This is a genomic window from Vogesella lacus, from assembly GCF_979366295.1.
Genome location: NZ_CEETQT010000006.1, coordinates 56,637 through 169,424, shown reverse-complemented (window position 1 = coordinate 169,424; position 112,788 = coordinate 56,637). Strand labels below are relative to the sequence as shown.

General features: G+C 58.5%; 101 protein-coding genes (2 of these 101 running past the window's edge). 52 read left to right on the top strand and 49 right to left on the bottom strand.

Annotation, left to right across the window (positions count from 1 at the left end):
* A protein-coding gene (locus ACZ9W6_RS09615; protein ID WP_465190898.1) for an HD domain-containing phosphohydrolase crosses the window boundary here: on the top strand, positions 1-1,070 show its 3' portion. The gene continues 43 nt to the left of window position 1, outside the view; only the last 1,070 of its 1,113 coding nucleotides appear in the window; the start codon falls outside the window, past its left edge; the stop codon is at positions 1,068-1,070.
* Between the two features lie 74 nt (positions 1,071-1,144).
* Here ACZ9W6_RS09615 and lysA read toward each other — a convergent pair whose 3' ends face one another.
* On the bottom strand, positions 1,145-2,383 hold the full coding sequence (gene lysA / locus ACZ9W6_RS09610) for a diaminopimelate decarboxylase (RefSeq protein ID WP_465190897.1): 1,239 nt from the start codon (positions 2,381-2,383) through the stop codon (positions 1,145-1,147).
* 89 nt (positions 2,384-2,472) lie between these two features.
* On the opposite strand from lysA, the gene ACZ9W6_RS09605 reads away from it, so the two are divergent.
* Together ACZ9W6_RS09605 and ACZ9W6_RS09600 are read left to right on the top strand one after the other, a co-directional pair.
* Positions 2,473-3,384: a LysR family transcriptional regulator gene (locus ACZ9W6_RS09605; protein ID WP_465190896.1), complete on the top strand. Its 912-nt coding sequence runs from the start codon at positions 2,473-2,475 to the stop codon at positions 3,382-3,384.
* Positions 3,385-3,429: 45 nt separating this feature from the next.
* Complete coding sequence (locus tag ACZ9W6_RS09600; protein ID WP_465190895.1) at positions 3,430-4,299, top strand: YiiX/YebB-like N1pC/P60 family cysteine hydrolase; 870 nt, start codon at positions 3,430-3,432, stop codon at positions 4,297-4,299.
* Here ACZ9W6_RS09600 and ACZ9W6_RS09595 read toward each other — a convergent pair.
* Complete coding sequence (locus ACZ9W6_RS09595) at positions 4,265-6,235, bottom strand: putative bifunctional diguanylate cyclase/phosphodiesterase (protein ID WP_465190894.1); 1,971 nt, start codon at positions 6,233-6,235, stop codon at positions 4,265-4,267. The two genes, ACZ9W6_RS09600 and ACZ9W6_RS09595, sit on opposite strands and share 35 nt — an antisense overlap.
* A 177-nt stretch (positions 6,236-6,412) precedes the next feature.
* Between ACZ9W6_RS09595 and ACZ9W6_RS09590 the strand changes: the two genes are divergently transcribed.
* Positions 6,413-8,416 carry a site-specific recombinase gene (locus tag ACZ9W6_RS09590; RefSeq protein ID WP_465190893.1) on the top strand — a complete coding sequence of 668 codons (2,004 nt, stop codon included), beginning with the start codon at positions 6,413-6,415 and terminating at the stop codon, positions 8,414-8,416.
* Between the two features lie 86 nt (positions 8,417-8,502).
* Complete coding sequence (locus ACZ9W6_RS09585) at positions 8,503-10,230, top strand: sensor domain-containing diguanylate cyclase (protein ID WP_465190892.1); 1,728 nt, start codon at positions 8,503-8,505, stop codon at positions 10,228-10,230.
* 1 nt (position 10,231) lies between these two features.
* Here ACZ9W6_RS09585 and msrB read toward each other — a convergent pair whose 3' ends face one another.
* From msrB to ACZ9W6_RS09565, 4 genes are all read right to left on the bottom strand, one after another.
* The gene (gene msrB / locus ACZ9W6_RS09580; RefSeq protein WP_465190891.1) at positions 10,232-10,630 is read right to left on the bottom strand and encodes a peptide-methionine (R)-S-oxide reductase MsrB; all 399 of its coding nucleotides are present in this window, start codon (positions 10,628-10,630) and stop codon (positions 10,232-10,234) included.
* A 53-nt stretch (positions 10,631-10,683) separates the two neighbouring features.
* Entirely contained in the window at positions 10,684-11,334 is a 651-nt protein-coding gene (locus ACZ9W6_RS09575) for a histidine phosphatase family protein (protein ID WP_465190890.1), read from the bottom strand.
* 70 nt (positions 11,335-11,404) lie between these two features.
* Positions 11,405-12,280 carry an AEC family transporter gene (locus tag ACZ9W6_RS09570; RefSeq protein ID WP_465190889.1) on the bottom strand — a complete coding sequence of 292 codons (876 nt, stop codon included), beginning with the start codon at positions 12,278-12,280 and terminating at the stop codon, positions 11,405-11,407.
* Positions 12,281-12,393: 113 nt separating this feature from the next.
* Positions 12,394-13,758: a deoxyguanosinetriphosphate triphosphohydrolase gene (locus ACZ9W6_RS09565; protein ID WP_465190888.1), complete on the bottom strand. Its 1,365-nt coding sequence runs from the start codon at positions 13,756-13,758 to the stop codon at positions 12,394-12,396.
* Between the two features lie 166 nt (positions 13,759-13,924).
* Between ACZ9W6_RS09565 and ACZ9W6_RS09560 the strand changes: the two genes are divergently transcribed.
* Together ACZ9W6_RS09560 and ACZ9W6_RS09555 are read left to right on the top strand one after the other, a co-directional pair.
* Complete coding sequence (locus ACZ9W6_RS09560) at positions 13,925-15,160, top strand: MFS transporter (protein ID WP_465190887.1); 1,236 nt, start codon at positions 13,925-13,927, stop codon at positions 15,158-15,160.
* Positions 15,160-15,774, top strand: coding sequence for a helix-turn-helix transcriptional regulator (locus tag ACZ9W6_RS09555; RefSeq protein ID WP_465190886.1), 615 nt, complete (start codon positions 15,160-15,162; stop codon positions 15,772-15,774). Before ACZ9W6_RS09560 ends, ACZ9W6_RS09555 begins: the two co-directional genes overlap by 1 nt.
* Positions 15,775-15,821: 47 nt before the next feature.
* Here the strand turns inward: ACZ9W6_RS09555 and ACZ9W6_RS09550 are convergent, their stop codons facing one another.
* Complete coding sequence (locus ACZ9W6_RS09550) at positions 15,822-16,721, bottom strand: hypothetical protein (RefSeq protein WP_465190885.1); 900 nt, start codon at positions 16,719-16,721, stop codon at positions 15,822-15,824.
* 338 nt (positions 16,722-17,059) lie between these two features.
* Between ACZ9W6_RS09550 and ACZ9W6_RS09545 the strand changes: the two genes are divergently transcribed.
* Together ACZ9W6_RS09545 and ACZ9W6_RS09540 are read left to right on the top strand one after the other, a co-directional pair.
* Complete coding sequence (locus ACZ9W6_RS09545) at positions 17,060-17,545, top strand: AtaL-like protein (RefSeq protein ID WP_465190884.1); 486 nt, start codon at positions 17,060-17,062, stop codon at positions 17,543-17,545.
* Between the two features lie 95 nt (positions 17,546-17,640).
* The gene (locus ACZ9W6_RS09540; RefSeq protein ID WP_465190883.1) at positions 17,641-18,216 is read left to right on the top strand and encodes a lysophospholipid acyltransferase family protein; all 576 of its coding nucleotides are present in this window, start codon (positions 17,641-17,643) and stop codon (positions 18,214-18,216) included.
* Between the two features lie 66 nt (positions 18,217-18,282).
* On the opposite strand, the gene ppnP is transcribed toward ACZ9W6_RS09540, so the two are convergent.
* From ppnP to ACZ9W6_RS09490, 10 genes are all read right to left on the bottom strand, one after another.
* A complete protein-coding gene (ppnP, locus tag ACZ9W6_RS09535) occupies positions 18,283-18,594 on the bottom strand; it encodes a pyrimidine/purine nucleoside phosphorylase (protein WP_465190882.1) in 312 nt (103 codons plus the stop codon).
* Between the two features lie 93 nt (positions 18,595-18,687).
* On the bottom strand, positions 18,688-19,539 hold the full coding sequence (locus ACZ9W6_RS09530) for an SPFH domain-containing protein (RefSeq protein WP_465190881.1): 852 nt from the start codon (positions 19,537-19,539) through the stop codon (positions 18,688-18,690).
* Positions 19,540-19,674: 135 nt separating this feature from the next.
* Entirely contained in the window at positions 19,675-20,910 is a 1,236-nt protein-coding gene (locus tag ACZ9W6_RS09525) for a multifunctional CCA addition/repair protein (RefSeq protein WP_465190880.1), read from the bottom strand.
* Positions 20,907-21,845, bottom strand: coding sequence for a complex I NDUFA9 subunit family protein (locus ACZ9W6_RS09520; RefSeq protein WP_465190879.1), 939 nt, complete (start codon positions 21,843-21,845; stop codon positions 20,907-20,909). The genes ACZ9W6_RS09525 and ACZ9W6_RS09520 overlap by 4 nt, the downstream gene beginning before the upstream one ends.
* Positions 21,846-21,860: 15 nt before the next feature.
* Positions 21,861-23,699 carry a lytic transglycosylase domain-containing protein gene (locus tag ACZ9W6_RS09515; protein ID WP_465190878.1) on the bottom strand — a complete coding sequence of 613 codons (1,839 nt, stop codon included), beginning with the start codon at positions 23,697-23,699 and terminating at the stop codon, positions 21,861-21,863.
* 3 nt (positions 23,700-23,702) lie between these two features.
* On the bottom strand, positions 23,703-25,157 hold the full coding sequence (locus ACZ9W6_RS09510; RefSeq protein WP_465190877.1) for a TrkH family potassium uptake protein: 1,455 nt from the start codon (positions 25,155-25,157) through the stop codon (positions 23,703-23,705).
* Positions 25,151-25,552, bottom strand: coding sequence for an SMU1112c/YaeR family gloxylase I-like metalloprotein (gene gloA2, locus ACZ9W6_RS09505; RefSeq protein ID WP_465190876.1), 402 nt, complete (start codon positions 25,550-25,552; stop codon positions 25,151-25,153). Before gloA2 ends, ACZ9W6_RS09510 begins: the two co-directional genes overlap by 7 nt.
* Positions 25,552-26,922, bottom strand: a complete 1,371-nt coding sequence (gene trkA, locus ACZ9W6_RS09500) for a Trk system potassium transporter TrkA (RefSeq protein ID WP_465190875.1) — start codon at positions 26,920-26,922, stop codon at positions 25,552-25,554. Before trkA ends, gloA2 begins: the two co-directional genes overlap by 1 nt.
* A gap of 124 nt (positions 26,923-27,046) precedes the next feature.
* Positions 27,047-27,232, bottom strand: a complete 186-nt coding sequence (ccoS, locus tag ACZ9W6_RS09495; protein ID WP_465190874.1) for a cbb3-type cytochrome oxidase assembly protein CcoS — start codon at positions 27,230-27,232, stop codon at positions 27,047-27,049.
* A complete protein-coding gene (locus tag ACZ9W6_RS09490) occupies positions 27,232-29,655 on the bottom strand; it encodes a heavy metal translocating P-type ATPase (protein WP_465190873.1) in 2,424 nt (807 codons plus the stop codon). The genes ccoS and ACZ9W6_RS09490 overlap by 1 nt, the downstream gene beginning before the upstream one ends.
* A 48-nt stretch (positions 29,656-29,703) precedes the next feature.
* Between ACZ9W6_RS09490 and ACZ9W6_RS09485 the strand changes: the two genes are divergently transcribed.
* A complete protein-coding gene (locus tag ACZ9W6_RS09485) occupies positions 29,704-30,699 on the top strand; it encodes an NAD(P)H-quinone oxidoreductase (protein WP_465190872.1) in 996 nt (331 codons plus the stop codon).
* An 83-nt stretch (positions 30,700-30,782) separates the two neighbouring features.
* On the opposite strand, the gene ACZ9W6_RS09480 is transcribed toward ACZ9W6_RS09485, so the two are convergent.
* A complete protein-coding gene (locus ACZ9W6_RS09480) occupies positions 30,783-31,649 on the bottom strand; it encodes a hypothetical protein (protein ID WP_465190871.1) in 867 nt (288 codons plus the stop codon).
* Between the two features lie 114 nt (positions 31,650-31,763).
* Here ACZ9W6_RS09480 and typA point away from each other — a divergent pair, with 114 nt between their 5' ends.
* A complete protein-coding gene (typA, locus tag ACZ9W6_RS09475) occupies positions 31,764-33,578 on the top strand; it encodes a translational GTPase TypA (RefSeq protein WP_465190869.1) in 1,815 nt (604 codons plus the stop codon).
* Positions 33,579-33,703: 125 nt separating this feature from the next.
* On the opposite strand, the gene ACZ9W6_RS09470 is transcribed toward typA, so the two are convergent.
* The 5 genes from ACZ9W6_RS09470 to ACZ9W6_RS09450 form a co-directional block, all read right to left on the bottom strand.
* On the bottom strand, positions 33,704-34,897 hold the full coding sequence (locus ACZ9W6_RS09470) for a branched-chain amino acid ABC transporter substrate-binding protein (RefSeq protein ID WP_465190868.1): 1,194 nt from the start codon (positions 34,895-34,897) through the stop codon (positions 33,704-33,706).
* A 263-nt stretch (positions 34,898-35,160) separates the two neighbouring features.
* Positions 35,161-36,237, bottom strand: a complete 1,077-nt coding sequence (gene hemH / locus ACZ9W6_RS09465; protein ID WP_465190867.1) for a ferrochelatase — start codon at positions 36,235-36,237, stop codon at positions 35,161-35,163.
* 26 nt (positions 36,238-36,263) lie between these two features.
* Positions 36,264-38,555 (bottom strand): DNA translocase FtsK, encoded by a 2,292-nt coding sequence (locus ACZ9W6_RS09460; RefSeq protein WP_465190866.1) that lies wholly within the window; start codon positions 38,553-38,555, stop codon positions 36,264-36,266.
* 71 nt (positions 38,556-38,626) lie between these two features.
* Positions 38,627-39,739, bottom strand: coding sequence for an anhydro-N-acetylmuramic acid kinase (locus tag ACZ9W6_RS09455; protein WP_465190865.1), 1,113 nt, complete (start codon positions 39,737-39,739; stop codon positions 38,627-38,629).
* A 40-nt stretch (positions 39,740-39,779) separates the two neighbouring features.
* Complete coding sequence (locus ACZ9W6_RS09450; protein ID WP_465190864.1) at positions 39,780-41,105, bottom strand: peptidoglycan DD-metalloendopeptidase family protein; 1,326 nt, start codon at positions 41,103-41,105, stop codon at positions 39,780-39,782.
* Positions 41,106-41,416: 311 nt separating this feature from the next.
* Here ACZ9W6_RS09450 and ACZ9W6_RS09445 point away from each other — a divergent pair, with 311 nt between their 5' ends.
* From ACZ9W6_RS09445 to ACZ9W6_RS09435, 3 genes are read left to right on the top strand one after another with little or no spacing between them, the layout of a single operon-like run.
* Positions 41,417-42,412, top strand: a complete 996-nt coding sequence (locus ACZ9W6_RS09445; protein ID WP_465190976.1) for a hypothetical protein — start codon at positions 41,417-41,419, stop codon at positions 42,410-42,412.
* A complete protein-coding gene (gene recJ / locus ACZ9W6_RS09440) occupies positions 42,409-44,109 on the top strand; it encodes a single-stranded-DNA-specific exonuclease RecJ (protein WP_465190863.1) in 1,701 nt (566 codons plus the stop codon). Before ACZ9W6_RS09445 ends, recJ begins: the two co-directional genes overlap by 4 nt.
* Before the next feature lie 3 nt (positions 44,110-44,112).
* Positions 44,113-45,687 (top strand): DNA recombination protein RmuC, encoded by a 1,575-nt coding sequence (locus ACZ9W6_RS09435; protein WP_465190862.1) that lies wholly within the window; start codon positions 44,113-44,115, stop codon positions 45,685-45,687.
* A gap of 402 nt (positions 45,688-46,089) precedes the next feature.
* Here ACZ9W6_RS09435 and ACZ9W6_RS09430 read toward each other — a convergent pair whose 3' ends face one another.
* From ACZ9W6_RS09430 to ACZ9W6_RS09420, 3 genes are all read right to left on the bottom strand, one after another.
* Entirely contained in the window at positions 46,090-47,277 is a 1,188-nt protein-coding gene (locus ACZ9W6_RS09430) for an EAL domain-containing response regulator (protein ID WP_465190861.1), read from the bottom strand.
* Positions 47,278-47,398: 121 nt separating this feature from the next.
* Positions 47,399-48,886 (bottom strand): aldehyde dehydrogenase, encoded by a 1,488-nt coding sequence (locus tag ACZ9W6_RS09425; protein WP_465190860.1) that lies wholly within the window; start codon positions 48,884-48,886, stop codon positions 47,399-47,401.
* 20 nt (positions 48,887-48,906) lie between these two features.
* On the bottom strand, positions 48,907-49,434 hold the full coding sequence (locus ACZ9W6_RS09420; RefSeq protein ID WP_465190859.1) for a cupin domain-containing protein: 528 nt from the start codon (positions 49,432-49,434) through the stop codon (positions 48,907-48,909).
* 228 nt (positions 49,435-49,662) lie between these two features.
* Here ACZ9W6_RS09420 and ald point away from each other — a divergent pair, with 228 nt between their 5' ends.
* The 4 genes from ald to ACZ9W6_RS09400 are packed head-to-tail and all read left to right on the top strand — an operon-like array spanning position 49,663 to position 54,334.
* Positions 49,663-50,787 (top strand): alanine dehydrogenase, encoded by a 1,125-nt coding sequence (ald, locus tag ACZ9W6_RS09415; protein ID WP_465190858.1) that lies wholly within the window; start codon positions 49,663-49,665, stop codon positions 50,785-50,787.
* A gap of 14 nt (positions 50,788-50,801) precedes the next feature.
* Positions 50,802-51,548: a gamma-glutamyl-gamma-aminobutyrate hydrolase family protein gene (locus ACZ9W6_RS09410; protein ID WP_465190857.1), complete on the top strand. Its 747-nt coding sequence runs from the start codon at positions 50,802-50,804 to the stop codon at positions 51,546-51,548.
* Positions 51,549-51,597: 49 nt separating this feature from the next.
* The gene (locus tag ACZ9W6_RS09405; RefSeq protein WP_465190856.1) at positions 51,598-52,932 is read left to right on the top strand and encodes a glutamine synthetase family protein; all 1,335 of its coding nucleotides are present in this window, start codon (positions 51,598-51,600) and stop codon (positions 52,930-52,932) included.
* A 22-nt stretch (positions 52,933-52,954) separates the two neighbouring features.
* Positions 52,955-54,334 (top strand): aspartate aminotransferase family protein, encoded by a 1,380-nt coding sequence (locus tag ACZ9W6_RS09400; protein WP_465190975.1) that lies wholly within the window; start codon positions 52,955-52,957, stop codon positions 54,332-54,334.
* A gap of 71 nt (positions 54,335-54,405) precedes the next feature.
* On the opposite strand, the gene ACZ9W6_RS09395 is transcribed toward ACZ9W6_RS09400, so the two are convergent.
* The 6 genes from ACZ9W6_RS09395 to ACZ9W6_RS09370 all read right to left on the bottom strand — a co-directional run bounded on the left by ACZ9W6_RS09395 (position 54,406) and on the right by ACZ9W6_RS09370 (position 58,888).
* The gene (locus tag ACZ9W6_RS09395) at positions 54,406-54,984 is read right to left on the bottom strand and encodes an HD domain-containing protein (protein WP_465190854.1); all 579 of its coding nucleotides are present in this window, start codon (positions 54,982-54,984) and stop codon (positions 54,406-54,408) included.
* 21 nt (positions 54,985-55,005) lie between these two features.
* Positions 55,006-55,491, bottom strand: coding sequence for a GAF domain-containing protein (locus ACZ9W6_RS09390; protein WP_465190853.1), 486 nt, complete (start codon positions 55,489-55,491; stop codon positions 55,006-55,008).
* Between the two features lie 104 nt (positions 55,492-55,595).
* Positions 55,596-56,333 (bottom strand): acetoacetyl-CoA reductase, encoded by a 738-nt coding sequence (gene phbB, locus ACZ9W6_RS09385; protein WP_465190852.1) that lies wholly within the window; start codon positions 56,331-56,333, stop codon positions 55,596-55,598.
* A 134-nt stretch (positions 56,334-56,467) separates the two neighbouring features.
* Positions 56,468-57,334: a ribosome small subunit-dependent GTPase A gene (rsgA, locus tag ACZ9W6_RS09380; protein WP_465190851.1), complete on the bottom strand. Its 867-nt coding sequence runs from the start codon at positions 57,332-57,334 to the stop codon at positions 56,468-56,470.
* The gene (locus ACZ9W6_RS09375; RefSeq protein ID WP_465190849.1) at positions 57,331-57,642 is read right to left on the bottom strand and encodes a 4a-hydroxytetrahydrobiopterin dehydratase; all 312 of its coding nucleotides are present in this window, start codon (positions 57,640-57,642) and stop codon (positions 57,331-57,333) included. Before ACZ9W6_RS09375 ends, rsgA begins: the two co-directional genes overlap by 4 nt.
* The gene (locus ACZ9W6_RS09370; RefSeq protein ID WP_465190848.1) at positions 57,605-58,888 is read right to left on the bottom strand and encodes a M48 family metallopeptidase; all 1,284 of its coding nucleotides are present in this window, start codon (positions 58,886-58,888) and stop codon (positions 57,605-57,607) included. The genes ACZ9W6_RS09375 and ACZ9W6_RS09370 overlap by 38 nt, the downstream gene beginning before the upstream one ends.
* Positions 58,889-58,965: 77 nt before the next feature.
* On the opposite strand from ACZ9W6_RS09370, the gene orn reads away from it, so the two are divergent.
* The 7 genes from orn (at position 58,966) to ACZ9W6_RS09335 (ending at position 66,618) form a co-directional block, all read left to right on the top strand.
* Entirely contained in the window at positions 58,966-59,511 is a 546-nt protein-coding gene (gene orn, locus ACZ9W6_RS09365) for an oligoribonuclease (protein ID WP_465190847.1), read from the top strand.
* Between the two features lie 19 nt (positions 59,512-59,530).
* Positions 59,531-61,198 carry a glucose-6-phosphate isomerase gene (pgi, locus tag ACZ9W6_RS09360; RefSeq protein WP_465190846.1) on the top strand — a complete coding sequence of 556 codons (1,668 nt, stop codon included), beginning with the start codon at positions 59,531-59,533 and terminating at the stop codon, positions 61,196-61,198.
* A complete protein-coding gene (locus tag ACZ9W6_RS09355; RefSeq protein ID WP_465190845.1) occupies positions 61,185-61,670 on the top strand; it encodes a CinA family protein in 486 nt (161 codons plus the stop codon). The genes pgi and ACZ9W6_RS09355 overlap by 14 nt, the downstream gene beginning before the upstream one ends.
* A 271-nt stretch (positions 61,671-61,941) precedes the next feature.
* Positions 61,942-62,901, top strand: coding sequence for a BMP family lipoprotein (locus ACZ9W6_RS09350; protein WP_465190844.1), 960 nt, complete (start codon positions 61,942-61,944; stop codon positions 62,899-62,901).
* Positions 62,902-63,042: 141 nt separating this feature from the next.
* Entirely contained in the window at positions 63,043-64,566 is a 1,524-nt protein-coding gene (locus ACZ9W6_RS09345) for an ABC transporter ATP-binding protein (RefSeq protein ID WP_465190842.1), read from the top strand.
* Positions 64,563-65,660 (top strand): ABC transporter permease, encoded by a 1,098-nt coding sequence (locus ACZ9W6_RS09340; protein WP_465190841.1) that lies wholly within the window; start codon positions 64,563-64,565, stop codon positions 65,658-65,660. Before ACZ9W6_RS09345 ends, ACZ9W6_RS09340 begins: the two co-directional genes overlap by 4 nt.
* Positions 65,661-65,670: 10 nt before the next feature.
* Positions 65,671-66,618, top strand: coding sequence for an ABC transporter permease (locus ACZ9W6_RS09335; protein WP_465190840.1), 948 nt, complete (start codon positions 65,671-65,673; stop codon positions 66,616-66,618).
* Between the two features lie 98 nt (positions 66,619-66,716).
* On the opposite strand, the gene trpC is transcribed toward ACZ9W6_RS09335, so the two are convergent.
* The 4 genes from trpC to yjgA are packed head-to-tail and all read right to left on the bottom strand — an operon-like array spanning position 66,717 to position 69,604.
* Positions 66,717-67,505, bottom strand: coding sequence for an indole-3-glycerol phosphate synthase TrpC (gene trpC / locus ACZ9W6_RS09330; protein WP_465190839.1), 789 nt, complete (start codon positions 67,503-67,505; stop codon positions 66,717-66,719).
* Positions 67,506-67,524: 19 nt separating this feature from the next.
* Positions 67,525-68,478, bottom strand: coding sequence for a YheT family hydrolase (locus ACZ9W6_RS09325; RefSeq protein WP_465190838.1), 954 nt, complete (start codon positions 68,476-68,478; stop codon positions 67,525-67,527).
* Positions 68,475-69,050, bottom strand: a complete 576-nt coding sequence (gene mog, locus ACZ9W6_RS09320; protein WP_465190837.1) for a molybdopterin adenylyltransferase — start codon at positions 69,048-69,050, stop codon at positions 68,475-68,477. The genes ACZ9W6_RS09325 and mog overlap by 4 nt, the downstream gene beginning before the upstream one ends.
* The gene (gene yjgA, locus ACZ9W6_RS09315; protein WP_465190836.1) at positions 69,047-69,604 is read right to left on the bottom strand and encodes a ribosome biogenesis factor YjgA; all 558 of its coding nucleotides are present in this window, start codon (positions 69,602-69,604) and stop codon (positions 69,047-69,049) included. Before yjgA ends, mog begins: the two co-directional genes overlap by 4 nt.
* 112 nt (positions 69,605-69,716) lie before the next feature.
* Here yjgA and pmbA point away from each other — a divergent pair, with 112 nt between their 5' ends.
* The 3 genes from pmbA to ACZ9W6_RS09300 all read left to right on the top strand — a co-directional run bounded on the left by pmbA (position 69,717) and on the right by ACZ9W6_RS09300 (position 72,854).
* On the top strand, positions 69,717-71,069 hold the full coding sequence (pmbA, locus tag ACZ9W6_RS09310; protein ID WP_465190835.1) for a metalloprotease PmbA: 1,353 nt from the start codon (positions 69,717-69,719) through the stop codon (positions 71,067-71,069).
* A 135-nt stretch (positions 71,070-71,204) separates the two neighbouring features.
* The gene (locus ACZ9W6_RS09305; RefSeq protein WP_465190834.1) at positions 71,205-72,338 is read left to right on the top strand and encodes a patatin-like phospholipase family protein; all 1,134 of its coding nucleotides are present in this window, start codon (positions 71,205-71,207) and stop codon (positions 72,336-72,338) included.
* A gap of 27 nt (positions 72,339-72,365) precedes the next feature.
* Complete coding sequence (locus ACZ9W6_RS09300; protein ID WP_465190833.1) at positions 72,366-72,854, top strand: disulfide bond formation protein B; 489 nt, start codon at positions 72,366-72,368, stop codon at positions 72,852-72,854.
* 68 nt (positions 72,855-72,922) lie between these two features.
* On the opposite strand, the gene fliW is transcribed toward ACZ9W6_RS09300, so the two are convergent.
* Positions 72,923-73,366 (bottom strand): flagellar assembly protein FliW, encoded by a 444-nt coding sequence (gene fliW, locus ACZ9W6_RS09295; protein WP_465190832.1) that lies wholly within the window; start codon positions 73,364-73,366, stop codon positions 72,923-72,925.
* 96 nt (positions 73,367-73,462) lie between these two features.
* Here fliW and ACZ9W6_RS09290 point away from each other — a divergent pair, with 96 nt between their 5' ends.
* The 6 genes from ACZ9W6_RS09290 to argS all read left to right on the top strand — a co-directional run bounded on the left by ACZ9W6_RS09290 (position 73,463) and on the right by argS (position 79,419).
* Positions 73,463-74,299 carry a ferritin-like domain-containing protein gene (locus tag ACZ9W6_RS09290; RefSeq protein WP_465190831.1) on the top strand — a complete coding sequence of 279 codons (837 nt, stop codon included), beginning with the start codon at positions 73,463-73,465 and terminating at the stop codon, positions 74,297-74,299.
* Between the two features lie 8 nt (positions 74,300-74,307).
* Positions 74,308-74,520 (top strand): hypothetical protein, encoded by a 213-nt coding sequence (locus ACZ9W6_RS09285; RefSeq protein ID WP_465190830.1) that lies wholly within the window; start codon positions 74,308-74,310, stop codon positions 74,518-74,520.
* Between the two features lie 155 nt (positions 74,521-74,675).
* Positions 74,676-75,095: a hypothetical protein gene (locus tag ACZ9W6_RS09280; protein ID WP_465190829.1), complete on the top strand. Its 420-nt coding sequence runs from the start codon at positions 74,676-74,678 to the stop codon at positions 75,093-75,095.
* A 22-nt stretch (positions 75,096-75,117) separates the two neighbouring features.
* Positions 75,118-76,467: a prephenate-dependent tRNA uridine(34) hydroxylase TrhP gene (gene trhP / locus ACZ9W6_RS09275; RefSeq protein ID WP_465190828.1), complete on the top strand. Its 1,350-nt coding sequence runs from the start codon at positions 75,118-75,120 to the stop codon at positions 76,465-76,467.
* A gap of 99 nt (positions 76,468-76,566) precedes the next feature.
* Positions 76,567-77,613 (top strand): MBL fold metallo-hydrolase, encoded by a 1,047-nt coding sequence (locus ACZ9W6_RS09270; RefSeq protein WP_465190827.1) that lies wholly within the window; start codon positions 76,567-76,569, stop codon positions 77,611-77,613.
* A gap of 87 nt (positions 77,614-77,700) precedes the next feature.
* Entirely contained in the window at positions 77,701-79,419 is a 1,719-nt protein-coding gene (argS, locus tag ACZ9W6_RS09265) for an arginine--tRNA ligase (RefSeq protein ID WP_465190826.1), read from the top strand.
* A gap of 81 nt (positions 79,420-79,500) precedes the next feature.
* Here argS and ACZ9W6_RS09260 read toward each other — a convergent pair whose 3' ends face one another.
* From ACZ9W6_RS09260 to ACZ9W6_RS09240, 5 genes are all read right to left on the bottom strand, one after another.
* Positions 79,501-79,671: a hypothetical protein gene (locus ACZ9W6_RS09260; RefSeq protein ID WP_465190825.1), complete on the bottom strand. Its 171-nt coding sequence runs from the start codon at positions 79,669-79,671 to the stop codon at positions 79,501-79,503.
* Between the two features lie 192 nt (positions 79,672-79,863).
* Positions 79,864-80,577, bottom strand: coding sequence for a GTP cyclohydrolase I (gene folE / locus ACZ9W6_RS09255; protein WP_465190824.1), 714 nt, complete (start codon positions 80,575-80,577; stop codon positions 79,864-79,866).
* 130 nt (positions 80,578-80,707) lie between these two features.
* Positions 80,708-81,358, bottom strand: a complete 651-nt coding sequence (locus ACZ9W6_RS09250; protein ID WP_465190823.1) for a TetR/AcrR family transcriptional regulator — start codon at positions 81,356-81,358, stop codon at positions 80,708-80,710.
* 2 nt (positions 81,359-81,360) lie between these two features.
* Entirely contained in the window at positions 81,361-82,224 is an 864-nt protein-coding gene (locus ACZ9W6_RS09245) for a mechanosensitive ion channel domain-containing protein (protein ID WP_465190822.1), read from the bottom strand.
* Entirely contained in the window at positions 82,224-83,834 is a 1,611-nt protein-coding gene (locus ACZ9W6_RS09240; RefSeq protein WP_465190821.1) for a peptide chain release factor 3, read from the bottom strand. The genes ACZ9W6_RS09245 and ACZ9W6_RS09240 overlap by 1 nt, the downstream gene beginning before the upstream one ends.
* Positions 83,835-84,005: 171 nt before the next feature.
* On the opposite strand from ACZ9W6_RS09240, the gene ACZ9W6_RS09235 reads away from it, so the two are divergent.
* The 6 genes from ACZ9W6_RS09235 to ACZ9W6_RS09210 all read left to right on the top strand — a co-directional run bounded on the left by ACZ9W6_RS09235 (position 84,006) and on the right by ACZ9W6_RS09210 (position 88,333).
* The gene (locus ACZ9W6_RS09235; protein WP_465190820.1) at positions 84,006-84,617 is read left to right on the top strand and encodes a riboflavin synthase subunit alpha; all 612 of its coding nucleotides are present in this window, start codon (positions 84,006-84,008) and stop codon (positions 84,615-84,617) included.
* Positions 84,618-84,704: 87 nt separating this feature from the next.
* Positions 84,705-85,820, top strand: a complete 1,116-nt coding sequence (gene ribBA / locus ACZ9W6_RS09230) for a bifunctional 3,4-dihydroxy-2-butanone-4-phosphate synthase/GTP cyclohydrolase II (RefSeq protein WP_465190819.1) — start codon at positions 84,705-84,707, stop codon at positions 85,818-85,820.
* A 46-nt stretch (positions 85,821-85,866) separates the two neighbouring features.
* Entirely contained in the window at positions 85,867-86,334 is a 468-nt protein-coding gene (ribH, locus tag ACZ9W6_RS09225; RefSeq protein ID WP_465190817.1) for a 6,7-dimethyl-8-ribityllumazine synthase, read from the top strand.
* Positions 86,335-86,406: 72 nt separating this feature from the next.
* Positions 86,407-86,859, top strand: a complete 453-nt coding sequence (nusB, locus tag ACZ9W6_RS09220; protein WP_465190816.1) for a transcription antitermination factor NusB — start codon at positions 86,407-86,409, stop codon at positions 86,857-86,859.
* 54 nt (positions 86,860-86,913) lie between these two features.
* A complete protein-coding gene (gene thiL / locus ACZ9W6_RS09215) occupies positions 86,914-87,861 on the top strand; it encodes a thiamine-phosphate kinase (protein WP_465190815.1) in 948 nt (315 codons plus the stop codon).
* The gene (locus ACZ9W6_RS09210; RefSeq protein ID WP_465190814.1) at positions 87,839-88,333 is read left to right on the top strand and encodes a phosphatidylglycerophosphatase A family protein; all 495 of its coding nucleotides are present in this window, start codon (positions 87,839-87,841) and stop codon (positions 88,331-88,333) included. The genes thiL and ACZ9W6_RS09210 overlap by 23 nt, the downstream gene beginning before the upstream one ends.
* 84 nt (positions 88,334-88,417) lie before the next feature.
* Here the strand turns inward: ACZ9W6_RS09210 and ACZ9W6_RS09205 are convergent, their stop codons facing one another.
* From ACZ9W6_RS09205 to ACZ9W6_RS09195, 3 genes are all read right to left on the bottom strand, one after another.
* A complete protein-coding gene (locus tag ACZ9W6_RS09205) occupies positions 88,418-89,740 on the bottom strand; it encodes a DEAD/DEAH box helicase (protein ID WP_465190813.1) in 1,323 nt (440 codons plus the stop codon).
* 306 nt (positions 89,741-90,046) lie between these two features.
* Positions 90,047-90,820 carry a hydroxypyruvate isomerase family protein gene (locus tag ACZ9W6_RS09200; RefSeq protein WP_465190812.1) on the bottom strand — a complete coding sequence of 258 codons (774 nt, stop codon included), beginning with the start codon at positions 90,818-90,820 and terminating at the stop codon, positions 90,047-90,049.
* Positions 90,821-91,651 carry an NAD(P)-dependent oxidoreductase gene (locus tag ACZ9W6_RS09195; protein WP_465190811.1) on the bottom strand — a complete coding sequence of 277 codons (831 nt, stop codon included), beginning with the start codon at positions 91,649-91,651 and terminating at the stop codon, positions 90,821-90,823. It abuts the gene before it with no gap.
* 10 nt (positions 91,652-91,661) lie between these two features.
* On the opposite strand from ACZ9W6_RS09195, the gene ACZ9W6_RS09190 reads away from it, so the two are divergent.
* A complete protein-coding gene (locus ACZ9W6_RS09190) occupies positions 91,662-92,591 on the top strand; it encodes a hypothetical protein (RefSeq protein ID WP_465190810.1) in 930 nt (309 codons plus the stop codon).
* 4 nt (positions 92,592-92,595) lie between these two features.
* Here the strand turns inward: ACZ9W6_RS09190 and ACZ9W6_RS09185 are convergent, their stop codons facing one another.
* Positions 92,596-93,393: a response regulator gene (locus ACZ9W6_RS09185; protein WP_465190809.1), complete on the bottom strand. Its 798-nt coding sequence runs from the start codon at positions 93,391-93,393 to the stop codon at positions 92,596-92,598.
* 81 nt (positions 93,394-93,474) lie between these two features.
* A complete protein-coding gene (gene gcvA, locus ACZ9W6_RS09180; RefSeq protein ID WP_465190808.1) occupies positions 93,475-94,362 on the bottom strand; it encodes a transcriptional regulator GcvA in 888 nt (295 codons plus the stop codon).
* Between the two features lie 175 nt (positions 94,363-94,537).
* Between gcvA and acnB the strand changes: the two genes are divergently transcribed.
* Positions 94,538-97,129 carry a bifunctional aconitate hydratase 2/2-methylisocitrate dehydratase gene (gene acnB, locus ACZ9W6_RS09175; RefSeq protein ID WP_465190807.1) on the top strand — a complete coding sequence of 864 codons (2,592 nt, stop codon included), beginning with the start codon at positions 94,538-94,540 and terminating at the stop codon, positions 97,127-97,129.
* Between the two features lie 252 nt (positions 97,130-97,381).
* Here acnB and ACZ9W6_RS09170 read toward each other — a convergent pair whose 3' ends face one another.
* Positions 97,382-98,413 (bottom strand): HD domain-containing phosphohydrolase, encoded by a 1,032-nt coding sequence (locus ACZ9W6_RS09170; protein WP_465190806.1) that lies wholly within the window; start codon positions 98,411-98,413, stop codon positions 97,382-97,384.
* Positions 98,414-98,650: 237 nt separating this feature from the next.
* Between ACZ9W6_RS09170 and ACZ9W6_RS09165 the strand changes: the two genes are divergently transcribed.
* Positions 98,651-99,151 carry a putative pterin-binding protein gene (locus ACZ9W6_RS09165; RefSeq protein ID WP_465190805.1) on the top strand — a complete coding sequence of 167 codons (501 nt, stop codon included), beginning with the start codon at positions 98,651-98,653 and terminating at the stop codon, positions 99,149-99,151.
* An 11-nt stretch (positions 99,152-99,162) separates the two neighbouring features.
* A complete protein-coding gene (locus ACZ9W6_RS09160) occupies positions 99,163-101,802 on the top strand; it encodes a response regulator (protein WP_465190804.1) in 2,640 nt (879 codons plus the stop codon).
* Between the two features lie 20 nt (positions 101,803-101,822).
* Here the strand turns inward: ACZ9W6_RS09160 and infA are convergent, their stop codons facing one another.
* Complete coding sequence (gene infA, locus ACZ9W6_RS09155; protein WP_465190803.1) at positions 101,823-102,083, bottom strand: translation initiation factor IF-1; 261 nt, start codon at positions 102,081-102,083, stop codon at positions 101,823-101,825.
* A gap of 285 nt (positions 102,084-102,368) precedes the next feature.
* On the opposite strand from infA, the gene ACZ9W6_RS09150 reads away from it, so the two are divergent.
* The 8 genes from ACZ9W6_RS09150 to cobA all read left to right on the top strand — a co-directional run.
* On the top strand, positions 102,369-102,947 hold the full coding sequence (locus ACZ9W6_RS09150) for an ANTAR domain-containing response regulator (protein WP_465190801.1): 579 nt from the start codon (positions 102,369-102,371) through the stop codon (positions 102,945-102,947).
* Between the two features lie 241 nt (positions 102,948-103,188).
* Positions 103,189-104,454, top strand: a complete 1,266-nt coding sequence (locus tag ACZ9W6_RS09145) for a CmpA/NrtA family ABC transporter substrate-binding protein (RefSeq protein ID WP_465190799.1) — start codon at positions 103,189-103,191, stop codon at positions 104,452-104,454.
* 11 nt (positions 104,455-104,465) lie between these two features.
* Positions 104,466-105,344, top strand: coding sequence for a nitrate ABC transporter permease (gene ntrB, locus ACZ9W6_RS09140; protein WP_465190798.1), 879 nt, complete (start codon positions 104,466-104,468; stop codon positions 105,342-105,344).
* Between the two features lies 1 nt (position 105,345).
* Complete coding sequence (locus ACZ9W6_RS09135; protein ID WP_465190797.1) at positions 105,346-106,137, top strand: ABC transporter ATP-binding protein; 792 nt, start codon at positions 105,346-105,348, stop codon at positions 106,135-106,137.
* Between the two features lie 362 nt (positions 106,138-106,499).
* Positions 106,500-108,932 carry a nitrite reductase large subunit NirB gene (gene nirB, locus ACZ9W6_RS09130; protein ID WP_465190796.1) on the top strand — a complete coding sequence of 811 codons (2,433 nt, stop codon included), beginning with the start codon at positions 106,500-106,502 and terminating at the stop codon, positions 108,930-108,932.
* 53 nt (positions 108,933-108,985) lie between these two features.
* Positions 108,986-109,300 (top strand): nitrite reductase small subunit NirD, encoded by a 315-nt coding sequence (gene nirD / locus ACZ9W6_RS09125; RefSeq protein ID WP_465190795.1) that lies wholly within the window; start codon positions 108,986-108,988, stop codon positions 109,298-109,300.
* 43 nt (positions 109,301-109,343) lie between these two features.
* Positions 109,344-112,031 (top strand): nitrate reductase, encoded by a 2,688-nt coding sequence (locus ACZ9W6_RS09120; protein ID WP_465190794.1) that lies wholly within the window; start codon positions 109,344-109,346, stop codon positions 112,029-112,031.
* A 102-nt stretch (positions 112,032-112,133) separates the two neighbouring features.
* Positions 112,134-112,788 carry the 5' portion of a uroporphyrinogen-III C-methyltransferase gene (cobA, locus tag ACZ9W6_RS09115; RefSeq protein WP_465190793.1) on the top strand. Its footprint extends 104 nt past the window's final position, so 655 of the gene's 759 nt are visible here — the first part of the coding sequence; the start codon lies at positions 112,134-112,136; its stop codon lies off the right edge, out of view.

Here is a 112,788-nt window from a genome sequence, read left to right as displayed (position 1 = left end):
TGTTTGTCGATTTTCAGAACGCACTGGATGATTATGTGCCGAGAATTTCGCAATTGCTGGGGGCTTTGCGTCATAGCCCGCAGGATGAGGTGCTGCTTGCCGACCTGATGCGACTGATGCACACCATCAAGGGTGATGCCGGTTTATGCCGTATGGGGTTTCTGGCGCAGCTGATGCATGGAGTCGAAGACTTGCTGGCAAGGGTAAGGGCAAAAGAGCTGGCATTCAGTTATGCGATCGAGCAAGCTGTTTTCTTGGCGGTTGACCATCTTGAGCTGCTGATTCAGTCACTGGATCAGCAAAGCGAAGTGCCACTTGATGACTTCAATCGGCTATGTGATGAGTTGAAGCGGGTGGCACGGGTGAATCCTGATGAGCTGGATGAGGCAATTGCCCAGCTGATTGAAGTCGTTACGGGCTACCGCCCGGCCAATATGCACGATGACGATCCGCCGGTATTGCCTGTGGTTGCCGATGCCTTGCGACAGGACCTGCGCCTGTTTCACGAACTGGCAATGCAGCTCGAGCAGCGTTCGCATTTGCTGCAGGGTCGCACCGAACGCAATCTGCTGCTGGCGCGCGAATGTAACGAACTGGCTGGTTTGCCGGTTGATCCGCTGCAGCTGGAGGCGGCGATCTATATGCACGATGTCGGTATGATGTTTTTGCCGGAGGATGTGTGGTTTCGCGCCAGCCGACTGAGCGAAGAGCAGCGCTCCCAGCTGGTGCACCATCCGGGCTGGGCGGCAGATATCCTGGTAAGAATGCAGGGTTGGACGGAAGCGGCCACGATGGTCAGGCAGCATCATGAGCGGCTGGATGGCCGTGGCTATCCGGCAGGGCTGAAGTCGGAAATGATCTGTAGCGGAGCCAAACTGATTGCGATTGTAGATACCTTTGAGGCGGTAATCTTGCGGCACGGACAAAGAATGCAGTCTCGATCGTTGTTGCGGGCCGTGGCCGAGGTCAATGCATGTGAATCGCAATTTGATGCGGGCTGGATTCGCTGTTTCAACAGTGTGGTGCACCGGCGCATTGCCGATGGCTCAGGCTTGCCACATATCCGCTAAGCTCACCACAAAACAAAAGCGGCCCACAATTACGGGCCGCTTTTGTTGGCAGTGCTTGTCTGAATCAAGGCTGTTTAGCAGTCTTCCAGCTGCAGCAGTTCTTCGACGGTCTGCTTTCTGCGGATCAGTCTGTGATCGTCACCATCAATCAATACTTCAGCGATCAGTGGGCGACTATTGTAGTTGCTCGACATTGAAGCTCCATACGCACCCGTATCGTGGAAGACCAGCAGATCACCCACCTCGGCTTGCGGCAGTTCGCGCGGGGTAACCACGCCACCGTCGGTCTGGGTGAATACGTCGCCGGATTCGCACAGTGGACCAGCGACTACGGTCGGTTTGTGAGGTCGTGCGGCATGGTCGGCAGGCAGCAGGCTGATCTGGTGATAGCTGCCGTACATGCTCGGGCGCATCAGCTCATTGAAGCCGGCATCGACCAGCACAAAGTGATTGCGGCCAACGTCCTTGGTGGCGCGCACCTCAGCCAGCAGATGGCCGGATTCGGCCACCAGGAAGCGGCCTGGCTCGATTTCGAGATGCAGGCTGTGGCCGATGATGGCTTCTGCCTGCTTTCGGGCTTCATTCCACAAGCCAAAGTAATGTTCGGTATCCACGGTGGCATCGCCAGCACGATAAGGAATAGACAGGCCGCCGCCGGCCGAGATAGCCAGCATGTCACAGTTCTTGTTTTTCACCTGGCTGACAAGACGGGTCATGGCGCCGCAAACCGACTGCAGATGGTCGTAATCCACGCCAGAGCCGATATGCATGTGCAGGCCAACCAGCTGCAGGCCATGCTGCTTGATGGCATCCAGCGCTTCATCAAGCTGTTCGTGCCAGATGCCATGCTTGCTGTGCTCGCCGCCGGTATTGGTCTTGTTGCTGTGGCCATGGCCAAAGCCCGGGTTGATGCGCAGCCAGACGCGATGGCCAGGGTTGGCCGCACCCAACTGATGCAACATGTCGATAGAGCCAGCATTGACCGGAACGCCATGTTCTACCACCAGCGCCAAGGTTTCACGGTCGATCAGGTCAGCCGTGAAGACAATGCCCGAATCCGAACCTTGCGCATCAAAGCCGGCGGCCAGAGCACGCAGGATTTCGCCACGAGAAACTGCATCAACCTTGACGCCTTCTTCGCGCATCAATCGCAGAATGTGCGTGTTGGAGCAGGCTTTCTGGGCAAAACGGATGGTGTCAAAAGCGCGCAGACGGGCGATCTGGCTGCGAATCACGGCTGCATCGTAAGTCCATAGCGGCGTGCCATAGTGTTGGGTAAGGGCTTTCAGATTATCCGGAACGGGTTTTTGCATGATCTCTTTCCTGAAGTTGTCACCACATCATGCAATGACTGACTTATTCAGTAAAATATCAATTATTTGGCAAACCATTTGATTTTGATATGGCTGAGATTACTCATAGGCAGCTGGAGATATTCCGGACCATCATGATCAGCGGCAGCGTGAGCGAGGCGGCACGTTTGCTGTTCAGCTCGCAGCCAACGTTGAGTCGCGAGCTGGCCAGGCTCGAGCAATTACTGGGCTATGACTTGTTCGAGCGTCAGCGCGGCCGTCTGATCGCCACCGCACGTGCCCGATTGTTGTTTGATGAAGTGCAGCGTTCATTCATCAGCTTGGGCCGGATTGCCGATATGGCGGGCAATCTGCGCCAGGAAGCAGCCGGTGAGCTCAGCATTGTCTGCTTGCCTGCCATTGCCCATGCGCTGCTGCCGGCTGTGTGTCGTCGCTTGGTGGCGGATTTTCCATCACTGCGTGTTTCCATCACGCCGCAAGAGCCGCCCTTGCTGGATGAATGGCTAAGCTTTCAGCGTTTTGATCTGGGGCTGACCGAGCACGCCGAAGCACCGCCGGGTACCCGACTGACCTTGTTGCCGACCTTGCAGGAAGTATGTGTTCTGCCAGCCGGGCATGTCTTGCTGGAAAAGAAGGCGATTTCATTACAGGACTTTGCCGGTCAGAGCTTTGTCAGTCTATCGCCCGATGACCCTTATCGGCTGGTGATAGACCGTCTGTGTGCCGAGGCGGGCATCAAGCGGAAGACGCAATGGGAAACGCATAGTGCAGTGTCGGTTTGTGAAATGGTGAAGGAAGGTCTCGGGGCAGCGATCGTCAATCCCTTGACGGCCTGGGCCATGGCGGATGAAAGATTGCATATTCGTCCGCTGGTGGTGGCCATTCCCTACCAGCTTGCCGTGGTATTGCCCGAGTTTCGTCCAGCAGTAAATATTGTCCCTGATTTCATCCGGGAGGCCGGACTGTATATTGACGATATAAGTCGCAGGGCTTGCGCATGACATAATTTGTCAGCACGATGGGATTTTGACATCGGAGCAAGTGCAATGTGGTGGCGACCAGTCCAGAAGCAGCTGATGACCATACTTGGGCGACTCAAGTATTTTTCAAGACCGCCAGTCATTGTCTTCGACCCCTCGAGCTACAAGGTGAAGGGGCCTGATGTCCGGGAGTTGATCAACATACTGCAAGCTGGTGACATCCTGTTGCGTGCTTATGACGGCTATCTGGATAGCTGGTTTATCCGGCATAGTTGGCCGCAAGGTAGCCAGCGCAAGCCACGTGCCGGCAGATTCACCCATGTTGCCCTGTATGTCGGCTATCTGGCCGAAAGCGACCGTGCCAGAGCCTCAAGCCAGATCAACGGTTATGACTGGGATAGTGATCGCAAGGCGCCCGCGGCGGATTTGCCGCAGATTCGCGAGTCTGCGCGCAAGCAATTTTTTGATCCGGTGTTGAGCAAGGGAGGGCAGGGCGAGTGGCCGGATAACCGCATGGTGGTGCATGCCATGGCAGAAGGGGTTCAGCTGGAGGATATCCTGACCTTCTGCCGTTGCGACTATCTGGCCGTGATGCGGTTACCGGAGTCTGCTGCAGAGGGCGTAGCCAGTCGTGATGATCTGATCAGGCAGGCAGTCGAGACTTCGCTGGCCAAGCTCGGCGCCGAGTACGACTTCAATTGCGCCGATGTCAATCAGTTCCAGAGCTTCAGTTGTGCCCAGCTGGTGTACTACTGTTACCGGCAGGCTGCCGGCTTGTGGCAAATGACGCCGCGCTGGCATGGCTTGTTCGGCCGCTTCATGCTGCGACTCACGGTAACGCCGGACGACTTTGCCGAGGCGGGTCTGGATTGCATCTGGCAGAGTCGCTCGCTGAGAGCGATCAGGACGATGGCGGCAAGCGGCAAGGGTCAATAATGTCGGGTGGGGTGAAGCGATAGCGCTGGCTCCAGCCGCGCAGACTTTCTAGCGGCAATGGCTTGCTGAAGAAGTAACCCTGACCCAGATCGCAACCAAGCAGCCAGAGTTGCTGCATGGTTTCCTCGTTCTCTATGCCTTCGGCAACGACGCGCAAGCCAAGATTGTGTGCAAGATTGATGGTGGAGCTGACAATCGCCAGATTGCCGTCTTCCAAGGTCAACTCGCGCACAAAACTCTGGTCGATCTTGAGTTCGCAGGCAGGCAGTTTTTTCAGATAGGCCAGCGAGGAAAAGCCGGTGCCATAGTCGTCAATCGACAAGTGCATGCCCATACGGATGATTTCCTGCATGATGCTGGTCACTTTTTCCGGCTGCTCTAGCAGCGTGCTCTCGGTCAGTTCCAGTGTAACCAGTTCGGCAGCTACGCCGCTTTCCAGCAGGCAGTCCATCAGTGTAGCCGGCAGGCTTGGATCTAGCAGAGTGCGTGAGGACAGATTGATGGAGACACCGGTGCCTGGCATGTAATCCTGCCAAGCTTGGCAGGCGGCCATGGCATCGCGCAATGTTCGGCGGGTCAGGTGGTTGATCAGACCCGAGCTTTCGGCAATCGGGATGAAGTCAACTGGCGGAATAAAGCCTTCGATCGGGTCAAACCAGCGGGCGAGTGCCTCAAGGCACTGCAGTTGACCCGTATGCAAGTTGATAAGCGGCTGAAAATGCAGCGTCAGTTCGTTTTCCTCTATCGCCGAGCGCAGGCGGCCAAAGCGATAGTGGTATTGCACGAAATAGCGTTCTTGTTGCAGGTCATAGATCTGTGCCGCGCTCTTGCAATGAAGCGCATACAACATGGACTGCTCGGCCTTGTGCAGCAGATTGTTGGCGTCCTGCGCGTGTTCCGGGTAGTAGGCGACGCCGCAGGTGAACTCGATGTGAATGGGAAAGCCATTGATATTGAAGCTAAAGTCGGCGCGACGAATGGCATCCAGCACCCGGCGGCTATCAATGCGATGGCTGCCGATCCGGTAGCACAACAATATTTCCTCTCTTGCCGGTCTGCCAATAAAACCGTAGTTGCCCAGCATGGCACTCAGTCGCTTGCTTAGCTGGCGCATGACCTCATCCATGCCAAGGCTGCCAATGATATTGGCTATTTCAGGCAGGCGATGTAGTCGCACGTACAGGCAGACGATCTGGTTGTGCTGCATCTTTGCACGCTGCACTTCATTTTCGAGCAGATCATCGAGGCGAATCTTGTTGGGCAGGCCGGTGACAAGGTCGTGTTGAGCCTGGTATTGCAAATCGTGCAGGTATTTCTCGGCTTGAGCCGTGTGCTTGATCACCGCCTTTTGCAGTTTTTCCTGGAAGCGACTGCGCAAGAGATTGAAACATGAGGCGATGATAATGATGAATAACAGCGAAGACAGAAAGTGGGGTATCTGCTGGCTGTCGTAGTGATAGGTCAGCGGGTGATCCTGCAGGGCGATCAGCACGAAGGCAACCAGTAGCAAAAAGCACAGTGACCAGTGCCAGCCACCCCGCTGTCCCTTGAGAAAGAATGACAGGAAAGGGAAGGTAAACGCCCAGTAAAGGCCTGAGCCACCGACACCGCCGAAGGCCACCAGCGCAGTAAAGATCAGCAAGCCGCACGCAATGAGCATGTTCTCGGCAAGTGGAATGTACTTCTGATTGGCATTGACCAGCAGGATCGCTGGCAACAGCAGGAACAAGGTTGAAAACAGCTCGATATAACCCAATACCTGATAGTCGGTCAGCACGATATTAAAGACCGAAAACAATAGCCCCACCACAAAGCCCAAGGGGGCGATGGTCAGGATATTGTCTTTGCGTTCATCGAGGCCGAATAGCTCCTGTGACTGATTGCCAGCCAGAGGCGACAGATACTCGGTGAACTTCAGGATGTTTTGTTTGCTCATGCCTGCAGGCGGTAATTCGCTATGGGTATGTCGGTGTGCTGAGCACAATTATAGCCAGCCTTTGATGCCACTGTATAAGCCTGCAGGGTCAAAGTCTGTTAATACCGATTTGTACTGTTGGCATTGTGCTTTGCAATATAATCCCGGCAGATCAGATTGTTAGTACTTTGGAGAACCATGGATCAGCTACTGATAATGATGTCCAAGCGTCAGTCAGGGCAATCGCCCGTACCGATGCTGGCCGACTTGATTGCCAGGATCAGGCCTGACTCGGTTGACGAGATCAATCAGGCGGTCAGCAATGTCAGGGCCTTGACGTATCTGCTGGGCCGGCATGAAGAGTTTCGCCAGGGCTTGCGCCGGGCCTTGCTTGATCTGTTGAAGTCAACCCGCCAGGTTCAGCTCTATACCGATAGCGGCACACTGTCGAACGAGACCCTGCCGCAGGCATTGCGCCGCCGTATTGGCGAGCGCTTATTGCCTCCGGCGCGTTCGGAGAGTCATCTGATTGACCAGTTCGGGCTGATCTTTTCGGATCGCAAGGATTACCAGTGGGTTGGCCGCATGCCTGTCGAGGTGTGTCAGGAGTTATGGCAATCGCTGGCGTGGCAGGAAGAGCCACATAGCGTGATCAATCCGATTCGTTTGCAAATGCTGGAGGCCGTGCAGGTGCTGGCTGCGCGGATTGCAGCCATCGGTCTGGAGCCAGAGCTGGTACAGACCTATCCGGATATCGAACGCTTCGAGTCACCATTTCTGCACTTGTCGGCCGAGTCCATGCGTTTTGTCGAGTCGGTGCGCAAGTCCATGCACGATGACACGGTGGTGCCCGAGGACGACAGGCAGATCCAGGTGTTGCTGGACCAGTGCGAAGAACTGATCGGCAAGCTGCGCAAGGCGGCTGCCTCGCGCGGGGTATCGGTCAGCCTGACTTATCACGTAACCCGCCTGCACCAGCACATCAATCGCATGCGCGTACTGCTGGCCTTGCTGGATGCTGGCAAGAGCCCCGCCAGCGATGGCACCCTGTTTCGTTTTGTCTCCGAGCTGGTCAGGGCCGAGAACCGCCGCTATAGCCTCAGGGATGTGTTTTCGGTGAATACTGAATTGCTGGCCAAGCAAGTGACCGAGCATGCGGGGCGGCATGGCGAGCACTACATTGCCGAAAACCGCAGCGAGTGGTGGCAGATGGGTAAGGCCGCGATGGGGGCCGGCGTGATCGTCGGTTTCATGGCGTTGTTCAAGATTCTGATTGCCAAGCTGCATCTCCCCTTGATCTGGGAGGCGATCGCTTTCGGTCTCAATTACTCGCTGGGTTTCATGCTGGTGCATTTGCTGCATTTCACCATCGCTACCAAGCAGCCGGCGATGACGGCAGCCAGGTTGGCCGCAGCCATCCACGAGGCCGGTGGCAAGGCGAATATGGCCGAGCTGGCCGAGCTGGTGGTCAAGGTGATGCGTACGCAGTTCATTGCGATTGTCGGTAATGTGATGCTGGCGATTCCGGTGGCATGGGCAATTGCCGAGGCGGCGCAGTATCTGTTTGGCGCGCCGGTAGTTGGCCGCGAAAAGGCCGCGCTGCTGCTGCATGATCTGGATCCGCTGGCCAGTTTGGCGATCTTCCATGCCGCCATTGCCGGGGTTTTCCTGTTCCTGTCCGGGTTGATTGCCGGTTATTACGACAACAAGGCGATCTACCGGCAGATTCCGCAGCGCCTCGAGGCGGTTTCGTGGTTGCGCAGTCTGCTGGGGGAGGCGCGCTTGCACCGCCTTGCGCGTTATGTCGGTGAAAACCTGGGCGGCCTGGCTGGTAATTTCTACTTCGGCATGTTCCTTGGCGTCACCGGTACCATCGGTTTCCTGCTGGGCTTGCCGCTGGATATCCGCCACATCACCTTCTCTTCGGCTTATCTGTCTTACGCGGCCGTCGCTTACGACTATGTGCTGCCGCCAGCGATTGTGTTGTGGTCGGTGCTGGGCGTGGCGCTGATCGGCATGACCAACCTAGTTGTCAGCTTTGGTCTGGCCTTGTGGGTGGCTTTGCGTTCGCGCAAGCTCAAGGGTAGCGATGCCTTGCCGCTGATTCCGGCGGTAGCGCGGCGCTTCCTCAAGGGGCCCAAGGACTTTTTCATTCCGCCAGCGGCGAAGAAACTGGCGGATGCCCCGCTGGAAAAGGCCTGATGGTCTGGTGAAAAAGGATGGCGCAAGCCATCCTTTTTCATGTTGGCCTGTTAACTTGGCCGGCAGACAGTCATTACAGAAAAACGATGCGACGACTCTCACTAAAAAGCGTACTGGCCTTGTCTTTTGCCATGTTGGCGCTGCTGCTTTCTCTCATCCTGGTGCTGGTGCTCGAGAAAGCGGCCAGTCGCCAGGTCAGCAATGATATCGGGCGTGATCTGCACGAGCTGGCCTTCCAGATCAGTCACAAGCTGGATACCGGCATGCAGGAGCGCTACGCCGATATTCATATTCTGGCGGCACTGGGACAGGTCAAAAACCCGGCCAGCCAGCCGGTCAACCGTGCGCTGCTGGAATCGTTGCAGGCAAACTTCGCTGACTACGCCTGGATAGGCTTCGCCGATGTGCAAGGCAAGGTGGTGTATGCCACGGGCGGTTTGCTGCAGGGTATGTCGGTGAGCGCGCGTCCGTGGTTTCAGCAAGGTTTGAAGGGCAGCTTTGTCGGCGATGTGCACGATGCCAAGCTGCTGGCCAGCAAGTTGCCACGCGAGGCCAATGGTGACCCCTTGCGTTTTGTCGATGTAGCCGTGCCGGTGTTCGATCAGCAGAAGAAGCTGATCGGTGTGCTGGGCGCACATATGGCGTGGCGCTGGTCGCGCTCGGTGGCGGACAGCACCTTGTTGCAGGCGAGGCGTCACGGCAATGTCGAAGCTTTCGTGATCAATCAGCAAGGCCATGTCTTGCTCGCGCCGGATGGCAAGCACGGGGTTGACCTGCCTGACCTGCCTGATCTGGCAGCGCTGGGTGGCCAGGGCTGGGGGCGTCTGGCCTGGGCGGATGGTGAGTACCTGACCGGCGTATCCAGCACCAAGGGCTATCTTGACTATCCGGGGCTGGGGTGGCGAGTAGTCTTGCGACAGCCGGCTGCCGAGGCTTTTGCACCGGTAACGGCGCTTCAAGGCGAACTGCTGCTGGCGGGCTTGGTATGCGCCTTGCTGTTTGCGGCCGTGGGTGTAGTGTTGGCCATTCATTTTTCACGGCCCTTGCGTGACTTGGCCGCAGCGGCGGATGCCTTGCATGCCGACGAGCAGCAGCTGAGCTTGCCGCTGGCGCGTGGCTATCACGAAGCGCGGCAACTGCGTGAGTCGATGCAAATGCTGTTGCAAAGGGTGGATGTCGAGCGTGGCAAGCTGGCCAGTCTCAATCACTCTCTAGAGGATAAGGTTGCCGAGCGTACGGCTCAGCTGCAGCATGCCAACCGCGAGCTGGCAGATAGTCTGGAAGAGCGTCAGGGCATGGTGCGAATGCTGGATCGACTGGCGTATCGGGATAGCCTTACCGATGTGCTGAATCGTCGTGCCTTCTATTTGCAGGCGCCGCCCTTGCTGCAAGGGTTGGCCGCAGACGGGCAGCGTGCTGCCGTGCTCTTGCTGGATGTGGATCATTTCAAATCGATCAACGACCAGTACGGGCATGATGCCGGGGATGCGGCTTTACAGAGTCTGGCGAAGAGTTGTCAGACCGTGGTGCCGGCTGATGCCTTGCTGGCGCGTTTCGGTGGCGAGGAGTTTGTAATCCTGCTGCCGGCGGCCAATCTGCCACTTGCCCTGTCTTATGCCGAACAGCTGCGTGCGGCAATCGAAAATACGCCGGTTAACTTGCCGGAGCGGCAAATCCGCATGACAGCAAGCATTGGCGTTTGTTTGTGCGGGGATGTCGAGGGCTTGGCACAAGCCTTGAGTCTTGCGGATGAGGCGCTGTACAAGGCCAAGCAGGATGGCCGCAACCGGGTAAGGGCTGCGGCCAACGTTTGAATCAGCTGGCGTCGGCCTCGAAGCGCATGGCGACCGAGTTGATGCAGTAGCGTTCGCCGGTCGGTGGCGGGCCATCCGGGAAAACATGGCCCAGATGGGCGTCGCAGGCTTCGCAGCGCACCTCGGTGCGTATCATGCCGTGGCTGCTATCACGAATCCGGCGGATGCTGCCCGGCACCGCTTCTTCCCAGAAGCTGGGCCAACCACAACCAGCATCAAACTTGCTGGCCGATTCGAACAGCAAGGCATCACAGCAGATGCAGTAATAGCGGCCACGATGGTTGTGGAAGTAATGCTCGCCGCTGAACGGGCGTTCGGTGCCGGCTTCGCGGGTAACGCGATACTGCTCGGGGCTGAGTTGCGCTTGCCACTGCGCCGGAGTCTTGAATACGGTAGGCATGCTGTTCTCCTTTTCTGCCATTGCCACGATTGGTCGTGCAGCCTGCCGGATTCTTACCCGGTGGCGACTTCATCCAGTGATTCGCGCGTCAGATGGCTGGTGTCAGCCCATTGTTCGACTTCCCAACCCTGGCTGGAAACCTTGATACGGTTCAGGGCAGCATTGGGGAAGGCCACGCTGCGTGCACCATCGAGCGGCATGTCTTTGGCAATGCGATAAACCATGTCCAGCACACCACCGTGGGTGACCAGCAGGATGTGCTGGCCCGGGTGCTGGCTGGCGAGTTCGCTGATGGCGTCCTGCACGCGCTGGCGGAAGGTTTGCGGGCATTCGCCGCCGGCCAGATCCTTGCCGGGTGTCGCGTTCTTGAAGTCATGCCAGTGATCGGCTTGCTGTACGGCAGCCTCGTCGCCGGTCAGGCCTTGCAAGACACCCATATGGCGTTCGCGTAGCGCGGCATCAGTGGTCAGTGGCAATGCCAGAACAGTGGCAAGCGGAATCGCGGTCTGGTGGGCACGCAGCAGGTCACTGCTGTACATGGCATCAAAACGGAACTGGCGCTGGCTGAATGCCACCGCCAGCTGGGCGGCTTGTTCGAGGCCGTTATTGTTGAGCGGGATATCAATATGGCCTTGCAGGCGGCGGCTGGCATTCCAGTCGGTTTCGCCATGACGGACAAGGCTGATATGGGTAGTGGCTGGCATTGATGATCCCCGATGATTGGATTGAGCAGTCTACGCAAGACAAAAATCAGGCGCAAACGTTCAGGCCTGCTCAGCGCAAGGCAAACATCAAGCCCAGCGGGACGAACAGCAGGCTGGCCAGATTGCCGATCAGCACGATGGACGCCATCTTGTCCGGCTCCTGCTTGTAAAGCTCGGCCATCAGGAAATTCAGCACGGCGGGTGGCAGGCTGCCAAACAGGATCAACAAGGCGGTTTGCTGCTGGCTAAGCGCAAGCAGTGGCAGGCAGGCCAGTGCGGCCAGCAGGCCGGTTAGCGGACACAATACGGCACCCAACAGACCGACGCGCCAGCCAGCCAGACTGACATCGGTCATGCGTACACCTAGGGCAAACAGCATCAGCGGAATGGTCATGTCGCCCAGCATTTTCAGGCCGGTCATCAGCCAGTCGGGCAGATGCCATTGCATCAGGCCGAACAGCAGACCCAGCGCCGTGGCAATCACGATAGGGTTGCGCTTCAGGCTGGCAAGGCTGGTCTGGTGGCTAAAGATGTAGGCGCCCAGCGTGAAGTGCAGCAGATTGGAAATCACGAAAAGTACGACAAAAGCCTGAAACCCTTCGCGGCCGAAGGCCAGCAAGGCCAGCGGCAGGCCCATATTGCCGCAGTTGTTGAACATCACCGGTGGCAGGAGCGTGCGCGGGCTGACGCCGGCAAAGCGTGCTACCGGCCAGGCTATCAGGCCGGAAACCAGTACTACGATGATGGCGGCGGGGATCAGCTGCCATTGTGCCGCCAGCTGAAAATCACGCGCTGCCAGCGCCGAGAACACCAGCAGCGGCACGCAGACGTCCATATTCAACTTGTTGGCCGCACGCATATCCGGCTTGCTGTGGCGGGCATACAGCCAGCCACAGAGGACGATGACCAGTACCGGCAGGATGATGGTGACGATGCGCTCGAACATATGGCTAACCCCGGATTGTCAGACTGCCATTGTTACCCGATCCGGCCGTGATGAGGCCGAGGGTAAACCCGCAAGAATGTACGGCTGACAGAACAGTCTGATCTGGCGATGCATCACAGGATGCCCACACCTGACACTTCGCGGGCCAGGTTGGCCGCAGCGTTGTCCGTCATCGCGCCGACAAAATCCAGCACCTGCATATAGGCAGCGTACAGCCCGGCCGCCGGTACGACGGGTGCCGGCAGCAGGTTCAGTGCCAGCTGGTGGCGGTAACTGAGCTTGCGTTCGGGGTGACGTACATGCTCGGCCACGGCCGGTACCAGTACATCGAGTATGGTGGCGATGCAGGGGTAGGCGGCCAACTCGGTGACGAGCTTGGTGCGGTGGCGGTAAACCTTGTGGCTGGCCAGCTCCTTGGCGGCGATCAGCGTTTCCTTGATTTCGCCGTTGCAGACGTCAATCAGGTCTTTGGCCGGGAAGGCACCGGCGAGTAGGGTATCCTGATGCAGCATGAACTTGTCGGCGACTTCGGCCACACATTGGCCAATGGCGATGCCGCGCAGCTTGGCACAGTGCTGGCCGTGGTTTTCAACCGGCCAAACGCTGCTGGTTTCGTCAAAGCGGCTGAACAGCGCCTCGAACTCGCGCACATCCAGGATGCCGATTTCGACTGCGTCTTCCAGATCCAGAATCGCGTAACAGATGTCGTCGGCGGCCTCCATCAGGTAAGACAGCGGATGGCGCGCCCATTGTTGCGGTGCCAGCTGCAGCAGGCCCAGTTCGTCGGCGATCTGGCTGAAGTAGGGCAGCTCGGTCTGGTAGATATTGAACTTGCCGCGCGCCTGTGCGCGGGGCGAATCAGCGCACCACGGGTATTTGATCAGCGCGCCGATGGCGGCGGCAGTCAGGCGCATGCCGCCGGCGTGGCGGTACATCTCGAGGCTGGAAACCATGCGCAGGCCGTGGGCATTGCCTTCATAAGTCTGCACATCGGCCTGCTGTGCCTCGGACAGGCCGGTCAGGAAACCGGCGTGTTTCGGGTCACGAAACCATTCGCGCAGCGCCTCTTCGCCGGTATGGCCGAAAGGCGGGTTGCCGATGTCGTGGGCAAGGCAGGCTACCTGTACGATGCTGCCGATATCAAAAGGCGTGATGCCTTCGGGCAGCAGCTGGCCGGCCTGCATCATCGCGCCGACACGGTTGCCGAGGCTGCGGCCAACGCTGGCGACTTCAACGCTGTGAGTCAGCCGGTTGTGGGTGTGATCGTGCGCGGCCAGCGGATGCACCTGGGTCTTGCGCCCGAGGCGGCGAAAGGCGCTGGAAAACACCACGCGGTCGTGGTCGATATGAAAATCGCTGCGCAGCCCGGCGGCACCTTCAATCGTGGCGGGTGTGCGGGTGGTGACAACCTGGCCATCGGCCAGCTTGAAGCGGCGGGTGGAGAGCAGGCGCGACCATGGCATGCTTGGCTGAGTCATAAATTACCCCGTCAGTGTGAAGCTTCATGATGCCACGAATGGCAAGGGGCGGAGCATGCCATTGCATTTGTAATCTTTTTGGTTTATAAATTATCAATCCGATCATGAGCTCAGTCCCACGTGGCTGTCTTGTGATCAATCAGAACAATAATCCGGATTTACCCCCATGACTGTCGCCCACCCCAAACTGATCCTGCTTGCCGTCTGTCTCGTCGCACTGATGAGTACCGCCGGCGTGGCCATGCCTTACCCGATTCTGGCGCCGATTTTTGTCGATGCGCCGGCCGATGCTTTTAATCACTTTGCCGGCTTGCCGCCCAAACTGCTGCTGGGTATCGCGCTTGCGGCCAACCCTTTGGGCATTCTGATCGGCAGCGTGTTTATCGGCGCACTGTCCGACCGTGTCGGCCGCCGCAAGGTATTGCTGGTGACACTGGGACTGACCTTGCTCGGTTATCTCCTGACCGCCTGGGCGCTCGATGCGCGCTGGTATCTGCTGTTTGTGCTCGCACGTTTCCTGACCGGCCTGACCGAGGGCAATGTCGCGGTGGCGCGTGCCATCGTGTCTGATCTGCATCCGCAGCTTGACCGTACCCGCTCGTTTGCCTTGCTCAATGCGGTGCTGTATCTGGGCTGGCTGGTCGGCCCAATGATAGGCGGCTTCACCCTGCCGCTGGGTGAGCCGGTGCCTTTCCTGATTGGCGCTGGCGCCTTGCTGCCGTGCCTGGCGATTCTGCTGTGGGTCTTGCCCGAGACTGGCGAGGCCAAGGGCCTGCAGGGCAGCAGCCTGTTGCGCGCCATTCACCAGCAGCACGCATTTCGCCTCCTGGCCAAGGATTCGGCGCTGGCGGCGGTGTTCTGGATGCAGCTGTTGTTTGCGCTGGGGGTGAATGCCTTTTACGAGTTTTATCCGCTGTGGCTGGTCGAGTTTGCGCGGCTGGACAGCACCGGCATCGCCTGGACGACGGCAGGCCTGTGCGCCTTGATGACGCTGTCCAGCACCATGGTTGGCCGCAAGGGTGACAAGGCCGCTGATCCGCTACGCCGTGCGCGCTTGTTTGCCGTGTGCTCGGGCGTGTTGATGCTGGGGCTGTCGTTAACACCGGCGCCGACCGGTATGCTGTTCATCGTGCTGCTGGGTATTCCGCTGTCGCTGTACAACGCGGTACTGCCGAGCTGGTGTGCCGAGCGTTTTGCCGAGCACGGCCAAGGCAGCGTGATGGGTTTGCTGTCGACCATCTTCTGCATCAGCAATGTGCTGATTGCGATTATCGGCAGCTTGCTGACCCTGTTTGATACCCGTCTGGTGCTGGGGTTGGGCGGCGTGGTGTGCCTGCTGGCGGTGATCAGGCTCAATCGCATCATGCGTCTGCCGCAGATCAAACTGGCGGAGGTGGCGTGATGAGTAGTGCCGACAGCATTCTTTTGCAGTTGAAAAAGCAGGGCGAGCAGACCGCCGCGCAGTTGGCTGCCACCCTGGGTCTGACCAGCATGGGCGTGCGCAAGCACTTGCTGCAGCTGGAAGAGCAGGGCCTGCTGGAAACGCTGGACAAGATCGAAGGCCGTGGCCGGCCAGCGCGTTACTGGCGGCTGGCTGCTGCCGGCCATGCGCGCTATCCGGATCGCCACGCCGAGATGACGGTGCAGCTGCTGACTCTGCTGCGTGCGCAGCTGGGCGAGGCGGCGCTGGAGTCGCTGGTGACTGCGCGCGAGGGCGAGATGCTGGCGCAGTATCAGGCAAGGCTGGAAGGATTAAACACAACGGCGGAAAGGTTGGCCGCATTGGCAGCAGCGCGCAGCGAAGAGGGCTATATGGCCGAGCTGCAAGCGCATGGGCAAGGCTGGTTGCTGATCGAGCATCATTGTCCGATCTGCAGTGCGGCCAAGGTTTGTCAGGGTTTTTGTCGTTCGGAGCTTGCCCAGTTCCAGACGCTGCTGCCCGAGGCGCAAGTCAGCCGCGAACAACATCTGCTGGGTGGTGATCAGCGCTGTGTTTACCTGATCCGGCAGCAATAAAAAACAGGCCCTGCATTGGCGAGGCCTGTTTTTTAGTGGCAGACAGCTCAGTTCTGGCTGATCTGCTGATTGGGCAGCGGGCGATTGCTGCGATGATTACCATGTCTGGCCAGCGGAATGTCGTAGCCGATCATGAACAGCGCGGCTTCAACGCGGCGCAGGCCGTCGTCGCCTTTGCACCAGCTGCTCTTGGCCATTTCGCGGGCGGCATTCACAACCCAGGTGGCGCGGATTTTCCACTCGGCGTGGAAGCGACTGCGGTTGGCCAGCTGCTTGAAGTGCAGCAGGTCGGTGCTCGGATTACGATTCATCGTGGAGGCACCTGGCGCCCACGGGAAGCACAGACAGGGATCCAGCAGGATGCGGTGCTTTTCGCAGTACTGGCGAACCAGGAAACCCATGGCAGCGCCGGTGCGGCCGTCGTAAGACATCAGATCAGGCGCGGCCAGGGAGTAGACCTTGGTAAAGCCTGCGTTCATGCGCAGATAGCCTTCAAAATCACTGCAGTCCGGCTCGATATCACGCAGGATGGCAAGGCTCTGGCTGATCTTGTCGGCCAGCTGGGCGGCATTGTTCTTGGCCCAGTCGCGGTTGTAGGTGTACAGCTTGATAACCTTGCCGCCGGATGCCCACAGCAGAATTTCATCAACGACCTGAACCAGGTCTTCCTTGCTGCCAACCATGGCGGCGGCCAACTGCTTGCGCAGGCGCTGGTTGATCGCCTGGTGTTCATCATAATGACGGCCATTCCAGTAGAAACGGGACTGGGCTTCTTCTAGCGTACTCGCATGGAACTGACGGTTGTAGTTGTCCGGCAGGATCTTGTCGCGTACATAAAACTGGTGCTCGCCAAAAGACTCGCCATCGAGCCAGCTGGCCAATTGCTCTACGAATTGCTGAACCGCCTGATTGCTCAGGTACAGGTGTTTTTGCAGGGGGATGGTCATGAGGAGAATCTAACCCGTGGTTATGTATTGAAATGGGGCTGATCTTCTGTATTTATGTGTCTGTTTTATTGTTTTGTTGTCAGCTTGCACAGAAGTTGCAAATGACTTTTGAATATCTTGATTTTCTCACAATTGTATCTGCCAAAACAATGTTGGATTCCAAAGATATCTTTAGAAAGTGTTAAGAAAGTGCTGTTGTCATTCAAGCTAACCATGCACTATCAAGTTATATGATTCTTTTGATTATAAAAAATGATGATGAGCATGCTGCGCTGTGGTGCTTTAGCAACCACGGTACAATGTGGTGTGAATGAAACTACTGAAGCAAGAGTGTCCATATGAAGTTTGAACACCTGATCCGCATGACCCCGCCGCCAGAAGTCAGCGCCCCCAGCATCGCCCGCGAGGTACTATGGCAAGGCCTGCTTTGTCGCGCCCAACTGCCGATGACTTTCGACGAGAACATCACCTTCTGCGATATCTGCGACAAGCACGCTGATGGCTTTACCCGCGAGATTCATTTTGGCGCGCTGGTGGTGATCGAGCGTGTGCAGCTGGATCATGGCAATGCCGTGCATTACGAAACGCAGGCATCGGCAGAGCATCCGGCCGCCAGGCGCAGCATGATTATCGAAGAGCCGGAAGCTGGCGTGCTGTTTGTACGCTTCCGTTACGAGACCGAAGTGCAGGCAGATGCCGAGACTTCGGCCGAGGAGCTCGAGCGTCTGCTGCCGTATCTGCAATCCGCTTATCGCGAGACTGATCTGGAGCTGGCCAAGCGTATCCTGCAGCTGGCCTACGAAGGTGGCCTGCCGCCGCAGTAATCGCCCGGCATGGCTGATTGCAGGTAGAATTGCCGGCTTGGCCGAAAGGTTATTCTTGCGTTAGCCCCTGCTGGTTATCGCTTTACGGGGCTTATATGCAGTACACCATTTTCGATACGCCAGTCTTGCGTACCATTTGCCGCATTTTTTCCGTCATCATGCTGCGCCTGCTGGGCTGGCGGCTGGATGGCGAGTTCCCGAAGCTGGATAAATACGTGCTGATCGGCGCGCCGCATACCAGTAACTGGGATTTTCCGTTCACGCTGATGTTCTGCTTTGCCGGCCGTGCCAAGCTGTACTGGATGGGTAAGCACACACTGTTTGCCGGCCCACTGGGGCCGGTCATGCGCTGGCTGGGTGGCGTGCCGGTTGATCGTCGGCAGAAAAACTCGCTGGTCGAGCAGATGGTTGGCCGCATGCAGTCATCCCGCCAGCTGGTGTTGGCGATTCCGCCTGAAGGCACCCGTTCGCAGGTGAAGGAGTGGAAAACCGGCTTCTACCATATTGCTTATGGCGCGGGTGTGCCGATTGCACTGGCTTATCTCGACTTCAAGACCCGCCGTGGCGGTGTCGGCAAGCTGTTCTACCCGAGCGGCAATATCGAGAAAGACCTGCCGGAGATTCGCGAGTTCTACCGCGGCATTACCGGTAAAAACCCGCAAAACCAGTAAATGCCGCAAGACGGCGATGAAAAAAGGGAGCATATCGCTCCCTTTTTTCATGTGGCCGAATCCGGCTTAGCCGAAGTGGCAGACGTAGTGCACGGTGTCGCTGACTTCGATCTGGAAGCTGCTCTCGGCAGGTACGCTGAAACGTTGGCCGGCAGCATAGGCGGTGGCGCTGGTTTCGCCGGCCTGGGTGACCAGGCACTGGCCGGCCAGGATTTCCATCACCTCGGCAGCGCCGGTGCTGAACAGCAATTTACTTGGCAGGATGACGCCGACCGATTTCTTGCTGCCGTCGGGCATGATGATGCTGTGACTGACGCACTTGCCGTCAAAATAGACGTTGGCCTCTTTTACAACGCTGACGTTGTCGAACTGACTCATGGTTTCTCCAATCTAGGTCCACGCGGCTTATGCCGCTGTTGTCAGTCCATCATGCCTTGTGCGCTGCAAAAACGTCAATACGGCTGACGCGGATCAGTCCAGTGGCAACTGGACCGCGGTTTCGCCACGGCCGGCGCGCAAGTCCATCAGCACCAGCTTGCCTTTCTCGCTGGCATATTTGACGGTATCCAGGCGATTGGTCTCCAGCAGCAGATACATGATGTCTTGTTCGCTGATGCCGCTGCCCTTGGCCTGGGCAATCGCCTCGGTCAGGCTGGAGGCGAGAATGGAACGGGCTTGCGCCAGGCCCTCGGCCCGCAGCTTTTGCGATTCGGCTTCGGCGCGCGCTTCGCCGAGGATCAGGATGCGTTTGGCTTCGGCTTCTTGTACTGCGGCCTCGCGCTTGCGCTCGGATGCAATCACGCCGTTGAAGGCCTGCTGCACCTCTTCGGACACCGATGGCTGGTCAATCAGCACGCTGACAATCTCGTAGCCATAGCTGCCCATGCGCTCGGCCAGCGTGCCTTGCATCTCTTGCGCCAGCTTGTCGCGGTCTTCGTACAGATCCATCAGCGTCATGGTGGCGGTGGAGGAGCGCAGATTATTGAGCACCCAGGTGGTGACTTGCGCCTGCGGATTGGCGAGCTGGTAGTAGGCATCGGCGGCGCGTTCCGGAATCACCCGCACCATGATGGCAACCGGCATCGCCACAAACATATTGTCGCGAGTCTTTACCTCGACCTGAGCCGACAGCTCGCTGACACGCAAATCCATCGAGCTGGCAATGCGCTGGATGCCGGGGAAAATCCAGTTAAGGCCGGGAGACAATACGCGCGAGAATTTGCCGAAGGTTTCGACAATGGCGAGGGTCTGCTGGTCGATGATGCGCAGGCCGCCAAGGCCGATCAGCAACAGCAGGCCGATGATGATGAGAGTGAAATCCATGATTTGCTCCTCGGTGGGTGAGGCGCAAATTATGACATTGATTTCACGATTGGCGGCTGGTTTATGCCTCAAGACGCCAGAGTCGTGAGTAAATCGTGCAGCCAGCCGTGGCTGCACGATTCTGTGCCGGTCGGATCAGGCTTTTTGCCGGCTTTGCGGGTGTTGATCGCGCCAGGCGGTGATGGCGGCCAACCTTGCGGCATCGACCGCGGCCGGAATCTGCGTCTTGTCGGCGCAGTCGCGTGCCACCGCACCGGCATCGATAGCCGCCGCAGCGGCCTGCATGGCGGCCAGCCAGTCGGCTTGCGGGTAGTCGCACTGTTCGAAATGCAGGCGACCACGCGCATCGGCCACGCAGCTGGCCAGCAGCTGCAGGAAACGCTCGGGGCGGCGCAGTGCATCGCAGTCGCGCAAGAGGCGCAGCACGGTGTCGTCGCGCAGCTGGGCTACGGTGTGAATCTTGGTGTGATACAGCACCGCCAGCCGTGCGAGGTCGCGACAGTCGGCCGGCACGCGCAACCGTTCGCACAGGGCCAGCAGCGGTTTTTCACCGCGACCTTCGTGGCCGATATGGCGTGGCAACACATCGGCCGGCGTCAGCGCCTTGCCCAGATCATGCATCAGCGCGGCAAAGCGCACGGTCAAAGGTTGGCCGCAAGCCGCGCTGTAATCGAGCACGCGCATCACATGATCGCCGGTGTCGATCTCGGGGTGGTAGTCGGCACGTTGCGGCACGCCGAACAGCGCATCGACTTCGGGCAGCAATCTGGCCAGAGCACCGCATTCGCGCAGCACGGCAAACATGCGGGATGGCTTGTCACACATCAGGCCCTTGGCCAGCTCGGCCCACACGCGCTCGGCCACCAGCGCATCGACTTCGCCTTCGGCCACCATCTGCCGCATCAGCGCCATGGTTTCCGGCGCGACAGCAAAGTCAAAACGGGCAGCAAAACGCGCCAGTCGCAAGATGCGTACCGGATCTTCGGCAAAGGCCGGGCTGACATGGCGCAACAGTCGCGCTGCCAGATCCGCCTGACCACCGTGCGGGTCGATCAGCTGGCCGTCGTCATCCTCGGCAATCGCGTTGATGGTGAGGTCGCGGCGGATCAGGTCTTCTTCCAGCGTCACATCCGGCGCGGCATGAAAGGTAAAGCCGTGATAGCCGCGGCCAACCTTGCGCTCGGTGCGCGCCAGTGCGTATTCCTCCTGGGTGCGCGGGTGCAGAAAGACCGGAAAATCCTTGCCGACCGGGCGGAAGCCCTTGGCCAGCATCGCCTCGGGTGTACTGCCTACTACTACCCAGTCGCGGTCTTTCACCGCCAGGCCCAGCAGGCGGTCGCGAACCGCGCCGCCGACAATAAAGTATTTCATCGGCCAGCCGACTCCCGGTAATGACACATGGTGTGATTGAATTCGTGCGTGCCCAGATAGCCCGGGGCGATGGATTCTAGCGCAGCCGGCGTACCAAACCGTGACGGGAAGGGCTGCTCGCTGACATTGTCGACCCGCAGCGAACGCACATTGTCGCGGCTTAGCGGTGGCTGGCCGGGCAGGCATTCCATCAGGCCGGCTTGCAGCATGGCCAGGCCTTCCGGCAGCGCAATGATGCAGCGCGGATGGCCGCCAAGGTTGGCCGCATAGGCAACCAGCTCGCGCAGGGTGTAGACATGCGGGCCGGCCAGATCAAACTGCTGGCCGATGGTGCTGTCGTCCTGCAGGCTGATGGCGACAGCGCGGGCCACATCACCCACCCATACCGGTGCGAAACGGGTAGTAGCACCCGCGAGCGGGATGAAGGGCACTTTGGCCGACAGGCTGGCAAACAGGGTCAAAAAGCTGTCGCCAGCGCCGAAAATCACCGAAGGGCGCAAGATGGTGACATCCAGCGCACTTTGCTTGAGCAGGCTCTCGGCCTTGCCCTTGGTCTGCTGGTAGTCGCTGGGCGCGTTTTCGGCTGCCCCGAGTGCGCTGATGTGCACGATGCGGCGGATGCCCTGTTGCTGGCAGGCGGCGATAATCTTGCTGGCAAGCTGGACATGGGCGCGTTCGAAATCGGCGCGCTTGCCATGCAGGATGCCGACCATGCTGATTACCGCATCATGGCCAGCCAGCAGGCGTGCCAGCGCTTTCTCGTCGTGGACATTGCATTCGATCAGCTCGCAGCCGGGCAGCGGCAGCAGGTCAGCCTTGTGCCGCTCGCGATTGCGGGTGGCGATGCTCAGGCGAAAGCCGGCACGGCTCAGGGCTTCAGCGACATAACGGCCCAGAAAGCCGGATGCGCCTATCAGTGCGATCTTGCGGGTCATCATTTGCTCCTTGTGTCAGCCTTTGCCGGGGATGGTGCCCATGCGCACCTTCAGGCTGCTGCTGCCCTGGCGGAAGGCAGCGTTGTAGTAGACGGCATTGGCCATGACTTTTTGCACGTAGTCACGGGTCTCGGTAAACGGAATGGTTTCGGCGTAGATCGCGCCTTCCAGCGGCAGCACGTTCTGCCAGCTGCGCGCACGGCCGGGGCCGGCGTTGTAGGCTGCGGTGGCCAGTACCGGGTTGCCGGACAGGCTGTCCTTGACGTGACTCAGATACCAGGTGCCCAGCTGGATATTGGTGTCGATGTGGTTGACGGCATAGTCCTTGATGCCGATCTTGCCGGCAACCCAGCGCGCTGTAGCCGGCATCAGCTGCATCAGGCCGCTGGCACCCACGCCGGAGCGCGCGACATTCAGGAAGCGGCTTTCCTGGCGCATCAGGCCGTATACCCAGGCCTCGTCTATGCCCAGTTCGCTGGCGTAACGGCGGGTGACGTCACGATACGGCGTCAGATAGCGCAGATTGAAGTCATGCACGCGCACGGTGCGCTCGGCGGCCTGGATGGCCATATCGTACAGATGATTGTCGAGCGCGATTTCGGCTGCGGCCAACAGTTGTTCATCGTTGAAGCTGCGAGTTTTCCAGCGCCACAGGCGGCGGCCTTCCTCGCGCCAGCTGGCGTCACCGCTGCGGTCGGCCAGTTGCGACAGGGCCAGCACCAGGCGGATATCGCTATCGGCCTCAAGCTGTTTGCGCAGTTTCGGGTCGGTCGTGTCACGCTGCGCCGGTTCTGCCAAAGCATCGCCAAGCTCTTCGCGTGCCAGCAGGCCGTAGTAATCGTGGGCAAAGCTGGCCTTGATCAGCAGCGGGGTGGCTTCCTGCTGTGGGCGACCAAGCGCCATCAGGCTGCGCGCGCGCCAGTATTGCCAGGCGCGGTCATCCTGCAAGCCTTCTGGCAAGGCGCGGCTCAGCTGTTCGAGGCGCGGCCAGTCCTGCTGGCGCAGGGCGGCACGCAGCCACCATTCCCATTGCTCGTCGGTGAGCTGGCTGGCGTCGGCGCGGGCAAAACTGTCCAGTGCCTGCGGCATATTGAGTTGCTGGGCGCTGCGCTGGGCTATAAAGCCCCAGGCAAAGCCGCTTTGCGCCTGAGTCAGCAGGCTTTCGCTATTGGCGAGTTTGACGAGGGCGGCATTCAGATTGCTGCGCGCCAGCGTCAGGATTTCTTGCAGGCGCTGTTCCTGGCTGTCTTTGGCAAAAAAGGCCTGCTCAAGGTTGGCCGCACGCGCAAAAGTCTGACCGACAGTGCGGTAATTGCTGGCCAGCAGCAGGCGCAGGCGGGATTCGGCCTGCGCGCGGCTCATCACGCCATTGGCGGCGTGCAGCTCGGTCAGGCGGTAGCAGCCGTCACTCAGGCGCACCTTCTGCCACAGCGAGGTGTCCGGCTTGGGCGTTTGCCGTGCCAATAGCTGGGCGGCCTCCAGATAGCAACGGGTCTCGCCATCCTGATCTTCGTAAGCGAGATTGCCGGCCACAGTGCGTACCGCAGACCAGTTTTCCTGCTTGCCGTAATACTGGCTGAGATTGTTCAGCAAGCGGATGTCGAGGTAGGCATTGCGGGTATTGCCCAGCAGGCGGCGGGCCGGGCCGTCGTCCTGTTTGTCCAGCGCCAGCAGGGCCTGCCAGTAGGCTGGCCAGGCATCGAGGCCGACAGGGTTGGCCGCAAGGCCTTGCAGGCTGGCGAGGTCTTTGCGGGTATAGGCTTCGCGGGCTTTTTGCAGCTCGCCGTCAGTCAGTGCAGCGTGTCCTGCCAGCGGCAAAAGCGACAGGGCAAGGGTAATCAGCAAGGGTTTCATGACTTACTTTCGCCAGAAGGTGGGGGTGAGCAGGATCAGCACGCTGAAAACTTCGAGGCGGCCGACCAGCATGGCAACAGAACAGACCCAGATCTGGAAGTCGTTGAGTCCACTATAGTTCCCGGCCGGGCCGATCTGGCCAAGGCCGGGGCCGATATTGTTGATACAGGCGAGGCTGGCGCTGAAGGCGGTCATGAAATCCAGACCGCTGCCTATCAGCACGAAGGTGAAAAACACCACGCTCATGAAGTACACAAAGATGAAGCCAAGTACCGAGAATGCAACCGCATCCGGAATCACACGATGGCCGATCTTCAGCGGAATCACCGCCTTGGGGTGCAGCAGGCTGCTCATTTCGCGATAGCCCTGGCGGGTCAGGATCAGGGTGCGGATCATCTTGATGCCGCCGCCAGTCGAGCCGGAGCTGACGGTCAGGCAGGACAGGAACAGCATCCACAATGGCACAAAGATCGGCCACTGCGCATAATCGACGCTGGCATAACCGGTGTCAGTGGCCACCGAGATCAGGTTGAACGTGACATGGCGCAAGGCGGTAGGGAAGGTGTAGATCTGCTGCCACCACAGATACACGCTCATTACCAGAATGCTGCCGAACAACAGACCCAGCACGTGGCGTGCTTCGATATCCAGCAGATAGGATTTCAGCGAGCGGCGCTGCCAGGCAAGAAAGTGGGTGGCAAAGTTCAGTGCCGACAGCAGCATGAACACGCACAGGATGCCTTCGATCAGCGGTGAGTTGAAATGACCGATGCTGGCATCCTTGGTCGAGAAACCGCCCAGCGCCACGGCAGTAAAGGCGTGGCAGATCGCATCGATTACCGACATGCCGGCAAGATACAGGCAGGCAAAGCACACCAGTGTCAGGGTTGAGTACACATACCAGAGGTTTTTGGCGGTCTGACCGATGCGCGGAGCGAGCTTGTTGTCCTTCATCGGGCCGGGCGTCTCGGCCTTGTAAAGCTGCATGCCACCGATGCCGAGCATGGGCAACACGGCCACGGCCAGCACGATGATCCCCATGCCGCCGAGCCAGCTCAAAAAATGTCGCCAGAAATTGATGGCTGGCGGCAGACGATCAAGCCCGGTCAGGGTGGTAGCGCCGGTGGTGGTCAGCGCCGACATGGCCTCGAAATAGGCATCAGTGACCGACAGGCCCGGCAGGTAATACAGCATCGGCAGGCTGGCGGTGCCGGCAAAGCTCACCCACAGCAGGGTCACCAGAATAAATCCGTCCTTGGGCTTCAGTTCGGCCTCGAAGCGCACGGTCAGCAACCACAAAATCAGCCCGAACAGGCCGCTGACGCCGGCTGCATGAGCGAAATAGCTGACGGTGCCATCATCGTAAGCGAGCGATAGACCGATCGGGAAAATGAAAATGGCCGCAAACAGCATGATCAGCTTGGACAGCACATGGACGACGGGCAGGATTTTCAGCATGCCTTGTTCTTGCTCTCGTAAAGTTCCAGTGGCAAGCCATCCGGGTCGGCAAAAAAGGTAAAGCGCTTGCAGGTATATTCATCGACGCGCACCGGTTCGACCGCCACGTTGGCAGCGAGCAGATCACTGATGCAGCTATCCAGATCGTCGGTGGCAAAGGCGAGGTGACGCAGGCCGCAGGCCTCGGGGCGGCTGGGGCGGGCAGGGGGCGCGGGAAAGCTGAACAGCTCGAGCTGGCTGCCGTCGGGCAGTGCCAGATCCAGCTTCCAGGAGTCGCGCGCGGCGCGGTAGTTCTCGGCCAGAATCGGCAAGCCCAGCAGCTCGTGATAAAAGGCACGGCTGCGCGCATAGTCGCTGCAGATGATGGCAGTGTGATGAATGGCGAGCAGGCGCATCAGAAGAACCCCATTTTTACCTGGATCAGTTTTTCGATCTGGCGCAGCTGGCGGCGGCGCGAAACAAAGATGATCAGATGATCTTCGCTTTCCAGCCGCAGGTCGTGGTGTGCCATCAGCACCTGGTTGCCGCGAATTACCGCGCTGATGGTGCTGCCGGCCGGCATATTGATTTCTTCCACCTTGCGGCCAACCAGGCGCGAGGTTTTTTCGTCACCATGAATGATGGCCTCGATCGCCTCGGCGCGGCCGCGACGCAAGGGGTAGACCGCGCTGACATCGCCACGACGCAGATGCGACAGCACCGAGCCGATGGTGGAGAGGTGCGGCGAGACCACCACGTCGATGCGATTGCCTTCCAGCAGATCGACATAGCTCGAGCGGTTGACCAGCGCAATCACACGGCGCGCGCCCATACGCTTGGCCAGCAGGGTGGACATCACATTGTCTTCGTCGTCATTGGTCAGCGCACAGAACACGTCCATCTCGTCAATGTTTTCGTCTTCCAGCAGCGATTCGTCTGTTGCCTCGCCATGCAGCACTAACACCTTGTCGAGGTTTTCCGACAGCCACTGTGCGCGCTCGCGCCGTGCCTCGATCAGCTTGACCTCGTAGTCATGCTGCAGCAGGCGAGCAAGGCGATAGCCGATATTGCCGCCACCGGCGATCAGCACGCGCTTGACCGGTTTTTCGCTGCGGCGCAGCTCGTTGAGCATTACCGGCACATCATTCTTGGCGGCAATGAAGAAAACTTCGTCATCCGGCTCGATGATGGTTTCGCCATTGGGGACGATCAGTTTGTCCTGACGATAGATCGCGCAAATGCGGGCGTCGGTGTCGGGCATGTCGTCACGCAGCTGACGCAAGGGGCGGCCGAGCAACAAGCCGCCGCTGCCGGCGCGCGACACCACCAACTGGGCGAGGCCGTCGCCAAACTCCAGCACTTGCAGGGCGCGCGGGTAAGACAGCAGCTGATAGAGGTTGTCGGTGACGATCTGCTCCGGGCAGATGGCGTGGTCGACGGCAAATTGCGCCAGCACGGCAAACTCGCCTTCGACATATTCGCTGGCGCGGATGCGGGCGATACAGGTCGGCACATTGAATTTGCTGCTGGCCAGTGAACAGGCCAGCAGATTGGTGTCGTCATTGCGGGTCAGCGCCAGCACCATTTCGGCATCATCCGCGCCGGCATTCTGCAGAATGCTCGGATGTGCGGCATTGCCCAGTACGGTACGGATGTCGAGGCGGTTTTGCAGCAGTTTCAGCAGATTGGCATCCTGATCGACCACCGTGACATCGTTACCTTCGTCGGTGAGGGTTTCAGCAACACTGGCGCCAACTTGTCCGCCACCCAGAATCAGAATTCGCATCGAGACACCTGGCCGGGGCGCAAAACCTTGCGCCGGTTATGGAAATGCCTTGCATTCTACCGAGGATGCAAGGCATTGTCCTTGATTGATAAGCAAGTGCTGGAAGCACTTTTAATGTAATTGCTTAATCTTTATCAGCGGGGAGACTGTTCTTGCCAGCATCGGCCGAGTCGTCATCATCCATCAGGATGCGGTGTGCCGGGCCTTCCAGATCATCAAACTGGCCGGAGCGTGTCGACCACCAGAACACCACGCCGATGAAAAACACCAGCACGATGCTCATCGGAATCAGCAAATACAGACTTTCCATTATCTTTCCCGTTTGATGAGGCGCAGCGCGTTGCAGACGACCAGCAAGGAACTCAGCGCCATGCCGAGGCTGGCGAGCCAGGGGGTGACATGGCCGGCCATCGCCAGCGGCAGGGCCAGCAGATTATACAGCGCTGCCCACCACAGATTCTGGCGGATGATTCTCATGGTGCGACGCGCCAGTTGCAGTGCTTGCGGCAGCTTGCCGACCTCGTCATGGATCAGCACCAGATCGCCACTGGCGCGGGCGACGTCGGTGCCGCCGCCCATGGCCAGCGACACATCGGCACGCGCCAGTACCGGCGCATCATTGATGCCGTCACCCAGCATCCATACCTTGCGGCCTTGTTGTTGCAGCTGGCCGACGTAGGCGAGCTTGTCCTCCGGCGTGGCCGCGGCCTGCCAGTGGCTGATGGCCAGCTTGCCGGCAAGTGCCTGTACTGGGGCGGCCGCATCGCCGGACAGCAGATGTACCTGCAGGCCTTGCTGCTGTAATTCGCGGATCATCTGGCTGGCGTCTTCGCGCAGCTGGTCGCCGATGGCAAATACCGCTACGGCCTGATCGTCACAAGACAGGATGATTTCGGTGCAGTCTTGCGGCCAGCCTTGCGGGCGGCCTAGCTGATCTTGATGACAGGCAAAGGCCGGGCGGCCAAGCTTCCAGCGCTTGCCGTCCAGTGTGGCACTGATGCCCTGGCCCGGCGTGTTTTGCAGCGCGCTGATCGGTGGCAGCGCTTGCTGGTTGGCCGCCAGTACGGCGCGGGCAATCGGATGCTCGGAGCCGGCTTCCATCGCGGCGGCAATGGCGAGCGCCTGTTCATTGCTGATGCCGCTGCTGTGACTGGCCAGCAGTTGCATGCGGCCGTGGGTCAGCGTGCCGGTCTTGTCGAACACCACATCGGTGATCTTGCTCAGACCTTCGAGCGCATGGCCGCGAGCCGTCAGTACGCCCAGCTGGGCGAGGTGGCCGGTGGCGGCAGTCAGCGCCGCCGGGGTGGCCAGCGACAGCGCGCACGGGCAGGACACCACCAGTACAGCGACGGTAATCCATAAGGCATGCTCGGGGTCGAGCGGATACCAGCCGATATAAGTACCGATCGCGGCCAGCAGCAGCAGCGCGACAAACCAGCTGGCAAAGCGGTCGGCCAGGCGCGAAAGCCGCGGCTTTTCGGCCTGTGCCTGATCCAGCAGGCGCACGATGCTGGCAAGACGCGTCTGCTGGCCAATGCGGCTGACTTCGACAATCAGCGGGCTGCTGGTATTGACGCTGCCGGCGATGATTTCGTCACCGACGCTGTGTGCCACCGGCAGGCTTTCGCCGCTGAGCAGGGATTCATCAAGGCTGGAGCTGCCTTCGCGGATGATGGCATCGGCCGGCACGGTCTCGCCCGGCTTGATCAGCAGCATGTCGCCGGTTGCAAGGTTGGCCGCGGCTACGGCTTCGGTGTCACGCGCTTGCGGCCAACTTGTCAGTTTGTGGGCGAAGGCGGGCAGCAGCTTCACTAATCGCTCGGTTGCTTCGCCGGTCTTGCGGCGTGCCACGCTTTCCAGATAACGGCCACCCAGCAGCAGAAACACGAACATCGACACCGAGTCGAAATACACGCCGTGTTCAACCTTGTTGATCAGCGCCCAGAAGCTGGCGACAAAGGCCGCCACGATGGCGATGGCCACCGGTGTATCCATGCCGACACGGCCGGTTTTCAGATCGCGCAGGGTGTTGCGGTAAAACGGTACCGCCGAATACAGCATTACCGGCACCGTCAGTACAAAACTGGCCCAGTGCAGCATCCACAGCCATTGCGTCTCGATTTCGCCTTCTGGTGCCATATAGACCGGATAGGCATACATCATCACCTGCATCATCGACAGGCCGGCGACCCACAGCCGGTTCAGCGCCTGCTTGCGTTCTTTTTGATGCAGCGCTTCCTGGCGGCTGGCGTCGTAGGGGTGGGCGCGATAGCCGATGGCGGCAATGGCCTCGAGAATCTGCGACAGCTGCAGTGTCTTGTTATCCCAGCGCACGCGAGCACGGTGGTTGGCGTAGTTGATATCTATAGACAGGATGCCCGGCAGACGACGGACTTGCTGTTCGTTCAGCCAGACGCAGGCGGCGCAGGTAATGCCTTCCAACATCAGCGCGGCTTCGCGGATGTCGCCGTCTTCGGTGCGCACGAAACTCTGTTGCAGGCTGTCGTTGTCGTACAGCTTGATCTGCTGCAGCAGCTCGGTTGGCAAGGACTCGGCCTGACGGCCCTGTTCGGTGCGATGCTGGTAATAATCATCCAGCCCGGCGTCGATAATGGTTTGCGCTACGGCCTGGCAGCCGGCACAGCAGGCGGCCTTGCGTTGCTGGCGATAAAGGATGGGGAAATCGGCATCGGCGGGCGCCGGCAAGCCGCAGTGGAAGCAGGTTTCGTTCATGGCGTGCTATTGTAATGCAAGTGATTTGCAAAGGCTTGCGGAGTGTCAATGATGTCCATGCTGACGGTGTGCCAGGACCAGCCTGGCGATGAAAGTAGCCTGTATCTGTCGCTGACAGAAAAGCCGGTGCCAGGCCCCGGGCAATTGCTGGTGCGGGTGTTGGCTGCCGGTGTCAATCGTGCCGATCTTGTGCAGCGTGAAGGCAAGTACCCGCCACCGGCCGGCGCATCAGCGGTGCTGGGGCTGGAGGTTGCCGGCATTGTTGATAGCGTCAATGGCCCGTCTCGCTTTCAGGCTGGCGATGCAGTGTTTGGTCTGGTGCCGGGCGGGGCTTATGCCGAATATGCGTTGCTGGATAGCGCACTGGCGATTCCGAAGCCTGACAGCCTGAGCTGGGTAGAGGCGGCGAGTCTGCCCGAGGTGTGGATGACGGCGTGGTTCAATCTGGTCGAGCAGGCGAGCCTGCATCCGGGCGAGACGGTGCTGGTGCATGCGGCGGCCAGCGGTGTCGGGGCGGCGGCGATACAGTTGGCCGCAAGCCTTGGCTGCAAGGTGATTGCCAGTGCCGGCAGCGAAGAGAAGCGTCACTGGTGCCGGCAGCTGGGGGCGGATGAGGTGATTGATAGCCGCGCGCCAGGTTTTGCCGCGCAACTCAAGGCTCAGGGCGGGGTGGATGTGATTCTCGACCCGATAGGCGCGAGCCTGTTTGCCGATAATCTGGCATGCCTTAATCAGGACGGGCGGCTGATCAATATCGGCATCCTGTCCGGCGGCAAGGCCGAGATCAATCTGGGTCAGCTGCTGGTCAAACGTTTGCGCGTTCAAGGCTCGACCTTGCGCAGTCAGTCTTTGGCGGTGCAGGCAAGGTTGGCCGCAGCGCTGGAGCAGGAGATTCTGCCGGCGCTACTCGATAGCAGGCTGCGCTTTACCATCGACAGCACTTATCCGCTGGCGGCGGTGGCCGAGGCGCATCGCCATCTTGCGGCCAACCTTAATCAGGGCAAGGTGGTGTTGACGCTGTTTCCTGTCACGGCGGCGTCATGATGTGCTGGCAAGATGGCCAAGTCCTGCAAGGGGCTTGGCGATAGGAAAAGGGGCAGCCTTGGCTGCCCCTTCGTCATGGGGCATCAGGCTGCGTTGCTTGGCGCAAGCGCCTCGATCAGCGCGACTTCTTGGGTGTAGCCCAGCTGCTTGAGTTTTGCCAGCAGGGCTTCGCCGTCTATTTCGTGCTTGCGATCGAGCTCGTCATGCAGGATGCGGCTTTCGACTGCCAGCCACAGGCCGCGGCAGGAGTCTGCAGTCTCGAAGCTCACACCACGCAGCACTTCGGCGATCAGCATCAGCTCGGCATCATCAAAGCGGCGCGACAGCAGTGCCTGCTCGCGGCGGATGATTTCGGCGTAGCGGTCGCACATCTGCTGGATGCGCGCGTCAAGCGGCGTGTCGAGTTCGGTGTCTTCGAGTGCCTCGGTGTTGAACCAGGCCGCAGCGTCGAGCGTAATGCCCTCGGCGGCTTCTTGCCAAGCTTGTTGCAGGGCATGGTGAAAGCGAGGGTCATCTATAAAGGAGAGTGGCGGCAGCGCGATGGCCGGAATGCGCTCGGCCTCCAGAATTTCGCCATTGGCCAGCAGCTCGCCATCGTCGCTGCAGTCAACCTCGGCTCGCCAGATCGCTTCTTCGCCGGTGGCAAGATTGTCGATCAGTACTTCGAGGTAAGGCAGGGCGTAGGGCTGGCCTTCGTCATCAGTAACCAAGCGAATGCCGATGTCGAACAGCTGGCGCTTGTCGAGCTTCAGCATCTGCAGGCCGTTGTCGTGACGCAGTAGCAGGAAGTGATCGCCGGCGTCGTAAGTAGCGACATCATGCAGGTTTCTGGCAGGGTGGCGCAGTTCGGCGTCGAGCTCTGCGGCCAACTGGTTGATGTCAAGTTGCTGGCTGGCCAGTTGTTGCAGATGTGCCTGATGGGCGTGCCATAATGCATTCCAGTCGTACATTTGTTGTTTCCACTTGATCGAATGTGCACAGTTTAGCCAAAAATCGACGCTTGCGCCGTGATGCAAGCGTCTGATTGTGCTAAGATCGCGCGACTTTTTTTGATGATGCATCCCATGACCAGACAAATCCGTAACATCGCCATTATTGCCCACGTTGACCACGGCAAAACCACGCTGGTAGACCAGCTGCTGCGCCAGTCGGGTACCTTCCGCGACAACCAGCAGGTTGACGAACGCGTGATGGACTCCAACGATCTTGAAAAAGAGCGTGGTATTACCATTCTGGCGAAGAACACCGCCATTGAATACGAAGGTGTACACATCAACATCGTGGATACTCCGGGCCACGCCGACTTCGGTGGCGAAGTAGAGCGCGTACTGGGCATGGTTGATGGCGTGCTGCTGCTGGTGGATGCCGTTGAAGGCCCGATGCCGCAGACCCGTTTCGTTACCAAGAAGGCACTGGCTCTGGGCCTGCGTCCTATCGTGGTGATCAACAAGGTTGACCGTCCGGGCGCGCGTCCTGACTGGGTGGTAGACCAGACTTTCGACCTGTTCGACAAGCTGGGCGCAACTGACGAGCAGCTGGATTTCCCTATCATTTACGCTTCCGGTCTGAACGGCTTTGCCAAGCTGGAGCTGGACGTCGAGTCCGATGACATGCGTCCGCTGTTTGAAACCGTACTGAAGCACGTGCCGACACCGGCAGGTAGCCCGGATGCGCCGCTGCAGCTGCAGATCGCCGCGCTGGACTACTCCAGCTACACCGGTCGTCTGGGGGTTGGCCGCGTACTGAACGGTCGCATCAAGCCGGGTCAGCAAGTTGTGGTGATGAACCATGACGACCAGGTGGCTTCCGGTCGTATCAACCAGGTACTGGGTTACAAGGGTCTGGATCGTGTGCCGGTTGAAGAAGCCGAAGCGGGCGACATCATCATCATCTCCGGTATCGAGGATATCGGTATCGGTGTGACCATTTGCGACAAGGATCAGCCAGTCGGCCTGCCGATGCTGTCCGTTGATGAACCGACCCTGACCATGGACTTCATGGTTAACTCCAGCCCGCTGGCTGGTACCGAGGGCAAGTTCGTTACCTCGCGCCAGATTCGTGACCGTCTGACCAAAGAGCTGCTGACCAACGTGGCCCTGCGTGTTGAAGACACCGAAGATTCCGATATCTTCCGCGTATCCGGTCGTGGTGAATTGCACCTGACCATTCTGCTGGAAAACATGCGTCGCGAAGGCTTCGAAATGGCTGTGGCCAAGCCGCGCGTGGTGTTCAAGGAAATCAATGGCGAGAAGTGCGAGCCATACGAAAACCTGACCATCGATCTGGAAGACTCTCATCAGGGTGGTGTGATGGAAGAGATCGGCCGTCGTCGTGGCGAGCTGACCAATATGGAATCTGATGGTAACGGTCGCACTCGTCTGGAATACCACATTCCGGCGCGTGGTCTGATCGGCTTCCAGTCCGACTTCATGACCATGACTCGTGGTACCGGCCTGATGAGCCACGTATTCGATGACTATGCTCCGGTCAAGGCTGACCTGCCGGGTCGTCATAATGGCGTGCTGATTTCCCAGGACAATGGTGAGGCCGTTGCGTATGCACTGTGGAACCTGGAAGATCGTGGCCGCATGTTTGTCTCCCCGGGCGACAAGCTCTACGAAGGCATGATCATCGGCATTCACAGCCGTGACAACGATCTGGTCGTGAACCCGCTGAAGGGCAAGAAGCTGACTAACGTTCGTGCTTCCGGTACTGACGAAGCTGTTCGCCTGACTACCCCGATCAAGCTGACTCTGGAGTCTGCCGTCGAGTTTATCGATGATGACGAGCTGGTCGAGATTACGCCTAAGTCCATCCGTATTCGCAAGCGCTACCTGCAAGAGCATGAGCGTCGCAAGATGGCCAAAGAGTCGTCCTGATCGACGTCATGAAAAAACCGCCCGAAAGGGCGGTTTTTTTTACGGCTGTATCAAGTTCGCACTGCTACTGAGGTGCTCATGAAAAAACCCGCCGATTGGCGGGTTTTTCCTGATTGGTACAGCACTTACTTGGCTGGGCCACCAACAGTGGAAACAACTTCCCACTTGCCGCCTTTAACCTGGTAAACGGTTACAGCGCCATCCTTGATGTCGCCCTTGTCATCAAAGGCGATCGGGCCGGTAACGCCAGTCAGCTGGGTCTTGGCAACTTCTGGCAGGTAAGCCTTAGGATCGGTAGAGCCTGCACGCTTCATGGAGTCAACCAGTACTTTCACAGCATCGTACTCGTACGGTGCGTAGATCTGTACCTCGGTGTTGAACTTGGCCTTGAAGCGTTCGTTGAAGGCGGCGAAGCCTGGCATCTTGTCGCGTGGTACGCCGCAGCTGGAGGAGTACTGGCCTTCAGAAGCTTCGCCAGCCAGCTTGATGAACTCCGGAGTCTGCCAGCCATCGCCACCCATCAGCTTGGCCTTGATGCCCAAGCGCTGCATCTGCTTGGCCAGTGGCGCAGCTTGTGCATCCATGCCGCCGTAGAAGATAACTTCAGGGCTGGTGGCTTTGATGGAGGTCAGAATAGCGTTAAAGTCGGTTGCGGTGTTGGTGGTGAATTCACGCTTCACAACCTCGCCACCTTTGGCTTTGACGGCCTTTTCGAACTCGTCAGCCAGACCTTGGCCGTAGGCAGTGCGGTCGTCAATGATGGCGATCTTCTTGGCCTTCAGGGTGTCAACGGCAAACTCACCCAGTGCTTTGCCTTGCTGTACGTCGTTGGCAATCACGCGGAAGGTGGTCTTGAAACCCTGTTTGGTGTAGTCCGGGTTGGTGGCGGACGGAGAAATCTGTGGAATGCCTGCATCGGAGTAAATCTTGGAAGCAGGGATGGTGGTACCGGAGTTCAGGTGGCCAACTACGCCGACTACGCCGGCATCAACCAGGCGCTGTGCAACCTGGGTGCCGATTTTCGGGTCGGCCTGGTCATCTTCCGAAACCAGTTCGAACTTGACTTTCTTGCCGCCGATTTCAACACCTTCGGCGTTCAGATCTTCGATCGCCAGTTTGGCGCCGAATTCATTATCTTTACCCAGGTGCGCAATCGGGCCGGTCATTGGGGAGACTTGGCCGATTTTGACGACAACCTCACCGGCGGCTTCTGCTGGAGCAGCGGCAGCTTGTTCTGCTGGTTTCTCTTCTTTTTGGCCGCAAGCGGTCAGTGCGATGGCAGCGGCTGCAAAGAGGCTGAGACGTGCGAATTTATTCATCTTGTATTTCCCCTGGTCTTCTTAATGTGACTCGTATGGTCTGCCGTCATTCTTTTGGAAAGGGCAGATGCGGACTGATTATGCGTAGAGCCATATTGAGTGTCAACGAGGGGCAAATCAAAGTGAGTTGCTTGTGCCAGGCGGGCTGCTTGGTCGTGCCTGAAATGTTGCACTGCAATGGGATTGTGTTGAGCGTTGTCAGTGCCAAATAGCACAATGGCGCACCATTTGGGTGCGCCATTGTGTACAAAATACTGCATTTGCTAGCATTTTGCGCCAAATTGTATGGCGCGTTCTTTGCGCGAGTCACTTTGCGCACTTGTACTTTCCCAGCCAGCAGAGTGTTGCATTACTAGCGATTCCAGCGTCTGGATCCAGGTATCTTGCTCGTTCAGGCAAGGGATGTAGCGGTATTCACCGCCCCCATTGGTGAGGAAAATTTCTTTGCCTTCCATGGCAATTTCTTCGAGCGTCTCAAGGCAGTCGCTGACAAAGCCCGGACAAATGACGTCAAGCTTGGCCGTCCCAGCCTTGCCAAGGTTGGCCAATGTTTCAGCCGCATAGGGTTTCAGCCACTCGGCCCGGCCGAAGCGGCTTTGGAAGCAGACTTCGTACTGGTCTTTTGCAAGCTCCAGGCGCTCGGCAAGCAGGCGACCGGTTTTCTGGCACTCGCAGAAGTATGGGTCGCCCTTGTCGTGAGTGAATTTCGGAACGCCATGAAAAGACATCAGCAGCTTGTCGCCACGACCGACGTTTGCCCAGTGCTGTTCGACTTGTTGTGCCAGTGCCTCGATATACAGTGGGTGGTCGTGAAAATGACGAACGGTTCTGACTTCGGGCATATTGCGCAGTTTGTTCAGGTGCCGGAAAACATCGTCCAGTGCAGTGCCAGCGGACGAGGCCGCATACTGCGGGTACAGAGGTATCACGAGCAGACGCTCAACACCATTGCTGCGCATCTTGTCGATCACGCTGGCGACAGAAGGTTGGCCGTAGCGCATGGCAAATTCGACTTGCAAGTGCTCTTGCCCGGCTTGTGCGAGTTTTTGCTGCAGCAGAGCAGTTTGCTGTCGGGTGTGTAGCAATAGCGGTGAGCCGCCGCTTTGCCAGATGCTGGCGTACTTCTCGGCACTCTTGCGCGGCCGGAAGGGGAGAATGAAACCATGAAGTATCGGTAGCCAGACAAGACGCGGAATTTCAATCACGCGCGGGTCTGACAAGAATTGCTTGAGATAAGGGCGCAAGGCTTTGGCTGTCGGTGCTTCCGGTGTGCCGAGGTTGATCAGCAGGATACCGGTACGGCTTTGGTAGTCATGGCGAAAAGCTGGTTCTTTTTGCATGGTCTTGTTATCTGTTTCGTGACGGATCAGTCGTTGCGTGCCGGGGCCAGGACATCACGGTTGCCGTTGTGGCCCGCTGCAGATACGACACCGCTGAGCTCCATCTGTTCAATCAGGCGGGCAGCACGGTTGTAGCCGATGCGCAGGTGGCGCTGGACTGACGAGATGGACGCTTTGCGGGTTTTCAGTACCAGTGCTACCGCATCATCGTAGAGCGGGTCTTGCTCGTTATCGGCGTCACCGAATTCGCCACCTTCGCCACTTTCCCCATCGACGCTACCGGTCAGGATGCCGTCGATGTAGTCAGGTGCGCCGGTAGTTTTCAGGTATTCGACTACCTGGTGTACTTCGTCGTCGGCAACAAAGGCGCCGTGCACGCGCAGGGGGTAGCCGGTGCCGGGCGGCAGATAGAGCATGTCACCCTGGCCTAACAGGGCTTCAGCACCCATCTGGTCAAGAATGGTACGGCTGTCAATCTTGCTTGAGACCTGGAAGGCAATGCGCGTGGGGACGTTGGCCTTGATCAAGCCGGTAATCACGTCAACCGATGGTCTTTGCGTGGCAAGAATCAGATGAATGCCAGCGGCGCGTGCTTTTTGGGCAAGGCGGGCGATCAGTTCTTCAATTTTTTTGCCGGCAACCATCATCAGGTCAGCCAGCTCGTCGATGACCACGACGATCAGCGGCAGGGTGTCGAGTGGCTCCGGCGTTTCCGGTGTCAGGCTGAACGGATTAGGGATCTTTTCGCCTGATTTTTCGGCGTCACGAATCTTCTGGTTGTAGCCGGCGAGGTTGCGCACCCCGAGTTTGGACATCAGTTTGTAGCGCTTGTCCATTTCGCCGACACACCAGTTCAGGGCGTTGGCCGCTTGTTTCATGTCGGTGACAACCGGTGCCAGCAGGTGCGGAATACCTTCGTAAACCGACAATTCCAGCATTTTCGGATCAACCATGATCAGGCGGACTTCGCGCGGGCTGGCCTTGTACAGCATGGACAGGATCATCGCGTTGATGGCGACCGATTTACCCGAGCCGGTGGTGCCTGCCACGAGAACGTGCGGCATCTTGGCCAGGTCGGCAGAGACGGCCTGACCGGCAATATCCTTGCCTAGTGCCATTGATAGCTTGGAGCTCATGTTCTGGTAGCCTTCCGAGCCGATAACTTCGGAAAGGCGCACAATCTGCCGTTTCGGGTTTGGCAGTTCCAGGCCCATAAAAGTCTTGTTGGGGATGGTCTCGACGACGCGAATCGAAACCAGGCTCAGTGCGCGGGCCAGATCGCGCATCAGATTGACGATCTGCGAGCCTTTTACCCCGACTGCTGGTTCGATTTCGTAGCGGGTAATCACTGGGCCGGGATAGGCGGCGATGACTTTGACGTCAACGCCGAAGTCGGCGAGTTTGCGTTCGATCAGGCGTGAGGTGTATTCAACCGTCTCGGCGGTTACCGGCTCGCCTTGGTCGGATGGTGGTGTCAGCAGGGCAAGCCCCGGAATGCTGTTGTCACCCGGTGCAGCAAACAGCGATTGTTGTACCGGCTTTTGCACTTTGGGCGAGAGCGGCACTTCAAGTACAGGTGGCTCGATACGAACCGGCGCTTGCTCTTCCTGTTTTTTCTTGACGCTGACGACTTTTTCTTCGCGTTTTTGTGCGACTTCGCGGCCGATTTCTCTATCCTGGCGGGCTTGCCAGCCCTCCCAGAGCCGGATGGCGGCGTTTTCAAGCGCACCGCCGAGCTTTTCCATCAGATTCAGCCAGGATAGGCCGCTAAAGAGCGAGACGCCGATCGCGGCCGTAACCAGTAGAATCAGTCCGCCGCCAGTCATGCCAAAGTTGTGTGCAAAACTCTGGCCGATAAATTGGCCGATCATGCCGCCGGCGACAAGTGGTAGCGCCAGGCTCTTCTCATGGAAAGCCAGATTCTCGAGACTGGCACCGGAGAGAATCATCAGTCCAAAACCCATGCTGGCCAGCCAGGCTGTGGGGCCCGGTTTGCGCACGCCTTCGCCGAGTCGCTGATACCCCCAGGCGATGGCGGCCAGGCAGAAGGCCACGCACAGCCATGCCGAGTAGCCGAAGAGATAGAGCAACACGTCTGATAGCCATGCACCAAATGCGCCGCCGTAGTTGCGGATGTTGCTGTCGGCCGAGCTGTGCGACCACGATGGATCGCTGGGCGAGAAAGTCGCAAGTGTGATGACCAGATAGATCGCTACTGCGGCCATGAGTAGCCACCACGCTTCTCGAAGCAGGGCCGAGAGGCGCGGTGGTAATGGATTGGTATTTCTTACTGCAGCTTTGCGCTTGAACAGTCGCATTGATTTATTTGTGATTCAGATCGGCTGAGCATTATATAGGCAAAACTGCTATCCGTTTATGCATAGTCATATCAAAGCGCTGGCTTTCTGCCCGGATACCATGCGCCAAGGATGCGTAAGCCGGCTGCGCCCGTCACTTTGGGCAGATTTCCGCTTAGCTGTTGCTGAAAACGCCAGCCCAGCCAGGCAAAGGCGACGGATTCGACCAGCTGCGGTGGCAGGCCCAGGGTGGTGGTGCTGAGCACGCTGCTATCGGGGAGCAAGGACTGGATGCGTGAATGCAAGAGGCGGTTGAAGGCGCCGCCGCCACACAAATAGACCTCGGCAATATCGGTGGCTGTCTGGCGCACCGCATTTGCAATGCTGTGCGCCGTCAGCTCGCACAATGTGGCCTGCACGTCGACGGGTGACAGGGCCGGGTAGGCAGCCAGCTTGCTGTGAAGCCATTCGGTATTGAACAGGTCGCGGCCGGTGCTTTTGGGTGGCGCGAGAGAGAAATAACTTTCATCAAGCAGATCCCGCAGTAGAGAGGCAGAGATCTGGCCACTGGCCGCCCAGTCGCCGTTGCGGTCATAAGGTTGGCCGCAGTGGGTCATTATCCAGGCATCCATCAGCATATTGCCGGGGCCGGTATCAAAGCCCAGTACCTCGCCGTTTTTGCCAAGGAAGGTGATATTGGCGATGCCGCCGATGTTGATGATGGCGCGGTTGAGCGACGGGCTGGCAAAGACGCGCTGATGAAACGCCGGCACCAGGGGCGCGCCGTGGCCGCCGGCGGCGATATCGCTGGAACGAAAATCGCCGATTACATCCAGCTCGGTCAGCTCGGCAAGCAGGGCGTGATTGCCGATTTGCCAGCTGTAACCTTGCTCGGGAGCATGACGTATGGTCTGGCCGTGACAGCAGACGGCCTGAATCTGTGCCTTGCTGATATTGCACTGTGTGATCAGCTGTTCGACAGCACGCGCGTAGAGGCGGGATAGCTGATTGGCCAGCAGTGCGGTGCGGTGCAGTTCGTCATGGCCACGTAACTGCAGTGCCAGCACTTGCTCGCGGATGTCTTCGGGGTAGTCAATGGCGGTGTGGCCGATAACGGCCGGTGTGCCGCTGGCAAAGTCGACGAGAACAGCATCAACGCCATCGAGACTGGTGCCTGACATCAGGCCGATAAACAGATCAGACATGAAAACGCCCTGAAAAAGTTCAGGGCGTTTTCACATGGGCTCAGTCAGACTGGGCGACGGCCACCGGTGTTTCCCTGAGCAGTTGCAATTTTGCCGCAAGCTTAACGCTCTGTTGGCGGAAGGCCAAGCGTTGCGAGGCAGAAAGGCCGGGAACCGGCAGGGCGGTGGTCGACGGATCAACGGCCTGACCATTGATGCGCACCTCCATATGCAGATGCGGGCCGGTCGAGCGGCCGGTGCTACCGACATAGCCAATGACGTCGCCGGCTTTCACCTGGCTGCCGGACTTGAGCTTGCTTTCAAAGCGGCTCATGTGGGCATACAGGGTCGACAGTTTCTGGTTGTGGCGCAGAATCACGACATTACCGTAGCCGCTCTGGCTTTCCATGGCCTGGATGGTGCCATCGGCCGGTGCGATGATGGGGGTGCCGGTGGTGGCGGCGTAATCGATGCCTTGATGCATGCGCAGGCTGCGTAAGATCGGGTGAAAGCGCATGCCAAAACCTGAACTGATGCGCGCATTGCTGACAGGCTGATGGCTGAAGCCCTTTTTCAGTGGCTTGCCTGCGCCGTCGTAGTAAGCGCCAGTCTCGCTGTCATGGGCAAAGTAATAAGCCTCATAACGTTGGCCGCGATTGACCAGCTCGGCTGCCAGCAGATTGCCGGCAGCAATGGCACTGCCTTTGTAGTAGACGGTTTCGTAAACCAGATTGATCTGGTCGTCTTTGCCCAGTTTGGTAAAGTCGATCTGGTCAGAGAAAATTTCGCTGAGCTGGGCGCGTACTTCAGCCGGTACGCCGGCCTGGGCGAGAGCGCCACTGGCGCTGGTGCGCAATGTCACACTGCGCACGGTCTGGATGGTTTCGGTCTCGGGTGCTTCTGCACTCGCCTGCCACTGGCCATCTTTCTTTTCGATGGCAACAAGTACTTGCTCGCCGTTTTCGTCGTCATTCAAAAAGCGCAAGCCGAACAGTTCGCCACTGTCATCAATTTCGACCGACAAGGTGGCTCCGGCGCGCAATTTGAGTACGTCCTTCGACACCGGGGCATTGTGGATGAAGCGGTTGGCTTCGCTGCTGTCAACGCCAAGGCGGCTGAGCAAGCGGGAAACCGTATCGCCACGTTGCACACGCTCTTCACGCCAGTAGCGCACATTATCCTTGCCTGTAGGCAGGACGGGATTCAGCGTCAGCACTTCGCTGACTTGCTTGACCGCAACAATGGCCGGCTCGGATTGGCCCGGGGCAACGGCAACGGCAGTGACAACACCCAGAAAAGGAAGAACCGCTGCGGCGGCAAGCCAGTTTGGCTTGATGTTGTCGGGTAAGAGGCTGGAGACCTTTTTCTTGATTGTTTCTTTATTCATCTGGAGCAGCGCTGGCGGTTAAGAATGCCGTACTTCGGCAGAGATTTATCGAAACGTGACACAGGTCTTCAAGCCCTACGTCGGCGAACAAGGGCAGAGACTAGCAAAAAATTTCATGTAACGAAACGGTTATTTCGTTGTAAATCATTGTATTACTCCTGCGTCATTAACATTTTGCTGCGATTTTGACGGCAAGAATGGCATGTCCGGGCCCGCGGCAGCCATTCAGCACTCGTCAGGGCCAGTGCTGCGCACTACAATGCCCGAGCCTTATTTGGACCCCCACCAACATGCGAATTTGTACACTTTTTGTGCCGGGATTGACCTGGCTTGATGCCGATGATGGCGCCACCCTGGCCAAAGATCTCGACTTGCCGACCCTGGCCAAGCTGGCTGGCAAAGGTAGCCTCGAGCCCCTTCCGGGTAGCGCCAGTGCCGCCTGGCAGCGACTGCTGGGTGCGCCGCTCACCCTTGCGGCCAACCTTGCCAAGGCCGGTGGCCATGATGATGGTGTGTGGCTGATTGCTGATCCGGTCAATCTGCGAGTGGATCGCGATCGTGCCCTGCTTGGGGATGTGGGCATCATGAATCTGTCACTGCAGGAATCGCAGTCGCTGGTGGCCAGTCTGAATGATTTTTTTGCCGAAGATAGCTTGCACTTTCATGTGCTGGAGGCCGGACGCTGGCTGGTGAAATTGCCCAAGCCGACTGAAGCGAATTTTTCGCCGCTGGCAGATGTGATTGGCGAGGACATCAATCGCCATCTGCCAAAGGGCAAGCGCGGCATGCTGTGGTGCCGTTATCTGAACGAGCTGCAGATGCTGCTGTACAACCATCCGGTGAACGATGCGCGCGAGGCGCGTGGCGAGCCGACGGTTAATAGCGTCTGGTTCTGGGGTGAGTCCGACTCATCCGTGGCGATCCAGACCGATCTGCAGCAGATCCTCAGCGCGGAAGGCTGGCTGGCAACGTTGGCCGCACAAGCGAAAATCGGCTGTGATTTGCCACCTTACCGTTTTGCTGACTTATCGCTATCGACAGGCCATACCTTGGTGCATCTGGATGTGGTCGAGGCGGCGGCGCAGTTTCGCGATGTCTGGGGCTGGCAGCAAGGCTTGCAGCGTCTGGAGGCCGACTGGCTGCAACCCGCATTGCAGGCCCTCCAATCAGGCCAGATCGACAGCCTGCAAATCGTCTGCCATGGCGAGGCGGGCTTCTGCCTGAGCATCAGGCGCAGTGATCTGTGGAAATTCTGGCGCCGCCCTGTTCGACTGGCGGCCTTGCAGCAAAGCGGGGAACCGGCGTGACCGATATTGTAGAAAGACCTATCGCCGACTATGCCTATCAGGCCTTGCTGGCCGAAGGTATCGACCCCTTGATGGCGCGGCTGTATGCCGCGCGTGATATTGCTTCGGCTGCCGAGGTCAATTACGAGCTGAAGGGCTTGTTGACTTTTACCGGCCTGCGCAACGCCCGCGAGATGGCCAGCAAGCTGGCAGACGCGATTGCGGCGGGCAAACGCATGCTGGTGGTAGCTGATTACGATGCGGATGGCGCGACCGCCTGTGCGGTGGCGATCGAAGGTTTGGCCGCCATGGGGGCGCAGATCGACTTTATCGTGCCCAACCGTTTTGAGTATGGCTATGGCCTGACGCCCGAGATTGTCGAGTTGGCCGCACAGCAATCGCCTGACATCATCATCACGGTAGATAACGGCATTGCCTCGGTGGCGGGCGTTGCTGCCGCACACGCCAAGGGTATCGAGGTGTTGGTGACGGATCATCACTTGCCGGGTGACAGTCTGCCGGATTGCCTGATCGTCAACCCCAATCAGCCCGGCTGCAGTTTTGCTTCCAAAAATCTGGCCGGTGTCGGCGTGATGTTTTATGTGCTGATGGCCTTGCGGGCCGAGATGCGAGAACGCGGTGCCTTCGGCCAGCGTCCCGAGCCTAATCTGGCGGTGCTGCTGGATCTGGTGGCCCTGGGGACGGTTGCCGATGTGGTCAGGCTTGATCGCAACAACCGCATTCTGGTGGATAACGGCCTGCGCCGCATGCGCGGCGGTCGTCTGCGCCCGGGTATTGCGGCCTTGTTCCGCATTGCCGGCCGGCCTTTGCACAAGGCCAGCACTTTTGATCTGGGTTTTACCGCCGGGCCACGGCTGAATGCGGCTGGACGGCTGGATGATATGAGTCTCGGCATTGCCTGCCTGCTGTCGCGCGATGAGGATCAGGCGCTGGCCCTGGCACAGCAGCTGGACCAGCTAAATCGTGAACGGCGCAATATCGAGCACGGCATGCAGGATGAGGCGCTGCAGGACCTGTCCATGGTCGATGCGGCCAACCGTTACACATTGACGCTGTATCGCGACGACTGGCATCAGGGTGTAGTCGGTATCGTCGCGTCGCGACTGAAAGAGCGTTATCACCGTCCGACCATCGTGTTTGCGCCGGGTGATGAAGGGCAAATCAAGGGTTCTGGCCGTTCGATACCCGGTTTTCACATGCGTGACATGCTGGACCTCGTCAGCAAGCGCCAGCCCGATCTGATTCTCAAGTTTGGCGGTCACGCGATGGCTGCCGGCCTGAGTCTGCGCGAGCAGGATTTTCAGCGTTTTGCCGATTGTTTCGAGCAGGTGGCGCGCGAAAACATGAGCGAACAACAGCTGACGCGCACGATTGAAGTCGATGGCAGTCTGCATGGCCGCGTGCTATCGCTACAAACAGCAGAGCTGTTGGCCGCAGAAGTCTGGGGCCAGGGCTTTGCCGCGCCGCTGTTTCGCGATGAATTCGATGTGATGCAACAGAAAGTGGTCGGCGGCAAGCATCTGAAGCTGTACCTGCACAAGGATGGCGTGCAGTGCGAGGGCATGCTGTTCAATCACGCTGACTGGTTGCCGGAGCGGATTGATGCGGTTTACCAGTTGGCCGCCAATGAGTGGCAGGGGCGCAAGGAGCTGCAACTCTATGTGCAGCATTTTTCAGCGGTAAAGGTATTGGCATAAGGCATGGTCGAAATTTTTCTGGTTTTGGCTGCGGTTGGCGCGGTTGCAGCGGTGTGGCTGTGGTCGCAGCGTAAAGTGCGCGTACTGGAGTTGGCCTGCCATGAGGCCGAGCTGCACGCGCAGGCCGAGCAAGCGCGCATCGCCATCTTGCAGTCGCAGTTACAGCAATATCAGCAGCGTGAACAGCGTGCCGAGGATGAGGTTGCGGCCTTGCGTGACTTGCTGTCCGAGGCCAATCAGCGCATGGGCATGCTGGGTGCCAAGGCGCAGCGAACGGCCGAGCTGGAGCAGCAACTGGCAGCCATGCAGCAGCAGCTGAGAACGACCGCCGAAAGGTTGGCCGCAAGAGACGAACAGGCTCGTCAGTGGCAGCAGTGGCAAGTCGAGAGTCAGCAGCAGAAGGACATGCTGCGCCAGCAGCAGGACGAGTTGCTGCGGATTTCGGTGCGCACGCAAGAGCTTGAAGTGCTGTTGCAGCAGGAGCGGCAGCAGCACGCCGAAAAATTGCGCTTGCTGGAAGAAGCGCGCAGCAGCATGGGTCAGGAGTTCAAGCTGCTGGCCAACGATATCCTTAGCGAAAAATCGCGCGTGTTTGCCGAGCAAAGCCAGATCAACCTCAATCGCCTGATCGAACCCTTGGGCGAGCGGCTGCAGCACTTTGGCAAGCTGGTGCAGGATACGCACGAGAAAGATGTACGTGATCGCCTGACGCTGGAGCAGGAACTCAAGCGTTTGCAATTGCTGAGTACGCGTCTGAACGAGGATGCCGTGGCACTGACCAATGCGCTGACCGGTGCCAACAACAAGGCGCAGGGAAATTGGGGCGAGATGATACTCGAGCGAGTGCTGGAGTCGTCAGGCCTTACCCGTGGGCGCGAGTACGAACTGCAGTTGTCGGATTACCAGCACGATGAGGATGGCAGCGCCAGAAGATTCCAGCCTGATGTGGTAATCAATCTGCCCGAGGGCAAGCATCTGGTTATCGACAGCAAGGTCAGCCTGAATGCCTATGTACGTCACGGGAATGCCGAGACGGTGCCTGAGCGCGAAGCCGAGCTCAAGGCGCATATCCAGGCGCTGCGCCAGCATATTCGTACGCTATCAGAAAAACGTTATCAGGATCTTTACAGCCTGCAGACGGTGGATTTTGTCTTCATGTTCATCCCGGTCGAGCCGGCGTATCTGCTGGCGGTGCAGAATGATCTGGACTTGTTTAACGAGGCCTTCGAGCGGCGTATCGTGATTGTCGGGCCGAGTACCTTGCTGGCAACGTTGCGAACGGTGGCCAGCATCTGGCGGTATGAAAACCAGAATCGGCATGCCCAGGAAATCGCACGACAGGGTGGCTTGATGTATGACAAGTTTGCCAGCTTCCTGGAGTCGGTGCAGAGGTTGGGCAAGCAGCTCGATAGTGCGCAAGACGGGTATCAGCAGCTGCTCCGGCAGTTGTCGACGGGTAGCGGAAATCTGCTGGCGAGAGCCGAAAAAATGCGCAAGCTGGGTGCGCGAAGCTCCAAACAATTGCCGCCGGCATTTGGTAACGCTGTAGAAGAAATAACTGACGAAAGTGACGATTAATCCTTGCCTGTTTTGCAGGTTGGGGCTATAAAAAAGTCAGGCACGGAAAGGAGGAGAGCGAATGGAGTCACTGTTGATGTTGTTGATAGTAGTGTTGATGTTTGTGTTCTTTGGTAAAGCATCTTTCTTTAACAGCAAGTGTGTACCGTTACGTGTCAAGTCCCGACCAGTTCGTCGGCAGAACTCTCGCCTTATCTAGTGTCTGGTTGTGTTGTAAGTTGTTAGGCTGTTATTACTGTTGTTGCTTTTGTTACTGTAGTCGAGTAGGTAGTAGCTGGACTCTTCAACCACCACCCGAAGCCGGCCAATTGGTCGGCTTCGTTGCGTTTTGCTGTTGAATATTGAGAACAGGCTTGAAGGCCTGCTTGATTTGGGTTCTTGGTGTGGTCTGAAGGCGAGTGATCAGGCAGTTTTTTTTGGATCGGTATCCAGGGCCAGTGCTGATAAAAGTTCGCTGGCAGCGATCGGTTTGCTGAGCAGAAAGCCTTGTAGATGGATGTAGGGATAGTTCGTTTGCACGTAAGTCAGGTCAGCCTCGTTGTCGATGCCTTCGGCGACAATGCGTAAGCCCAGATCGCGTGCGATGACGATCATGCCATCGAGAATGTGCTGCATGCGATTGTCGTGCGAAATGTTCTTGATCAGACAGCGATCCAGTTTCAACTCGGTAATCGGCAAGTCTCGCAATTGCTCAAGATTGGTGTGACCTGTACCAAAGTCATCAAGTGAAAGCTCGAATCCTTTCATGCGCAATCGAAGCAAGGCGGCAAGGGTGTTGCCCAGATCGTGGAATGCCATGGTTTCGGTAATTTCAAGCACAATGCGCGATGGGGAAAGCTTCCGATTTTCAACTTCGGTGAATAGCCACTCAAGAAATTCGTTGTCACACAAAATGCCGCGTGACAGATTGATGGAGAGTTTCAGATCTTTTGCCCAGTCGTTGCGCATCAGCAGGTCAAGGCTGGTCTGAACAATGCGGCGGGTCAGCAGGACGATAAAACCATCGCTTTCGAGCCGCTCAATGAAGGTGCTTGGCCCCAGTGTGCCAGCAGTAGGGTGCTTCCATCGTGCCAGTGCTTCTATCTGTACGGCACGCTGTTCTGTCTGGCTGTAGATCGGCTGGTAGTGAGCTAAGAACTGGTTTTGTGCCAGGCCGCTGACAATTTCGGACAGGCTGAAGTGATTGTGCAGCTTGTTGTCGCACTTTTTGTATTCAAGCAAGCGACTGACTGTCTGGATAAACTCGTCAGGATTGATGGGCTTGGTCATGTAGGCAATGCATGGAAAACCAAGTGCTTCGGCGGCTTTGGTGCAGCCGGCAAGCAACTCCGGGACGTGGCCGCTTAGCAGTAACAGGCTGGGCAGATCGTGCCGGCGAGAGAGTTCCTGGATCAGCGCGATGCCATCCATGCCTGGCATATTGATATCGGTAATGACCAGATCAAGTTCGCCAAGTTTTTGAGCCTGGCGAGCAGCCCAGCGCCCATCGGCGGCTTCGTAGAGATTGAGGCCGGCAATCTGTCGGCAAAGAGAAAGCAGCACTTTTCTTTGGCTGGAACTGTCTTCTGCAATCAGTACGTGGCCGACCATGACTACTCCATGGGTAATTGATGGCTTGGTTATGGCAGATTTATTTATGACATGCCGATTTGCCAAAGTCAAACCGGCGCTGGCAATGTTAAAAACAAAGGCCCTTAGGAGGGCCTTTGTTTTATAGCTTGATCAATGTTGATTTCAATTCGGTGTACTTTTCCAGGGCGTGCAGTGATTTGTCTCGCCCGTTGCCTGATTGCTTGAAGCCGCCAAACGGGAAGTTCATGTCACCGCCTTCGTCGTAGCAGTTGACCCAGACCGTGCCTGCCCGCAGGCGACGCGCAACCTTGTGGGCGGTGCTCAGGTCGCTGGTCCAGACAGCTGCGGCCAGGCCGTAGTCGCTGTCATTGGCGATGCGGATGGCTTCATCAAGATCCTCAAACAGGATAATGGATAGCACAGGGCCAAAGATTTCTTCGCGGCTGATGGTCAGGCTAGGGTTGGGGCAGACGAAAGCGGTCGGTTCGATGAAAAGGCCGTGTTCTTGTCGGCTGGCCTTGCCGCCGCAGATCAGCTCGGCACCTTCGCTCAGCCCCTTGTCGATGTAGCTCAGTACTTTGTCGTACTGGATGCGGTCGATGATGGCCCCCATGGAAGTTGTGGGGTCGAGCGGGTCGGCGGGCTGGTAGTTGGCCGCAGCGGTGCGGAAGGCAGCAAGGAATTCGTCCTTGATGTCCTTGTGCAACAAGAGGCGCGAGCCTGCGGTGCACATTTCGCCCATGTTGTAGAAGATCGCCCCAGCCGCACTGCGTGCCGCCTTGGCGATGTCCGGGCAGTCTGGCAGGACAATATTCGGCGACTTGCCGCCAAGCTCAAGCCAGGTGCGCTTGAGGTTGGATTGGGCGGCAAAGCCGGCGATCAGCTTGCCGACTGCTGTCGAGCCGGTAAAGGCGACGCAATCGATATCCATATGGCTGGCAAGCTGTTGGCCGACATCGCCAGCGCCAGGCAGTACCTGGAAAATACCATCCGGAATACCAGCCTCCTTGGCCAATGCGGCCAACCTGATAGCGGTAAGCGGGGACTTTTCGGATGGCTTCAGCAATACCGCATTGCCGGCGGCAAGGGCGGGCGCGAACTTCCAGCTGGCCATCAGGATGGGGAAGTTCCACGGCACGATGGCTGCCACCACGCCGATGGCTTCGCGGGTGACGAGGCCAACCAGTTTCGGATCAACCGGGGCCACTTCGCCACCGATCTTGTCGATGGCTTCGGCAAACCATTCAACGCAATAAGAGGCGCCGGGAATGTCGACGCTGGTGGTGTCGCCGATGGGTTTGCCGGCATCGAGTGTTTCCAGCAGGGATAGCTCATCGGCGTGTTCGCGGATCAGGCTGGCAAAACGCTTGAGAATACGTGCTCGTTTCAGCGGGGCGATATCTGACCAGCTGCCCGCTTCGAAGGCGCGGCGCGCTGCCTTTACGGCGCGCTCGACATCATCCGCGCTGCTCCAGCTGATGCTGGCCAGCTTGTTGCCGTTGGCGGGGTTGATGCAGTCAAAGCTGCGCCCGTCGCTGGATGGGGTGTATTGCCCGTCAATAAAGGCGCGGCCTTCGATGTTCAGGTTTGCGGCCAACTGCTGCCAGTCTGAAAGCGTTTTGCTCATGAGTCCTGCTCCGTTGAAGGTCAGAATGTCGGTGGTGAACTTGCGCTGACAATTTCGCAGGTATCACTGCCGACATTGCGAAAGCGATGCGGTAAACGACTGTCAAAGTAATAGGCATCGCCCGGGCCAAGTACGCGTGATTCGTTATTGACGGTCACCTCGATCGTGCCCTTGATGATGACGCCACCTTCCTGCCCCTCGTGCATCAGCATGTCGGGGCCGGTGTCAGCATGAGGCTCGTAAACCTCGCGCAGGATGGCGATATCACGGCGCTCGTGCGAGGTGCCCACCAGCAATAGCTTGATTTGCTCGTTGCCGAGATTGGGCAGCTCATCCTTGCCGTAAAACACACGCGGTTGCTGTGGCTCGGCATCAAAAGTGAAGAAGTCAGACAGCGTCATCGGCAGGCCTTCCAGCACCTTGCGCAGGGAGCTGATAGACGGGCTGACCCGATTCTGTTCGATCAGCGAAATGGTGCCATTGGTTACGCCAGCCCGTTTGGCCAGCTCACGCTGTGACAAGCCCATTTTTTCGCGAACCGTTCTCAATCGAGCGCCAACATCCATAAGGTCAAATCCAATCTGTTGTTAATAATTTTAGACGTGTCGCCGAGGCTGTCTTGACGCAAAATGGCCACTTCTGTTGCATTGCAAAAGCAAATTACTTTGCAGACATGGCAATTTATAGTCAGAATCAAAGGGTGATGGCAAGCGTTTGTATATTTTTTTAAACAACTCGTTGCACCAGATACCCGTCAAACCCGGCAGGAGGTAGCTATGTTAATCGGCGTTCCCAAGGAGATCAAAAATCATGAGTATCGCGTTGGCCTGACACCGTCGGGTGTACGCGAGCTGACGGCTCATGGTCATCAGGTGTTGGTGCAGAGCCAGGCGGGGCTGGCGATCGGTTTTGCTGATGAACAATACTTGCAAGCAGGGGCCAAAATCGTGGCGCATGCTGATGAGGTGTTTGCCAAGGCCGAGATGATTATCAAGGTCAAGGAGCCGCAGGCCGCCGAATGTCGCATGCTGCGTCCTGGCCAGTTGCTGTTTACTTATCTGCATCTGGCGCCGGACCCGGAGCAGGCCAGCTTGCTGCTGGAGAGTGGTGCGGTAGCGATTGCCTACGAAACGGTTACTGACGACAAGGGTGGCCTGCCGCTGCTGGCGCCTATGTCCGAAGTGGCCGGGCGTATGGCGATTCAGGCCGGTGCTCATGCGCTGGAAAAGGCGCAGGGTGGCCGCGGGGTGCTGCTGGGTGGTGTGGCTGGTGTCGCGCCGGGCAAGGTGATCGTGCTGGGAGGCGGTGTGGTTGGCCTCAACGCTGCGCGCATGGCCATGGGCCTGGGTGCGGATGTCACCATCCTCGACAAGTCGCTGGCGCGTCTGAAGGAAATAGACATGGTGTTTGGCGGGCGGATCAAGACGCTGATGTCGAATACCAGCAATATCGAAGAGAGCCTGAAAGAAGCGGATCTGATTATCGGCGCGGTGCTGGTGCCCGGTGCTGCTGCGCCGAAACTGGTCAAGCGCGCGATGCTCAAGCAGCTCAAGCCCGGTGCCGTGCTGGTGGATGTGGCGATTGATCAGGGGGGCTGCTTCGAAACTAGCCGTGCGACCACACATCAGGATCCGATCTATATCGTTGACGGCATCGTGCACTATTGCGTGGCGAATATGCCGGGTGGTGTGGCCCGAACCTCGACCATGGCACTGACCAATGCCACGCTGCCTTACGCCATCGAGCTGGCTGACAAAGGTTGGCCGCAAGCCTTGAGTGAAAACCTTCACCTGCGTAATGGCCTGAATGTCTGCCAGGGCAAGGTTACACACCGTGCTGTAGCCAGCGAGCTGGGTTATACCTTTGTTGATCCGCTTGAAGCCATTCTGGCGGCCCGTTGAATCCGGAGCGAGAAATGATTGTTGGTATTCCTTGTGATGTGAAGCAGATCGGCCTGTTTCCCTTCCATGCCGTTGGCGACAAATACATCAAGGCCGTGACGGGCGCGGTGGGGGCGACGGCCATCCTGATCCCCGCCACGGGTGATGATGCCCAGCTGGATGCGCTGCTGGCGATGGTCGATGGCATCCTGTTGCCCGGCTCGCCATCCAATATCGAGCCGCATCACTATCAGGGTGAGCCCAGCCGTCCCGGCACCTTGCATGACACGGCGCGCGACGCGACGACCTTGCCGCTGGTGCGCAAGGTAATAGACGCCGGTGTGCCGCTATTGGGCATCTGCCGCGGCTTTCAGGAGATCAATGTCGTGCTGGGGGGCGAGCTGCACCAGCATGTGCAGGAGCAGGACGGCCTTGATGATCATCGCGAGCCGGAAACCGAAGACCTCAATCTGATGTATGGCCCTGCCCATGAGGTGAAATTTGCCGATGGCGGCTGGCTGCAAGGCTGGATGGCGGCCGACGCGGCCATGGTCAACTCCATCCATCAGCAAGGCATCAAGCGGCTGGCAGATGAGCTGGTGGCCGAGGCATGGGCACCGGATGGGTTGATAGAGGCCTTCCGCAGCAAGCATGCAACAGGATTTGTTTTTGCCGTGCAGTGGCATCCCGAATGGCAGTACTGGGATAACCCGCTGTCACAGGCAATTTTCAGGGCTTTCGGCACAGCGTGCCGCGAGCACCGTGTGCGCCGAAACCAGTAGGCCGACCCGGAAAACCGCCGGCAAGACCGGCAAAAAGAGGAAGAGCTTCATGAATCACCAACTACTTGAATGGCTTAGAGAAAACCGCATTACCGAAATGGAATGCATCGTACCGGACATGACCGGTGTCGCTCGCGGCAAGATCGTGCCGAAAGACAAGTTTGTGTCCGATGCGGAAATGCGCTTGCCCGAGGCAGTGCTGATCCAGACGGTAACCGGTGATTACCCTGACGATAGCGTGCTGGATCTTACCGATCCGGACATGGTGTTGATGCCGGATGTCAGTACCTTGCGCTTTGTGCCGTGGGCGACCGACCCGACGGCGCAGCTGATTTACGATGCCCTGCGGCCGGATGGCAGCATGGTTGAAGTTGCTCCTCGCAATGTCCTCAAAAGAGTGCTGGCGTTGTATGAGGCTCAAGGTTGGAGTCCGGTAGTCGCTCCGGAGATGGAGTTCTACCTGCTGTCGCCCAACCCTGATCCTGATATTCCTCTGGCCCCGCCTATCGGCCGTACCGGCCGTGCCGAATTCGGTCGTCGCTCTTACGCGATTGATGCGGTAAACGAATTCGACCCGCTGTTCGAAGACATCTACGACTACTGCCATATGCAGAATCTGGAAGTCGACACGCTGATTCACGAGATCGGCACCGCACAGATGGAAATCAACTTCATGCACGGCAATGCGCTGGAGCTGTCTGACCAGGTCTTCCTGTTCAAACGCACCGTGCGCGAGGCGGCGTTCCGCCATGGCATGTACGCCACATTCATGGCCAAGCCGATGGAGCGCGAGCCGGGCAGTGCCATGCACATCCACCAGAGCGTGGTAGATACCAATACCGGTCGCAATGTGTTCACTCAGGATGACGGCACGCCAAGCGAGCATTTCTTCCACTTCATCGGTGGTCTGCAGCGCTATCTGCCCGAGTGCATGCCGTTCTTCGCGCCGTATGTGAATTCTTTCCGCCGCCTGTCGCGTTATACCGCCGCACCGACCAATGTGGAGTGGGGGTATGACAACCGTACCGTCGGTCTGCGCGTGCCGCACTCCTCACCAGCGGCGCGTCGTGTCGAAAACCGCGTACCGGGTGTGGATGTGAACCCGTATATCGCGATGGCCGCCACACTGGCTTGCGGTTACCTGGGCATGATGAACAAGATCAAGCCGCGCGATCCGTTTGTGGGTGATGCCTATGAGCAGCCGTTCCAGTTTCCGCATGGTACCGAGGCGGCGCTGGCCGGCCTGCGTCAGTGTGATGATCTGGCTGAAGTGCTGGGCCCGCGTTTTGTTGCCATGTATGTGGCGATGAAAGAGAAAGAATTTGCCGAATACTTCCGCGTGATCAGCCCGTGGGAGCGCAAATTCCTGTTGTTGCACGTCTGATACTGTCTGGGGAGAGAGCTTCATCATGCAGGAAAGAAACACAGCACAATGGCGCGCACTGGATGCCGCCCATCATCTGCACCCGTTTTCGGATACCACCTCGCTCAACGAGCAAGGTGTGCGCATGATCACCCGCGCCGAAGGCATCTACCTGTGGGATAGCGAAGGCAACAAGGTGCTGGATGGTATGGCCGGCTTGTGGTGCGTGAATATCGGTTATGGCCGCAAGGATCTGGCCGAAGTTGCCAAAAAGCAGATGGAAGAACTGGCCTACTACAACACCTTCTTCAAGACCTCGCACCCGGCAGTGGTCGAGCTGTCTGCCTTGCTGGCCGAGGTGGCGCCGGAAGGCTTTGATCATGTGTTCTATACCAACTCGGGTTCCGAATCGGTCGATACCATGATCCGCATGGTGCGCCGTTACTGGGATGTGAAAGGCCAGCCGCAGAAGAAAACCCTGATCGGTCGCTGGAACGGTTATCACGGCTCGACCATCGGTGGTGCCAGCCTTGGCGGCATGAGTTATATGCACGAGCAGGGTGATCTGCCGATTCCGGGCATCGCCCACATCGAGCAGCCGTGGCACTACAAATATGGCAAGGATTTGAGCGCCGACGAGTTTGGCAAGTTGGCCGCAGGCTGGCTGGAGCAGAAAATCCTCGAGATCGGTGCCGACAAGGTGGCTGCTTTTGTGGGGGAGCCTATTCAGGGTGCGGGCGGGGTGATCATTCCGCCGGACAGCTATTGGCTGGAGATCGAGCGCATCTGCCGAAAATACGACATCTTGCTGGTGGCGGATGAGGTGATCTGTGGTTTTGGTCGTACCGGTAAATGGTTCGGGCAGCAGCATTTCGGCTTCACGCCGGACATCTTCACTACGGCCAAGGGTCTGTCTTCAGGCTATCTGCCTATCGGGGCGGTATTCGTCAACGACGATGTGGCGGCAACGTTGGCCGCAGGCGGTGATTTCAATCACGGCTTTACCTACTCGGGGCATCCGGTGGCGGCGGCCGTGGCGCGTGCCAATGTGCAGGCGCTGCGTGACGAGGGCATCGTGCAGCGTGTGCATGATGATGTCGGGCCGTATATGCAGCAGCGCTGGCGCGAGGCCTTTTCGGGCTTTGCCCACGTGGATGATGTGCGTGGCGTCGGGCTGATTCAGGCTTTCACCCTGGTGAAAGACAAGACCAGCAAGACCTTGTTTGATAACTGGGGCGAGATCGGCATGATGTGCCGTGACATTTTCTTCCGCAACGGCCTGATCATGCGTGCGTGTGGCGACCATATGGTGTCGGCACCGCCACTGGTAATGACGCGCGAAGAAGTGGATCTGATGATTGCCAAGGCCGTGGCTTGCATGGAAGAGTTCGAGGCCATGCTGGTGTCCAAAGGGCTTGCCTGATTTTCAGGTGATCTGAAAGCATTGCGGCCAACCTTGCAAGGTTGGCCGCAATGCTTTGGCAGACGGTTAGGTCAGTCGACGAAATAGCCCAGTTGTTTTGCCTTGGCCAGCTCGGCTGACAGATAGTCCCACAGTGCCGGACAGCCGGTGCTGATCGGCGCTTCCAGTCGGCCGATAACCCGTTCGTAGCTGATGCCGTTTTCCAACCAGCTCTGGCCCTTGTTGGCCAGATTCAGCAATACCGGCATGGCGCGATCGGCGGCGTGGGCAAAGCGTGCCTCGGCGGTGTTGCCATCTTCGAACTCTTGCCACAGCGCCAGGTATTGCTCGGCCTGCGCGGCAGGCAGCAAGCCAAAGATGCGCTGTACTGCGGCCCACTCGGCAGCCTTGCGTTCTTCCCAGCCTTCGGTGGCGTAGACAATGGTGTCGCCGGTGTCGATTTCACCGATATCGTGCACCAGCAGCATGGCAATCACGCGATTGATGTCGATAGGCTCGACCGCATAGCCAGCCAGCGTCGATGCCAGCATCGCGATCTGCCAGCTGTGCTCGGCCGAGTTTTCCTGGCGATCCAGCCCCAGCGGGCGGGTCTTGCGCGTCACGCCCTTGAGCTTGTCCAGCTCGATGATGAAATTGATGATGTCTTGCATGATCCGGTGTTCCTTTCTGGATTAATCGAACAGTTTGCCCAGCAGTTGGCAGATCGGTTCGAGCGCCATGCGATCGCTATCGTCAAACTGCGCCAATTCGTCGGCGTCGATATCCAGCACGGCCACTACCTTGCCTTGCTGGTTGAAGAGCGGAATCACGATTTCGGAGCGTGCCGCCGACGAGCAGGCGATGTGGCCGGGAAACTGGTCTACGTCAGGCACGACCAGAGTGCGAGCTTGTGCCCAGCTGCTGCCGCAAACGCCTTTGCCATGTGGAATGCGGGTGCAGGCGATCGGGCCCTGGAAGGGCCCGAGCACCAGCTCATTGCCGATGACGCGGTAAAAGCCGGTCCACAGCCAGCCAAAAGTCTGCTGGATCGCAGCGGTGCAGTTGGCCATGGCGGCAATGGCGTCCTGCTCGCCATCAATCAGGGCGTGCAGTTGCGGAATCAGTGTCTGATAACGTTCAGCCTTGCTGCCTTGGGATACTTCGAGATGTTCAGCCATGATTGCTCCTGAAAAAAGCAAGGGTAACAAAGGCTGCGGCCAAGGTGTAGCAGCAAAAAGAAAAGGCCGGCAAATGCCGGCCTTGCTGCAAGCGTGCTGCCTGCTTACATCATGTGCTGACCGCCGTTGATGGCAAAGTCGGCGCCGGTGATGAAACCGGCAATATCAGACGCCAGATAATTGACGAGGCCGGCAATCTCTTCCGGCTGACCAAGGCGACCAACCGGGATCTGGGCAACAATCTTGTTGCGTACGTCTTCCGGTACAGCCATCACCATATCGGTGCCGATATAGCCCGGGCTGATGGTGTTGACGGTTACACCCTTGCGCGCCACTTCCTGCGCCAATGCCATAGTAAAGCCGTGCATACCGGCTTTGGCGGCAGAGTAGTTGGTCTGGCCAAACTGGCCTTTCTGGCCATTGATCGACGAGATGTTGATGATGCGACCAAAGCCACGCTCTTGCATGCTGTCCACGACGGGTTTGCACACATTGAACAGCGAGTCGAGGTTGGTGGAGATCACTGCATCCCAAGACGGCTTGTCGAGCTTTTTGAAGCTCGCGTCGCGGGTAATGCCGGCATTGTTGACCAACACATCAATCTGGCCCAACTGTTCCTTGATCGTTGCAATGGCTTGCTGGCAAGAATCGAAATCGCTGACGTCGCACTGGAATGCGTGCACATCAAAGCCCAGGCCGCGCATATCGGCCAGCCATGCCTGCTCCTTGCCGGGCTTGCTGAAGGTGGTGGCAACAGTGTGTCCGCTTTGTGCCAGTGCTTTGCAGATTGCGGTACCGATACCGCCCATGCCGCCAGTAACCAATGCAATACGCTTACTCATGATGCTGACTCCTTTTGGGTCGTTTTTATTCGAAAACCACCAGACCAGTCTAACCACTGCTCGTTGTCATTTTGTGACAGCGTAGAGAGGTTGCAACAAATTGTAAACGTATTGTTACGGTATTTAATTATTCATTAGGCATTGGCAAGCTGATTAGTCAGTTTCTGTAGCAAAGCCAGGCGATGCGGCTGGATTTCACCCTTGTCAGCGGCCTGTTTCACTGCACAATTCGGCTCGGCGCGGTGTGTGCAGTTGTGAAAGCGGCAGTGGCCGATATGTGGTCTGACCTCGGGGAACAGGCTGGCTAGCTCGGTGGCTTGCAGGTGACCCAGGCCGAATTCTTGCAGGCCCGGCGAGTCGATCAGGTCGCTGTCGGCATCCAGATGGTAGAGCGTGGCATTGGTGGTGGTGTGCTTGCCGGCGTCCAGAGCTACCGAAATATCGCCGGTGCGAGCTTCGGCGGCAGGGATCAGGGCATTGGTCAGCGTTGACTTGCCCATGCCGGATTGTCCGACCAGTACCGATGTGTGCCCTTGCAGCATGTCACGCAAGGCGGATACATCCTGCTTGGCACTGACAACGGCTACCAGATAACCCAATGACTCGTACAGAGCCAGCTTCTCCAGCCAGCCGGCGGTTTCAGGCAGGTCCGACTTGTTGACCAGAATGACAGGCTCAATGTCGGCGGCTTCGGCGGCCAGCAGGCAGCGATTGAGCAACTCTTCACTGGGTGAAGGCACTGCCGCGGTGACAAAGAAAATGCGTGTGACGTTGGCCGCAATCAGCTTGGTACGCCAGTCGTCCTGGCGGTACAGCAGGCTGTGGCGCTCAAGTGGCTTTTCAATTACGGCTTGCTCGGCATTGATGATGGTCAGTTCGACACGGTCGCCGCAGGCATAGTCGACCCGTTTGCCGCGGGTGGTGCAGTCATACTCGAGACCGTCGCTCTCGACGATGTAGCGACGGCCGTAGCTGCGAATGATTTGTCCGGATGGCTTCATGTGTTTTGCAGCAGTGCCTCGACTTTGGCCGCACAGATGAAGTCGTTCAGGGTCAGGCCGTTGGCATCGTGGGTGCTGAAGCGGACCACGGCACGGTTGTAATGCACGGACATATCAGGATGATGATCTTCGGCGTGAGCAATCCATGCCAGTGCGTTCACAAAAGCCATGGTCTTGTAATAATCGGCAAACTGGAAGGTCTTGACCAGCTCGATGCCTTCTTCCTGCCAGCCCGGCAGCGTAGCCAGCAAGTCCTGGCGGGTGGTTTCGTCAATGCTTTGCAGGCCCAGCTGTGGAGCGCATTTCATTGCCAGCAGATTCATTTGCTTTGCTTTCCAGATGGTTGATCCGCAGCGGTGCGGAGGGGTGGGTGTCGTAAAATACGGAGTGTAACGGGTCTGCATGCAATGTGCTGGCATTGTCGCGATAAAGTTTGATCAGGGCTGTGATCAAATGCCGGGCTGGCCAGATGCGGGCGGCAAAGCTGTCGGCCTGGAATTCGGCACGCCGCGACAGCCAGTTGCGCAGGGGAAGCAACGGAAAACTCAGGTAGGGCATCAATAGCAAGCATAGCATCGCAGCTGGTATGGGCTGCACTTCGCTAAAGCCGGCAAGTTGCGAGATGGCGGGTTGCAGGCTGGCTTGCCAGAGTAGTAGCAGGAATAGCGCTGAATTTAACAAGGCCAGCAGCAAGCCTTTGCGCAAATGGCCATGATGCTGGTGCCCGACTTCGTGGGCCAGTACGGCGACAATTTCATCAGGCGTCAGTCTGGCCAGCAGGGTGTCAAAGATAACGATGCGGCGGCTATTGCCCAAGCCACCGAAGAAGGCATTGCCGTGACTCGAACGGCTGGAGCCATTCATGATGAAGATGGGCACGGGTGTGATGTTGTTGGCCGCAAGTAGGGAGTGAATGCTTGCGGCCAACCTTTGGTCATCCAGCGGTGTGAAGCGAAAGAAGATCGGAGCCAGAACTGCCGGATACGCCCAGAGCATCAAGATGTTCAGCCCTGATAGCGCCAGCCAGCCATAGAGCACGCTGTTGATGTCAGGTGCTTGCCACAGCAAGCAGAGTAGCCAGATTGCAGGCAAGCCGATGGCCGCACTGAGTGCCAGTTGTTTGAATTGATCTGTCAGCCATGCTGGTAGGGTGGTCCGGTTGAAGCCGTGCTTTTGCTCTAGCCAGAAAGTATGCAGTAGCGACAGCGGCAAATGGGCAAGCTTGATTGTCGCGCCAAGCGCAATCAGCAAGATTGTGCCGCGCAGCGTGCTGTTGCTGATGACATCTAGGCTTTGCCAAAGCAGCGCCAGATCGCCAGCGCTGGTGAGCAGTAGTGTCAGGCAGGCATCAACAAGAATGTCCAGACGACGCAGGCGCTGCCGGTCAAGCTGATAATCGTCAGCCTGCTTTGCTGTGGCGATGCTGATGGCGGTGCGAAACGGCTCGGATACTTCGCCGTAGTGATGGCGCAAGTGTTTTGACTGGCGATGGCTGAGTTGCATCTGCCAGAATGAAACCAGCAGGACGAGCGCTGCGATAGAGATGGATGACATATCCATTTTCATTCCGTTTGCAGTGGTGCTTGCCTTTAAGGGACAATGCCGGGTTTTGCTCAGGTTGGAGTTTGATTATGCCTCAAGATGCCAAGCACCTTATTTGGCTGGATATGGAAATGACCGGTTTGCAGCCGGATAGTGATCGCATCATCGAGATTGCGATGATCGTCACCAATAGCAATCTGGAAATCGTGGCCGAGTCGCCGGTGTTGGTGGTACATCAGCCGGATGCCGTACTGGATGCCATGGACGAATGGAATACCAATACTCACGGCAAATCCGGTCTGACTGCCAAAGTCAAGGCGTCGACCCATACCGAGGCTGAAGTTGAGCAACAGTTGTTGGCCTTCCTGCGCGAGTGGGTGCCGGCCGGTAGTTCGCCGATGTGTGGCAACTCGATTGGCCAGGATCGCCGATTTATGGCGCGCTGGATGCCCGAGCTGGAAAGCTACTTCCATTATCGTAACCTCGATGTCTCCACCCTCAAGGAGCTTTGCCGCCGCTGGCGCCCGGATATCGCCAAGGGCGTAGTCAAGAAGGGCAAGCATGAGGCGCTGGCGGATATTCTCGAGTCCATCGAAGAGCTGCGCTATTATCGCGAGCACTTCCTACGGATATGACGAAAATATAGGCTTGAGAATGGCGATTCCTTACGGCAATGATGGTAGTCAGATTAACCGCACGCCGGTGTGGTCCCGTTTGCATCAGCATCAACGCGCGACACGATATATGCATATGCGCGATCTGTTTGCCCAAGATGGGCAGCGTTTTGATCGTTACAGCATCGAGCTGAATGGCCTGTTGCTCGACTATTCGAAAAACCGGATTACGGATCGCACGCTGGAGTTGCTGGTTGAGCTGGCCCAAGTGGCCAACTTGCCGCAGTGGATCAGGGCGATGATGTCTGGCGCGCAGATCAATGTCAGCGAGCATCGTGCCGTGCTGCATACTGCACTGCGCCTGCCGCCGGATGCCAGTCTTGATTTGGCTGGTCAGGATGTCGTGGCTGATGTGCAGCGCGAGCTGGCTGCTTGCGAAAGGTTGGCCGCACAAGTACGTGATGGCATCTGGCTCGGGGCGAGCGGCAAGCGTATTCGTACCGTGATCAATATCGGCATTGGCGGATCCGATCTCGGACCGCTGATGGTGACCGAGGCACTGGCTGCCTGGCATCATGCCGAGCTGGATGTACGCTTTGTGTCGAATGTCGATGGCCAGCATCTGTTGCGTACACTCGAGCGATGTGTGCCGGACGAAACGCTGTTCATCATTGCCTCCAAGTCGTTTACCACCCCGGAGACTTTGCTGAATGCCAATGCTGCTCGCCGCTGGCTGGTGTCGGCGCTGGGCGAGGCCGCGGTGAGTCGTCACTTTGTGGCGGTGTCGTGCAATGAAACGGCAGTGACGCGTTTTGGCATCGACCCTGCCAATATGTTCCGCTTCTGGGATTGGGTAGGCGGACGCTATTCGGTGTGGTCGGCTATCGGACTGCCGGTGATGATGGCGATCGGACCGGAGAATTTCCGTGATTTTCTTGCCGGCGGCCATGCTATGGATGAGCATTTCCGTAGCGCACCGCTGGCGCGCAATATGCCGGTGATACTTGGCTTGCTGGGTGTCTGGTACAACACTTTCTACAGTGCGCATACTCACGCCATCATGCCTTACGATCATGGCTTGCGCAGATTGCCGGCGCATATCCAGCAGCTGGATATGGAGTCTAACGGCAAGCGCGTCGGCCGATATGGCGAGCATCTCGATTTCGATACCGGACCGGTTATCTGGGGAGAAGAGGGCGCCAATAGCCAGCATGCCTTTTTCCAGCTTTTGCATCAGGGGACGCGTCTGGTGCCCTGCGACTTCATCGTGCCGTTGAATACGCACTATCCGCTTGATGGTCAACATCAGGTGCTGGTAGCCAACTGTTTCGCCCAGTCGGAAGCATTGATGCTTGGCAAGGGTGAGGCCGAGTTGCTGGAGGAAATGGCCGGCATGTCGGGCGATGAGCTGGATATATTGCTGCCGCAAAAACTGTTCCCCGGCAATCAGCCATCCAATACGCTGGCGCTGGACAGTATTACCCCTTATACCTTGGGTATGCTGCTCGCGCTGTACGAGCACAAGGTTTTTGTGCAAGGGGTGATCTGGGGAGTGAATTCCTTTGATCAGTGGGGGGTCGAGTATGGCAAGCAGCTTGCATCGCGTTTGTTGTGCGAAATGCGAGATCCTGCTGCAACGACTGACCACGACGCATCGACATCCGGCCTGATGGCACACTTCAAGGAGCGACATCATGGGGCAGTATGAGCTTGCCGCGAGACTGGGCTCGTTGCTGAAAACGCGTGATGAAAAGATTGCTACCGCAGAGTCTTGCACGGGTGGCGGTGTGGCATCGGCCATTACCGCAGTTGCCGGCAGCTCGGCCTGGTTTGACATGGCCATCGTCAGTTACAGTAATGATGCCAAGCAGCGCTTGCTAGGCGTTCCGCCTCAACTGTTGATACAGCACGGCGCAGTGAGCGAGCCTGTTGTTGCGGCGATGGCTGCAGGTGTGTTGCGTCTGGCGGATAGTCACTGGGCGGTGGCGATCAGCGGTATTGCCGGCCCGGGAGGGGCGGTTGAGGGCAAGCCGGTCGGGACGGTCTGTTTCGCTCTGGCTGGTGTCTCTTTGGCTGCGCCGATTGTGCAAACCATGCATTTTCATGGTGATCGCGATGCTGTGCGCTTACAGGCGGTCGAACATGTTTTGAGCATGGCGCTTTCGCAGCTTGGTGCTTGAATCGCTATTTAATTTGCATATCAAAAACCGATTTGACTAAAGTGAGTGTTGTGAGCACTTTATTTGCCCAAGCGCGGGATTTCCGTGCTTATAATCCGGTCTTGTAAAGGCGGTTCTGAAAATAGTCTGTTAATGAGATTATTTTGGAATAGCGCCAGGATATAAATCCATAGTTAAAAAGCCGGCATTTTTCTGATGCCGGGCGCGTCAGGCACGCACATTGAGGGAGATACTCATGCATTTTTCCAAGCGAGGAATTGCGGCAGCTGCAATGATGCTGGTTGCATCGGCAAGCTGGGCTTATGTACCGGCCGTGGTTTACGACCAGGCAGGCAAGTTTGACAAGAGCTTCAACGAAGCTGCTTACACTGGCGCCGAGCGCTTCAAGAAGGCTACCGGCATCGCTTATCGCGAAGCCCAGATTGCCAACGAAGCCCAGAAAGAACAGGTTCTGCGTAACCTGGCTCGCCGCAATGTCAACCTGATCATCGCCGTGGGTTTCTCCTTCACTCAGGCTGTCCAGACCGTGGCTGCCGAGTTCCCGAACGTCAAGTTCACCATCGTTGACGATGTTGCCAAGGGCAATAACGTACAGTCCGTGGTATTCAAGGAGCAGGAAGGCTCTTACCTGGTAGGCATGGCTGCTGCACTGGCATCCAAGTCCGGCAAGGTAGGCTTTATCGGTGGTATGGATGTGCCGCTGATCCGCGCCTTTGGTTGCGGCTACACCCAGGGTGCCAAGGCTGCCAACGGCAAGGTGGAAGTGGTTTCCAATATGACTGGTACCACGCCTCAGGCCTTCAATGACCCTGCCCGCGGTGGTGAGCTGGCTCGCAGCCAGTTTGACCGTGGTGTAGACGTGGTATTCCACGCTGCTGGTGGTACCGGCATGGGCGTACTGCAAGCTGCCAAGGACAAGAACAAGCTGGGTATCGGCGTGGATTCCAACCAGAACCACCTGTTCCCTGGCTTTGTATTGACTTCGATGCTCAAGCGCGTTGATAACGCTGTTTACAATGCCATGCTGCAAGGCAAAGACAACAGCTGGAAGTCCGGCGTGATCACCATGGGTCTGAAAGAAGGCGGCGTGGATTGGGCGCTGGATGCCAACAACCGCAAACTGGTATCCAAGGAAGTGGAGACCAAGGTTGCTCAAGCCAAGAAAGACATCATTTCTGGCAAGGTAAAAGTGGTTGACTATCGTGCCGCGAATAGCTGCCCGGTACAGTAACCCTTTGTTTCAAATCGTCTGATCCCGGACGGTCCCGCACGGCAAGCAGCTAATCCTGCTTGCCGTGTGCTTTCGTGGGCAGGAAAACTATGCTTTCTGTGTAGGCCCATGTCGAGTGAATCTGGATCGAAAGTTAAACATATGGCAGAACTCGCAATCGAGCTGACTGGCGTCAATAAGTATTTTGGCGAAGTCCATGCCAACAAGAACATATCGTTTGGTGTCGCAAAAGGAACCGTTCACGGCATTATTGGTGAAAACGGCGCCGGCAAGTCGACCCTGATGAGCATTCTTTACGGCTATTACCAAGCTGACTCAGGCAAGATTCGCCTGGAAGGCAAGGAAGTCCGCATTCGCAATAGTCACGATGCTATCGCGAAGGGGATTGGTATGGTGCACCAGCATTTCATGCTGGTTGATACCTTTACCGTACTGGAAAACATCATTCTGGGTGCGGAGCAGGGCAATGTGCTCGCAGGCAGCATGGCTGCCGCCAGAGAGCATCTGGCCAAGCTCAATCAGGACTATGGCTTGCAGGTTGACCCTGACGCAGTGGTTGGCGAGCTCGGCGTGGGTGAGCAGCAGCGCGTCGAGATTCTGAAGGCGCTGTATCGCGGTGCGGATATCCTGATTCTCGACGAGCCGACGGCCGTTCTGACGCCGCAGGAGGCTGACGACCTGTTCCGCATTCTGGGTTTGCTGAAAGCACAGGGCAAGACCATCCTGCTGATCACGCACAAGCTGCGTGAAGTGCTCGATATTACTGATGCCGTTACCGTGATGCGTGCTGGCGAGATCGTCGGCAATGTCGTGACGCGTGATGTCACCAAGGAAGATCTGGCTGACCTGATGGTTGGCCGCAAGGTCAATCTCCAGTTCGACAAGCCTGAGGTGCAAGTCGGTGAGGTGGTGCTGGAAGTTGCCGGTCTGACCCTGGTTGATACCCGCGGTGTGAAGTTGCTGGAAGACCTGAACTTCAAATTGCACGCTGGCGAAATCGTCGGTATCGCCGGCGTATCGGGTAATGGACAGTCTGAGCTGTTGGAAATCCTGTCCGGCATGCGTGAGGCAAGCCAGGGCTCGGTGTGTTTCAAGGGCGAGGAGCTGACAAGCTTCAAGAGCAAAGAGCCCAAGGCTGCGGCATTCCGCAAGCTGGGTATTGCCCATGTGCCGGAAGATCGCTCGCGCGAAGGTATGGTCAAGGACTTCCTGATTTACGAGAACGCCATTCTCGGCTATCAGAATGATCCGGCCATCCAGAAGGGCATTCTGTTCAATCGCAAGGCGATTCTTGAGCGCTGCCAGCGTTTTATCGAAGAGTTCGATGTTCGCCCGGCCAATGCCTTCAGTCGTATCGGTCTGTTTTCGGGCGGTAATCAGCAAAAGGTTATTCTGGCGCGCGAGATCGACTCCAATCCGGTGATGATTCTGGTTGGCCAGCCGACCCGTGGTGTGGATATCGGCGCGATCGAGTTCATTCACAAGCGCCTGATGGAGCTGCGTAATGAAGGTCGTGCGATCTTGCTGGTATCGGTCGAACTGGACGAGATTCTGGCTTTGAGCGACCGCATCATCGTCATGAATGGCGGCAAGATTAGCGGCGAGTTGCCGGCGTCCAAGGCAACTGCTACCGAACTGGGCCTGCTGATGGGGGGACATAAATGAGTCAGGCGACCAATATGCCGCGCTGGGCTAGCTTGTGGCTGATGCCGGTACTTAATCTGATGGCCGCGCTGTTTATCTCCGGCCTGGTAATCATGCTGATCGGCGAAGATCCGATCGAATCCTTGCAGATCATGATTCACGGTGCTTTCGGTTATCCGGAAGGCATCGGTTACACCTTGTTCTACACCACCAGCTTTGTCTTTACCGGCTTGGCGGTGGCGGCGGCATTTCATGCCGGCCTGTTCAATATCGGTGGTGAAGGCCAGATGTATCTGGCGGGTCTGGGTATTACCTTGGCCTGTCTGGCGTTTGACTGGATGCCGGGCTGGGCGGTGATTCCGCTGGCCATGATTGCAGCCATGGTGTTTGGTGCAGCCTGGGCCTTTGTGCCGGGTTATCTGCAGGCCAAGCGTGGCAGCCATATCGTGGTGACCACCATCATGTTCAACTTCATCGCCAGTGCCTTGATGACCTGGTTGCTGGTGGACAAGTTGATCATGCCAGGTTCGCAGACGCCTGCAACGCGGCTGTTTGCCGAGTCTTCATGGGTGCCGATGTTGCATGAGGTGTTTGCGCCGCTGGGCTTCGAGCTGCCAGTTACACCGCTGAATGCGACCTTCTTCCTGGCGCTGATCATGCTGGTAGTGTTCTATCTGGCAGTATGGCACAGCCGTTGGGGTTACCAGCTGCGTACCGTTGGCCTCAATGAGAAGGCTGCTCGCTACGCCGGCATGCCGGTGGCCAAGGTGCTGATTGTTGCCATGTGCTTCTCGGGTGCGCTGGCTGGTCTGGCGTCGGTCAACGAGTTGCTGGGTTCCACCCACCGCATGAATCTGGGCTTCACCAATGGTATCGGTTTTGTCGGTATCGCCGTGGCGCTGATGGGGCGTAACCATCCTTTCGGTATTCTGCTGTCGGCCCTGCTGTTTGGTGCGCTGACGCAGGGCGGTCTGGATCTGTCGTTCGAGAAACCGGCGATTACCCAGGACATGATCATTCTGACGCAAGGCCTGATCATCCTGTTCTGCGGGGCGATGGAAAACCTGTTCCAGACGCCGCTGGCGCTGGCATTCAAGAAAATGATGAAGAAATAAGGGGTCGCACATGGATGTCATTTTCAGTGTTCTTGATGCCACCATTCGCGTCGCTACGCCGCTGATTCTGGCGGCGCTGGCGGGCTTGTTCTCCGAGCGTTCGGGTGTCGTTGACCTCGCGCTGGAGGGCAAGATGTTGGCCGCAGCCTTTGCTTCGGCATGTGCTGCCTATCTGCTGGATTCGCCTTGGGCGGGTCTGGCTGCCGGCATGATGGCAGGCGTAATGGTGGCGCTGCTGCATGGTCTGGTATCGATTACTTACAACGGTAACCAGCTGATTTCCGGCGTGGCCATCAATATGATGGTGTCCGGTCTGACGCCGGTGCTGGCGCTGGCCTGGTTCCAGCAGGGTGGCCGTACCCCGACGCTGTCGGACGAAGGTCGCTTTACGGCTATCGATCTGCCGTACGCCGACGTGATTGCCCATACGCCTTGGCTGAAGTTTATCTTCGGTCACAATGTTCTGGTGTACATCGCGCTGGCCGTGATTTTTGCGGTCAGCTGGGTGCTGTTCAAGAGCCGTTATGGTTTACGTCTGCGCGCGGTGGGTGAAAACCCGCATGCGGCTGACTCGGCTGGCGTCAGTGTGAAAATGGTGCGCTATTCCGCACAGATCATCGGTGGTGCCCTGTGTGGCGTGGCAGGTTCTTATCTGGTATTGGCGCAGACCGGTGCCTTTATCGACGACATGACGGCGGGCAAGGGTTACCTTGCGCTGGCGGCGCTGATTTTCGGTAAATGGCGTCCTTGGGCAGCGGTTACCGGCTGCTTGCTGTTTGCCTTCACTGATGCGATCCAGATTCGTCTGCAAGGTACCGAGCTGCCGCTGATCGGCAGCATCCCGGACGCCTTTATCCAGGCGATTCCGTATGTGCTGACTGTGGTGCTGCTGGCGGGCTTCATGGGCCGTGCGGTTGCGCCGAAGGCGATCGGCATCCCGTTCGTGAAGTCGCGTTAAGCGCTAGCTTGCCGGCGAAAGCCGGCAATGCAAGCAACAAAAAAGCCGGACATGGCGTCCGGCTTTTTTGCGTCTGCGGCCAACGTTGGCCGCAAGGCTCAGGCAAACAGCTCTGACAGGCCGATGCCCGGATCTGGCTGACGCATGAAGGCCTCGCCCACCAGGAAGGTGTGTACCGCGTTGTCACGCATCAGTTTTACGTCAGCACGGCTGAGGATGCCGCTTTCGGTGACGGCGATGCGCTCGCTGCCGATTTCAGGCAGGAGGCGCAAGGTGGTATCGAGGCTGACTTCGAAGGTGCGCAGATTGCGGTTGTTGACGCCGACCAGCGGCGTGTTCAGGCGCAGCGCGGCTTCGAGTTCTTTCTCGTTGTGCACCTCGACCAGCACGGCCATGCCCAGCTCGTGTGCCAGTACTTCGAAATCCAGCATTTGTGGCAGATCGAGTGCCGCGGCAATCAATAGAATACAGTCGGCTCCGATCGCGCGGGCTTCGTAGATCTGGTAGGCATCAACCATGAAATCCTTGCGCAGCACCGGCAGGCTGCAGGCCTCGCGTGCAGCTTGCAGATAGGATTCGTGGCCCTGGAAGTAGGGCGCATCGGTCAGCACGGACAGGCAGGCGGCACCGGCCGATTGATACTGACGGGCGATGTCGGCCGGCTGGAAGTCGGCACGAATCACACCTTTGCTCGGGCTGGCTTTCTTGATTTCGGCAATCACCGCCGCTTGCTGCGCGGCATGCTTGGCACGAATCGCAGCAACAAAGTCGCGCTGGCCACCCAGGGTTTCGGCATCGGCGCGTACGCTGGCGAGCGAGCGCACAGGCAGGCGGGCGGCGACTTCTTCGTGCTTGGTGGCGCAAATTTTGTTCAGGATGTCAGACATGCAACTCTCTCTTGATGCATCAATGGGGAAGATGGTTCTGGAAGAAGCCTAACAGCCGCGCGGGTAACCAGTCGAGTTTGCCCGGAAACGGGCCGCTGACAAAGCCGACATGGCCGCCGTGCTCGGGTTGCTCCAGTGTCACGGCCGGGCCGACTTCATGGGCATTGGGCAGGGCGTGTGCAGGCAGGAACGGGTCGTTGCGCGCATTCAGCACCAGGGTTGGCCGCAGAATGTCGCGCAGCACCGGTTTGCTGCTGGCGCGTTGCCAGTAATCGTGCACATCGCGATAGCCATGCAAGGGCGCGGTCACCAGATTGTCGAATTCGGTAAATGTCTTGCTGCGGCGTACCTGGGCCAGATCGAACAGGTCGGGATGTCTGGCATGTTGCTGCGCCGATTTCGGAATCAGCGTATCCAGAAACATACGGGTGTAAATGCGACGAGACAGGCCGCGGTCCAGCCGGGTACTGGCGGCAGCCAGATCCAGCGGCGCGGAAACTGCAGCGGCAGCTTGCGGAATGGCCGTGCTGCCAGCGGCGGCCAGATAGCGCAGCAACATATTGCCGCCCAGCGACACGCCAGCGGCAAACAGCGGGCCCTTATGGCTTGCGGCCAACCTTTGCAGTATCCAGCTGATTTCTTCGGCATCGCCAGCGTGATAGGCGCGGCGTTGGTGATTCTCGATGCCACCGCAGCCGCGAAAGTGCGGCACGACGCCATGCCAGCCCTCAGCTTTGACGGCGCGCATCAGGGCGATAGCGTAGTGGCTGCGGCTGCTGCCTTCCAGCCCGTGAAACAATACCAGCAGCGGCTGGCCTGCCTGGCCATCGACAAAGTCTGCTGCAATCTGGCCGCCATCCGGCGTCGGCCAGATTTCACGTCGGTAAGCCGGTGCACGGCCCTTGAGCACAAGCGCTGGCCAGATGGTTTGCAAATGGCTGCCGGGCAGCCAGCCGGGTGCCCGGTAGCTCATGCCGGCTTGCTGGCGGACTTGGGGCGGAAGGCCTTGACGACTTCTTCGCGAGTTTCCATCCGTGGCGCGCCGATCAAGTCGAGGCAGTATGGTACGGCGGCGAAAATGCCGGGGACGGTGACGATGCCGTCCTGACGCACGCCTTCCAGCGTTTCGCGAATCGCCTTGGGCTGGCCGGGCAGATTCAGGATCAGGCTCTGTTTGCGAATCACGCCGACCTGGCGCGAGAGGATGGCGGTCGGGACAAATTTCAGACTGATCTGGCGCATCTGTTCGCCGAAACCCGGCATTACGCGGTCGGCCACGGCCAGCGTTGCTTCCGGCGTCACATCGCGTGGCGCTGGGCCGGTGCCGCCAGTGGTCAGCACCAGGTGGCAGCCATGCTCATCGACCAGCTCGCGCAGAGTGGCTTCGATCACGGGCTGTTCGTCGGCAATCAGACGGGTTTCGGTGCTGAACGGGCTGCTGATGGCCAGGCTCAGCCAGTCGACGAGAGCAGGAATGCCCTTGTCTTCATAAATGCCCTGGCTGGCGCGGTCAGAGATGGATACCAGTCCAATCTTGATTGTCATGCCTCGTCTTCCTGCTCTTCGTCGGGACGGTTGTCAGTGGGTTTGCCTTGCTCTGGCATCAGCTCTTTCAGCAGCTGGAACAGCTGGCGAGAGGCCTTTGGCGGCTTGTTTTCCTCGCGCTCCTTGCGGGCGTTGCGCACGGTGGTGCGCAGAGATTGCACTTCGATGCCCGGGAATTCGCTGATCAGCTGCTGGATATACTTGTCGTCTTCCAGCAGGCGTTCGCGCCAGCGCTCGATCAGGTGCAGCCAGCGGGTATGCGTGGCGGAGTCGCCTTTCATGGCGGCCAGCTGGGCTTCGATCGGTTCCGGGTCGATGTCGCGCATGATCTTGCCGATGTATTGCAGCTGGCGACGCTTGGCGCCGTTGGCCGAAATACGCTGGTGATCAAGCACGGCGGCCAGCAGGAATTCATCCAGCTGCATCTTCTTCAGCTTTTGTACCGGCAGTTCGGTCAGCTGGCGGCCAACCTCCTGCAGATGATCCATATCGCGTTTTTTCTGCGATTTGCTGACAGGGGTTTGGGCGGCTTCTTGTTTGCGATAATCAGACATGGTAAGGCTAGTATCAGGTTCAAGCTGGTATGATACCGGAAAAGCACGTCCTGGCACCGCACAAACATCGTGGCTGCTGGCGTTCATGTCGATTTTTACTGAAAGTCACACAATGTCCGAACAGACTTTTTCCTACTCGAACCAGGCACTGGAAGACCTGGCGGCCACCGTGCTGGATCTTGCGCGTGCCGGTGGCGCGACGGCGGTGGAAACCGATATTTCCGAAGGCAGTGGCCAGAATGTCAGCGTGCGTCTTGGCGAGGTGGAAACCATCGAATACACCCGTGACAAGGGCGTGTCGGTGACGCTGTATCTTGGCAAGAAAAAAGGCCATGCCAGCACTTCGGACTTCTCTGCCAAAGCCTTGCGTGACACGGTGCAGGCTGCGCTGGATATCGCACGCTACACTGCCGAGGACGACTGCTCTGGCTTGGCTGATCCGGACTTGCTGTTGCCGAAGGGCAGCGAGCGCGAGCTGGACCTTTATCACCCGTGGGATTTGCCGGTGGAGTCGGCTATCGAGCTGGCGCGTGCCTGCGAGGCTGCGGCCCGCGCCGTTGATGCCCGCATCAGTAATTCTGAAGGTGGGACGGTAGGCGGTCATGCCAGCCGTCATTGCTACGCTAACAGCAATGGCTTCATGTCGACCCAGAGCACTACGCGTCACAGCCTGTCGACCGCGGTGGTGGCCGAGAGCCAGCAGTCGATGCAGCGCGATTACTGGTATAGCTCGGCGCGTTGCGCTGATGATCTGCTGTCTGCTGCCGAGGTTGGCCGCATGGCTGGCGAGCGCACCGTGCGCCGTCTGGATGGCCGTCGTATCAAGACCGGTCAGTATCCGGTGGTGTTCGAGGCGCCGATTGCCGGCAGTCTGCTGGGGCATATGGTGCAGGCAACCAGTGGTGGCAGCCTGTATCGTAAATCGAGTTTCCTGCTGGATAGCCTCGGCCAGCAGGTGTGTGCGGCCAACATCACGATTGATGAAAATCCTTTTGTAGTGCGTGGCCTTGCGAGTTGCAGCAGTGATGATGAGGGCGTTGCGGCACGCGAGCGGCAGTGGATCAGCAATGGCGTGCTCAATGGCTATTTCCTGGCCAGTTACTCCGCACGCAAGCTGGGCATGCAAAGCACCGGTCATGCCGGTGGTGCGCACAATCTGCTGGTGCGGCCAACCTTGACGGGCGGCCTCGAGGCGATTTTGCAGCGCATGGGTACCGGTTTGCTGGTGACCGAGCTGATGGGGCAGGGAGTGAATATGGTGACTGGCGATTATTCGCGCGGTGCCAGTGGTTTCTGGGTGGAAAACGGCGTGATTGCCTATCCGGTTGAAGAGATTACCATTGCCGGCAATCTGAAAGACATGTTGCTGAATATCGATGCGATTGGCGATGACCTCGACAAGCGTGGCAGCCGTCATATGGGCTCGGTGCTGCTCGCCAGCATGATGGTGGCCGGCGAAGACTGATCCCGCTTGGGGTGTTGATTTCGGCTGGCTACAATCACAAAGAAGGCCTGACTGGCGATGGCTGGCAGGCCTTTCTGCATATTCTGGATGATCGGATTTCGTTTGAACGGCTGATAACAAGAAAGGGGGCCGCAAATGAGTAAACCGGTTGTAGGTCTTGTGCTGGCGGGTGGTGGTGCGCGGGCGGCCTATCAGGCTGGCGTCTTGATGGCGGTGGCGCGCATCTTGCCGCGCAATGCGGCCAACCCTTTTCCCGTTATCAGCGGTACATCTGCCGGTGCCATCAACGCTGTCGGTCTGGCGGCGGGTGCGCGTCACTTCAGGCGCACCACGGCTTATCTCGCGCAAATGTGGAAGTCCTTGCATGTCGAGGATGTCTATCGTGCGGACTGGCCATTCTTTTTGCGCAATGCCTTGTTGTGGGGTGGCTCGCTGTTTACGGGCGGCAAGCTGATTCATAACCCGCCATCATTTCTCGATAATGACCCGCTGCGGCACTTTTTGCACAAGGCTGTGCGGCTCAACGGCATGCAGGAGGCGATAGATTCGGGGGCCTTGCAGGCTATTTCCCTGACCGCATCCTGTTACACCACCGGACATTCAGTCAGTTTCTTCGAAGGGCAGCCGCATATTGAAGGCTGGCATCGGCATCAGCGCCTGGGTTTGCGTGGGCAGCTGACGATGGAGCACCTGATGGCCACCTCGGCCATTCCGCTGATTTTCCCTTCAGCGCAAATCGACGGTCGCTTTTATTGTGATGGCGCAATACGGCAAATGGCGCCCTTGTCGCCAGCCTTGCATCTGGGGGCCGAGCGGCTGTTTGTCATCAATCTCGCCTCGCATGGCGAGCGTAGTGCTGAGCGTCGTCAGCAGATCAATGCACCATCACTGGCACAGATTTTCGGCCATTTATTGAACAGTATTTTCCTTGATAGCATGTCGGCTGATATGGAGCGGCTGACCCGTGTCAATCACACGGTTTCCTTGCTGGACGAGCATATCCGCTGTAGCGGCAAGACGGCCTTGAAGCGGGTGGAAGTATTCAATATTTCGCCCAGCGAGTCGCTGGATGGTATTGCGGCAAGATATTTTTCGAGCTTTCCGTCTTCGATGAAGTTTCTGCTGCGCGGCGCCGGGGCAGGCAAGAAGCGAGGCTCGGCTTTGGCAAGTTATTTATTATTCGAGCCAGACTATTGCAAGGAACTGATAGATCTGGGGTATAAAGACGCCCTGGCAAGGCGCGATGAAATCACGAATTTTCTGGCCTGACTTGCATGGCTTTTAATCGGGGGGTGAATGCTTAGTAAACGTTTGGTTTATCTGTTGATTGCAGTTCTGTGTGCCTTGGCCATGGCCTATGCCTTGTATGCGCAGCATGTGCTGGGCCTGGAGCCGTGCCCGCTTTGCATCTTCCAGCGTGTAGGAGTGATTGCGGTCGGGGTATTGGCGATGCTGGCTGCTATCGGCAATGTGCGAGGCAAGGTGGCCAAGTACTCGTCGGCGCTGATCTCGCTGGCTGCTGTGGCGGGTGGCAGTGTTTCTGCCTGGCAGGTGTATCTACAGCATTTGCCGCCGGAAGAAGTGCCAGCTTGCGGCCCGGGGCTGGATTTCATGATGGAAACCCTGCCGTTTCAGCAAGTGCTGCAGCGTGTCTTCAAGGGTAGCGGCGAGTGCGCCGTGATTGACTGGACATTCATGGGGCAGTCGATGCCGTTCTGGGTGGGTGTGTTCATGCTGGGCATGGTGACCTTGTCTCTGTGGAACGGTTTCCGCAAGGATGCCTGATTGAACTTGCGACCAAACAAAAAGCCGCAGCATGCTGCGGCTTTTTGTTTGATTTGCACTCGCGAAGATCAGCTGCGGTTATGCAGCAAGATGTCGCAGTTAAGTGTGGATTTTTGCAAGGCTTTGCAGGTGGCCATATTGATCACTAGCGGGTTGCGCAGATTGGCACGGATGTGGCCAAGCGCGGGGTGGGCCGGCTCAATCGGGGAGTCGCGGTAGATGATCAGCAATACGGCGGCATCGTCAGGATTTTTTAGCTGCAGGCTGGCAATTTCTTCGTCGCTGAGCAGAATTTCGTAACGGATACCCAGTTTGGCCGGGTCGGTTACGCTGAACAGTACATCGGGATTGTCGAGCGACTGCATCCAGAAAACCGAAGGCTGGTCTGACAGCTCGTCATGAAACAGTTTGAAACGGGTGCAATCTTCGAAAGCAGGGAGGCCTTTGTCAAATGTGACTACCGTATTTTCATCGACTTCTACTTCACCCAGCAGATTGGACTTGAACAGCATGGTATTGCCTCCTTGTTGTTGACAGACTAATTATGCATGACGCTTCGGTATTGTCATCTGTCTTACAGCAAAGATTTCTGGTTAAAATGCCGCGCCATGACTGATCTGTACCAATCCATTCTCTTTGCCTTGCAATCAGCCGATCCGTGGCAAAAGGTGGCGTCTGCTAAAGCCTGTTATCAGGCGTGGCTTGCTGGCCGCCTGTCGCGTGATGTGGCTGCGCAACCTTTGCCGTTTCGTCTGCTCGAGCCCGGCCAACCACCGCGGCCCGAGCTGGTGCCGGCTTTTGCCGTGCCCAGGCGTGGTATCGGTAGCAAGGAGGGACATGCGGCTTTGCTGCATGCGATCGCGCATATCGAGTTCAATGCCATCAATCTGGCGCTGGATGCGGCATGGCGGTTTCGCGAGATGCCGGACGAGTTCGTCACCGACTGGCTGCGTATCGCGGCCGAAGAGGCCGAACATTTCGACCTGCTTTGCGGCCGTCTGCAGTCACTCGGTTTTGCCTATGGTGACTTTGTTGCCCATGCCGGGCTGTGGGAAATGACGGTCAAAACCGATCATGATGTGCTGGTGCGCATGGCGCTGGTGCCGCGGGTGATGGAGGCGCGCGGGCTGGATGCCACGCCGCCGATCCAGAAAAAACTCTGGCAGATTGGCGACAAGGAAAGCGTGGCGGTGCTGGATATTGTGCTGCGCGATGAAATCGGTCATGTGCAGGCCGGCAACTACTGGTTTACCTGGCTTTGCGGCCAACGTGGTCTGGAGCCGCTGGCGACATTTCGTGAACTGTTGCGCGAGTATGCGGTCGATCCCCTGCGTGGCGCTTACAATCTCACCGCTCGCAAGGCGGCGGGCTTTACCGATTTCGAACTGAAAATGCTGGAGGACTTTGCTGTGACCCACTCCAAGTCCCCGGCCTGGCAAGGATAAGTATTGATATGAATCGTTTTTTTCAGCGCCTGTGTGCCGAGCGCCGTTTTGCCATCCTGTTCATGCTGATGGGCACGGTGATTTTCATGCTGGCTTCGGCTGGATTTCAGCTGGCCAGCGAGTCGGCACCGTTGGCAATGCTCAGCCTCATCGGCATGGCTGCGGGTTTTGTTGCCCAGCTTTTGGGATTGCTGGCTATCATGAAAAGCACACGCCGCTAATGCCTTATGAAACAGCGACTTGAGTAGGGTTATTTGCGACGTGCTTGCTTGACGCTACTGGCGACGAGGCGCATAATCGCGCCGCACCAAAAGCTTGGCAAAAGGCTCCTGATCGGGGCCTTTTGTCTTTGCAAGACTCCAGGATTACCACACACATGGACGCACAAGCACTGCTGAGCGGGTTGGAAAACCATACCCTGCCAGCCGAGCAATTCAATCATCTGGCCCATCTGCAGGCAGCATGGGCCTACCGCCAGCGTTTTGCTGCCAGGGAGGCGGCGGCGCGCTGTGCTTACAGCCTGTCGCGCTACGCCATGGCCAAGGGCGCGATACAAAAGTATCACCACACACTGACCATGGCACTGCTGACCATTATGTATGACCGCATCGCCCATCATCCGGAACAACTCGATGACTGGGATGCTTTCGCTGCAGCGAATGCCGACATGCTGGCCAATGCTCGTGCCCTGGTTGCCGAATACTATTCTGAACAAAAACTGCAGGAAGACGAGGCGCGCAGCGTGTTTATCGCCCCTGATCTGGCCGCCTTGCCGGTTTCCTGTCTGACGCATTGATCTTTCACTGGATACCCACCCGATGAAATCACCAGAATTGCTCCTGCCAGCCGGTACGCTGGACAAAATGCGCGCCGCTTATGACTTTGGCGCCGATGCGGTTTACGCCGGCCAGCCGCGTTACTCCCTGCGTGCCCGCAACAACGACTTCAAGCTGGAAGAGCTGCGCATCGGCATCGAAGAAGCGCATGCCCGTGGCAAAAAGCTGTTTGTGGCCAGCAACATCCTGCCGCACAACAGCAAGATCAAGACCTATATGTCCGACATGGAACCGGTGATCGAGATGAATCCGGACGCGCTGATCATGGCAGACCCGGGTCTGATCATGATGGTACGCGAACGTTGGCCGCATGTGCCTATCCACCTGTCGGTGCAGGCCAATACCACCAACTATATGGGGGTGAAGTTCTGGCAGAAGATGGGCGTGGAGCGCATCATCCTGTCGCGTGAACTCAGCCTCGACGAGATCGCCGAAATCCGTCAGGAATGCCCGGACATGGAGCTGGAAGTCTTCGTGCACGGCGCGCTGTGCATTGCTTACTCGGGCCGCTGCCTGCTGTCCGGCTATTTCAATCATCGCGATCCGAACCAGGGCACCTGTACCAACGCCTGTCGTTGGGACTACAAGGTGCACGACACCCAGGGTGACGACGCCGGTGACGTGAAGCCGCAGAAGATTGATTTCGACTTTGGCAAGGCGCTGGAAGAAGCCAATCAGAGCTTCTCCAGCTGCGGTAGCCAGGAGCGTCACCCGCTGGCCGACAAGACTTACCTGATCGAAGAGGGCAATCGCCCGGGCGAAATGATGCCGATCATGGAAGACGAGCACGGCACCTACATCATGAACTCGAAAGACCTGCGCGCTGTCGAGCAGGTGGAGAAGCTGGTGAAGATTGGCGTCGACTCGCTGAAGATCGAAGGCCGTACCAAGAGTCTGTACTACGTGGCGCGTACCGCGCAGACCTATCGTCGCGCGATCGACGACGCAGTGGCCGGTCGTCCGTTTGACTACAGCCTGCTGGCCGAGCTGGAAGGTCTGGCCAACCGTGGTTACACCCCGGGCTTCCTCGAGCGTCACCAGACGCAAGAGCACCAGAACTACCTGTCCGGTCACTCGCTGGCCAAACAGAGCCAGTATGTCGGCGATGTAGTTGAAGTCGATGCCGATGGCTGGGCGCTGATTGACGTGAAGAACCGCTTTGCTGTCGGTGATCGTGTCGAGATCATTCACCCGAGCGGCAATCGCACTGTCGAGCTGACCGAGATGACCCGCAATGGCGAGGCCACTTCGGTTGCGCCGGGTAACGGTATCAAGGTGAAGATTCCGGGCATGGCTGGCATGGAAAAAGCCTTGCTGGCACGCCTGCTGTAATCGCAGCCCACCTGCTAAAAATGCCGCCATTTGCATGGCGGCATTTTTATTGCGGCCAACCTTTGTCATAATTTGCATTTTGCATGACGGAGCAAGCCGGTGCGCTTACGCCAACTGATTCCCTTTCTGACCTTGCTGTTGGCCGCCTGTGGTGCGCCCGAATCCACGCTGAATTCGCCGAATCGTGATGAAGACGGCTTTCGTAATCTCTATCCCTTTCATCGGCCGAGCCTCGCTGACATCGTGCGCTGGCGTTGGGAGACATTCATCGCGCCAGCTGTGGTTCAACGCCCGCAGCGCATTGCGCAGCAAGCGCCGGATTTTGCCTGGCTGAAACTGAACCGGCAGCAAACCAGCTACACCTGGCTGGGCCATGCCAGTGGCCTGTTGCAACTGGGCGAGCTGAATATCCTGATCGACCCGATTTTCTCCGCGCGCGTATCGCCGGTGCAGTGGCTGGGGCCGCGTCGTTTGACACCTTTGCCGGCAACGCTGGCGCAGCTGCCGCGCATTGATGTGGTGCTGATCTCGCATAATCACTTTGACCATCTCGATCGTGACAGCATCGATGCGCTGTTGGCGCAGGAAGGCGGTCAGCCGCGTTTCGTGGTGCCGCTGGGGGTTGATGAGTGGCTGGCCGGACGCGGCGCACGCAGCGTAATGGCGCTGGATTGGTGGCAAAAGGCCAGAGTGGGGCAGGTCGAGTTCACCGCCACGCCGGCACAGCATTGGAGCAAGCGCAGTCTGTGGGATACCAACCAGACCTTGTGGGCCGGTTTTGCAATGAAAACGCTGGCGCAGACGGTGTGGTACTCAGGCGATACCGGCTATGAGCAGGCGCTGTTCCGCGATATCGGCAAGCGCCTTGGCCGCATCGATCTGGCTTTGTTGCCAGTGGGTGCTTACGAGCCGCGCTGGTTCATGCGTTCACAGCATGTGAATCCGGAAGAGTCGGTGCGTATCTTCAAGGATGTTGCAGCCAAAGAGGCAATCGGCGTGCACTGGGGCGCGTTTGCGCTGGCTAACGAGGCGGTTGATGCGCCGCTGGATGATCTGCCCGCGGCACGGCAAAAGCGTGGCGTCGCGCCGGACGCGTTCCGGCTGTTGCCGCTGGGCGGCACATATCGCATGCCGCAAGGCGGCTAGAGGTTGGCCGCAAGGCGCGAAAGCCTTACAATTTGTGCATTGCATCTCGCCGGCCATTTGGCCGGCCTTTGATTTTTCAGGACAGACATGACCATCCAGCAACTGCTTAACGACCGTGTTGCCGCCGCCATGATGGCGGTTGGTATCGACAATCCTAACCCTGTGATCCAGCCGGCTGGCAAGCCGGAGTTTGGCGACTTTCAGGCCAACGGGGTGATGGGTGCGGCCAAGGCGATGAAAACCAACCCGCGTGCGCTGGCCGAGCAGGTTGTGGCAGCGCTGGATCTGACCGGTATCGCCGGCAAGATCGAGATTGCCGGCCCCGGCTTCATCAATATCCATCTGGATCCGGCTTTTATCGCTGCTCGTATCGCGCAGGCATTGGCGGATGACAAGCTGGGTATCAGCGAGGTTACTCCACGCCGCGTAATGGTCGAGTACTCGTCGGTGAACCTTGCCAAGGAAATGCACATCGGCCATCTGCGTGGCGGCATCATCGGTGATGCGCTGGTGCGGGTGAACAGCTTTATCGGCCACGAGGTAGTGCGTCAGAACCACGTGGGCGACTGGGGCACCCAGTTCGGCATGCTGGTGGCCTATATGGTCGAAACGCAAAAGGCCGGTGATGCTGCGGTCGAGCTGAAGGATCTGGATACCTTCTACAAGCAGTCGAAAAAGCGCTTTGACGAAGACGAAGCGTTTGCTGACCTCGCTCGTGACTATGTGGTGAAGCTGCAATCCGGCGATGCTGAAGTGCTGGCGCTGTGGCAGCAGTTCGTCAAGCTGTCGCTGGCGCATTGCAATGCGATTTACCAGAAGCTGGGCTTGCTGCTGAATGATGATGACGTGCGTGGCGAGAGCTTCTACAACGCCGACTTGCCGGTGCTGGTCAACGAGCTGCGCGAAAAAGGCCTGCTGACCGAAGACCAGGGCGCGCAAGTGGTGTTCCTGGATGAGTTCAAGAACAAGGAAGGCGAGCCGGCAGCTTTCATCGTGCAAAAGCAGGGTGGCGGCTATCTGTACGCGACTACCGATCTGGGTGCCATCCGCTTCCGTGTGAACACGCTGAAGCTGGATCGTGCTTTGTACGTGGTTGATTCGCGCCAGAGCCTGCATTTCCAGCAGCTGTTTACCACCGCGCGCAAGGCAGGCTGGTTGCCCGAGGCCGCTGATTTCGAGCACGTTGGCCACGGCACCATCATGGGGCCGGATGGCAAGCCACTGAAAACCCGCTCGGGCGAGAACATCAAACTGGTCGAACTGCTGGATGAAGCCATCGAGCGTGCTTATCAGCTGGTTTCCGCCAAGAATGCCGAGCTGCCGGAAGCGGAGCGTCGCGAGATCGCTCAGGCTGTTGGTATCGGCGCGCTGAAGTATGCCGACCTCAGCAAGAGCCGCAATACCGACTACATCTTTGACTGGGATGCGATGCTGAGCTTTGAAGGCAATACTGCGCCGTATCTGCAGTATGCCTATACCCGCGTGCAGAGCGTGCTGCGCAAGGCTGAGGATTATGATCAGCAGGCTGCCATTGTCATCAGTGAGCCGGCTGAGAAATCACTGGCTGTGGCGTTGAGCCGCTTTGAAGAGGTGGTGAATGCCGTGGCGGCCAGCAGCCAGCCGCATCATCTGTGCAGCTATCTGTATGACGTGGCAACACTGTTCTCGCGCTTCTACGAAGCGTGCCCGATCCTGAAGAGCGAAGGCGAAGTACGTCAGAGCCGTCTGCAGCTGGCAGCGGCAACGGCCAAGACGCTGAAGACTGGCCTGGGCCTCTTGGGCATTGCGGTATTGGAAGTGATGTAAAAGTTTGGGCAAGGTTGGCCGCATGCGGCCAACCTTGTTGCCAAAAGGAAAAGGGCTTGCGGATGCAAGCCCTTTTTTTGATTACAGATCGCGCGATTCGCGCTCCATACGCCGTCTTTCGATTTCGCGCCTGGCATTGGCATTGCGAATGTCGCTGGGCGTCGCCCGCGGCATCGGTTTGCCTGTCAGTTCGTTGCTGCGCATCTCTGCGCGCACCTGCACAAAATCTGATCTGGGATGAAAGCGTGCCATGGCATTTCTCCGAGTAATCAACTGGCTGCAAGGGGATTTAAAACCTCTTGCATTACTTATTAATTACACGGACAAAAGTTTTTGGCAATGCTTTCACTGCTGCAACGCAGGAAATGATGCTGGCAAGCCTCATATCTCTACAAAATGTTGACGAGACTTGCCTTGTGACGACTATCTGCAGTGGTTTGCTGCTTATTTTGGCAGCAGTGACAGGAATTCTTTGCGTAGGTCAGGATTGCGCAGGAAAGCGCCACGCATCACGCTGTTGATCATCTTGGAGTCCATGTCCTTGACGCCGCGCCAGTGCATGCAATAGTGATCCGCCTCCATCACGACCGCGAGGCCGTCCGGGCTCATCTTGTTTTCCAGCAGGTCAGCCAACTGGACGACGGCTTCTTCCTGGATTTGCGGACGACTCATGATCCACTCGGCCAAGCGCGCATATTTGGACAGGCCGATCAGATTGGACTGCTGGTTTGGCATGATGCCGATCCACACGCGACCGATGATGGGGCACAGATGGTGCGAGCAGGCGCTGCGTACGGTAATCGGGCCGACAATCATCAGCTCGTTCAGATGCTCGGCATTCGGGAATTCGGTGACCGGGGGTTGAGCGAGGTAGCGACCCTTGAAAATCTCATTCAGGTACATCTTGGCCACGCGACGGGCAGTGTCCTGGGTGTTGTGGTCGCTGTCGGTGTCGATGACCAGGCTTTCCAGTACGGCCTGCATTTTTTCCTGCACTTCGTCCAGCAACTCTTCCAGTTCGCCCGGCTCGATAAAGGCCGAGATATTGTCATTGGCGTGGAAGCGCTGTTTGGCCTGGCGAATGCGGTCGCGAATGCGGCTGGAGGCTGCCGGCTTGTAGTTTGCAGTGTTTGCGGAATTCGGATTGTCAGTAGTCACGCATGGTCTCCTGGTGCCGGAGTGTGCCGGGTAGGCGAGTCTCCGGGGTGGTCATAGGCTGCCGGGCAGTCAGGCCGGTATAGGGGGTAGGCAGCAGATTGGGACGTTGGCCGCAATTTAAAGCGGCACGTCAGCTGTCCTGAAAGTCGTGTTCATACAGCGCGGCAAAGGCCGGCTTGAAGGCAGTAGTGACGTAAGGCTTCAGCAAGGATAGCACCTGCTGTACACCTCTGCGGCCGGAGGCCAGTGAAATCGGCTCTTCCGGACGGGCGGTCTGCTCGAAGGCAAACCAGAATTTCACTACCAGCCAGATATTGGTCGACACCGGTTTGATGTCTTCCAGCGGCATGTCCAGCATGCCCAGCTGCACGAAACGGCGGAAATGGCCTTCGAGGATTTCTTGCAGTTCACAGTTGATGAACTGGTGGTAATCCTGCTGCATTGCCGGATTACGCGCCATCAGGCCGGGCAGATCGTAGAACATGAAGCGGAAGCGCCACATGCCTTCGAAGGCGGCATCCAGATAATTGACGAGATCAGACACCGCCACCAGGTCGTTTTGCGGCACGGCCAGCTTTTCGATGATGAACTGGCGATACAGCAGGAAAATCTGGTGAACAATCTCTTCCTTGTTGCGGAAGTGATAGTACAGATTGCCCGGGCTGATGGTCAGGTGGGCGGCAATGTGATTGGTGGTGATGTGCCGCTCGCCATGCTGGTTAAACAGCGCCAGGCTTTCGTTGATGATGCGGTCGTAAGTCTTGATGCGGGTCTTGGCCATGATCAGTGGCTCTCCGCTACTTCGTTTTCGGGGAAGCAGTCAAACAGGAAGCGGCGCAGAATGGTTTGCTCGATACGCTGACGCTCGCGCGGCGGCAGCGCCATGCGCACCACCAGACGGTATTCCTTGTCGTTGAAGGGCTGAATCGCGATGCGAGGTTCCACGGATGGGGTGTCCATCAGCATCTTGGCCTCCAGCATAGCCATATGCTGTCTGGCTGCATCCAGGTGCGGTGCGCAGACATCCTGGGCAATCGCCAGCAGGCTGCGTTCGGCGCGGGCCGGTGCCAAGGTATAAGGCAGCGGCACGGTGATGATGTGCATCACGTATTCGCCGGTGAAGTCCTCGCGCTCGACGGCATGGGACAGCAGCAGGCTGTTGGGGAAAATCAGCTTGTGACCGGTCAGCTGATGACCATTCTGGTTCGGGCCGATTTCCAGAATCGAGGTGGTCAGCATATTGATGTCGAGTACGCGGCCGCGCAGTTCGCCAACGCGAATCAGATCGCCCGGAGAATAACTGTTGGACAGCGAGCGTACCAGGCCACCAGCCAGGCACATCAGTACCTCTTTGGTGGCTAGCACGAAGGCGGCGGCAAAGGCCACCATCGACAGTGCAATGGTCTGCAGCTCACGTGCCCAGATCACCAGAAGGCCCAGCACCCCGACGATAAACAGCGAGTTGCGGACGTTGATCACCCAGTGGCGGCGCACGTCGACCGGCACCTGTTCGTTACTCGCGAGTGCGCGGGCAATCGACAGGTGCAGCACGATCAGGATCAGGATCAGCGAGGTCGAGCGCAGAAAGTCGGAGCCGTAATCCTGCAGGATGGGCTCTAGCCAGCCGGGAATGTTCAGATTGGTCATCAGTCGTTGAGCTTGACGGCGTGTTCACGGGTTTCGTGGAACACGATATCGGGCCAGCGTTCCTGGGTCAAAGACAGATTTACGCGGTTTGGTGCTAGGTAGGCGAGGTTGCCGCCAGCATCAGTGGCGATATTCATCACCAGCGCATTGCCGAATTCTTCCAGCTTCTTGCGATCGTCGCAGCTGAACCAGCGAGCTGACCAGATGCTGCAGGACTCGAACACCGCATCCACACCGTACTCTGCGGCCAACCTTGAGGCTACGACTTCAAACTGCAGCACGCCGACTGCACCCAGAATCAGGTCGCCGCCATTGTGTGGCTTGAAGACCTGTACGGCGCCTTCTTCGCCCAGCTGTTGCAGGCCTTTTTGCAGCTGCTTGAGCTTGAGCGGGTTCTTGATGCGCACGCTGCGGAACATTTCCGGTGCAAAGAACGGAATGCCGGTGAAGGTCAGCTCTTCGCCTTCGGAGAAACTGTCGCCGATCTGGATGTTGCCGTGGTTCGGAATGCCGATGATGTCGCCGGCAAAGGCTTCTTCGACGATTTCGCGGTCGTGCGACATGAAGGTCACTACCGAGCTGGCGGCGATGTCACGATTCAGGCGCAGGTGTTTCATCTTCATGCCGCGCTCGAACTTGCCCGAGCATACGCGCAGGAAGGCGATACGGTCGCGGTGTTTCGGGTCCATGTTTGCCTGGATCTTGAATACGAAACCGGAGAACTTGCCTTCGGTCGGCTCGACGTCACGCACGGTGGCGTCGCGATGCTGCGGCGCCGGTGCCCAGTTGATCAGTGCGTCAAGAATTTCGCGCACGCCGAAGTTGTTGATGGCGGAGCCAAAGAACACCGGCGTCAGTTCGCCTGCGAGGAACTCGTCCAGATTCCACTCGTTGGAGGCACCCTTGACCAGCTCGATCTCCATGCGCAGCTGTTCCATTTCCAGCGGGAACAACTCGTCCAGGCGCGGATTGTCGATGCCCTTGATCACCTCGATGTCGGTAATCAGCTTTTCGCTGCCGGCTTCAAACAGGATGACTTCGTCGGACAGCAGGCTGTACACGCCGCGGAAGGACTTGCCCATGCCGATCGGCCAGGTAATCGGTGCGCAGCGGATCTTCAGCACATTCTCGACTTCGTCCAGCAGCTCCAGGCTATCACGCACTTCACGGTCGTACTTGTTCATGAAGGTGACGATAGGCGTATTGCGCAGGCGGCAAACGTTCAGCAGCTTGATGGTCTGTTCTTCCACGCCCTTGGCCGCGTCGATCACCATCAGCGCGCTGTCGACCGCAGTCAGTACGCGGTAGGTGTCTTCCGAGAAGTCCTGGTGGCCCGGGGTGTCCAGCAGGTTGACGGTGTGGTCGCGGTAGTCGAACTGCATCACCGACGAGGCTACCGAAATGCCACGCTGCTTTTCGATTTCCATCCAGTCGGAGGTGGCAAACTTGCCGCCCTTCTTGCCTTTAACCGTACCGGCCATCTGGATGGCACCCGAAAACAGCAACAGTTTCTCGGTCAGCGTGGTTTTACCAGCGTCAGGGTGGGAAATGATGGCGAAGGTGCGGCGACGGGCCACTTCATCGGCAATGCGGGTCAGTTCGGCGGACATGGGAATTCGGTTTGGCTAATGCTGGAAAACCTTGGATTGTAACGGAAAACCCGGTCTTGTGCCGAGTCTGCACTTGTCATTGCCTTAGGCGCCATGCATGGCCGTGGGGACTTTTGCCAGTGTCGGGGGTACAATCGCAAGCCTGTAAAGTGATCAAGGCATTCGATATCCATGTTTACCGGCATTGTGCAGGGAATGGCCACCGTGGTGGCGATTGATGAAAAAACCGCATTCCGCACCCATCATGTGCGCTTGCCTGGCGAACTGCTGCCGGGTTTGCAGCTTGGTGCCTCGGTGGCGCATAACGGCTGCTGCCTGACCGTTATCCGTATCGACGGCGAGGTGGTGAGCTTTGACCTGATGGCCGAGACCTTGCGCCTGACCAATCTTGGTGCGCTGAAGGTGGGCGATGCGGTCAATGTCGAACGTGCGGCGAAGTTCGGCGACGACATAGGCGGCCACGCGATGTCCGGCCATGTGATGTGTACGGCCAGCGTGAGCGAAGTCATCACTACGCCAGACAACTGCACGGTGTGGATCAGCATGCCGGAGCAGTTGATGAAGTATGTATTGAAGAAAGGCTATATCGGGGTGGATGGCTGCAGCCTGACCATTGCCGATGTGCGAGCCGATGGTTTTTGTGTATGCCTGATCCCCGAAACCCTGCAGCGCACCCTGATGGGCGTGCGCCAGGCGGGCGATCTGCTGAATATCGAAATCGACCCGCAAACGCAGGCGATTGTGGACACGGTTGAGCGGGTGCTGGCAGCGCGCCAGGCCTGATGGTTTGCGGCCAACGTTGGCCGCGTGCCGGTACTGAACAATATTGACGCCCGGTTTGCGGCTGGCAGACGGGGCAGGAGAGAAAGCATGGCAATTTCCCCGGTGCAGGACATCATCGCCGATATCAAGGCGGGCAAGATGGTGGTGTTGATGGATGCGGAAGATCGCGAGAACGAAGGCGATCTGGTGATGGCGGCCGAGCATGTGACGCCGGAGGCGATCAACTTCATGGCCAAGTTCGGCCGTGGCCTGATCTGCCTGACGCTGACCGAAGCGCGTTGCAAGCAGCTGAATCTGCCGATGATGGCGACCAATAACGGCACCAGCTTTGGCACCAACTTCACTGTGTCGATCGAGGCTGCGGAAGGGGTGTCCACCGGTATTTCGGCGGCGGATCGCGCCTTGACCACGCAAGTGGCGGTAGCGCGGGACGCCAAGCCGAGCGACATCGTACAGCCGGGTCATGTATTCCCGCTGAAGGCGCAGAATGGCGGCGTGCTGGTGCGTGCCGGCCATACCGAAGCAGGTTGTGATCTGTCGCGCCTGGCAGGTCTGGAGCCGGCTTCCGTGATCTGCGAGATCATGAACGACGACGGCACCATGGCGCGCCTGCCGGAGCTGCTGGAGTTTGCCAAGCTGCATGACCTGAAAGTCGGCACCATTGCCGACCTGATCCACTACCGTAGCCGTACCGAGTGCTTTGTCGAAGAAGTCGGTCAGCGCGATCTGGCCACGCCGTTCGGCGACTTCCGTCTGCATGTGTTCCAGGACATCCTGACCAAGGCAACCCATCTTGCGCTGGTTTGCGGCCAACCTTCGATGACTGACGAAACCTTGGTGCGCGTGCACGAGCCGCTGTCGGTGATGGACATGCTGGACCCGGGTAGCGGCAAGCACAGCTGGAATCTGCCGAGCGCCTTGCAGTATGTGCAAAAGCAGGGCAAGGGCGTGGTGATCCTGCTGCATCGTCAGGAGTCGGGCGAGGATCTGCTGCTGCGCGCCTTGCCGGATAATGTGCCCAAGAATCGTCGTCAGCGTTGGGACAGCAAGACCTTCGGTATCGGCGCGCAGATGCTGCGTTCGCTGGGCGTGGGCAAGATGAAGCTGATGTCGGCGCCGGTCAATCTGCCGTCGATGTCCGGCTTCGAGCTGGAAGTGTCCGGTTTTGTGCAGCCGGCAGACGTCGCCGCCGATTTGGATTAGAATAGCCCCCTTTTTTTGTGATTGTCTCGCTGCTAAGGAGCGCCGGATGCTGGATCAAGTCAAGCGTATCTCCCCGGATCTGTCGGGTGAAGGTCTGAAAATCGGTGTCGTCATGGGCCGTTTTAACGAGCTGGTTTGTCATGGCTTGCGTGATGCCTGCCTGTCCGAGCTGGTGGCGCTGGGCGTCAAGCCGGAAGACGTGACGCTGGCAACTGTGCCGGGCGCGCTCGAAATCCCGCTGGTGCTGCAGACCATGGCCAAGAGTGGCCGTTTCGATGCGCTGATCGCACTGGGTGCGGTGATTCGCGGCGAGACCTATCATTTTGAACTGGTATCCAATGAATCCGGCGCGGGCGTGACTCGTGTCGGTCTGGATTTCGATATTCCGGTTGCCAATGCCGTGCTGACCACCGAAACCGACGAGCAGGCCGAAGTGCGCATGTCGGTCAAGGGTAAAGAGGCAGCGCAAGTGGCAATCGAGATGGTCAATCTGCACAAGGCCTTGCGCGCCTGAGTCTGAGGCCGCCCGAGGGTGGCCATTGCCTGGCCATGTTGGCCGCAAGCGATCTTTATAAAAGGAATTCCGATGAAAACTGCACGCCGCCGTGCCCGCGAATTTGCCGTTCAGGGCATTTATGAATCACTGATCAACGCCGACCGTCCGGCCACCCTGATCGAGCGTCATCTCAGGGAGAACGACTACTTCAGCAAGGCTGACGAGGCGCTGTTCCGCGAGATTTTGTTCGGCGTGTTGAGCAAGAGGGCTGAACTGGCCCCGCGTCTGGCACCGTACTACGAGCGTGACGAGGCCGAAGTCAGCCCGGTCGAGAAGTCCATCTTGCTGATGGCGGCATTCGAGCTGTGCGAACATCCGCAGACGCCGTATCCGGTCATCATCAATGAGGCGATCGAGATCGCCAAGACCTTCGGTGGCACTGACGGCCACAAATTCGTCAATGGCGTGCTGGACAAGCTGGCTGCCGATGCGCGTGGCGAAGAGGTTGAAGCCAATCGTCGCCGTCGCCAGTCGGCCGAGTAATCGCCATCCTGAATGACAACACCCGCTGCGGCGGGTGTTTTGCATTGTGAAATCATGAATGAATTCGAACTGATCCGCCGTCACTTTACCCGTCCGGCGAATAATGCCGTGCTCGGCGTGGGGGATGATGCAGCTATCGTGCGGCCAACCCTGGGCCACGATTTGCATGTGTCTACCGATATGCTGGTTGCAGGCCGGCATTTTTTTGCCGATGTCGATCCGTTTCGCCTCGGGCACAAGGCGCTGGCCGTCAATCTGTCCGATATGGCGGCGATGGGGGCGACGCCACGTTGGGTCACGCTGGCGATTGCTTTGCCGGCGCTGGATGAGGCATGGGTGGCGGCTTTTGCGCGCGGCTTTTTTGCACTGGCCGAGTCGCATGGCGTGACTGTCATTGGTGGCGATACCACGCGCGGGCCGCTGACGATTTCGGTGACGATTTTTGGCGAGGCGCCGCATGGCCAGGCCTTGCGGCGTGATGCGGCGCAGGCTGGTGATGATATCTGGGTGTCGGGCGAGCTGGGTTTGGCGGCAGCTGCGCTGCAGCAGCGCCTGTCGGGGCACGAAGAAGCACTGCCTGTGGAGTGCCTGTTGAAGCTTGAGCAGCCGCAGCCCCGTGTGGTGCTGGGTGCTGCTTTGCTCGGTGTGGCGCGTGCGGCGCTGGATGTGTCCGACGGCTTTGCAGCTGACTTGTCGCATATTCTGGCGCGCTCGAATGTCGGCGCCGAGGTGTGGCTGGATGCCTTACCGACTCATCCGCAACTGGCAGTGCAGCGCGCGCGCTGGTTGTCGGCGATTGCGGCTGGCGGTGATGACTATGAGTTGTGCTTCACGGCGTCGCCTGCTGCCGAGTCGGCGGTATTGAATGCGGCGAAGGCGGCGGGCGTGGCGGTCTGCAAGGTTGGCTGCATTGTGGCCAGTGGCGGGCTGCGCTTGCTGGATGCGGCGGGTGATGAGGTGAAGCTGGGGAGTCTGGGTTATGACCACTTTGCGCAAGCCTGACCGGCAGTTCTTGCTGCGTCACCCGGCGCATTTTCTGGCGCTGGGCTTTGGAAGCGGCCTGATCACGCCGGCTCCGGGCACCTGGGGCAGTATTGCCGCCTTGCCGTTGGCGGCGGGTCTGTATCTGGCGGGTGTGCACGGTGTGATGCTGGCTTGGCTGGTCTTGCCGCTGTTTGTGTTGGGGGTGTGGGTGTGTGAGGTGACCGGCCGGGCACTTGGTGTCTCGGATAGCGGTCACATCGTCTGGGACGAGATTGTGGCCATGCTGCTGGTGCTGGCGGCAGTGCCGGCGACGCCTGTGGCATGGTTGGCCGCACTGCTGGCGTTTCGGGTGTTTGATATCCTGAAGCCTTGGCCGATACGCTGGCTGGATGCGCGGGTGCATGGCGGCTTTGGGGTGATGCTGGATGATGTGGTGGCGGCTTTGTTTGCAATCATCGTGTTGCAGCCGGTGTTGCCTTATCTTGTGTAAAGCAATTTGCGTAGGCTGCTGATCGGCGGTCTGTTGATGCAATAAAAAAACCGGCCTGAGCCGGTTTTTTTATTGCTTGGCGAATTACTCGCTGCGTGGACGACGATCACGATCGCCGCTGCCGCCCTGACGTGGGCCGCTGCTGCGACGGTCGCCGTAGCCACCGCGATTGCCGCCGTAGCCACCGCCTGGCTTGCGATCACCATAGCCGCCGCCATTGCCGCGACGTGGGCCGCCTTTGCCGCCGCTCGGACGACCTTTTGGTGGGCGACGGGTTGGCTCCAGGCCGGCAATCACTGCCTCTGGCAGGCTGCGCTTCAGGTATTGCTCGATACGGCGAACGCGGTGGAATTCACGCGATTCGGCGATGGTAATGGCGGTGCCGCTGCGGCCAGCACGACCAGTACGACCGATGCGGTGTACGTAGTCTTCGGCTTGCTTTGGCAGGTCGTAGTTAACTACCAGGCCAATGCCAGGAACGTCGATGCCGCGGGCGGCGACGTCGGTGGCAACCAGAATCTTGATACGGCCGCGACGCAGGTCGTTCAAGGTGCGGTTACGCCAGCTTTGTGGCATGTCGCCGTGCAGGCAGGCTGCGGAATAGCCCATGTCGGACAGCTTGTCAGCCATTTCTTCGGAGCCGATTTTGGTGGCGGTGAAGACAACAGCCTGATCAAAGTCGGATTCTTTCAGGATGGCATCCAGCAGGCGCTGCTTGTGGCCGTGGTCGTCGGCGTACAGCAGATGTTCGTCGATGTTGCCGCTGTCTTCCTTGCGTTCGATTTCGATGCGCTGCGGATTGCGGGTCATGCGCTCGGCCATCTTGCCGACTACGCCATCAAGTGTGGCGGAGAACAGCAGGGTCTGGCGGGTGGCTGGCGTGGCAGCAACGATGGTTTCGATGTCTTCGATGAAGCCCATGTCCAGCATGCGGTCGGCTTCGTCAAGAATCAGCATTTCCAAGCGGGAGAAATCAACACGGCCGGAGCGCATGTGATCCATCAGGCGGCCTGGAGTGGCAACGATGATGTCAACCGGACGCGACAGGGCGCGGGTCTGGAAGCCGAAGGAGGCGCCGCCAACCAAGGTGACGGTGCGCAACCAGCGCAGGTGTTCGCCGTAAACCAGGGCGTTTTTCTCGACCTGCTGTGCCAGTTCGCGAGTCGGCGTCAGTACCAGAACGCGCGGGCCGTTGCCCGGCAGCTGCGAGCGCTCGCCCATCTTGGTCAGCGCTGGCAGCAGGAAGGCTGCGGTCTTGCCGCTACCGGTCTGTGCCGATACCAGCAGGTCTTTGTTTGCCAGTGCAGCAGGGATAGCTTCGCCCTGTACCGGGGTAGGGTTTTCGTAACCGGTTTGTGCCAGTGCCTTGACGATAGGCGCAGGAAGTCCGAGGTCAGCAAAAGTCATGGTGATCCTTTCAGTCGGCAGTTTGTGTGTGTGCCGGATTGGCCCGCTAATGGGTTCCAGGTCATCGAACCAACCTGACAAAAGCGGCGAACTGCAGTCCGAACTGAAAGGACGGGGCGCGAGAAACGAAGCTAGGAAAACGGTCAGAAGCGATGAAAATGCAACGCTGGCAGTGCGGGTGTTGCCGCCAGCAAAATCAGGAAGTCGGCGAGTATACGTAAATTAATTTTAGTTTGCAATGGGTGCGCGCAATTATCTTTTGCAAGTCGCTGATTTTTATATCATGACAAAATCAGAAAAATAAAATTACTGCCAACTCAGCCATTCCAGCGTTTCTTCGGTTTTCTTGCTGGGCAAATATTCGGCGGCACAGCTACCGTTGTAATCCATCACCTTCAAAAAGTGAAAGAGTTGCTTGAGTGGCAATTCTCCGCTGCCAGGCTCGTGGCGGCCGGGATGATCGGCAAACTGGATGTGCGCAATCTTGGGCAGGTAGCGACTGATCAGATTGGGAATGTCTTCCTGCATGCGTGCCATATGGTAGAGGTCAATCTGCATGCCGAGATTGTGGTGTAGCGAGTCGCGCAGGATGGCGGCCAACTCTGCCGGGGTGCTGATCAGGAAGTCTGGCATGTCGAGACGATTGATTGCTTCGCAGGTTACGCGAATATCGTGTGGTGCCAGAATCTCACCGGCAATCGCCAGATTGCTGGCCAGTGCGCGCAAGGATTCTTCGCGCGAAAACGCCGGGTCTTGCCTGCCTGGCAAAACATTCACCATGCGCACGCCGAGTGTCACGGCGTATTCGACCGCGTTATCCAGCGCCTCGGCAAACTGGTCGCGCCGCTCGGGGTGGCCGGCCAGGCCGAAACCACCTTGCATCAGGTCGCCAGCTGGCACATTGATCAGGATGATGTCGGTGCCTGCACTGTCTGCTGCATCGCGCAGCAGACGGGCAGGGTGGCTGTAGGGGAACTGGATTTCCACCTCCTTGAAGCCGGCTGCTGCTGCGGCAGCAAATCTTGCCGGAAGCGGATGTTCGGTAAAAAGAAGGCTGAGGTTAGCCGCAAAACGTAACATTTATGATGCCTGCTGTTTGTCGGTGTGGAGCTTGATCAGAGTGCTCAGGTCGTCTGTGGCGTAGCCATTTTGACAGTGTCGCGCCATCAGGTTTGCGGCGAGCTCGGCCATTGGTGTGTTGCTATGGCAATCTTTGGCAAGCTGCAGGGTGTTATTGAGGTCCTTGAGCAAGGTTTCGACTTTCCACTGCACTGGTTCGTAGCTTCCGCTCGCCATGCGCGGCGTCAGAATCTGAAATGGCAAGGAGTCGGCAAAGCCACCGGCCAGTGCGGCGGGGAGCTTGTCTGCCGCGATGCCGGCATTTTGGGCGAGACTGACCATTTCGGCGATCAGCATGGCGTTGCTGGCGACAATCAGTTGATTGCAGATTTTGCCGATCTGGCCAGCGCCATGACTGCCAAGCCTTGTGTAGCGCTTGCCGACAGTCAGGAAAATCTCATGGGTCGACTCAATGGCCTGCTCGTCGCCACCGCACATGATAACCAGATTGCCGCTTTCGGCGCCGGCGACGCCGCCGCTGACTGGTGCGTCAATCCATTGGCCACCACTTAGTGCACACCGCTGCGCCAGCTCGCGTGTCAGTTGTGGAGATGTGCTGGAGAAATCAATGCAGATTTTACCGGACAAATCTGTGGTGAAAATGCCTTCATCGCCATAACAAACCGCCTGCATGGCCTGATCATTGGCGAGGCATAACAGGATAACGTCCGAGCGGTCTGCCAGCTCGCGGGGCGAGTTTGTGCGGCGGCCTTTGGTTAGTTGCTGATATTTGTCTGCGTTGCGATTCCAGATGTTCAGCTTCCACTGGGCTTGTAGCAGCTGATGGCACATGGGGATGCCCATGAGGCCGAGGCCAATAAAGCCAAGTGCTCTGGAGTCAGCGTGCGCAACAGATTTCATAGCATTAACTTTAAAATGGGTTGATGGTGATCAAGTTTGTGCAGAATATGCTGAGCGTATCGCGTTTGGGCGCAATGTTCAAACTGACTTGGCTGGTGGCGGTCATGCGGTAGAATCGCCCCTTTTTGCAATTCTGTTTCAGCTTATGAGTCATCATCCCTTTCTATATGTAAACAGTCGTCCATGGGCCAAGCGGGTAAGCAATATCTATCAGCGTGAAGGTGCTCGTGCGAAAGATATCGCCCGTGAAGATGTGGCCAGAGCGGTCAGAAGTTCGCCACTGCGTATGCAAGATCTGGAAGAGCGTACCGAGCTAGAGTGTGAGCTGGCACATGCTTTTGGCCGATACGTTCAGTCAGGCCGAAAGTTTTGCCAGCTGGATGCGGCTTTGTTGAAAGCTTTGGATGCCAGCGCCTTGCCGGCGCGGGTGCCGGATTTGTCACCAGTCATGGGCGAGAGCTTTTACTGCATGCTGGATGAGCAGTGTGGTGTCTACATTGATATTGCAGCAGAAGGGCAGTCGGCGCGCCTGTTGCTGGTCAAGGCGGCTGGCGCGAAAGAGTCATGGTGGCAACTGGCTGACGAAGTACTTACGCTGGGCTTGGCTGTGCATGATGAGTTGCACTTGCCGGAGCAGTCTTCGATCGAGCAATGGTGGCTGCCACTTAATCGGGTACTGAAGGTCATGGCTTTGCTCACGCAGAAGCATCTGCAGTGGCAGGAGTTGGTGCGTGAGGATGTGCCGGTTGGCAAGGGTTATGAGCTGCGTTGGGCCGCTGAATTGAGTGCTCGTGATGAGTTGGCTGGTGGCTACTGGCGCCGGCAGGGTGAAGTGGCTGGCGGACGCCTCGTATGGATTCCGCCAAAATAAGTCCTTACAGGAATTGCCTGATCAGCTGACTAAGTGTTGACATGTCAAAAGGCTTGTCGCAGATGGCGGAGACGCCGGCTTCTTCCACTGCGGCCAACCTTTGCTGATCCTGCTCGCTCGAAACCATCAGCACCGGAATGCTGCCGGCGCGCGGGTCATTGCGGATGTATTCGGTCAATGCCTTGCCATCCATCTCCGGCATATTGTAATCGGTGATTATCAGATGGTAGTTGGTGTCGAATTGCAGGACTTCGGTAGCCTCCTTGCCATTGCTGGCTTCGTCGATATCGCAAAAACCGAAGCGCTCCAGCACGTTGCGCAGATAGTTGCGCGAAGTCAGGCTGTCGTCCACGAGTAAAACGCGCTTGGTATCCAGATCCAGCGATTCCAGCTCTGCGCGAGTTTCTTCGATATTCAGATAGTCCACGCTGCTGGTAATTGCCTTATCCAGCTGGGAAACGGTGAATGGCTTGGGCAAGATGGCCATGGCACCGGCCTGGCGGATGGCATTCAGTTGCTGCGGGCGTGTTTCGCTCGAGATCAGTACGAATGGCATTTCACGCATATCCTCAGCCAGTCGCATCTGGGTAACCAGATCGCTGCCAGTCATGTCCGGCAGGTACATCGCACTGATGACAATGTCCGGACGCGGCACCTCACGTATGCGCTGCAATGCGGCAGCACCCGTCTCGGCACGATCAATCATTTCTACGCCCAGCTCATGCAGGAAGTGTTGAATGATGTTGCCTTGTGCGCGGGAGGGCTCTACGAGACAAATGGTGAGGCTGCTCAAGTCAAACATACAGTAACCAGTCTTTATCGGGATTAGCTTTGGCTAATCATAATAAAGCTCACGGGTGAATTGAAAGTATTTGATTATTGATTAATAGCCCTTTTGTGCTTGTTGCTCAAGCCAGAGGCAAAAGCTGCTGACCGCCGGATCGTTGATGGCGGCGCGCGGGGCGATCCAGCAATACCCTCGAACGGGAACCAGCGGCTGGGGCAGGGGGGCGATCAAAAGGCCGCTTGTCACTTCGTTCTGCATCATCGGCATCGGCCCCAGAATTACGCCGAGGCCACTCAGTGCGGCACTCAGGGCGAGGGTGAAGCGGTCAAAATGAATGCTGGATGCTGGCTTCAGCTCGGCATAGCCAGCCAGAGTCAGCCAGCGTTGCCATGCAGTTGGCCGGGTGTCGGCATAGAGCAGGGTGTGGCGGGCGAGGTCGGCCGGGCTGTTGATCGGGGTTTGCTCGAGCAGGCGTGGGCTGCACAGCGGCAGTTCGTTCTCGATGAGGAAGGGCTTGGTAATGTGGCCGGGCCAATCACCTGGGCCGCGGCGGATGGCGATGTCAAAGTCGGCTTCAATGCGGCTGATGTCACGATCTGAGGTCACGATGTGCAGGCTGATATCCGGATGCATCTCCTTGAAGCTTGCCAGTCTGGGTAGTAGCCAATAGGTGGCAAATGTAGGTGTCGAGTTGATTGAAATCCGCCGCTGATGGTCTGGCTGCAATAGCTGGGCAGTTGCGTTGCTGATCAGGTCGAGGCCGTCTTGCACCTGTACCAGGTAGCGCCAGCCGGTGTCAGTGAGCCGCACCCGGCCGCCGGCGCGCTCAAAAAGCTGTACGCCCAGCCAGTCTTCAAGCTGTTTGATCTGCTTGCTCACAGCGCCGTGTGTCACGTGCAGCTCGGTTGCAGCGGCGGAAAAGCTTTCCAGTCTTGCGGCTGACTCGAAAATGCGCAGCGCATTCAGGGGAGGGTAGGTGTTCATGGGGTGTGATTATAACTCACAGCCCATGTTGCGATTACTCGTTTGTGCTTGTGGTGTGAACAGCGTAATCTCTATGGTGTTTCCATCGGCCCGATCAGGGCCGGACGTTGGCCGCAGTCTTACCCGTTTATTGCGGCCAACCTGCCAGATCAACCCCAAGCAAAAGGTACAAGCCATGCTAGAAGCTTACCGCCAACACGCCGCCGAACGCGCTGCGATGGGCATTCCACCCCTGCCACTGAACGCCAAACAGGTTGAGGCACTGGTCGAGCTGCTGAAGGCGCCGCCAGCCGGTGAAGAAGAGACCCTGGTCGAGCTGATTACCTTCCGTGTGCCACCTGGCGTGGATGATGCTGCCAAGGTGAAGGCTTCCTTCCTGGCGGCTGTTGCCGAAGGTTCTGTGGTGTCTCCGCTGATTTCCCGTGCCAAGGCTACCGAGCTGCTGGGCACCATGCTGGGTGGTTACAACGTCAAGCCGCTGATCGACCTGTTGGGCGATGCCGAAGTTGGCGAAGTGGCGGCTGCCGGTCTGAAAAAGACCCTGCTGGTATTTGACTACTTCAATGACGTGAAAGAGCTGGCCGACAAGGGCAATGCCAACGCACAGTCCGTGCTGAAGAGCTGGGCCGATGCCGAGTGGTTCACCAGCCGTCCTGAAGTGGCACAGAAAATCACCGTGACCGTCTTCAAGGTACCGGGCGAAACCAACACTGACGACCTGTCGCCGGCACCGGATGCATGGTCGCGTCCGGACATCCCGCTGCACTATCTGGCGATGCTGAAGAACACCCGTCCTGATGCAGCCTTCAAGCCGGAAGAAGACGGCAAGCGTGGCCCGATGCAGTTCATCGAAGAACTGAAGAAAAAAGGCCATCTGGTTGCCTATGTGGGTGACGTTGTTGGTACTGGTTCTTCCCGTAAATCTGCTACCAACTCGGTAGTATGGGCAACTGGTGAAGACATTCCGTTTGTACCGAACAAGCGTTTCGGTGGCGTGACGCTGGGTGGCAAGATCGCGCCTATCTTCTTCAATACTCAGGAAGACTCCGGCTCGCTGCCGATCGAAGTTGAAGTATCCAAGCTCGAGATGGGCGATGTGATCGACATCTACCCGTACGAAGGCAAGATCGAGAAAGATGGTCAGCTGGTCGAGAAGTTCAGCCTGAAATCCGATGTATTGCTGGACGAAGTCCGTGCCGGTGGCCGTATCAACCTGATTATCGGTCGTGCGCTGACTGCCAAGGCTCGCGAAGCACTGGGTCTGCCTGCTTCTACCGAATTCCGTCTGCCGAAAAATCCGGTTGACAGCGGCAAAGGCTTCTCGCTGGCGCAGAAAATGGTTGGCCGCGCCTGTGGTCTGCCAGAAGGTCAAGGCGTTCGCCCTGGCACTTACTGCGAACCACGCATGACGACTGTTGGCTCGCAAGATACTACCGGCCCGATGACCCGTGACGAGCTGAAAGATCTGGCTTGTCTGGGCTTCTCCGCTGATCTGGTAATGCAGTCCTTCTGTCATACCGCTGCTTATCCGAAGCCGGTTGACGTGAAGATGCACAAAGAGCTGCCAGCTTTCATCTCCACCCGTGGCGGCGTAGCACTGCGTCCGGGCGACGGCGTAATCCACAGCTGGCTGAACCGCCTGCTGCTGCCGGATACCGTAGGTACCGGTGGTGACTCCCACACCCGCTTCCCGATCGGTATTTCCTTCCCGGCCGGTTCCGGTCTGGTTGCCTTTGCCGCAGCTACCGGCGTAATGCCTCTGGATATGCCTGAGTCCGTACTGGTGCGTTTCAAGGGCGAACTGCAACCAGGCGTGACCCTGCGTGATCTGGTCAATGCGATTCCGCTGTATGCCATCAAGCAAGGCCTGCTGACTGTGGCCAAGGCCGGCAAGAAGAACATCTTCTCCGGTCGCGTACTGGAAATCGAAGGTCTGCCAGAGCTGAAGGTCGAGCAGGCATTCGAGCTGTCCGATGCTTCTGCCGAGCGTTCCGCTGCCGGTTGTACCGTACGTCTGAACAAGGCTCCGATCGTCGAGTACATGAACTCCAACATCACCCTGATGAAGGTCATGATCGCCGAAGGTTACCAGGATGCCCGCACCCTGGAACGCCGTATCAAGAAGATGGAAGAGTGGATCGCCAACGGCGAACTGCTGCAGCCGGATGCTGATGCCGAATACGCTGCCGTGATCGAAATCGATCTGGCTGACGTGAAAGAGCCTATCGTTGCCTGCCCGAACGATCCGGACGACGTGAAGTTCATGTCCGAAGTTGCCGGCACCAAGATTGATGAAGTGTTCATCGGCTCCTGCATGACCAACATCGGTCACTTCCGTGCCGCTTCCAAGCTGCTGGAAGGCAAGCGCGACCTGCCGGTAAAACTGTGGCTGGCCCCACCGACCAAGATGGATGCCGAACAGTTGACCAACGAAGGTCACTACGGTGTATTCGGCATGGCCGGTGCCCGCACCGAAATGCCGGGTTGCTCGCTGTGTATGGGTAACCAGGCACAGGTACGTGAAGGCGCTACCGTGATGTCCACCTCGACTCGTAACTTCCCGAACCGCTTGGGCAAGAACACCAATGTATTCCTGGGTTCTGCCGAGTTGGCCGCGATCTGCTCCAAACTGGGCAAGATTCCGACCGTCGAGGAGTATCAAGCGAACATCGGCATCATCAACGAGAAGGGTGCCGAGGTTTACCGCTACATGAACTTTGACCAGATCAAAGACTATCAGGAAGTTGCTGATACTGTAGGTGCGTGACTTGGGTGATTGAAGTGCGAGGACGCCGAGAGGTGTTCGCACTTCCTGTAAACTCAAAAAATACCCCCGCGAATGCGGGGGTATTTTTTTGGGAAGTACCTGATGGACTATTTGGTAGTTATGTACTGCGCCAAGAGTTGGAAGTCCGGATTGCTAATTTAACTTGGTAAATTTCCGGTGTGATGGAGCTGCAAGTGATCATCAGGCGGGTCGCCACATATTCAATTATGTAGCGATACAAGAATATTAGTGTTACTGCCGACTGGTATAAGCCTGCTCCGGGTCGAGCTCTTCGGGGATATCACGCAGGCTGCGATGAATCGCCAGAATATCTTCCTGGCTGGCGAAAAATGCGGCCAATACTGCTGGGTCAAAATGTTGACCGCTTTGTTGCTGCATGAATGCCATGGCAGCCGGAATCTCCCATGCCGGTTTGTAAGGGCGGGATGAAGTCAGAGCATCAAATACATCTGCCACTGCCACGATACGTGCCGGCAATGGAATCTCTTCAGCGCGCAAGCCGGCAGGGTAGCCACTGCCGTCAAACTTTTCGTGGTGGCACAGTGCGATATCGTGCGCCATGCGTAATAGCGGAACTTCGCTGTCCTTGAGTGCGGCCGCCCCGCGGGCGGGGTGGGTTTTCATGACCTGGAATTCTTCGGCAGTCAGCCGGCCAGGTTTTAGCAGGATGTAGTCCGGTATGGCGACTTTCCCGATATCGTGCATCGGCGCTGCCAGGAAAATCCGCTCTTCAAACTCTTCACCCAAACCCATGGCTCTGGCAATGATTCGCGCGTAATGCGCCATGCGCTCGATGTGATAGCCGGTTTCCGGATCGCGCGATTCGGCGACATGCGACAAACGCCAGATCAAGTCCTGCGCTGCGATTTCCTTTAGTTGACGCTGGGCACGGCGCAGCTGCAGCAAGTTGCGGATGCGGGCGCGTGTTTCGACCGGGTCAACCGGCTTGGCCAGAAAATCGGTTGCGCCCGCCTCCAGTGCGTTTTGCCGCACTTCTTTCATATCACTGGTAGTCACCATGATGATGGGGATGTCACGAATGTGCGGCAGGGCCCGTAGTGCATGAATCAGCGTCAGGCCATCCATGCCAGGCATCATATAGTCAGTCAGGATGAGGTCTGGCGTATGTTCATTGCACCATGCCAGCGCCTCGGTGCCATCCTGGGCTGCTTGCGGCTCGCAATCAGGCATGCGACCGACCAGATGGCGCAACACCATCAGATTGGTGGGATTGTCGTCGACAATCAGGACGGTCATTTTCATACAGGTGCTTTGCTCTTAAACGTCTGTTAAGAAAAGTCGGCAGTGACGGCTTTATATTATCGGCGCAGCCTTAAATGGCGATTAAGTAAAAAGTATATCTATCACTCTATAGTAATGGTACTGCGCTGTATCAATGTTTCCATGAAGCTGCGATTAGCTGCTTTGCGACAAGGAAGTCGCGGCCAACCAGTGTTTAACTGTGATCTACCGCCCCAAAACCCACGAAAGGAATTGAGCATGCTGAAATTTGCCAGAACCCTGCTGACTGTTTCGATGATGTTGGCCGCAACGGCCGCAAGCGCGCTGGACAAACCGGCAGGTCGGGCCATCCTGACTGTCAGTGGTGAAATCAGCCAGCTCAATGCCGGCAAGGAGGCGCAATTTGATGCCGCCATGCTGGACAAGCTGCCGCAGCACAAGCTGACGGTTGAAACTCCTTGGTACAAAGGGACGCAAACTTTCGAAGGCCCGTTGCTGCGTGACGTGGCGGATGCGGTCGGTATCAAGGGCAAGAAGCTGTATGTCGTTGCGCTGAATGACTATGCCGCCGAAATTCCGATGGAAGATCTGAAGAAATACGACGTGGTGCTGGCGCGCAAGATCAACGGCAAGGTGCTGGCAGTACGTGACAAGGGGCCGCTGTTCATCATGTATCCGTTCGACAAGCACCCTGAGCTGCGCACCAAGGAAATCTACGGGCGCTGCGTCTGGCAGGTTAACCGCATCCGCGTTGAGTAAGCGGGTGACTGATGCCTAACCGTCGTCCGATCAACCGTCACGCAAAAGGCCAGCTTTGGTTGCTGGCCGTGCTGATGACTTGCGCCTTGCTGGTCGTTGGCATGCTCTACCTGCGTCAGCAAAGCGAGATGAAACGCTTTGAAGTGCAGGGCGAGGACAATATCGTCTGGGTGTATTCGCAGCTGGGTATCGATTATTACCGCGTATCGGGGGCCGCCAAGGTGGCGGCTGCCACGGGTACAACGGCTGATCTGGACGAGTTGCAGCTGAGGTATGAGGTACTGGTTTCACGTATCAATCTGCTGAATCAGTACCGCTACAGCCTGTTGTTCAGTGATGCGCAGTGGTACGCGAGGCAAATGAAGGCGCTGATCAACCTCGTCAGCCATACCGATAATCTGCTGGCTCAGGGCGATGGCTACTTCAATCGCGAGCTGGCGGCGACGCTGGTATCGGATCTGGACAAGGTGGTCGAACCCGTCAGGGAGCTGACCATTGGTGCCAATAGCCGCTTGACCCAGCAGGCAAACGACAGCAATCACAGTCTGCAGAATATCAATGTACTGGTGGCTGCCACGGCAATGCTGCTGATGGTACTGGCTAGTGTGATGGCGGCCATTGCCTATCGCAATCTGTCACACAGCGAGCGGCGGCGGGAGGAGGCGGAAAGCCTGTCCAAGCGGCTGGATCAGGCACTGGTGCAAGCCGAGGCGGCCAACCGTGCCAAGAGTGACTTCCTCGCCAACATGAGTCATGAAATCCGCACACCGATGAATGGCATCATCGGCATGACCGAATTGACACTGGAAACCGAGCTCAATCACGAGCAGCGTGAATATCTCGAGCTGGTTAAGTCATCGGCAGACTCCTTGCTGGTCATCATTAATGACATTCTCGATTTCTCCAAGGTCGAGGCAGGCAAGCTGATCATCGAGCAAACCGGTTTTTCACTGCGCAACCTGATCAGCCAGACACTCTATCCTTTTGCCGTACGTGCCCGGCAGCAGAATCTCGAGCTGGTCTGCAGCATTAATCCGATGGTGCCTGATGCCCTGATCAGTGACCCTGCGCGCCTGCGGCAGGTGTTCAATAACCTGCTTGGTAATGCACTGAAGTTTACTGATCAGGGTGAAGTGGTGTTGACGATTGACGGCTATCCGATGGGGGACGGCTATTGGCTGACTGTATCGGTAATGGATACCGGCATCGGCATTTCGGCAGACAAGCAGGCATTGATATTTGATCCGTTTGCCCAGGCCGACAGCAGTACCACCCGCAACTACGGTGGTACCGGCTTGGGCCTGACCATTACCCGACGCCTGGTGCAGTTGCTTGGCGGAGACATCAATGTCAGCAGTCAGCTGGGGCAGGGATCTGATTTCCGCTTCAACATCATTGCCGGGCTGGCACCCGAGCAAGCAGCCATGCCAGAGGTGGCTGATCTGTCCGGCAAGACGGTACTGGTGGTGGATGATAATGCCACCAGTCGCAGCTGGTTGGCCGCCATGCTGGGCAGCTGGGGGATGGCGGTGACATTGGTCGAGGATGGTGAGCAGGCACTGGCCAACCTTACCGCGCATGACTACTGGTTGATTTTGCTGGACAGCACCATGCCGGGCATGAATGGTTTTGAGCTAGCCAGTCGGATTCCGCAGGATCGTCGCAGCGCCAGCGTGATCATGATGACGGCCGCCGGCCTGCGTAACGAGGCCATGCAGTGCCAGGCGCTGGGGATTCGTAGTTATCTGGACAAACCGGTGAGTCAGGAAGCATTGCTGAATACGATTTACCAATTGCAGTCACCCGTCGCAAGTAATGCGGCCAACCTTATGCTGACAACGCAGCAGCGCGAGCAAGCCTTGAGTGGCGCGCTGTCGATACTGCTGGTGGAAGACAATCTGGTAAACCAGAAGCTGGCGGTGACCATTCTGTCGCGTCGGGGCTTTACCGTCAGCCTTGCCAATAACGGGCAGGAGGCGCTGGATGCGCTGACGGATCAGCAGTTTGATCTCATCCTGATGGATATGCAGATGCCGGTGATGGACGGTATGGAGGCGTGCAGCCAGATTCGCACCCGCGAGCAGGCGGGCATCTGGAAGGTTACACCTATCATTGCCATGACAGCGCATGCGCTGAGCAGTGACCGTGAACGCTGCCTGGCAGCCGGTATGGACGGCTATGTCAGCAAGCCGATTGATGCCACGGTGTTGCTGGATGAAATTGCCCGCGTAACGGGGCTAGTGAAACAGCCTGCAGCGCGGCCGACACCAGCAGTTGCAGAGGCAAAGCCGGTGCAGACCGAGGTTGCCCTGGTGTTTGATCATGCCAAGGCGCTGCAAAACTGTGATGGTGACAGTGATTTCCTGTCGGTATTGCTGGCCAGCTTTATCGAGGACATGCCCAGACAGCTGCAAGCCATTCACGAGGCGATTGCCGAGCAAGATCAGCGCAAGGCCGAGCTGGCCGCACACTCGATCAAGGGTACTTGCCTGTCGGTGGCAGCACCCCGACTGACCCAGCTGGCCTATCAGCTGGAGTTGGCCGCAAGAGACGGCAATCTTGAGAAGGTCGCCGTGTCGCAGCCGGTATTGCAGGCTGCCACGGATGAGTTGTTAGCTGCGCTGGGCCCGCATTTGTCGGCCGACCACTAGTGCAGCAGTCGTGATTACGTTCAGGATCTGCGCGGCTTCATGCCCGCATTGTCTTGTCTGGCAGTCGGGTGGCGGAAATTGATACGACCCTTGGTCAGGTCATAAGGCGACATCTCGACTGTCACCCGGTCACCCAGAATGACTTTGATGCGGTGCAGCTTCATTTTTCCTGAGCCATAGGCCAGGATTTCCACATTATTATCCAGGCGGACGCGGAAACGTGATTCGGGCAGGACATCGATAACGACGCCTTGCAGTTCGACCATGTCTTCTTTTGACATAGGTTCTCCTGTGCTGATGATGGGCGCAGCCACGCAAGTGCGTAACTGGCTGATTGATTGCTTCGTGAACCCGGGCGGGAGGCAGCTGCACATGCTGTGCAGAGTCTAGAGCAAGGCAAATGCTGAGCCGGCAGCATTTTTGAAGAGGAGCCCGATCGTCCGCTTATTGACCAGCTTTGTCAAACTTCTTGCGTCCCAGAACAACCGGCAGCAGCCGCAGCGCTGGTCGTGCATGGCACGACGTTTGCTGAAGATTCGCCAAACAACAGGCAAACGGGGCGGATCATGCTGAGTGTAATGCTGGTGAATGATGGTTCGGGCAAGGCGGTGGCCTTGCGCGAGATGTTGACCGCAGCGGGGGTGCGGGTGGTGGCTGAGGTGGCGGCCAACCTGCAGTTGGCCGACATGTTGGCCGCAGCGCGGCCGGATATCGTGTTGATGGATAGCGATGCACCGTCGCGCGATATGCTGGAGCAGGTCTGCGTGATGGGGGCGCGGCACGGTCAGCCGGTGGTGATGTTTACCGATGACGAGCGGCGCGAAACCATACGTGCGGCCTTGCAAGCCGGTGTCGCCGCCTATGTGGTGGGCGAAATCGATGCGGCGCGGATAGTCGGGGTACTGGATGTCGCCATCGAGCGGCACCGGCTGGAACAGGAGCGCCGCGCCGAGCTGGCAGAGGCGCATCAGCAGCTGGCGGATCGCAAGCTGGTCGAGAAAGCCAAGGGCCTGCTGATGCAGATGAAAGGGCTGGACGAGGCCAGCGCCTATCGCCAACTGCGCGAACGTGCGATGCAACAGCAGAAAAAGCTGGCGGTGGTCGCCCAGGAAATCATCAGCCTCGCCGAGTGGCTGCAGGGTTGATGGTGCAAGTGGCCACACGATGGTGCGCGTCTGCATTATTGCAGTGCACAAATCAGGCGAAGTGCCGTGTAAAAGCTGGCACGGCAATTGCAAGATGTTCCCCGAGGCGCAATGCAGCGCCAGGCAAACCGGCCATGCCAACGCAGGCAAGGCCGGACACACGGACAACGGCGTCCGTTACCCGCAAGCTCGGGTAACGGACGCTTTTTCTTTTTCTGCCTACAGCAAGGGGAGCAGCAAGATGAAACAGCCACGTTTTGAAAACCAGACCGAGTCCGCCAGCGCCGAGCGCCGCGATTTTCTCAAAGGAGCCCTGTCATTGATGGCCTCAACTGCTTTACCTGCCGGCTTTGCCACTTCGGCACTGGCGGCCGTCACCGGCAAGCCCGAGAAAACCGAAGTCAAGGTCGGTTTCATTCCGCTGACCGACTGTGCCTCGGTGATCGTGGCCTCGAAGATGGGCTTCGACAAGAAATACGGCATCACCATCGTGCCGTCCAAGGAGGCCAGCTGGGCAGCCGTGCGCGACAAGCTGGTGAATGGCGAGCTGGATGCGGCGCACTCGCTGTACGGCATGATCTATGGTGTGCATCTTGGCATTGGCGGCCCGAAAAAAGACATGGCCGTGCTGATGACGCTGAGCCAGAACGGCCAGGGCATCACGCTTTCCAATCAGCTCAAGGACAAGGGCGTTACCACCGGTGCGGCCTTGGCCAAGCTGATCAAGGCCGAGCCGCGTGAATACACTTTTGCGCAGACCTTTCCGACCGGCACCCATGCCATGTGGCTGTACTACTGGTTGGCCGCACATGGCGTCAACCCGGTTGCCGACGTGAAAACCATCGTGGTGCCGCCGCCGCAGATGGTGGCCAATATGCGTGTCGACAATATGGACGGCTATTGCGTGGGCGAACCGTGGAACGCACGCGCCATTGCCGACGGTATCGGCTTTTCGGTGGCTACCTCGCAGCAGATCTGGCCAGATCATCCGGAGAAAGTACTGGGCACCACTGGTGACTGGGTCAAGCAAAACCCCAATACCGCCCGCGCACTGGTTGCGGCGCTGCTCGAAGCCTCGCGCTATATCGACGAGGTGAAAAACCGCGCCGCAGTCGCCAAACTGATTGCTGACAAAGCCTATGTGAATGCGCCCGAGGCGGTGATTGCCGGCCGCTTTGTCGGTGCCTACGAAGATGGCCTCGGCAAAAAGTGGCAAGACCCGAAGCTGATGAAGTTCTTTGATGGCGGCAAGGTCAACTTCCCTTATCTGTCTGACGGCATGTGGTTCCTCACCCAGCACAAGCGCTGGGGCCTGCTGAAGACCGATCCGGATTATCTCGGTGTCGCGCGGCAGATCAACCAGATTGCCATCTACAAGGATGCCGCAGCGATGGCCAAGGTGGCCCTGCCACCTGGCGATATGCGTAGCAGCAAGTTGATTGATGGCGTGGTGTGGGATGGCAAGAATCCGGCCGCCTATGCTGCGAGCTTCAAGATCAAGGCCTGAGGAGGTGTGAGATGACTATCGCCAAACCTGTTGCGGCCGACCTGGCCATGCCGCGGCGGCGCAAGCCGGCGTCTCCTGTGGCGCGCCTCGCCGCCACACCGCTGCTGGCCCCGCTGGTGCCGTATATCCGCGCGCTGGTGCCGCCGCTGCTCGGCGTCTTGCTGTTTGTGCTGTTGTGGACGCTGGTTTCCCAGCTCAGCAAGGGCAGCCTGCCCGGGCCGCAATCGACATGGGCCTCGGCGCAAGAGCTGTTTGCCGACCCGTTTTACCAGAATGGTCCGAATGATCAGGGCATAGGCTGGAACATCCTGATGTCGCTGGGCCGGGTCGGCGTTGGCTTTGCCTTGGCGGCGGCAGTGGGGATTCCGCTGGGTTTCATGATTGGCCGCTTTGCGTTTTTGTCCCGCATGTGCGCGCCCATCATCAGCCTGTTGCGACCGGTCAGTCCGCTGGCCTGGTTGCCGATTGGCCTCCTGGTATTCAAGGCGGCCAGCCCGGCGTCGATCTGGGTGATCTTCATCTCCAGTATCTGGCCGATGATTCTCAACACCGCCGCCGGCGTGCGCGCCGTGCCGCAAGACTATCTGAACGTGGCGCGCGTACTGCGGCTGTCGGAGTGGAAGGTGTTCAGCGTGATCCTGCTGCCGGCGGTACTGCCGCATATGCTGACCGGCGTGCGCCTCGCCATCGGCACGGCGTGGCTGGTGATTGTCGCCGCCGAGATGCTGACCGGCGGTGTCGGGCTGGGCTTCTGGGTGTGGGATGAATGGAACAATCTGAACGTCGAGCACATCCTGATCGCCATCTTCGTGGTGGGGCTGGTCGGTTTGCTGCTGGAACAGGCATTGGTCTGGCTGGCCAGAAAAGCCAGCTTCGGACAGGAGGTGTGAAATGGAACGCTTTGTCGAGCTGGAACAGGTAGGCAAACACTTTGATACCAAAAAGGGCCGCTTTGTCGCCCTGAAAGACGTGAATCTGACCATCCGCCAGGGCGAGTTTGTGTCGCTGATCGGTCACTCGGGCTGCGGCAAGTCTACCGTGCTGAACATCATCGCCGGCTTGCTGGATGCCAACGAGGGCATCGCCCTGTGCAATGGCCGCGAAATTGACGGCCCGGGGCCGGAGCGTGCGGTGGTGTTCCAGAACCACAGCCTGCTGCCGTGGCTGAGCTGCTACGGCAATATCATGCTGGCGGTAGAGCGCGTATTCGGCCGCAAGGAGAGCAAGGCGCAGTTGGCCGCACGCACCGATGCCGCGCTGGATCTGGTGGGCCTCGTTCATGCCCGTGACAAGCATCCGCACGAGATTTCCGGCGGCATGAAGCAGCGCGTCGGCATCGCCCGTGCACTGGCGATGGAGCCGAAAGTGCTGTTGATGGACGAGCCTTTCGGTGCGCTGGATGCGCTGACCCGCGCCAATCTGCAGGACGAGATGGTGAAGATTGTCGAGCGCACCGGCAGCACGGTGGTGATGGTTACCCATGATGTTGACGAGGCGGTGCTGCTGTCGGATCGCATCGTGATGATGACCAATGGCCCGTCGGCTACTGTCGGCGAAATTCTTGAAGTCAATCTGCCAAGACCGCGCGACCGGCTGGCGTTGGCCAGTCATGCCGATTACCACGCTTGTCGCAGTGCGGTGCTGGATTTTCTGTACCAGAAACATCGCAAATCGGCTGCCTGATGTTGTATCCGTCCCTGTTGGAGCCATGCTTCATTCACGCCCCGCCCATGCGGGGCTTTTTTGCGGCCAACGTTCACCAATTGGGTGCTGCGACGCACCAATTGCAGGCAGTCGGCGCTGAAGTGGCCCGCTCAAAGCCTGGTTTTGGCTGTAAACACCAGGTTTTCTGCCTGAAGTGGCGAGCCAGAGCTGGCACGCCACTTGCTAAACATGAATACGCAAAGGTGTCATGGCTCAATGGCGAGTCGTGACCAGGACAAGGAAGTCCGCCACCGTGCTTTGGCACGGCGGCGGACTTTTTTTTGGTCTGTACCGCCGCAAGGCTGCTGTGGTGCAACCGCATTTCCCGAGGATGCAAGGCGATGAGCAAACAGAAGCTGGTCATGGTGGGCAATGGCATGGCGGGCGTTCGCACGCTGGAAGAGCTGCTGAAACTGGCCCCGGATACTTACGACATCACCGTATTCGGTGCCGAGCCACACCCTAACTACAACCGCATCATGCTGTCGCCGGTGCTGGCCGGCGAGCAGACGCTGCCGGATATCGTGCTGAACGATCACGACTGGTATGCCGAACATGGCATCACCCTGCATCTGGGCCAGCCGGTGGTAGAGATCGACCGTGGCCGCCGTGTGGTGCGGTCTGCCGACGGCACTGCCGTGCCGTATGACCGCCTGCTGCTGGCCACCGGCTCCAGCCCGTTCATGCTGCCAGTGCCGGGCAAGGACTTGCCGGGGGTGGTGACTTTCCGTGATATCGCCGACGTGGAGAGCATGATCGCCGCGGCGGCCAGCCATCGCCACGCAGTGGTGATCGGTGGCGGCTTGCTGGGGCTGGAGGCGGCCAACGGTCTGTTGGCGCGGGGCATGGCGGTGACCGTGGTGCATCTGGGCGAATGGCTGCTCGATCGCCAGCTCGACAAAGCCGCCGCGCAGTTGTTGCAGCAGAGCCTGGAAGCCAAGGGGCTGAAGTTTTTGCTGCAGAAACAGACGGCCGAGCTGGTACAGGGCGAGAGCGGCCGTGTCTGTGCGGTGCGCTTCAAGGATGGTGATGCGATACCAGCGGAGCTGGTGGTGATGGCGGTCGGCATCCGCCCCAATTACAGCCTGGCCGAACAATCCGGCCTGTACTGCGATCGCGGCGTGGTGGTGAACGACTTTCTGCAGACCTTCGACCCGCGCGTGTATGCGGTGGGCGAGTGCGTCAGCCACCGTGGCGTCAGCTACGGGCTGGTGGCGCCGCTGTTCGACATGGCCAAGGTCGCGGCCAACCATCTGGCCAATTTCGGCATCGCCCGCTATGTGCCGGCGGCTACCTCGACCAAGCTCAAGGTTACCGGTATCGACGTGTTTTCGGCCGGTGATTTCATGGGCGGCGAGGGCTGCGAGGAGATCATGCTGTCCGACCCGATGGGCGGTGTGTACAAAAAGCTGATCGTGAAGGACGACAAGCTGGTGGGCGCCTGCCTGTATGGCGATACCGCCGATGGTGGCTGGTACTTCCGCCTGATCCGCGAAGGCCATGCCGTGCATGAAATCCGCGATCAGTTGATGCTGGGCGAGGGTGCCATCGGCGATACCGGTCATCAGGGTCAGAACCGCGCCATGGGCATGCCGGACGATGCCGAGGTGTGTGGCTGCAACGGCGTGTGCAAGGGCACCATCGTCAAGGCCATCCAGGAAAAGGGCCTATTCACCGTCGATGAGGTGAAAAAGCACACCAAGGCGGCCAGCTCGTGCGGCTCGTGCACCGGCCTCGTCGAGCAGATCCTGATCAACTGCGTCGGTGGTGCGGCCGATGTGAAGCCGAAATCGGAAAAGGCCATCTGCGGCTGCAGCGACATGACGCACGGCCAGCTGCGCCAAGCCATCCGCGACAAGCACCTCACCAGTCTGGCCGATACCTTCCGCGAGCTGGCGTGGCGCAGCCCGGATGGCTGTGCCAGTTGCCGGCCGGCGGTGAACTACTACCTGATCTCGACCTGGCCGGGAGAGGCGAAGGATGATCCGCAGTCGCGCTTCATCAACGAGCGGGTGCACGCCAACATCCAGAAAGACGGCACCTACTCGGTGGTGCCGCGCATGTGGGGCGGCGTCACCAACCCGTCCGAGCTGCGCCGCATTGCCGACGTGGCCGACAAGTATGAGATCCCGATGGTGAAGGTGACCGGCGGCCAACGTATCGACCTCTTGGGTGTGAAGAAAGAAGACCTGCCCAAGGTGTGGCAGGAGCTGGACATGCCATCCGGCCACGCCTACGGCAAGAGCTTGCGCACGGTGAAAACCTGTGTCGGCAGCGAGTTCTGCCGCTTCGGCACCCAGAATTCCACCCAGATGGGCATTGATCTGGAAAAAGACCTGTTCGGCATGTGGAGCCCGGCCAAGGTGAAGCTGGCGGTGTCCGGCTGTCCGCGCAACTGCGCCGAATCCGGCATCAAGGACGTGGGCATCATCGGTGTGGACTCGGGCTGGGAGCTGTATATCGGCGGCAACGGCGGCATCAAGACCGAGGTGGCCGAGTTTTTCTGCAAGGTGAAAACGCACGACGAGGTGATGGTGTACAGCGGCGCCTTCCTGCAGCTGTACCGCGAGGAGGCGTTCTATCTGGAGCGCACCGTGCATTACCTGCAGCGGGTGGGCATGGACTACATCAAGCAGCGCGTACTGCAAGACGACGTTGGCCGCGATGAACTGTATGCGCGGCTGAAGTTTGCGCTGTCGTTCGAACAGGACCCGTGGGCCGAACGTTACGCCGGTGGTGTGGCCCGCCACGAGTTTGCGCCGCTCACCGTTTAATACTCCGGCCCCGGCAGGTCGCCGGGGCGGCCTCTGCATAAAGGAAATTCGACATGACCGCATGGAAAGCCGTCTGCCAGCTGGCCGACATCCCCGCGCAGGGCGCCCGCGTGCTGAAGCGCGAAGGCAAGGTGGATATCGCCATCTTCCGCACCGTTGATGACCAGCTGTTTGCGCTGCATGACAGATGCCCGCACAAGGGTGGCCCGCTGTCGCAGGGCATCGTCTCCGGCCGCAGCGTGGCCTGCCCGCTGCATAACTGGCATATCGATCTGGCTACCGGCCAGGCTTGTGCGCCGGACGAAGGCTGCACCGGGCACATCGCCCTGAAGCAGGAAGCCGGTACCGTGTACCTGGCGCTGGATTGACACTGGCAAGCGGCAGCCAAGGTTGGCCGCAAGGAGATTTGATATGAGCGCGATAACGGGACAAGACAATACCGTCGCCTCCATCTGCTGCTATTGCGGCACCGGCTGCGGGGTGCGCGTTAGCCCGCAGGGCGATGGCACCATCACGGTCAGCGGCGATCCGCAGCATCCGGCCAATTTCGGCCGCCTGTGCAGCAAGGGGCGCACCTTGAGCGAGAGTGCCGGCCGGCCGTCGGCGCGGCTGTTGCGGCCAACGTTGCGTCTAGCCAAGGGTGAGCTGGCACAGCCGGTAAGCTGGGACAGCGCGCTGGATGCTGTCAGCAGCAAACTGGCCGCCACGATCGCCGAGCACGGGCCGGATGCGGTGGGATTTTATTTGTCCGGCCAGCTGCTGACCGAGGATTACTACCTGTTCAACAAGCTGGCGCGGGCGTTGGTCGGCACCAACAACATCGATACCAACTCGCGGCTGTGCATGTCCAGCGCAGTGACTGGCTACAAACGCACCCTCGGGGCCGATGCGCCGCCAGCTTGTTACGAGGATTTCGACCACGCCGGCTGCGTGTTCATTGCCGGTGCCAATATGGCTTACGCCCATCCGGTGCTGTTCCGCCGGCTGGAGGAGGCCAAGGCGGCCAACCCGGACATGAAGATCATCGTCGCCGACCCGCGCCGTACCGACACCGCCAGCATCGCCGACCTGTACCTGCCGGTGCTGCCGGGCACTGACGTGGCGCTGTTCCACGCCATGCTCAATGTGATGATCTGGGAAGAGCTGATCGACCGCGATTACATCGCGCAGCACACCGAAGGCTTTGCCGCATTGCGTGCGCGCTTGCGCGAATTCACCCCGCGCGCGGCCAGCGAGCTGTGCGGCGTGCACGAGGACGACATCGTCACTGCCGCACGCTGGTTCGCCCAAAGCCCGGCCACGCTGTCGTGCTACACCATGGGGCTGAACCAGTACAGCAACGGCAGCGACAAGAATGCAGCGCTGATCCACCTGCACCTAGCCACCGGCCATATCGGCAAGCCGGGGGCGGGACCATTTTCGCTGACCGGCCAGCCTAATGCCATGGGCGGGCGCGAGGTGGGCGGCCTGGCCACCATTTTGCCCGGGCACCGTGATCCGGCCGATGCCGCGCATCGTGCCGAAGTGGCGGCCTTGTGGGATGTGCCGGCCTTGCCGGCGCAGCCGGGGCTGTCGGCGGTAGAGCTGTTCGAGGCCGCCGCCGAAGGCAAGATCAAGGTGCTGTGGGTCGCCTGTACCGACCCCGCGCATTCACTGCCGGATCAGGCGTTGGTGCGCAAGGCGCTGGAAAAGGTGGACTGCGTGATCGTGCAGGAGGCATTTTTCGGCAGCCAGACATTACCGTTTGCCGACATCGTGCTGCCCGCCAGCACCTGGCCGGAGAAGGACGGCACCGTCACCAATAGCGAGCGCCGCATCAGCCGCGTGCGGGCCGCCGTGCCGGCACCGGGTGAGGCGCGCGACGACTGGCGTATTGTCTCGGCAGTCGCGCAAAGGTTGGCCGCAATCATCGCGCCGCAGCACGTAACCAAGTTTGCCTTTGCCGATGCCGCTGCGGTGTTTGCCGAACATGCCGCAACCACGGCAGGGCGGGATCTGGATTACAGCGCGCTCAGCTACACCATTCTCGATGAACAGGGCCCGCAGCAATGGCCGTTCGACGGCAAGGTTGGCCGCAGCCGACTGTACGCCGATGGCGTGTTTCCCACCACATCCGGCCGCGCGCAGTTTGTCGATATCGGCTGGCGGCCGGTCGCCGACAAGGTGTCGGCGCACTTTCCGATTCGCCTCACTACCGGCCGCCTGCGTGACCACTGGCACAGCATGAGCCGCACCGCGCTGGTGCCGGCGCTGACCCGCCACGTGGAAGAGCCGGCACTGGCCATGCACCCGCGCGATATGCAGCGCCACAAGTTGCAGGCCGGTGAGCTGGTGAAGGTGCGCAATAAACGCGGCACCATTTATCTGCCTGTGCAGCCCGACGACAGCCTGCGCGCTGGCGTAGCTTTCATCCCGATGCACTGGGGGAGCGCCGCGCTGGGCGGGCAGGGCATCAATGCGCTGACCAGCCGCGCGCTGGATCCGCAATCGAAACAGCCGGAGCTGAAGCTGGCGGCGGTCAGCGTGGAACCGGCCAGGCTGCCGTGGCGGGCCACCTTGCTCGTGTGTGGCGATGTCCACACCTTGCGGCCAACCCTGGATGCCCTGCGCGCCGAGTTTGCCTATGCGGTGGCGGTGCCAGTGAGTCTGGATGGCCACGAACACTTGCGCGTGCGCTTGGCCGCCGCGACCGCGCCTGACGCCGCCTTGCTGGCGACGCTCGCCACTATCCTGCAACCCGCCGGTGCAACGTTGGCCGCCTTCGATGACAGTGCCCGCGGCATCGTGCGCCGTGTCTGGCTGCATGGCCGCCAGATTGTCGGCTTTGTGCTGGCGGGCGACTTGCGCGCTGATGAGGCCTTGTGTCGCTGGCTGGATGGCGGCGCAGCCCCGGCCGCGCTGGCGGCCTTGCTGCTGGGGCAGGCGGGCGGGCAGGCGGTGCGGGCGCGGGTGGTCTGCGCCTGCGAGGGTGTGCGCGAGGATGCGATACAGGCGGCGATTGTGGCGGGGGCGGATGTCGAGGGGCTGAAGCGGGCGCTGCGTTGCGGCACCGGCTGTGGTTCCTGCCTGTCCGAGCTCAAGCGGCTATGTAGTGCATGATTGTTATATGGCTATTTGGTTATAAAAAAACGGTCTGGCAGAACTTATGGATTGCAGTAGAGTGCCAATCTTGCCGAGGTTGGCCGCATGAAAGGACAGAACATGAACGGAAAAGTATGGCTGGTAGGAGCAGGCCCGGGGGATGCCGAGTTGCTGACCCTGAAGGCGTTGCGCGTGATCCAGTCCTGTGATGTCTGGCTGGTGGACGACCTGGTTGGCCGCGAGGTGCTGGATTTTGCCAAGCCCGGCACACGTATTGTGCATGTCGGCAAGCGCGGCGGCTGTAAATCGACACCGCAGGCGTTCATCCTGCGCCTGATGGCGCGCTATGCGCGGCAGGGCCGGCAAGTGGCGCGACTGAAGGGTGGCGACCCGTTTATTTTTGGCCGTGGCGGCGAAGAGTGGGCGTGGCTGGCCGAGCGCGGCGTCGCAGTCGAAGCAGTCAACGGCATTACGGCGGCTTTCGCTGCGGGTGCTGATCTGGGTCTGCCGCTGACCCATCGTGGCGTTGCACGCGGCGTGGCACTGGTTACCGCGCACACCCAGGATGGCAGCCGGCCGGACTGGCTGTCGCTGGCGCAATCCGGCCTGACGGTGGTCTGTTATATGGGCATGGCCAGCCTGCCGGAGCTGATTGCCGATTTGCGCGCAGCCGGTTTTGCGGCCAACCTGCCGGTTGCCGTGGTGCATAGAGCCGGCTGTAATGACCAGCGCCATCTGGTGTCGTCCCTGCAGCGTCTGCAACAGGACGTTATCC

What these genes read in the sequence shown, in the direction of transcription:
- lysA (WP_465190897.1), bottom strand. Translation starts at nt 2,383, where the DNA reads ATGCAAAAACCCGTTCCGGATAATCTGAAAGCCCTTACCCAACACTAT.
- ACZ9W6_RS09605 (WP_465190896.1), top strand. Translation starts at nt 2,473, where the DNA reads ATGGCTGAGATTACTCATAGGCAGCTGGAGATATTCCGGACCATCATG.
- ACZ9W6_RS09600 (WP_465190895.1), top strand. Translation starts at nt 3,430, where the DNA reads ATGTGGTGGCGACCAGTCCAGAAGCAGCTGATGACCATACTTGGGCGA.
- ACZ9W6_RS09595 (WP_465190894.1), bottom strand. Translation starts at nt 6,235, where the DNA reads ATGAGCAAACAAAACATCCTGAAGTTCACCGAGTATCTGTCGCCTCTG.
- ACZ9W6_RS09590 (WP_465190893.1), top strand. Translation starts at nt 6,413, where the DNA reads ATGGATCAGCTACTGATAATGATGTCCAAGCGTCAGTCAGGGCAATCG.
- ACZ9W6_RS09585 (WP_465190892.1), top strand. Translation starts at nt 8,503, where the DNA reads ATGCGACGACTCTCACTAAAAAGCGTACTGGCCTTGTCTTTTGCCATG.
- msrB (WP_465190891.1), bottom strand. Translation starts at nt 10,630, where the DNA reads ATGCCTACCGTATTCAAGACTCCGGCGCAGTGGCAAGCGCAACTCAGC.
- ACZ9W6_RS09575 (WP_465190890.1), bottom strand. Translation starts at nt 11,334, where the DNA reads ATGCCAGCCACTACCCATATCAGCCTTGTCCGTCATGGCGAAACCGAC.
- ACZ9W6_RS09570 (WP_465190889.1), bottom strand. Translation starts at nt 12,280, where the DNA reads ATGTTCGAGCGCATCGTCACCATCATCCTGCCGGTACTGGTCATCGTC.
- ACZ9W6_RS09565 (WP_465190888.1), bottom strand. Translation starts at nt 13,758, where the DNA reads ATGACTCAGCCAAGCATGCCATGGTCGCGCCTGCTCTCCACCCGCCGC.
- ACZ9W6_RS09560 (WP_465190887.1), top strand. Translation starts at nt 13,925, where the DNA reads ATGACTGTCGCCCACCCCAAACTGATCCTGCTTGCCGTCTGTCTCGTC.
- ACZ9W6_RS09555 (WP_465190886.1), top strand. Translation starts at nt 15,160, where the DNA reads ATGAGTAGTGCCGACAGCATTCTTTTGCAGTTGAAAAAGCAGGGCGAG.
- ACZ9W6_RS09550 (WP_465190885.1), bottom strand. Translation starts at nt 16,721, where the DNA reads ATGACCATCCCCCTGCAAAAACACCTGTACCTGAGCAATCAGGCGGTT.
- ACZ9W6_RS09545 (WP_465190884.1), top strand. Translation starts at nt 17,060, where the DNA reads ATGAAGTTTGAACACCTGATCCGCATGACCCCGCCGCCAGAAGTCAGC.
- ACZ9W6_RS09540 (WP_465190883.1), top strand. Translation starts at nt 17,641, where the DNA reads ATGCAGTACACCATTTTCGATACGCCAGTCTTGCGTACCATTTGCCGC.
- ppnP (WP_465190882.1), bottom strand. Translation starts at nt 18,594, where the DNA reads ATGAGTCAGTTCGACAACGTCAGCGTTGTAAAAGAGGCCAACGTCTAT.
- ACZ9W6_RS09530 (WP_465190881.1), bottom strand. Translation starts at nt 19,539, where the DNA reads ATGGATTTCACTCTCATCATCATCGGCCTGCTGTTGCTGATCGGCCTT.
- ACZ9W6_RS09525 (WP_465190880.1), bottom strand. Translation starts at nt 20,910, where the DNA reads ATGAAATACTTTATTGTCGGCGGCGCGGTTCGCGACCGCCTGCTGGGC.
- ACZ9W6_RS09520 (WP_465190879.1), bottom strand. Translation starts at nt 21,845, where the DNA reads ATGACCCGCAAGATCGCACTGATAGGCGCATCCGGCTTTCTGGGCCGT.
- ACZ9W6_RS09515 (WP_465190878.1), bottom strand. Translation starts at nt 23,699, where the DNA reads ATGAAACCCTTGCTGATTACCCTTGCCCTGTCGCTTTTGCCGCTGGCA.
- ACZ9W6_RS09510 (WP_465190877.1), bottom strand. Translation starts at nt 25,157, where the DNA reads ATGCTGAAAATCCTGCCCGTCGTCCATGTGCTGTCCAAGCTGATCATG.
- gloA2 (WP_465190876.1), bottom strand. Translation starts at nt 25,552, where the DNA reads ATGCGCCTGCTCGCCATTCATCACACTGCCATCATCTGCAGCGACTAT.
- trkA (WP_465190875.1), bottom strand. Translation starts at nt 26,922, where the DNA reads ATGCGAATTCTGATTCTGGGTGGCGGACAAGTTGGCGCCAGTGTTGCT.
- ccoS (WP_465190874.1), bottom strand. Translation starts at nt 27,232, where the DNA reads ATGGAAAGTCTGTATTTGCTGATTCCGATGAGCATCGTGCTGGTGTTT.
- ACZ9W6_RS09490 (WP_465190873.1), bottom strand. Translation starts at nt 29,655, where the DNA reads ATGAACGAAACCTGCTTCCACTGCGGCTTGCCGGCGCCCGCCGATGCC.
- ACZ9W6_RS09485 (WP_465190872.1), top strand. Translation starts at nt 29,704, where the DNA reads ATGATGTCCATGCTGACGGTGTGCCAGGACCAGCCTGGCGATGAAAGT.
- ACZ9W6_RS09480 (WP_465190871.1), bottom strand. Translation starts at nt 31,649, where the DNA reads ATGTACGACTGGAATGCATTATGGCACGCCCATCAGGCACATCTGCAA.
- typA (WP_465190869.1), top strand. Translation starts at nt 31,764, where the DNA reads ATGACCAGACAAATCCGTAACATCGCCATTATTGCCCACGTTGACCAC.
- ACZ9W6_RS09470 (WP_465190868.1), bottom strand. Translation starts at nt 34,897, where the DNA reads ATGAATAAATTCGCACGTCTCAGCCTCTTTGCAGCCGCTGCCATCGCA.
- hemH (WP_465190867.1), bottom strand. Translation starts at nt 36,237, where the DNA reads ATGCAAAAAGAACCAGCTTTTCGCCATGACTACCAAAGCCGTACCGGT.
- ACZ9W6_RS09460 (WP_465190866.1), bottom strand. Translation starts at nt 38,555, where the DNA reads ATGCGACTGTTCAAGCGCAAAGCTGCAGTAAGAAATACCAATCCATTA.
- ACZ9W6_RS09455 (WP_465190865.1), bottom strand. Translation starts at nt 39,739, where the DNA reads ATGTCTGATCTGTTTATCGGCCTGATGTCAGGCACCAGTCTCGATGGC.
- ACZ9W6_RS09450 (WP_465190864.1), bottom strand. Translation starts at nt 41,105, where the DNA reads ATGAATAAAGAAACAATCAAGAAAAAGGTCTCCAGCCTCTTACCCGAC.
- ACZ9W6_RS09435 (WP_465190862.1), top strand. Translation starts at nt 44,113, where the DNA reads ATGGTCGAAATTTTTCTGGTTTTGGCTGCGGTTGGCGCGGTTGCAGCG.
- ACZ9W6_RS09430 (WP_465190861.1), bottom strand. Translation starts at nt 47,277, where the DNA reads ATGGTCGGCCACGTACTGATTGCAGAAGACAGTTCCAGCCAAAGAAAA.
- ACZ9W6_RS09425 (WP_465190860.1), bottom strand. Translation starts at nt 48,886, where the DNA reads ATGAGCAAAACGCTTTCAGACTGGCAGCAGTTGGCCGCAAACCTGAAC.
- ald (WP_465190858.1), top strand. Translation starts at nt 49,663, where the DNA reads ATGTTAATCGGCGTTCCCAAGGAGATCAAAAATCATGAGTATCGCGTT.
- ACZ9W6_RS09410 (WP_465190857.1), top strand. Translation starts at nt 50,802, where the DNA reads ATGATTGTTGGTATTCCTTGTGATGTGAAGCAGATCGGCCTGTTTCCC.
- ACZ9W6_RS09405 (WP_465190856.1), top strand. Translation starts at nt 51,598, where the DNA reads ATGAATCACCAACTACTTGAATGGCTTAGAGAAAACCGCATTACCGAA.
- ACZ9W6_RS09395 (WP_465190854.1), bottom strand. Translation starts at nt 54,984, where the DNA reads ATGCAAGACATCATCAATTTCATCATCGAGCTGGACAAGCTCAAGGGC.
- ACZ9W6_RS09390 (WP_465190853.1), bottom strand. Translation starts at nt 55,491, where the DNA reads ATGGCTGAACATCTCGAAGTATCCCAAGGCAGCAAGGCTGAACGTTAT.
- phbB (WP_465190852.1), bottom strand. Translation starts at nt 56,333, where the DNA reads ATGAGTAAGCGTATTGCATTGGTTACTGGCGGCATGGGCGGTATCGGT.
- rsgA (WP_465190851.1), bottom strand. Translation starts at nt 57,334, where the DNA reads ATGAAGCCATCCGGACAAATCATTCGCAGCTACGGCCGTCGCTACATC.
- ACZ9W6_RS09375 (WP_465190849.1), bottom strand. Translation starts at nt 57,642, where the DNA reads ATGAAATGCGCTCCACAGCTGGGCCTGCAAAGCATTGACGAAACCACC.
- ACZ9W6_RS09370 (WP_465190848.1), bottom strand. Translation starts at nt 58,888, where the DNA reads ATGTCATCCATCTCTATCGCAGCGCTCGTCCTGCTGGTTTCATTCTGG.
- orn (WP_465190847.1), top strand. Translation starts at nt 58,966, where the DNA reads ATGCCTCAAGATGCCAAGCACCTTATTTGGCTGGATATGGAAATGACC.
- pgi (WP_465190846.1), top strand. Translation starts at nt 59,531, where the DNA reads ATGGCGATTCCTTACGGCAATGATGGTAGTCAGATTAACCGCACGCCG.
- ACZ9W6_RS09355 (WP_465190845.1), top strand. Translation starts at nt 61,185, where the DNA reads ATGGGGCAGTATGAGCTTGCCGCGAGACTGGGCTCGTTGCTGAAAACG.
- ACZ9W6_RS09350 (WP_465190844.1), top strand. Translation starts at nt 61,942, where the DNA reads ATGATGCTGGTTGCATCGGCAAGCTGGGCTTATGTACCGGCCGTGGTT.
- ACZ9W6_RS09345 (WP_465190842.1), top strand. Translation starts at nt 63,043, where the DNA reads ATGGCAGAACTCGCAATCGAGCTGACTGGCGTCAATAAGTATTTTGGC.
- ACZ9W6_RS09340 (WP_465190841.1), top strand. Translation starts at nt 64,563, where the DNA reads ATGAGTCAGGCGACCAATATGCCGCGCTGGGCTAGCTTGTGGCTGATG.
- ACZ9W6_RS09335 (WP_465190840.1), top strand. Translation starts at nt 65,671, where the DNA reads ATGGATGTCATTTTCAGTGTTCTTGATGCCACCATTCGCGTCGCTACG.
- trpC (WP_465190839.1), bottom strand. Translation starts at nt 67,505, where the DNA reads ATGTCTGACATCCTGAACAAAATTTGCGCCACCAAGCACGAAGAAGTC.
- ACZ9W6_RS09325 (WP_465190838.1), bottom strand. Translation starts at nt 68,478, where the DNA reads ATGAGCTACCGGGCACCCGGCTGGCTGCCCGGCAGCCATTTGCAAACC.
- mog (WP_465190837.1), bottom strand. Translation starts at nt 69,050, where the DNA reads ATGACAATCAAGATTGGACTGGTATCCATCTCTGACCGCGCCAGCCAG.
- yjgA (WP_465190836.1), bottom strand. Translation starts at nt 69,604, where the DNA reads ATGTCTGATTATCGCAAACAAGAAGCCGCCCAAACCCCTGTCAGCAAA.
- pmbA (WP_465190835.1), top strand. Translation starts at nt 69,717, where the DNA reads ATGTCCGAACAGACTTTTTCCTACTCGAACCAGGCACTGGAAGACCTG.
- ACZ9W6_RS09305 (WP_465190834.1), top strand. Translation starts at nt 71,205, where the DNA reads ATGAGTAAACCGGTTGTAGGTCTTGTGCTGGCGGGTGGTGGTGCGCGG.
- ACZ9W6_RS09300 (WP_465190833.1), top strand. Translation starts at nt 72,366, where the DNA reads ATGCTTAGTAAACGTTTGGTTTATCTGTTGATTGCAGTTCTGTGTGCC.
- fliW (WP_465190832.1), bottom strand. Translation starts at nt 73,366, where the DNA reads ATGCTGTTCAAGTCCAATCTGCTGGGTGAAGTAGAAGTCGATGAAAAT.
- ACZ9W6_RS09290 (WP_465190831.1), top strand. Translation starts at nt 73,463, where the DNA reads ATGACTGATCTGTACCAATCCATTCTCTTTGCCTTGCAATCAGCCGAT.
- ACZ9W6_RS09285 (WP_465190830.1), top strand. Translation starts at nt 74,308, where the DNA reads ATGAATCGTTTTTTTCAGCGCCTGTGTGCCGAGCGCCGTTTTGCCATC.
- ACZ9W6_RS09280 (WP_465190829.1), top strand. Translation starts at nt 74,676, where the DNA reads ATGGACGCACAAGCACTGCTGAGCGGGTTGGAAAACCATACCCTGCCA.
- trhP (WP_465190828.1), top strand. Translation starts at nt 75,118, where the DNA reads ATGAAATCACCAGAATTGCTCCTGCCAGCCGGTACGCTGGACAAAATG.
- argS (WP_465190826.1), top strand. Translation starts at nt 77,701, where the DNA reads ATGACCATCCAGCAACTGCTTAACGACCGTGTTGCCGCCGCCATGATG.
- ACZ9W6_RS09260 (WP_465190825.1), bottom strand. Translation starts at nt 79,671, where the DNA reads ATGGCACGCTTTCATCCCAGATCAGATTTTGTGCAGGTGCGCGCAGAG.
- ACZ9W6_RS09250 (WP_465190823.1), bottom strand. Translation starts at nt 81,358, where the DNA reads ATGGCCAAGACCCGCATCAAGACTTACGACCGCATCATCAACGAAAGC.
- ACZ9W6_RS09245 (WP_465190822.1), bottom strand. Translation starts at nt 82,224, where the DNA reads ATGACCAATCTGAACATTCCCGGCTGGCTAGAGCCCATCCTGCAGGAT.
- ACZ9W6_RS09240 (WP_465190821.1), bottom strand. Translation starts at nt 83,834, where the DNA reads ATGTCCGCCGAACTGACCCGCATTGCCGATGAAGTGGCCCGTCGCCGC.
- ACZ9W6_RS09235 (WP_465190820.1), top strand. Translation starts at nt 84,006, where the DNA reads ATGTTTACCGGCATTGTGCAGGGAATGGCCACCGTGGTGGCGATTGAT.
- ribBA (WP_465190819.1), top strand. Translation starts at nt 84,705, where the DNA reads ATGGCAATTTCCCCGGTGCAGGACATCATCGCCGATATCAAGGCGGGC.
- ribH (WP_465190817.1), top strand. Translation starts at nt 85,867, where the DNA reads ATGCTGGATCAAGTCAAGCGTATCTCCCCGGATCTGTCGGGTGAAGGT.
- nusB (WP_465190816.1), top strand. Translation starts at nt 86,407, where the DNA reads ATGAAAACTGCACGCCGCCGTGCCCGCGAATTTGCCGTTCAGGGCATT.
- thiL (WP_465190815.1), top strand. Translation starts at nt 86,914, where the DNA reads ATGAATGAATTCGAACTGATCCGCCGTCACTTTACCCGTCCGGCGAAT.
- ACZ9W6_RS09210 (WP_465190814.1), top strand. Translation starts at nt 87,839, where the DNA reads ATGACCACTTTGCGCAAGCCTGACCGGCAGTTCTTGCTGCGTCACCCG.
- ACZ9W6_RS09205 (WP_465190813.1), bottom strand. Translation starts at nt 89,740, where the DNA reads ATGACTTTTGCTGACCTCGGACTTCCTGCGCCTATCGTCAAGGCACTG.
- ACZ9W6_RS09200 (WP_465190812.1), bottom strand. Translation starts at nt 90,820, where the DNA reads ATGTTACGTTTTGCGGCTAACCTCAGCCTTCTTTTTACCGAACATCCG.
- ACZ9W6_RS09195 (WP_465190811.1), bottom strand. Translation starts at nt 91,651, where the DNA reads ATGTGCCATCAGCTGCTACAAGCCCAGTGGAAGCTGAACATCTGGAAT.
- ACZ9W6_RS09190 (WP_465190810.1), top strand. Translation starts at nt 91,662, where the DNA reads ATGAGGCCGAGGCCAATAAAGCCAAGTGCTCTGGAGTCAGCGTGCGCA.
- ACZ9W6_RS09185 (WP_465190809.1), bottom strand. Translation starts at nt 93,393, where the DNA reads ATGTTTGACTTGAGCAGCCTCACCATTTGTCTCGTAGAGCCCTCCCGC.
- gcvA (WP_465190808.1), bottom strand. Translation starts at nt 94,362, where the DNA reads ATGAACACCTACCCTCCCCTGAATGCGCTGCGCATTTTCGAGTCAGCC.
- acnB (WP_465190807.1), top strand. Translation starts at nt 94,538, where the DNA reads ATGCTAGAAGCTTACCGCCAACACGCCGCCGAACGCGCTGCGATGGGC.
- ACZ9W6_RS09170 (WP_465190806.1), bottom strand. Translation starts at nt 98,413, where the DNA reads ATGAAAATGACCGTCCTGATTGTCGACGACAATCCCACCAATCTGATG.
- ACZ9W6_RS09165 (WP_465190805.1), top strand. Translation starts at nt 98,651, where the DNA reads ATGCTGAAATTTGCCAGAACCCTGCTGACTGTTTCGATGATGTTGGCC.
- ACZ9W6_RS09160 (WP_465190804.1), top strand. Translation starts at nt 99,163, where the DNA reads ATGCCTAACCGTCGTCCGATCAACCGTCACGCAAAAGGCCAGCTTTGG.
- infA (WP_465190803.1), bottom strand. Translation starts at nt 102,083, where the DNA reads ATGTCAAAAGAAGACATGGTCGAACTGCAAGGCGTCGTTATCGATGTC.
- ACZ9W6_RS09150 (WP_465190801.1), top strand. Translation starts at nt 102,369, where the DNA reads ATGCTGAGTGTAATGCTGGTGAATGATGGTTCGGGCAAGGCGGTGGCC.
- ACZ9W6_RS09145 (WP_465190799.1), top strand. Translation starts at nt 103,189, where the DNA reads ATGAAACAGCCACGTTTTGAAAACCAGACCGAGTCCGCCAGCGCCGAG.
- ntrB (WP_465190798.1), top strand. Translation starts at nt 104,466, where the DNA reads ATGACTATCGCCAAACCTGTTGCGGCCGACCTGGCCATGCCGCGGCGG.
- ACZ9W6_RS09135 (WP_465190797.1), top strand. Translation starts at nt 105,346, where the DNA reads ATGGAACGCTTTGTCGAGCTGGAACAGGTAGGCAAACACTTTGATACC.
- nirB (WP_465190796.1), top strand. Translation starts at nt 106,500, where the DNA reads ATGAGCAAACAGAAGCTGGTCATGGTGGGCAATGGCATGGCGGGCGTT.
- nirD (WP_465190795.1), top strand. Translation starts at nt 108,986, where the DNA reads ATGACCGCATGGAAAGCCGTCTGCCAGCTGGCCGACATCCCCGCGCAG.
- ACZ9W6_RS09120 (WP_465190794.1), top strand. Translation starts at nt 109,344, where the DNA reads ATGAGCGCGATAACGGGACAAGACAATACCGTCGCCTCCATCTGCTGC.